Origin of the sequence: Pseudomonas putida (assembly GCF_028682175.1) — a bacterium.
Lineage (GTDB): Bacteria > Pseudomonadota > Gammaproteobacteria > Pseudomonadales > Pseudomonadaceae > Aquipseudomonas > Aquipseudomonas putida_AD.
Window position 1 is genome coordinate 1 of the sequence record NZ_JANHKS010000027.1, and the last position, 81,092, is coordinate 81,092.

The 81,092-nt window shown below is 60.9% G+C and carries 66 protein-coding genes, 1 tRNA gene, 1 rRNA gene and 1 pseudogene; 35 read left to right on the forward strand and 34 right to left on the reverse strand.

Features of this window, described 5'->3' with window-relative positions; genetic code table 11:
- Positions 1-64: 64 nt before the first annotated feature.
- Positions 65-180: ribosomal RNA gene (gene rrf, locus NPS29_RS18215) — 5S ribosomal RNA — on the forward strand.
- Positions 181-513: 333 nt separating this feature from the next.
- Here the strand turns inward: rrf and NPS29_RS18220 are convergent.
- The 6 genes from NPS29_RS18220 to NPS29_RS18245 form a co-directional block, all read right to left on the reverse strand.
- On the reverse strand, positions 514-1,002 hold the full coding sequence (locus tag NPS29_RS18220) for an SRPBCC family protein (protein ID WP_425312531.1): 489 nt from the start codon (positions 1,000-1,002) through the stop codon (positions 514-516).
- A 41-nt stretch (positions 1,003-1,043) separates the two neighbouring features.
- Positions 1,044-4,493: a non-ribosomal peptide synthetase gene (locus NPS29_RS18225; RefSeq protein ID WP_274134137.1), complete on the reverse strand. Its 3,450-nt coding sequence runs from the start codon at positions 4,491-4,493 to the stop codon at positions 1,044-1,046.
- Entirely contained in the window at positions 4,490-5,434 is a 945-nt protein-coding gene (locus tag NPS29_RS18230) for a diiron oxygenase (protein ID WP_274134138.1), read from the reverse strand. Before NPS29_RS18230 ends, NPS29_RS18225 begins: the two co-directional genes overlap by 4 nt.
- 49 nt (positions 5,435-5,483) lie before the next feature.
- Positions 5,484-6,260 carry a DUF3050 domain-containing protein gene (locus NPS29_RS18235; RefSeq protein ID WP_274134139.1) on the reverse strand — a complete coding sequence of 259 codons (777 nt, stop codon included), beginning with the start codon at positions 6,258-6,260 and terminating at the stop codon, positions 5,484-5,486.
- Positions 6,261-6,940: 680 nt separating this feature from the next.
- Positions 6,941-7,696, reverse strand: coding sequence for a thioesterase II family protein (locus NPS29_RS18240; RefSeq protein WP_274134140.1), 756 nt, complete (start codon positions 7,694-7,696; stop codon positions 6,941-6,943).
- A 175-nt stretch (positions 7,697-7,871) separates the two neighbouring features.
- Positions 7,872-8,615: a GntR family transcriptional regulator gene (locus NPS29_RS18245; RefSeq protein ID WP_274134141.1), complete on the reverse strand. Its 744-nt coding sequence runs from the start codon at positions 8,613-8,615 to the stop codon at positions 7,872-7,874.
- 328 nt (positions 8,616-8,943) lie between these two features.
- Here NPS29_RS18245 and lapG point away from each other — a divergent pair, with 328 nt between their 5' ends.
- Both lapG and lapD read left to right on the forward strand, forming a co-directional pair.
- Positions 8,944-9,654 carry a cysteine protease LapG gene (gene lapG / locus NPS29_RS18250; protein WP_337993899.1) on the forward strand — a complete coding sequence of 237 codons (711 nt, stop codon included), beginning with the start codon at positions 8,944-8,946 and terminating at the stop codon, positions 9,652-9,654.
- Between the two features lie 27 nt (positions 9,655-9,681).
- Entirely contained in the window at positions 9,682-11,625 is a 1,944-nt protein-coding gene (gene lapD, locus NPS29_RS18255; RefSeq protein ID WP_274134143.1) for a cyclic di-GMP receptor LapD, read from the forward strand.
- 103 nt (positions 11,626-11,728) lie between these two features.
- Here lapD and NPS29_RS18260 read toward each other — a convergent pair whose 3' ends face one another.
- From NPS29_RS18260 to NPS29_RS18280, 5 genes are all read right to left on the reverse strand, one after another.
- Positions 11,729-12,733: an aldo/keto reductase gene (locus NPS29_RS18260; protein ID WP_274134144.1), complete on the reverse strand. Its 1,005-nt coding sequence runs from the start codon at positions 12,731-12,733 to the stop codon at positions 11,729-11,731.
- Between the two features lie 219 nt (positions 12,734-12,952).
- The gene (locus tag NPS29_RS18265) at positions 12,953-14,137 is read right to left on the reverse strand and encodes an MFS transporter (protein WP_274134145.1); all 1,185 of its coding nucleotides are present in this window, start codon (positions 14,135-14,137) and stop codon (positions 12,953-12,955) included.
- Between the two features lie 160 nt (positions 14,138-14,297).
- Positions 14,298-15,119, reverse strand: a complete 822-nt coding sequence (locus NPS29_RS18270; RefSeq protein WP_274134146.1) for an ABC transporter substrate-binding protein — start codon at positions 15,117-15,119, stop codon at positions 14,298-14,300.
- A gap of 22 nt (positions 15,120-15,141) precedes the next feature.
- Positions 15,142-15,906, reverse strand: a complete 765-nt coding sequence (locus NPS29_RS18275; protein WP_274134147.1) for an amino acid ABC transporter ATP-binding protein — start codon at positions 15,904-15,906, stop codon at positions 15,142-15,144.
- Positions 15,907-15,927: 21 nt separating this feature from the next.
- Positions 15,928-16,806, reverse strand: a complete 879-nt coding sequence (locus NPS29_RS18280; protein ID WP_274134148.1) for an amino acid ABC transporter permease — start codon at positions 16,804-16,806, stop codon at positions 15,928-15,930.
- Between the two features lie 306 nt (positions 16,807-17,112).
- Between NPS29_RS18280 and NPS29_RS18285 the strand changes: the two genes are divergently transcribed.
- Positions 17,113-18,078, forward strand: coding sequence for a LysR family transcriptional regulator (locus NPS29_RS18285; protein WP_274134149.1), 966 nt, complete (start codon positions 17,113-17,115; stop codon positions 18,076-18,078).
- Between the two features lie 52 nt (positions 18,079-18,130).
- On the opposite strand, the gene NPS29_RS18290 is transcribed toward NPS29_RS18285, so the two are convergent.
- Positions 18,131-18,433, reverse strand: a complete 303-nt coding sequence (locus NPS29_RS18290; RefSeq protein WP_274134150.1) for an addiction module antidote protein — start codon at positions 18,431-18,433, stop codon at positions 18,131-18,133.
- Positions 18,434-18,627: 194 nt separating this feature from the next.
- A complete protein-coding gene (locus NPS29_RS18295; protein WP_274134151.1) occupies positions 18,628-19,320 on the reverse strand; it encodes an HAD-IA family hydrolase in 693 nt (230 codons plus the stop codon).
- Positions 19,321-19,498: 178 nt separating this feature from the next.
- Here NPS29_RS18295 and NPS29_RS18300 point away from each other — a divergent pair, with 178 nt between their 5' ends.
- On the forward strand, positions 19,499-20,986 hold the full coding sequence (locus tag NPS29_RS18300) for a YdgA family protein (RefSeq protein ID WP_274134152.1): 1,488 nt from the start codon (positions 19,499-19,501) through the stop codon (positions 20,984-20,986).
- 7 nt (positions 20,987-20,993) lie between these two features.
- Here the strand turns inward: NPS29_RS18300 and cysC are convergent, their stop codons facing one another.
- From cysC to NPS29_RS18320, 4 genes are all read right to left on the reverse strand, one after another.
- Positions 20,994-21,638: an adenylyl-sulfate kinase gene (gene cysC / locus NPS29_RS18305; protein WP_274134153.1), complete on the reverse strand. Its 645-nt coding sequence runs from the start codon at positions 21,636-21,638 to the stop codon at positions 20,994-20,996.
- Complete coding sequence (locus NPS29_RS18310) at positions 21,631-22,326, reverse strand: sulfotransferase family 2 domain-containing protein (RefSeq protein WP_274134154.1); 696 nt, start codon at positions 22,324-22,326, stop codon at positions 21,631-21,633. Before NPS29_RS18310 ends, cysC begins: the two co-directional genes overlap by 8 nt.
- Before the next feature lie 317 nt (positions 22,327-22,643).
- Positions 22,644-24,251 (reverse strand): J domain-containing protein, encoded by a 1,608-nt coding sequence (locus NPS29_RS18315; RefSeq protein ID WP_274134155.1) that lies wholly within the window; start codon positions 24,249-24,251, stop codon positions 22,644-22,646.
- A 5-nt stretch (positions 24,252-24,256) separates the two neighbouring features.
- A complete protein-coding gene (locus NPS29_RS18320) occupies positions 24,257-25,951 on the reverse strand; it encodes a molecular chaperone HscC (RefSeq protein WP_274134156.1) in 1,695 nt (564 codons plus the stop codon).
- A gap of 297 nt (positions 25,952-26,248) precedes the next feature.
- Here NPS29_RS18320 and NPS29_RS18325 point away from each other — a divergent pair, with 297 nt between their 5' ends.
- The 6 genes from NPS29_RS18325 (at position 26,249) to NPS29_RS18350 (ending at position 34,928) form a co-directional block, all read left to right on the forward strand.
- The gene (locus NPS29_RS18325) at positions 26,249-26,593 is read left to right on the forward strand and encodes a helix-turn-helix domain-containing protein (RefSeq protein ID WP_274134157.1); all 345 of its coding nucleotides are present in this window, start codon (positions 26,249-26,251) and stop codon (positions 26,591-26,593) included.
- A gap of 671 nt (positions 26,594-27,264) precedes the next feature.
- Complete coding sequence (locus NPS29_RS18330; protein WP_274134158.1) at positions 27,265-29,946, forward strand: type VI secretion system Vgr family protein; 2,682 nt, start codon at positions 27,265-27,267, stop codon at positions 29,944-29,946.
- On the forward strand, positions 29,943-31,967 hold the full coding sequence (locus NPS29_RS18335; protein ID WP_274134159.1) for a T6SS effector phospholipase Tle3 domain-containing protein: 2,025 nt from the start codon (positions 29,943-29,945) through the stop codon (positions 31,965-31,967). Before NPS29_RS18330 ends, NPS29_RS18335 begins: the two co-directional genes overlap by 4 nt.
- Positions 31,964-33,655, forward strand: coding sequence for a type VI lipase adapter Tla3 domain-containing protein (locus NPS29_RS18340; RefSeq protein WP_274134160.1), 1,692 nt, complete (start codon positions 31,964-31,966; stop codon positions 33,653-33,655). Before NPS29_RS18335 ends, NPS29_RS18340 begins: the two co-directional genes overlap by 4 nt.
- Entirely contained in the window at positions 33,652-33,921 is a 270-nt protein-coding gene (locus NPS29_RS18345) for a PAAR domain-containing protein (RefSeq protein WP_274134161.1), read from the forward strand. Before NPS29_RS18340 ends, NPS29_RS18345 begins: the two co-directional genes overlap by 4 nt.
- 284 nt (positions 33,922-34,205) lie before the next feature.
- The gene (locus NPS29_RS18350) at positions 34,206-34,928 is read left to right on the forward strand and encodes a DUF4431 domain-containing protein (protein WP_274134162.1); all 723 of its coding nucleotides are present in this window, start codon (positions 34,206-34,208) and stop codon (positions 34,926-34,928) included.
- 176 nt (positions 34,929-35,104) lie between these two features.
- Here the strand turns inward: NPS29_RS18350 and NPS29_RS18355 are convergent.
- Positions 35,105-35,181 (reverse strand) — tRNA-Arg (locus NPS29_RS18355).
- A gap of 337 nt (positions 35,182-35,518) precedes the next feature.
- Here NPS29_RS18355 and gabD point away from each other — a divergent pair.
- From gabD to NPS29_RS18370, 3 genes are all read left to right on the forward strand, one after another.
- A complete protein-coding gene (gene gabD / locus NPS29_RS18360) occupies positions 35,519-36,961 on the forward strand; it encodes an NADP-dependent succinate-semialdehyde dehydrogenase (protein WP_274134163.1) in 1,443 nt (480 codons plus the stop codon).
- Between the two features lie 289 nt (positions 36,962-37,250).
- A complete protein-coding gene (gene gabT / locus NPS29_RS18365) occupies positions 37,251-38,534 on the forward strand; it encodes a 4-aminobutyrate--2-oxoglutarate transaminase (RefSeq protein WP_274134164.1) in 1,284 nt (427 codons plus the stop codon).
- A 154-nt stretch (positions 38,535-38,688) separates the two neighbouring features.
- Positions 38,689-39,912 carry an HDOD domain-containing protein gene (locus tag NPS29_RS18370; protein WP_274134165.1) on the forward strand — a complete coding sequence of 408 codons (1,224 nt, stop codon included), beginning with the start codon at positions 38,689-38,691 and terminating at the stop codon, positions 39,910-39,912.
- A 119-nt stretch (positions 39,913-40,031) separates the two neighbouring features.
- Here the strand turns inward: NPS29_RS18370 and NPS29_RS18375 are convergent, their stop codons facing one another.
- Complete coding sequence (locus NPS29_RS18375; RefSeq protein ID WP_274134166.1) at positions 40,032-41,003, reverse strand: GGDEF domain-containing protein; 972 nt, start codon at positions 41,001-41,003, stop codon at positions 40,032-40,034.
- Between the two features lie 139 nt (positions 41,004-41,142).
- On the reverse strand, positions 41,143-42,327 hold the full coding sequence (gene desA, locus NPS29_RS18380) for a delta-9 fatty acid desaturase DesA (protein ID WP_274134167.1): 1,185 nt from the start codon (positions 42,325-42,327) through the stop codon (positions 41,143-41,145).
- Between the two features lie 177 nt (positions 42,328-42,504).
- Here desA and dibA point away from each other — a divergent pair, with 177 nt between their 5' ends.
- From dibA to NPS29_RS18410, 6 genes are all read left to right on the forward strand, one after another.
- Positions 42,505-44,427, forward strand: a complete 1,923-nt coding sequence (gene dibA, locus NPS29_RS18385) for a phosphodiesterase DibA (protein ID WP_274134168.1) — start codon at positions 42,505-42,507, stop codon at positions 44,425-44,427.
- A 268-nt stretch (positions 44,428-44,695) separates the two neighbouring features.
- Positions 44,696-44,878 (forward strand): sulfur starvation response protein OscA, encoded by a 183-nt coding sequence (gene oscA, locus NPS29_RS18390; RefSeq protein WP_274134169.1) that lies wholly within the window; start codon positions 44,696-44,698, stop codon positions 44,876-44,878.
- A gap of 68 nt (positions 44,879-44,946) precedes the next feature.
- Positions 44,947-45,957: a sulfate ABC transporter substrate-binding protein gene (locus NPS29_RS18395; RefSeq protein WP_274134170.1), complete on the forward strand. Its 1,011-nt coding sequence runs from the start codon at positions 44,947-44,949 to the stop codon at positions 45,955-45,957.
- Positions 45,958-46,120: 163 nt separating this feature from the next.
- The gene (gene cysT, locus NPS29_RS18400) at positions 46,121-46,942 is read left to right on the forward strand and encodes a sulfate ABC transporter permease subunit CysT (RefSeq protein WP_274134171.1); all 822 of its coding nucleotides are present in this window, start codon (positions 46,121-46,123) and stop codon (positions 46,940-46,942) included.
- A gap of 13 nt (positions 46,943-46,955) precedes the next feature.
- The gene (gene cysW / locus NPS29_RS18405) at positions 46,956-47,828 is read left to right on the forward strand and encodes a sulfate ABC transporter permease subunit CysW (RefSeq protein WP_274134172.1); all 873 of its coding nucleotides are present in this window, start codon (positions 46,956-46,958) and stop codon (positions 47,826-47,828) included.
- 3 nt (positions 47,829-47,831) lie between these two features.
- On the forward strand, positions 47,832-48,821 hold the full coding sequence (locus NPS29_RS18410) for a sulfate/molybdate ABC transporter ATP-binding protein (protein WP_274134173.1): 990 nt from the start codon (positions 47,832-47,834) through the stop codon (positions 48,819-48,821).
- A 120-nt stretch (positions 48,822-48,941) separates the two neighbouring features.
- Here NPS29_RS18410 and NPS29_RS18415 read toward each other — a convergent pair whose 3' ends face one another.
- Positions 48,942-49,478 carry a DUF962 domain-containing protein gene (locus NPS29_RS18415; protein ID WP_274134174.1) on the reverse strand — a complete coding sequence of 179 codons (537 nt, stop codon included), beginning with the start codon at positions 49,476-49,478 and terminating at the stop codon, positions 48,942-48,944.
- A gap of 107 nt (positions 49,479-49,585) precedes the next feature.
- Between NPS29_RS18415 and NPS29_RS18420 the strand changes: the two genes are divergently transcribed.
- Entirely contained in the window at positions 49,586-50,290 is a 705-nt protein-coding gene (locus NPS29_RS18420; RefSeq protein ID WP_274134175.1) for a Crp/Fnr family transcriptional regulator, read from the forward strand.
- 3 nt (positions 50,291-50,293) lie between these two features.
- Here the strand turns inward: NPS29_RS18420 and NPS29_RS18425 are convergent, their stop codons facing one another.
- A complete protein-coding gene (locus tag NPS29_RS18425) occupies positions 50,294-51,298 on the reverse strand; it encodes an AraC family transcriptional regulator (protein WP_274134176.1) in 1,005 nt (334 codons plus the stop codon).
- Positions 51,299-51,410: 112 nt separating this feature from the next.
- Between NPS29_RS18425 and NPS29_RS18430 the strand changes: the two genes are divergently transcribed.
- The 4 genes and pseudogenes from NPS29_RS18430 (at position 51,411) to NPS29_RS18445 (ending at position 55,308) form a co-directional block, all read left to right on the forward strand.
- Positions 51,411-52,454 (forward strand): fatty acid desaturase, encoded by a 1,044-nt coding sequence (locus NPS29_RS18430; protein WP_274134177.1) that lies wholly within the window; start codon positions 51,411-51,413, stop codon positions 52,452-52,454.
- A 243-nt stretch (positions 52,455-52,697) separates the two neighbouring features.
- Entirely contained in the window at positions 52,698-53,279 is a 582-nt protein-coding gene (locus tag NPS29_RS18435) for an alpha/beta hydrolase (protein WP_274134178.1), read from the forward strand.
- Between the two features lie 99 nt (positions 53,280-53,378).
- Positions 53,379-54,194: pseudogene (locus NPS29_RS18440) on the forward strand (sigma 54-interacting transcriptional regulator); the annotation flags it as partial.
- Between the two features lie 331 nt (positions 54,195-54,525).
- Entirely contained in the window at positions 54,526-55,308 is a 783-nt protein-coding gene (locus tag NPS29_RS18445) for a MetQ/NlpA family ABC transporter substrate-binding protein (RefSeq protein ID WP_274134179.1), read from the forward strand.
- A gap of 128 nt (positions 55,309-55,436) precedes the next feature.
- Here the strand turns inward: NPS29_RS18445 and NPS29_RS18450 are convergent, their stop codons facing one another.
- Positions 55,437-55,595, reverse strand: coding sequence for a hypothetical protein (locus NPS29_RS18450; RefSeq protein ID WP_274134180.1), 159 nt, complete (start codon positions 55,593-55,595; stop codon positions 55,437-55,439).
- A 261-nt stretch (positions 55,596-55,856) separates the two neighbouring features.
- Between NPS29_RS18450 and NPS29_RS18455 the strand changes: the two genes are divergently transcribed.
- From NPS29_RS18455 to NPS29_RS18485, 7 genes are all read left to right on the forward strand, one after another.
- Positions 55,857-56,753 carry a TauD/TfdA dioxygenase family protein gene (locus NPS29_RS18455; RefSeq protein WP_274134181.1) on the forward strand — a complete coding sequence of 299 codons (897 nt, stop codon included), beginning with the start codon at positions 55,857-55,859 and terminating at the stop codon, positions 56,751-56,753.
- A gap of 28 nt (positions 56,754-56,781) precedes the next feature.
- On the forward strand, positions 56,782-57,663 hold the full coding sequence (locus NPS29_RS18460; protein ID WP_400611066.1) for an ABC transporter ATP-binding protein: 882 nt from the start codon (positions 56,782-56,784) through the stop codon (positions 57,661-57,663).
- A 136-nt stretch (positions 57,664-57,799) separates the two neighbouring features.
- Positions 57,800-58,666, forward strand: a complete 867-nt coding sequence (locus NPS29_RS18465) for an ABC transporter permease (RefSeq protein ID WP_274134182.1) — start codon at positions 57,800-57,802, stop codon at positions 58,664-58,666.
- A gap of 118 nt (positions 58,667-58,784) precedes the next feature.
- Positions 58,785-59,804: an ABC transporter substrate-binding protein gene (locus NPS29_RS18470; protein ID WP_274134183.1), complete on the forward strand. Its 1,020-nt coding sequence runs from the start codon at positions 58,785-58,787 to the stop codon at positions 59,802-59,804.
- 264 nt (positions 59,805-60,068) lie between these two features.
- Positions 60,069-61,196, forward strand: a complete 1,128-nt coding sequence (locus NPS29_RS18475) for an efflux RND transporter periplasmic adaptor subunit (RefSeq protein WP_425312532.1) — start codon at positions 60,069-60,071, stop codon at positions 61,194-61,196.
- Positions 61,193-62,263, forward strand: coding sequence for an efflux RND transporter periplasmic adaptor subunit (locus NPS29_RS18480; RefSeq protein WP_274134184.1), 1,071 nt, complete (start codon positions 61,193-61,195; stop codon positions 62,261-62,263). Before NPS29_RS18475 ends, NPS29_RS18480 begins: the two co-directional genes overlap by 4 nt.
- Complete coding sequence (locus tag NPS29_RS18485) at positions 62,260-65,388, forward strand: efflux RND transporter permease subunit (protein ID WP_274134185.1); 3,129 nt, start codon at positions 62,260-62,262, stop codon at positions 65,386-65,388. The genes NPS29_RS18480 and NPS29_RS18485 overlap by 4 nt, the downstream gene beginning before the upstream one ends.
- Before the next feature lie 119 nt (positions 65,389-65,507).
- Here the strand turns inward: NPS29_RS18485 and NPS29_RS18490 are convergent, their stop codons facing one another.
- The 10 genes from NPS29_RS18490 to NPS29_RS18535 all read right to left on the reverse strand — a co-directional run bounded on the left by NPS29_RS18490 (position 65,508) and on the right by NPS29_RS18535 (position 75,399).
- Complete coding sequence (locus tag NPS29_RS18490) at positions 65,508-66,134, reverse strand: class I SAM-dependent methyltransferase (protein ID WP_274134186.1); 627 nt, start codon at positions 66,132-66,134, stop codon at positions 65,508-65,510.
- A 157-nt stretch (positions 66,135-66,291) separates the two neighbouring features.
- Complete coding sequence (locus NPS29_RS18495) at positions 66,292-66,936, reverse strand: methionine ABC transporter permease (RefSeq protein WP_274134187.1); 645 nt, start codon at positions 66,934-66,936, stop codon at positions 66,292-66,294.
- Positions 66,926-68,053: a methionine ABC transporter ATP-binding protein gene (locus NPS29_RS18500; RefSeq protein ID WP_274134188.1), complete on the reverse strand. Its 1,128-nt coding sequence runs from the start codon at positions 68,051-68,053 to the stop codon at positions 66,926-66,928. The genes NPS29_RS18495 and NPS29_RS18500 overlap by 11 nt, the downstream gene beginning before the upstream one ends.
- Positions 68,054-68,055: 2 nt before the next feature.
- Positions 68,056-68,850 carry a MetQ/NlpA family ABC transporter substrate-binding protein gene (locus tag NPS29_RS18505; protein WP_274134189.1) on the reverse strand — a complete coding sequence of 265 codons (795 nt, stop codon included), beginning with the start codon at positions 68,848-68,850 and terminating at the stop codon, positions 68,056-68,058.
- Positions 68,851-69,017: 167 nt separating this feature from the next.
- A complete protein-coding gene (locus NPS29_RS18510; RefSeq protein ID WP_274134190.1) occupies positions 69,018-70,382 on the reverse strand; it encodes an LLM class flavin-dependent oxidoreductase in 1,365 nt (454 codons plus the stop codon).
- 197 nt (positions 70,383-70,579) lie between these two features.
- On the reverse strand, positions 70,580-71,314 hold the full coding sequence (locus NPS29_RS18515) for a hypothetical protein (RefSeq protein ID WP_274134191.1): 735 nt from the start codon (positions 71,312-71,314) through the stop codon (positions 70,580-70,582).
- Positions 71,315-71,875: 561 nt separating this feature from the next.
- Positions 71,876-72,619 carry an L-cystine ABC transporter ATP-binding protein TcyN gene (gene tcyN, locus NPS29_RS18520; protein WP_274134192.1) on the reverse strand — a complete coding sequence of 248 codons (744 nt, stop codon included), beginning with the start codon at positions 72,617-72,619 and terminating at the stop codon, positions 71,876-71,878.
- A gap of 3 nt (positions 72,620-72,622) precedes the next feature.
- Positions 72,623-73,291 carry a cystine ABC transporter permease gene (gene tcyL, locus NPS29_RS18525; RefSeq protein WP_274134193.1) on the reverse strand — a complete coding sequence of 223 codons (669 nt, stop codon included), beginning with the start codon at positions 73,289-73,291 and terminating at the stop codon, positions 72,623-72,625.
- Positions 73,288-74,085, reverse strand: coding sequence for a cystine ABC transporter substrate-binding protein (gene tcyJ, locus NPS29_RS18530; protein ID WP_274134194.1), 798 nt, complete (start codon positions 74,083-74,085; stop codon positions 73,288-73,290). The genes tcyL and tcyJ overlap by 4 nt, the downstream gene beginning before the upstream one ends.
- Positions 74,086-74,400: 315 nt before the next feature.
- The gene (locus tag NPS29_RS18535) at positions 74,401-75,399 is read right to left on the reverse strand and encodes a D-cysteine desulfhydrase (RefSeq protein WP_274134195.1); all 999 of its coding nucleotides are present in this window, start codon (positions 75,397-75,399) and stop codon (positions 74,401-74,403) included.
- A gap of 200 nt (positions 75,400-75,599) precedes the next feature.
- On the opposite strand from NPS29_RS18535, the gene epsC reads away from it, so the two are divergent.
- Both epsC and betT read left to right on the forward strand, forming a co-directional pair.
- Positions 75,600-76,562, forward strand: coding sequence for a serine O-acetyltransferase EpsC (gene epsC / locus NPS29_RS18540; RefSeq protein ID WP_274134196.1), 963 nt, complete (start codon positions 75,600-75,602; stop codon positions 76,560-76,562).
- A gap of 291 nt (positions 76,563-76,853) precedes the next feature.
- Positions 76,854-78,848 (forward strand): choline transporter BetT, encoded by a 1,995-nt coding sequence (gene betT / locus NPS29_RS18545; RefSeq protein WP_274134197.1) that lies wholly within the window; start codon positions 76,854-76,856, stop codon positions 78,846-78,848.
- A gap of 130 nt (positions 78,849-78,978) precedes the next feature.
- Here the strand turns inward: betT and NPS29_RS18550 are convergent, their stop codons facing one another.
- Positions 78,979-79,824 (reverse strand): LysR family transcriptional regulator, encoded by an 846-nt coding sequence (locus NPS29_RS18550; protein WP_274134198.1) that lies wholly within the window; start codon positions 79,822-79,824, stop codon positions 78,979-78,981.
- Between the two features lie 131 nt (positions 79,825-79,955).
- On the opposite strand from NPS29_RS18550, the gene mgrA reads away from it, so the two are divergent.
- A complete protein-coding gene (gene mgrA, locus NPS29_RS18555) occupies positions 79,956-80,993 on the forward strand; it encodes an L-glyceraldehyde 3-phosphate reductase (protein WP_274134199.1) in 1,038 nt (345 codons plus the stop codon).
- Positions 80,994-81,092 lie beyond the last annotated feature (99 nt).

The window sequence follows — 81,092 nt, forward strand, 5'->3', positions numbered from 1 at the left end:
CTTTTAGTGAAGGTCACACAATTTTCGCTGAAGCGTTCACCTGAACGAGTCGGCCACAGAATTTCTTGACGACCATAGAACATTGGAACCACCTGATCCCATCCCGAACTCAGAAGTGAAACGATGTATCGCCGATGGTAGTGTGGGGTTTCCCCATGTGAGAGTAGGTCATCGTCAAGATTCAATCCCAAAACCCCTGTCTGCTGACGCAGACAGGGGTTTTGTTTTTGCGCCTGGAAAATGCTCAGATCCCCAACCGCCTTCGCGGGCGAGCCCGCTCCCACAAGGGTCGAGGCGCCGCCGATTTCTGTGGGAGCGGGCTCGCCCGCGAAGGCGTCATTACCGACACCACCGCAGCGCCTGACTCACCGCCATCGCGGGCAAGCGCGCTCCTACAGCGATCGTGCCGCCCACCCCGCCGGCAAGCCGTGCCGCTACGCAGGCAGTTATTATTCGCCCACAAAAAAGCCAGCCACCGTCTCCGATGGCTGGCTTGATCCAGGGCTACACCTCTCAGCCAAACAGCTTCTGCACGTTACTCATTGCGTCATCGGCAAACCCCTGCAGGAATGCCTCGAACTCGTCTGCGCTCATCGTATTGCCCACAGCAGGCTCAGCGATGATGGTCCAGGTGGCAATGCTGCCAGCATCCCCTGCAGGCACCACCGTCATCGAGGCCCAGAGGTTGCCGACGCCCAGGTTGTTGTGGATGGTGGTCCAGGTCATCGACAGGGCGCTGTCGTCACGCGAGTTCAATTGCTCGACCACCTCCAGCCCGCCTTCCTTGAATTTCTTGTGACGGACCGAGCCCACCCCATTGCCGATCACTTCAATGCTGGCCAGCGCCGGGATGAAACGGGTAAAGCCACCGAAATCGCCGACCACCTTCCACACGTCCTTGGCCGGCGCCGCGACCTTGACCGATGACACCACCGGCGTACCCGCAGGGTTGCTCACCAGGGTGTCGGGTTTGAGCGGCTGGATCTGGTTGATTGCGTTCATGTCGTTCTCCATTACGTAGTTGGGTATTGCGTTGGGTAAAGTCAGATGAAGTCGATTTCCCGGAGGTAGTCGCAGCCCTTGCGCAGCAACGCAGGGGTTTTCTGCGGGTAGCGCTCGCCCATGCGCTCAACGCCGGCCAGGGCGTTCTGGTAGGCGATCATCGAGATGTCGCCGATGTCTTCCTCGAAGCCGTCCAGGTAGAAGCCGAGCACGCCGAACAACGCGTTCTGGCTGTCGACCCGGTTGAGCTGGGTCTGCCAGTGCGCCACGCTGACCATCTCGAACTCGCGCCCCGCTTCACGGAACGCATCGACGTAACCGCTCCAGCTGAGAGGCTCTGGGTTATGCAGGTTGAAAACCGCGCGGGCAGGGTGATAGCGGCTGCTGTGAAAGCCGATGAAGCGCGCCAGGAAGTCCACCGGCATCAGGTCGAAGGTCATTGAGAAGTCCGGCACCTGGCCCAGCTGCATCGAGCCCTTGAGCATCAGCATCAGTCGGTTCTTGTGCGGCTGGCAGACGCCTGTGACGCTGTTGAACGCGATGTTGCCGGGCCGATAGATGTTCACCCACGCCCCAAGCTCCCGTGCCTGCTGCAGGATGCGCTCGGCGACCCACTTGGACAGGTTGTAGCCGTTCTTGATGTAGATCGGCGGCGTCTCGGCTGCAGGGGCTTCAAGCACGCTGCCATCGGCGGCCACCGCACTCGAGGCCGACAGCGTCGAGACAAAGTTGAAGACCTTCTTGCTGCGCCCCTCGCACAGGCGCAGGCATTCGAAGATCGGCGCCACGTTGTCCCTGGCGAGCGTCTCGTAGTCCTGCACGTGATTGACGTTGGCTGCGTTATGCACCAGCGCACCGAACTCGCGATCCAGGCGCTCGTACACCTCATCGGCAAGCCCCAGCTGAGGCCGTGTCACGTCAGCGGCGTACACGCGCACCCGGCTGAGGTCCAGGTGTTCCAGGCGGTTCTCGCGCAGCGCATCGATGAAGCGGTCGCGGGCCGTCATTCCGCCGCCTTCACGCACCAGACACGCCACTTCGGTTGCGCCCCACGCCAGCAACGCCTGGACGATATGCACGCCGAGAAATCCGTTGGCGCCGGTGACAATCACCTTGTGCACATCACCCAGCTTGCCCACTGGCAGGATCGGCAAATCGAGCGGCCTGGTGGCGTCCTTGATCGCCTGTGGGCTGACGGTCCAGCTGGATGCCCCGTCGCTTTCAATCAGCGACGCCAGGTTGATCAGCGTCGGCGCTTCGATGAAGCGGTTGATGGGAATGCTGCGTCCGAACTGCTCGCGAATCCCCAGCAGCATCTGCGACAGCAGGATCGAGTGGCCACCCAGATTGAAGAAGCTTTCGTCGGTGGAGATATCCCCCGGCGGCAGCTCCAACAGTTCGGCCCACAAGGCCAGCAGCTGCCGCTCGTTGTCGGTGGCGGGTTCACGACGCGGTGCCTGCTCGATCATGTTCACTGGCAATTGCAGCAGTGCCTTGCGATCGATCTTGCCGTTCTGGGCGAAGGGCATCTTCGCCAGTTCCGTATAGGCGGCAGGGCGCATGTAGTCCGGCAGTAGCCGTTCGACGTGGGCCTTGAGCAGATGCCGCGCCGCATCCGGCTCGACCCCGCGAGGTTGTGCCAGAAACGCCAGGATGCGCCGATGCTCGTCGACCACCACCGCCACCTGCCGGTACAACTGGCTGTCGCGCAGGCAGTGTTCGATCTCTTCGGGTTCAACGCGAAAGCCGCGGATCTTCACCTGATTGTCTCGCCGTCCCGACAGCTCGACACCCTCGTCGGTCCACTTGCCGATATCACCGGTGCGGTAGGCACGCAGGGTTTCGCCGTCACCCAGGGCAATGTGCACATAGCGCTCATCGGTCAATGTCGGGTTATGGATATACCCCAGGCACACCCCAGGCCCTGCGATGTACAGCTCGCCCGGTGTCTGTTCGGCTACCGGCTGCATCTGCTCGTCGAGAATCAACAGCTGGCTGTTGGCAATCGGACGGCCCAGGTTGCGATTGCTACTGCCGGGCTTGAATTGCCCGGCGGTGATCAGCACCGTGGCCTCGGTCGGGCCGTACAGGTTGTGGAACCGGCATTGCGCGGCCAGGCGCTCGATGACGTAGGGCTCGCAGACGTCGCCACCGGTCATCAAATGCCCGAGACGCAGCGGCTGCTCCATCGGCAGAATGCTGAGCAAGGCGGGCGGCAGGAAGGCGTGAGTCAGGTTGTCGTCGAGCAGATCGCGCAGCTGTAACGGGTCACGACGCTGATCTTCGCTGGCGACCACCAGCTCGGCACCGCTGAGCAGGGTCGGGAAGATGTCGATCACCGAAGAGTCGAAACTCAGGGTCGAGAACTGCAACACCCGGCTGTGCTCCGACAGCCCCACATATTCGGCGTACCAGGCCGTGAAGTGGCTCAGGTTGCGCTGGCTGAGCATCACGCCCTTGGGATGCCCGGTGGTGCCTGAGGTGTACAGCGCCATGCACGGCGCGAGGCTGTCGGGGCGCTGAGTCATCAGCGGTTCAGGGCCGGGCGTGGCCTTGATGGCGCTGATGTCCAGCCCCGGCACACAGCCCCCCGCCAGTGGATGCTGACCGTCGTGCAGCAACAACACCGCTGCACTGTTTTCCAGGATGTACTGCTGACGTGGCAGTGGCTGGCTGGGGTCAAGAGGCAGGTACACCGCTCCCAGACCCAGGATGGCGAGAATCCCTGCGAACAAAGCCGTCGATTTGGGCAGGCAAATGCCGATCACGACCGGTTCATTTGACGCCCCCAGCAGCGGCCTGATCTGCGCCTTAATCGCCACGCTGTGCGCGCGCAATGCGTCGTAGCTGATGCGCTGCCCGTCGATGTTCAGCGCACACCGTTCGCCGAAGGCGCTGAAGCTGGCGTCGAGTCGGGCCGTCAGCGGCACCTGGGCGATGCTCAGCAGATGGGGCTGCGCGGTATGATTGAAGCGGTGTTCGAAGGCCAGGCGGTCCAGTTGCTGCAACCCTTCCTGCCATTCGCTCTGCGGCGGCAGAGCCGATTCGGCCCGGGTGAAATGCTCGCCGTCACGAGAGAACCGGCTGACCATCAGCGCGACGCTGTCGATCAGCGCGGCCACCGCAGCGTCACGCAGCATGCGCCCATTGCCCGAAGGCTGGGCCGGCATCGTTTCGCGCAGTATCAACCGCTGCGCCGTCGCGCTGCCATACCAGCACAGCAATTCCAGCCGTGGCAGGCCCTGCGCCAGATCGGGCGTCAGGCCGACCCGCAAACCCAGATGCACGCGGCTGCTGAAGGCCTGCAGGCGGGTGCTGTTGAGGTCCAGCGTGCCGTCTTCGATCAGCATCGAAGGGCTTTGCAACGCGCTGTCATCAAGTGCCTGCGCGTCGGCAAGGTGGTGTATCAAATGGCCGTGGCTGTCGAGCTCGGCGCTGAGTTCGCTCAAGGCCCTGCTATGGCCGATGAGCACGATCTCCAGGCGTTTCATAGCGCGCCTCCTGCTGGCAGATAGTCAGCCAGCGCCTGTTGCACACAGGAGGACTCGAGCATCGAGCTGGTCTTGAAAAAGCGCACGATGTTGCCCACCAGCGGGTGATGGCGGTTGATCGGGAAGCACATCGCCTGGGTTTCATCACGAAGCGCCTGCCTGACGGGCTCGGAGACCGCGAGATGATCGATCAGCACGAAGTCGAAGGACTTCTGAATGTCATTGGTCAAATATTGAGCAATGAACACCGGCATGATCTGCGCTATGGTGGCGCGGTCTGCTTCAGGCGCGGCGTGCCAGTAGATGCGCACCAGCCGCGCCCAGAAGCCCGAGTGCCGGCCTTCGTCGAGCAAATGGTCGGCCATCAGCCCCTTGATCGATTGCTTGACCGTGTCGTCCTTGGCAAACGCCGCCACATCGTTGGTAACAGTGTTCTCGGCAATGGCCACGCAGATCAGCTCGACGGCGCTGCGCAGGTGCTCGGGCGCCAGGGCCAGTGCGGCAGGGATGGCGCGGCTGAGTTCGATCTCGAGGGGCAGGTGGATGGGCTCGATGCCTGTCAGGGCAATGGTCTGCTGCATGAAGTCCATGGCCACCAGCGCGTGGTAATCCTCGTCCACCACCACCGTCATGGCGTCGTAGCGGCAAGCGAAGGGGAAGCGGATCGCGAAGTTATCCTTGGCGATGCTGCGGGCGGTCTTGTCGACGATCTCGGTCTCGAAAATCACCACATCGTTGATGAACTTGTACAGGCTCTGGATCAGCGCGAAATCACGCAGGTGCGGGCATTCGCGGGTGAAGGTTTCGCTGAGCACCAGCGGTTGGCGACTCAAGGGGTAGATGAGTTTTTCGTCGTTCTCGACGATGCGGCGCGGGCGAGTGCGGATCGTGGCACGGCCTTCCCAGGCGTCGACGAAAGACAGATAGTCTTCGGCTTTCATGGTCTTGTCCCTGTGCGGTGAGCGGAAGAGGGGGCCGCCGGTGGGCGGCTCATGCGCTGACTTGCAGTGCGGGGTTGCGCATGCTTACGCGCAGGGCATCCCACAACGCGATGCGGCTCTCCACGGCGGCGATGGCGGCGGCGTAGACCTCGTGCTCGCGCTGCGCATCGCCGTCGACCAGGCGCGCCAGCAGCGACTCGGCGGCCGGCCCGTGATCCTCGGAATCGACTTCGATGTGGCGTTGCAGGTAGTAGCGAAAGGTCGGTGCCTGGTGGGCGGTGATGCCCCAGTCGTCGAGAATGCTCTGGAACATCAGCGGGATGACGCTCTCGCGGCCATGCAGGAACGCGGCCGCCACGCTGTGGGCCGGGGCCTCCAGCGCTGTCGCGAGGGTGTCGCGAACGAAGCGGATGGCCGCCCGGTCGGCGTCGACGCTGTCCAGCGCGGTGTCGACATGCACACCCTCCTGCTGCAGCGCGATGAAGCGTTCGATATTGGCGGTGCTCGCGCCGACTTCACGCATGGCGTCCAGGTACAACTCGAAATGGCTGTAGTGGCCGTGATCGACGCGGTCGTCTGACTCCTCCCCCAACACGATTTCATTGATCAGGCGCGCAGCCTTGGGGTCCTTGGGCGGCAGCCAGGGCAAGCGGGTGCAGGTCAGCTCCTGTTGCAGGCGCTTGGTCAGTGACATGAAGTCCCAGACGGCAAACACATGGGCCTCCATGAAGCGCCGCAATACCGCCAGAGAGTCGATTTCGGAAAAGATCGGATGAGCGCTTAGTTCAGACTTCTTACGGTTCAATAGTTGTTGTTGGGTCTGCATGTTATGGCGTCCTTGATGTGGGAAAGTTCTGTGCGGTCCAGACGTCGGTGTGGCCTGCTTCATAGAGTGCTTGCGCAAGTTTCATTAAAGACAGGCGAGCGCAGGCCGCGAACAGATACTTCGTCAAATGGTCAGTTGGATGATCAGCCAAATGCCCGTGGCATAGGCTTCGCGTGGCTACAAGGCTCTGGGTGCCGTTGAAATTCCGGCGCCTGGCAGTTGGCGACGAGAAAACGTTAAATCACTTTTTAATAACTTATCAAATAGTTTTTTACTTATTTTAAAGTGTATGAAAACACGGCGCGAAGTGGGCTGATAAAACTATTGAAATAAGTTTTATTGAGATGAGCGCAACCCTTCCAACTCACTGGAGTCAGAATTGATAGCAATGAACGAATGCCTCGTTCAGCATTGCGCGTTAACTGAATAATCGAATAAGAAGGAATTTTGTGTGGGCGGCGTTGTTAGGCATCCCGATACGACCGCACCCGTTGTACTGCTCCTTTTATTGCTCCATGAAAGTGACCTGTTGCGCGCCTGACTGCAGGCGGGTCCGTTTGGCGAGTGTGCCTGAAACACAGGAATGCGCAGGCTTAACGCTGGCAGAAATCACAGGGGGTGCAATGGGCGGGATGGTCGCAGGAGGGGGTGAATCGGCAGAGGGCGCTCACCGCCGGGGCTCAGACGTCGAGCAGCCCCAGGTGAGTGTTGATGATGTGCAGCAGGCGAGTGCGCTGCGAGGTGAGGAAGTCATGGTTGCCGAGCACTTCGATCAGCTCGAATTCGCGGCGGGTGAACTCGCGCCAATTCATCATGCTGGCGGCGGTGTCGCGTGCGTCGTCGCTGCCGTAGAGCGCGGTCAACGGAATGTTCAGCCCTTCGTCCGGGCGATGGGACCACAGCTCGGAGAGTTTCAGGTCGCTGCGCATGACCGGTTCGAACAGGCGCATGAGCTTGCTGTCATGCAGCACCGACTCGGGAACGATGCCGAGCCTGGTCAGCGCCTGGATGAAGTCGTCCTTGGGCAGCGTGTGCAGGTAAGGCCGGGCTTGCTGGCTGTCGGGGCTGCGGCAGCCGGAGATGAACAGATGGCGGGTCAGGCCCGGGGAGTGGGCTTGCGCCAGGCGCGCCATCTCGTAGGCGATCCGGCCGCCGAAACTGTGGCCGTAAAAGGCGTGGGGTTCGTTCAGGTAGGGTTCGAGGGCCGGAAAGGCGTCCTCGAGCAGCGGCGCCCACTGATCGTAAGGCGTTTCCTTGAGGCGGCTGCCATGCCCGGGCAGGCGCAGTGTCACAAGCTCGATGTGATCGGCCAGGCCACGTGACCAGTCACGAAACAGCTCGGGATCGGCCCCGGCATCCGGAAAACAGATCAGGCGCGTGCGGATAGGCTGTCCGGAACTGACCACCATCAGCCATTTGCTTTTCGCGGCGTACACTCGCAATCCCCGGGCCTGCGACGGCAAGCCAGCTACTACCGTGGGGCCGGGTCCTTCGGCGCTGGCACCGCAACAGGCGATGCCGTATCAGCCCCATGCCCAATCCGGTCGATGACCGCGAGCAGAGGCGCGAATGCTGGACCGTGAACAGTCGCCGTTCACGGTCGTTGAACCCTCACTGAGCGAGGGCGCGCTTCCTTGACGCCGAGGCGGGTCTGGCGACTTCCGCTGGACGGCTTTTCAGATAGTTGTTGATGGCTTCCACACCGCGGTTCAAGTGGTGGGTGAGGGCGCTGACCGTTGATTCGGCGGCGCCGGCCTCGGCCATCTGCAGCAGTTCGTAGTGGTCGTGCTGGGAGAGCTTGCCCAGGCCCATGTGCTTGAGATTGAAGCGCAGGAAGCGCTCTTCTTCGTTCAGACCGTCTTCGACCAGCTTGAGCAGGCGCTTGTTTGGCGCACGGCTGTAGAGCGCCATGTGAAACAGGCGGTTGAGCGTGCCCATCTTGGCGTAGTCGGTTTCGATCTCCAGTTGCTCGATGTAGCCGCGGGCACGGGCGATGTCTTCGGCGGTCAGCAGCGGGATCGACTGACGCAGGGCTTCGGATTCCAGCAGGATGCGCAGGGCATAGGCGTCGGTGGCGTCTTCATTGATCAGGGGAGCGACGACCGCGCCCTTGTGGGTTTCGACCCGCAACAGCGACTGGGCTTCGAGCTGGCGCAGGGCCTCGCGCACGGGCATGCGGCTGACGCCAAACAGCGTGGCCAGCTCCTGCTGACGCAATGCCATGCCCGCCGACAGTCGGCCGTCGAGGATTGCGCTGCGCAGTTTTTCCTCGATCACGGCGCGTGCCAGATGTGCAGGAGGCTGTTCGTCCCCCAGGATTTCCCGCAGAAATTGCTCTCTCTCAGTCCTGCGCATCGATTACTTCTTCTTCATTGTTCAAATATTGGATCCAATGGAACACTAGAAGCCCCGGCTTACCTTGTCAAACTTTGTAACATCCTCGGTTCTGTCGCGGCAGACCGCATTCTACAAGGCTTTGTGGCGAGAATGTGCGCACCGTGTTCTATCCTTTGAACGATACAAGGCGTCGGAAAACGGTCGCCTGGACGTGGCATTTTTACGTTCACTCCGGCAGACATTCGAAGTCATTGAATTGCAAGCCAATGATCGCCAGATGCCATTATTGTCCTCGGTTGGAGGCTCGCTATCGAGTACCTCCGGTCGATCCCATGGATAGAGAACTTTGGCGACCCGCTGCGCTTTCGACCGGCTTGCACGCAGGTGCTGTCAGTTATTGCTGACGGGCATCGTGCTGGCTGGTTTTGCCTACGCCGATTGGGACTTTTCCCTGATTGTGCGGCGGGCCAGCGCACTGTACGGGCCATCGGTGGAGGGGCGGCACCGTGTCGATGAATGGAAAGCGATGCTGGGCGGGCACAAACCGGCCGGTGATCTGGAAATGCTGGAGCGCGTGAACCGGTTCTTCAATGGCGAACTGCGGTATGTGGAGGATATCGATCTGTGGCACATGGACGATTACTGGACCACGCCCGTCCAGGCGCTGTGGAAGGGCGCAGGCGACTGTGAAGATTTCGCCATCGCCAAGTATTTCAGCCTGCGGCAATGGGGAATGCCCGCAGACAAGCTGCTGATTACCTACGTCAAGGTGCTCAATCCGGAGCGGGCACACATGGTCCTGACGTACTACCCCGACGCAGACGGCGAGCCGCTGGTGCTCGACAGTCTGGTCGACACCATTGAACCTGCCGATGCGCGCAAGGACCTGTTGCCGGTGTACGCCTTCAACGGGGAGGGCGTGTGGTTGCCGGATGCGACGGACAGCACCATTGGCAGTAACAGCATTGCGGGGGATATCAAACAGCTGTCCCGCTGGCAGGACGTGTTGAACAAGATGAAAGCCGAAGGTTTTCCGGTCGAGGGCAATACGCCCTGACCCATCCGACAGAACAAGGATTGACCCATGACCCTGTTCAAACAGCTGTTGATCGCCATTTGCCTGTTCATGCTGGTCGCCTTCAGCGGCGGCTTCATGGTCAGCCTGGAGAGCTCGCGTAACCAGTACGTTAATCAGCTGCGCTCCCACGCCCAAGATGCGGCCACCGCGCTAGCCCTGTCGCTGACGCCTTCGGTGGACGACCCGACCATGATGGAACTGATGGTCAGTTCGATCTTCGACAGTGGCTACTACGCGCGCATTCGCGTGGTGAACCCTGCAACGGGCAAGGTCCTGGTCGAGCGCAGCGCCATGCCTGCCGCCACGGCACCGGACTGGTTCATCAAGCTGATCGCGCTGGAGCCGGCCGGGGCCAGTGCGATCATCAGCCGCGGCTGGCGCCCGGCAGCGCGGGTCGAAGTCGTCAGCCACCCGATGTTCGCCATCGGCAAGCTGTGGCAAGGCGCGCTGGGCAATCTGGGCTGGCTGGTGCTGTGCGGGGCGATCAGTTTCCTGTTGGGCGCCTGGCTGTTGCGGCGCCAGCTCAGGCCGCTGGACTACATGGTCGAGCAGTCCCAGGCGATTGGCCGACGGGAATTTCTCAGCTTGCAGGAGCTTCCCGCCACCCCCGAGCTGAGGCGGGTGGTACAGGCCATGAACCAGATGGTCGACAAGCTCAAGGCGCTGTTTCATGAGCATGCCGAGCGCACCGAAAAACTGCGGATCGAATCCTACGAAGACAGCCTGACCGGCCTTGCCAACCGGCGTTACTTCGACATGCGCCTGGATCAGCACGTCAGCCAGGTCGAGGACGCCCGCTCGGGGTATCTGCTGTTGATGAGGGTCAACGACCTGACCGGCCTGAACGAGCGGCTGGGGGGAAAGAAAGCCGACGCATTGCTGGTGGCCGTCAGCGATGTGCTGGTGCGCCAGTGCTTCAACCATGCCGAGGCGCGGCACCTGATCAGCCGGATTCGCGGCGGCGAGTTCGCGGTGCTGGCGCCGGGGCTGGTCAAGGAAGAAGCGCTGCAACTGGCCCGCGAGCTGGAAACAGCGCTGAAAAGCCTGCGCGGCACCGGCGCTTCGGACGTCAGCCCGGCGGCCTATATCGGCCTTGCGCCCTACACCCCCGGTGATTCGGCGCAAACCCTCATGGGCCTGGCCGACCAGGCGATTTCCCAGGCCGAAACCCAGACCGGGCAGATCTGGCACTGCATCGAGCATGGCGCGGTGAACAGCCTTGAGGACGATCATCACGCCTGGTACGAATTGCTCGACCAGGCCCTGACCGAGCGCCGCTTTCAGTTGTTTTTCCAGCCGGTCATGGATGCCCGTGATGAAAGCCGGGTGCTGCATTTCAAGGTGCTGTCACGGGTGATCGATGAGGAATCACAAACCCTGCCCGCTGGCCGTTTCCTGCCCTGGATCGAGCGCTTCGGCTGGTCGGCGCGGCATGATTTGCTGATGCTGGAAACCGTCTTCGAGCAACTGCCCCGGCACGACCAGATGCTGGCGCTGAACCTGTCGGCGGCGACCCTCTCCGATCCCGGTGCGCTGAACGAGGTGATGGAGGTGTTGAAGCGCAACGGACATCTGGCCCACCGGCTGATTCTGGAAATCGGCGAAGAGCAGGTGCCGGATCAACAGGAGCTCGAAGACCTGACCCGACGCCTCAAGGACCTGGGTTACTCACTGGCCCTGCAGCATTTTGGCGGGCGCTTCAGCATGATCGGCAACCTGTCGAGCCTGGGCCTGGCGTACCTGAAGATCGAAGGCAGCTACATCCGCGCCATCGACCAGCAGCGGCACAAGCGGCTGTTCATCGAAGCCATCCAGCGCGCGGCGCACAGCATTGATTTGCCGCTTATTGCCGAGCGGGTGGAGACGCAAGGGGAGTTTGTGGTGTTGCGGGAGATGGGGATTGCGGGGGTTCAAGGGCAACTCTTCGGCGACCCCGCGCCGTGGGAGTAAACCTTGTAGGAGCGCGCTTGCCCGCGATGGCGGTGTGTCAGCCAAATGAAATGGCACAGACAGATAGCAATCGCGGGCAAGCGCGCTCCTACAGCGCGTTTATTTAGAGATAGCGCCCTGTCACAAAATGCTGCACATCATTGAAACCCGGCGTCGAGGCGTGGCCCGGGGTCACCAGGGAATCGATGAACGCCTCGTCTTCGGCGGTGATCTTCACGCTCAGCGCCTTGGTGTAGCTGTCCCACTGCTCTTCGGTGCGCGGGCCGACGATGGCCGAGGTCACGGCCTGGTTGTTGAGCACCCAGGCGATGGCGAATTCCACCAGGCCGACGCCCTTGTCCTTGGTGTACTGCTGCAGTTTCTGCGCAATGTGCAGCGACTCGGTTCGCCATTCGGTTTCCAGAATCCGCTTGTCCTGCCGCCCTGCGCGGGTGCTGCTGTCGGGGGTGACATCGGGTGCGTACTTGCCGCTGAGCACGCCCCGGGCCAGCGGGCTGTAGGGCACCACACCCAGCCCGTAGAACTTCGCCGCAGTGATCTGCTCAAGCTCCGCCTGGCGGTTGACGATGTTGTACAGCGGCTGGCTGATGACCGGCTTGTCCACACCTAGGCGCTGGGCGACGTTGACCACTTCAGCGATGCGCCAGCCACGGAAGTTCGACACGCCCCAGTAGCGGATCTTGCCTTCGCGAATCAGATCGCCAATGGCCGAAACCGTCACCTCCAGCGGCGTGCTGTGGTCTTCCTTGTGCAGGTAATGGATGTCGATGTAATCGGTGTCCAGACGACGCAGGCTGGACTCGATCTCGTTGAAGATGTGCTTGCGGTTCAGGCCGCTGGTATTGGGCGCGGTGTTGCCCGAGCTGCTGCCGACCTTGGTGGCCAGCACCCACTCGCTGCGGCGCGAGGCGATGGCTTCGCCGACGATTTCTTCCGAACGGCCGGCGTTGTAGACGTTGGCGGTGTCGATGAAATTCACACCTTCATCCCAGGCCTTGTCGATGATGCGCAGGGATTCTTCGGTGCTGGTCTGCACCCCGAACATCATGGAGCCCAGGGTCAGCGTGGAAACCTTCAGGCCGGACTGGCCCAGCGTACGGTAGATCATTGCTCGATATCCTTTTCGTCAGGGAAGTGGAAATCAGGACAGCTCTAGACCGGACATACTCGCCTGTTCGAGACGGATTTGAAAAGTGACAAATTCAAACAGGTTTCACCGGACCTGTAGGAGTGAGCTTGCTCGCGATTGCGGTGTGTCAGGCAAATGAAATGGCACAGACAGACTGCTATCGCGAGCAAGCTCACTCCTACAAGGTTTCGGCGGGGATCAGATGGGGAGGTCAGGATGCGTGAGCTTTGCACGCCGCCCCGCGAGAAAGCACAGCGTCCCTCCCACCGCCGTGAGCCCCGCCAACACATAAAACATCGTTGGTGCTGGCGAATTGATCAATAAATAACCGCAGATCACCGGGCTCATGGCGCCGCCGAATGCCGCGAGGTTCTGCGCGCCCAGGTAGCTGCCGCGCAGATGCTCGGGGGCGATGGTGTCGACGAACAGGTACTCGGCCGGATAGATGATCATCTCGCCCAGGGTGAACACGAACATCGCCGCGCACCAGGCCAGGGTGGTCTGGGCGAAACTGAAGCCGAACAGGCCGAGGGCGAACAGCGCAGTGCCCAGGCAGATCCAGTACGGCAACTGCTCGCGCTTGAGAAAACGGCCGATCTGGTACTGCATCAGAATCACCGTGATCGCGTTGCACGCCAGCACGGCGGAGAGGATTTTCAGTGCCTGTTCCGAGGTGTGGGTGACCAACAGGAACTGCGAGAGGTACAGCGTGTAACGCCCATGCACGATGGTGCTGAGCAGGCTGCCGCCGGTGAATAGAATCAGCGTGCGGTCGTTCTTCAACGTGGCGAGGGTGTCGAGAAAGCTGCGCGGCTGGTTCTCGTTGTCCGCCACGGTCGGCGGAATGCCGATCATCAGGAACACGCTGCCGAAAGCGATGGCCGCAGCGATGAAAAAGGGCGCCAAGGGCAGTTGTCCGGCAATCAGTACGCCGAGCATGGGACCAGTGGCGTAGCCGATGTTGGTCAGGGTGTAGCGCAGGGAAAACACCTTGGCGCGCTGGCCGATGGGCAGGTTCTCACTGATGATGGCTTTGGAGCCGATGAGAAAGAGTGCCGACGCGGTTTCGGTGATGACCAGGGTCAGGGTGGTCAGGTAGACGTTGCTGGCAAAGGTCAGCAGGGTGAAGCCGATGGAGCTGGAGAGCATCGCCAGAATCAGCAGCTTGCGCTTCTCCAGGCGGTCGATGATGTAGCCGCCGTACAGCCCCAGCAGCGTCGCGAGAAACACCGCGATGCCCATCAACAGCCCGACGTCCTGCTGGTTCAGGCCCAGCTTTGTGCTCAGGAACAGCGTGAGCAAGGGACTGGTCATCGCCCGGCTCATGACGATGGTCAGCGAACAGACCATCAGGCGACGGATGACGAGGGAGTAGGTGGCCACTGTTGTTCTTATGTCCTTGTTTGAACATGACGCCGATCCTGTAGGAGTGAGCTTGCTCGCGATTGCGATCTATCTGTGCAATGTTTGGCGCCTGATCCACCGCCATCGCGAGCAAGCTCACTCCTACAGTTGTCCGCGTACCACTGTAGGAACCGGGGAGTTACTGCCCCTGATTCATCCCCACCTTGCTCACCGCACCCTGCTCAAGCTCCCACTTCTTGAGGATCTTGCCGTAGGTGCCGTCGTCGACCATCGCCTGCATCGCTTCGGCTATAGCCTGGGCCAGCTCAGGGTTGGACTTGTTCACGCCAAGCCCGGTGAACTGCTTGGAAATCGCCAGGCCGATCGGCTTGTAGGTGTCCTTTTCCTGGGACATCAGGTACGGAATGGTTTCGCTGCCTTGCATGGCGGCGTCCAGACGGCCCTGGCGCAATTGAGCGCGAGCGTCGGCCGAACCTTCGGAGCCGCTGACGACGATGGCCGGTTTGCCTTTGGCCTCGCAGTTTTCCTTGCTCCACGCAGCGATTTCAGCCGGCCAGGTGGTGCGCCGGCTGGTGCCGACTTTCTTGCCGCACAGGTCTTCAGGATGATTGAGTTCGGTATTCTTGGTCAGCGTGTACAGCTGCGGGCCGCTGGTGAAGTAATCGATGAAGGTCACCGACTTCTGGCGCTCGGCGGTGTCGGTCATGCCCGACAGGATGATGTCGAAGCGCTTGGTCACCAGGCCGCTGACCATCTGCTCGAACGCGGTTTCCTGCCAGTTGATCTTCACGCCCAGACGCTCGGACAGCGCGTTGCCCAGGTCCACATCGAGGCCCGTCAGGGTGTTGGTGGTGGTGTCCTTGAAGTCCATCGGCGGGTAATTCGGCACGATGGCCGCCGTGATGACGCCAGGTTCCTTGAGGCCAGTGGGCGCAGCGGCGAAGACCGACGCAGAAGCCATCAGGCCCGCGAGCAAAGTAGGGAGGATCAGTTTTTTCATGGTCGTTCTCGTTTGTTCTGGTTTAGGTGCGAACGGCAGAAATGAAGCTTTGGGTTCGTGGGTTTTGTGGGCTTATTAGAATGTCTTCGGGGCTACCGGCCTCCACAATCTGGCCGCCGTCCATGAACACCATGCGGTTGGACACTTCGCGAGCGAAGCCCAGCTCATGGGTCACGACGATCATGGTCATGCCGCTGTGCGCCAGATCGCGCATCACCGACAACACTTCGCCAACCAGCTCCGGGTCGAGGGCGGAAGTGGGCTCGTCGAACAGCATCAGCTTGGGCCGCATGGCCAGCGCGCGGGCAATCGCCACGCGCTGTTGCTGCCCGCCCGACAGTTCGACGGGATAGGAATGGCGCTTGTCCGCAAGCCCGACGCGAGCGAGCAATTCGATTGCTTCCTCGTTGGCTTCCTTGGGCGAGCGCTTGAGCACCTGGATCGGGCCTTCGATGACGTTCTGCAGCGCCGTCATGTGCGGAAACAGGTTGAAACGCTGGAACACCATGCCGGTGCTCAGCCGCTGGCGGGCGACTTGCGCGTCAGTCAGTTCATGCAGCTTGTTGCCGACCACGCGATAACCCACCAGCTCGCCATCGACCCACAGGCCGCCCTTGTCAATCTTTTCCAACTGGTTCACGCAGCGCAGCAGGGTGCTCTTACCCGAGCCCGAAGGCCCGATGATGCACAGCACTTCGCCCTGTTCGACCTCGATGCTGACGTCCTTGAGGGCGTGGAACTGGTCGTAGTATTTGTTCAGGCCGACGGCTTTGACGATGCTTCTCATGCTTGTTCTCCAGGGCCTGACTTACGAACGCTTGCCGGCGCCGCGAGCGAAACGCAGCTCCAGGCGGCTTTGACCGAACGACAACACCGTGACCACGGCCAGGTACCAGATGCCGGCGACGATCAGCAGCTCCATCACGCGGGCGTTGGCGTAGTAGATGTTCTGCGCGTTGTGCAGCAGTTCGGAGTACTGGATGACGCTGGCCAGGCTGGTCATCTTCACCATGCTGATGAATTCGTTGCCCACCGGCGGAATGATCACGCGCATGGCCTGGGGCAGGATCACCCGGCGCAGCGCTTGCAGGCGCGGCATGCCGATGGATTTGGCCGCTTCATACTGGCCGGTGTCCACCGACAGCAGCCCGGCTCGCACCACTTCGGCGGTGTACGCGCCCTGGTTGATCGACAGGCCGAGCAGCGCGGCCACGAACGGCGTCATCAGGCTCACTGTATCGAGCTGGAACACGCCGGGGATGCCGATCACCGGGAAAATCAGCGCCAGGTTGAACCACAGCAGCAGTTGCAGGATCAGCGGCGTGCCGCGAAACAGCCAGGTGTAGGTGATGGCCACATAGCGCAGGATCGGGTTGGCCGACATGCGCATGATCGCGGTGATCACGCCGATCACCACGCCCAGGATCATCGCCAGAATCGACATGACGATGGTGTTCACCAGGCCCCACAGAATGGCTTCGGAAGTCAGGAACTGGCCGATGTAGCCCCACTCGATCTGCCCGTTGGCAAATGCCCGGGCCAGGCCCGCCAGGGCGATGACGATCAGTGTGGCGAAGAAGATCCGGCCGTAGTAGCGACGCGGCACGTGTTCGTACTGGGTGATGTCGAACTCGTTCTCGGTCTTCTTGCGTTCGGCTTGCAGACGCTCTGCCTGGTTCTGGTTCATGGTGTGTCTCCGAAGCGTGTGCTGGCCGTGCGTATTCGATTTCAGCGAGTCATCGTCGGGCCGGTCAGTGTGTTCGGGCACGCTTTCGGGGCTGGGTGTTCGCTGAGAGTGAGGGGCAGTCTTGCGTCAAAAGTCCTGATCGAAGTGTCAGGTTTCATGGGGCTTAGATCAGCGGCCGGGTCAGTGATCCGGGCGTCGAGTCGATGGTTGCCAATCGCCATTTTCTGTGGTCATTATTGTCATTCGGGCATGTTTTTGTTGTGGGTCAAAGCCTGTTGAATATGACGGGCGAGGTAAATCAGCATTATGGAAACTCCACTTTCCACTTCTGGAAACGTGCCACCCCAACCGGGCTATCGCCCACCCATTTCCTTAAGCGGGATGGACTTCAAACTGCTGCGAGTGTTTCAGGCGGTGGTCGAGGCCGGCGGCTTCAGCGCCGCGCAGAACGAGCTGAACGTGGGGCTCGCCGCGATCAGCAAACAGATTTCGGACCTTGAAATCCGCATCGGCATGCGGCTGTGTACCCGGGGCCGGGAAGGGTTTCATCTGACCGAAGAAGGCAAGCTGGTCTATCAGGCCGCCATCGAACTATTTGCCTCGGTGGACACTTTCCGCGACCGCATAAGTTCGGCGCAGAACGAACTGATCGGAGACTTGAGTATCGGCGTTATCGACAACACGATGTCCGATAAAAGTTCGCCCTTAATAACATCGCTTCGAACAATGCACGATGAAGCGCCCAAAGTAAGACTGCGCCTGCATGCTTCGCAACTTGATGAAATCGAACGCGGGGTGGTCGAAGGTCGGCTGACCGTCGGGATCGTGCCGGTCTACCAGCGCCGCGAAGAGTTCGACTATTTCGAGTTGTACGAAGAACATGCCCACGCCTACTGCGCCGAGGGGCATCCGCTGTTCGACGCCGACGACCAGGCGCTAGACGTCGACAGCCTGCGCCACCATCAGGTCATCAACCACCGTTACGCAATCCACCGGGACAAGGCCAGTTTCGTCAACTACGACAGCCAGTCAGCGTCCGCTTCACAGGTCGAAGCCGTGGCGATCCTGATCCTGACAGGACGCTTCATCGGCTTCCTCCCGGAGCACTACGCCCGAAACCTGGTTCGCGACGGCCAACTACGCGCCCTGCGCCCGGACCTCATCCACCTGCGCACCCCCTTCAACCTCATCCTGCGCCACAACGCCCCACGCAGCCCGCTGGTCAAAGCGTTCGCACAGGCGTTGGGGGTGGATTTGAAGCGGGAGGTGTAGGCGCGGTCGAGTTCGCTCGCTGTGCGGGAGCTTGCCTGCAAAGCGTCGGCAATCAGGCGATAGCTGCAAATGTCAGCCCGGTTGCGTGGACAACCCGGCGCATTGTTTTCAAGGTTGGATTGCCGCTTGGGGCGAGTGCCCGACGCAGGCTTTCACGGGAGAGCCCGGTTTTCTCTGCTATCACGGCCAGGCCGCCGCGTGCTTCAACCACATGCCTCAAGGCTGACAGAAAGGCAGACTCACCGCCTTCCTGGTCCAACTCCTCGAACGCGATCCGGAGATATTCCGCCGCGAATTGTGGATCATCCCGAATCATCGCAATGACTGTATCGTCGTGATCACGTGATCTGGTCATGGCTTTCTCCGTTGGGTGAGGTGGTTGGTACATCCCATGTTTACCCGCTAGATGTGAATTGATCGGACGCTATGACCGAGAGCCTAGTGGTGGCAATTTGGTTGCCTATGCCCGTAGCAGCATGGCTTGCCAGCGGGAGCGATCTTGAAAACGCCCCGCTGGCAAGCCGTGCTGCTACAGGAATGTGGGCGCCCTCAGCGGCCATACCCCGGCAAGCCCCAGTCTTCCAGCGGAAACTCAGCCAGCGACCCCAGCATCAGGTCGGCGTGGGCGTACTGCTCGGCGGGCATGTTCGAGCCCGGCACGGCTACGGCGTACATTCCGGCTGTCTTGGCGGCTGTCACGCCAAAGGGCGAGTCCTCGAACACCAGGCAATCGGCAGGATCTACGCCCAGATTGCGCGCGGCGACCAGGAAGATGTCCGGCGCAGGCTTGGCGGCGGTCACGTCCTGGTGGTCAGCCGTCACCACGTGCCTGAACAGCTCGAACCAGGAACGGTGGTTGCTCGTCTTCACGTGGAAGTAGTGCAGCGAGGAACTGGTGCCCACGGCAATCGGAATGTTGTGCTCGGCCAGATGACGCACCAGCGCTTCGGCGCCGTGCATCGGCTGGGCGTGAGGGAAGCGCTCGTCGAGCATGGGCTGGCGCACGGTGAGAAATTCGTCTGCAGACATCGGCAATTCAAGCGCGCCGATCACGTATTCGGCGAAGTCCTGCGAGCCGCGGCCGATGGAGTGCTGTTTGACGGACCAGTCGAAGGTCTTGCCGTGCCAGTTGGCGATGGTGTTGGTCACTTCGGTGTAGATGCCCTCGGTGTCCAGCAGCAGGCCGTCCATGTCGAAGATCACCGCCTTGATCGGTCCCTTGGGCTTGCGCGTGTCGCTCATCTCATCGATCCCTTATCGCAGATTGAAACCCAGCCTAACGCTGGTGCAAGGGCCATGGCTAGGCGCAACGACTGCAAAATACCCTCGGCAGGTGCTAACCTCGGCGCAGGTCTCGCCGCCCTTCGGGGTCAGGGAAGACACGATTTCTTTTCAAGAACGGACATCTTCGAGCCAATACATGAATAAATCAGCCAAATTTGCCGTAGGCATCGTCGTGGTTGCAGGCGCTGTCATCACCGCAGGCGCCTGGTACACAGGGACGCGTCTTGAGGGCGTGCTCGGTGATGCGGTTGCCCAGGCCAATCAGCAGATGCAGGCTGCGCTTGTCGGCCACCAGGGCAGCGGGAGCGTGCAACTGGTTTCCCTGGAACGCCACTTCTTCACCAGCACCGCGCATTACAAGCTTACTTTCCAGACGCCAAAACTCAACGACGGCCAGCCGGTCGTGTTGCTGTTCGTGGATAACATCGAGCACGGCCCGTTTCCATGGAGCCGCGTGAAATCCCTGCAACTGGTGCCGGCAATGGCCGCCAGCAACACGCAGTTGGAGAAGAACCTCTACGCCGAAAAATGGTTCGCCATGACGGGCGACCAGCCGCCGCTGACCGGGCATTTCAGCATGGGCTACGACCGCGCCACCAAAGGGCGCGTCGAGGTGCGACCGTTCCAGTTCAGCAACCAGCAAGGCTCGTTCAGCTTCTCTGGCTTTACCCTCAATGCCACTGGCAGCGCCGATGGCGAGAAGCTTGAAGCCAACGGCCTGTTGGGTAGCCTGGACGTGACCGCCACCTCCGAAGAGGGCCCGGTCAAACTGAGCCTGCGCGATCTGACGTTCAACACCGGTGGCACCAAAGGCAAGTCCGGCTTCTATCTGGGCCACAGCGATGCGAAGGCAAGCTCGGCGATGTTCGAAGCTGCCGGTCGCCCGCCGATCGAGTTCAAGAACTTCGTCAACACCAGCCTCTTGCAGGAAGTCGAAGGCAACCTGAACGCCCAGGTGAGCTACGACATCGGCACGATCAACGTCGATGGCAAGGAGATCGGCTCTGCGCGGATGCTCTGGAAATTCGCCAACTTCGACATCGACTCAACCAAGGCCCTGCTGAAGATCTACCAGGAAAAAGTCCAGCCGCAGGCCCAGGCCGCAGCGGCGATGGGCGAATCCTATACGCCACATTTGAGCGCAGCGGACCAGGCGCTGGTGCAGGCTGAAGTCGGCAAGCTGCTGGCCGCCAAACCCCATATCGAGCTGGAAAAGCTGTCCCTCAAGACCGCAAGCGGCGAAAGCCATTTCAGCCTGGCGATGGACCTGGCCAACCCGACTTCCCTCGACCAGCCTGGCGCGCAACTGCTCAAGCAACTGCTGACCCAACTGGACGCCAGGCTGGTGCTGTCCAAGCCGATGATTCAGGACCTGGCCGCGCTGCAGGCCAAATCTGCCGGCCAGACCGACCCCGCCGCCATCGCGCAGCACGCCCAAGGCACGGCCGAATCGGTCGGTGGCATGGCGGTGATGCTGCAAGTGGGCAAGGTCGAAGGCGACAACATCGTCTCCAATCTGCATTACGCCGATGATGTGGTGGATTTCAACGGCGTGAAGATGAGCGCCCAGCAATTTGCCGCCGCGATGATGGGTAAAGTGGTCATGCTCAACGGCGGGCAATGAACCACCGTTATCTTGCCAGCGCGTGTGAGCCGGTGAACGCGCGGTAAGCACTTGGCGGCCGGGTTTCGAGCAGTTGCGCAAGCAGTTGGTCGATGAACTGGTCGCCGTTTTCCACGCTGGTATCGACTACGTACTCCGGCTCGATCGGCGGCTCGTAAGGGCTGTCGATGCCGGTGAAGTTGCGGATCCGTCCTTCGCGCACAGCCTTGTACAGCCCCTTCGCATCGCGGCGCATGCATTCGCTCAGCGGCGTGTTGACGTGCACCTCGATGAACTGCCCCTCGGCGAAATGCTGGCGACAGGCATCGCGGTCTTCGCGATACGGCGAAATCGCCGAAACGATCACGATCAGCCCCGCGTCCACCATGAGCTTCGCGACCTCGCCGATGCGCCGGACATTTTCCCGACGGCTCTGCTCGCACATGCCCAGATCCTGGCACAGGCCCCGACGCAGGCGATCTCCGTCAAGCAGGTAACTGTGCAGGCCGTGGGCGACGAGTGTCTGGTCCAGCCGGTTTCCCAGGGTGGTCTTGCCGGCCCCGGACAGCCCCGTGAACCAGATGCAGCAGGCGCGCTGGCGCTTGAGCGATTCACGCTCGTCCTGGCCCACGGACAGGGGCGAGGCGATGATGGTCGGACGTGGCTCAATCATAGGAAAACAACTCGTAGTCTCGGGCGTAGACCTCGCGGATTCGCTTGCGCGAGGCGTCGGAACACAGGCCGGCGGTCTGATAGCGCGGGCCGGGCGAGCGGTTGAGGTGGCGCAGTTGAGCGCTGATATCCAAGTGCTCGCAGAGGGCGGCGAAATCCGACTCCAGGTGTTCCTGGCGGCCAATGAAATCGACGGCGATCTGGCCCATGCTGTTTTGCAGAAAATGATATTGCGGCGCGAAATGTATTTGTTTCGATACGTTTTCCGGATGCAGCCAGCCATCCACGAATGCGTCGAAGCGCGAATAACGGCTGACCAACTCGTAAGCCGCTCTATCCCGGGGCTGCGGATTTTGCAGTAAGTAACGATAAGCCGACAGTGCTCGATGTAATGGATCGCGTACAAAGCCAAACTTGAAGTATTGCTCATAGCGGTCTTTGAACTGCTTCTCATACCAGTACAACGGCAGATGACCGGTGGGCGTGTCGCCAAATATCGACATCGCCACGCTGCTGCCAGCGCACTTGGGGACGTGGATGAAAATGCATTCGAAATGGTCGAAAGCCTCGGGAAACCGGGCCTTGCGCGACAGCGTCTTGTTGACCACCTGGCGGTCGACGACAGAAAGCCGCTCCAGCAGAAACTCGCGGTGGCTCTTTGGAAACAACTTCCAGAGTAGGTGATTCATGAGAGGTGACCTGTAACGAGGTATGTAGCGAATTTCAGGTTACAGGCAGTTATAACGGGCGGGGCGAACTTTGCAAATACTTTACGTAAGTGGGAAGTTCAACTGATGAATGTATAGCTTGTATGGTTGTTGTTACATGTTCCTGTTTTGGGTTTTGTAACATGCACTAACTGGCTGTTTTCCTTACTGTTAAAAAGTATCTGTTTTGTGAATCACCGCTCACCTTGTAGGAGCGCGCTTGCCCGCGACCGCGATCTGCCTGTGCCAAATGTGTTGAATGACACGACGCAATCGCGGGCAAGCGCGCTCCTACAGGCTTACCGAGTGAACCAGACCTGAAATTCCGGATAGGTCAGCGCCTTGTACGCCGTAAACACCAGCACCACCGCGGCAAATATCAGCGGCCCGCGTTTCACCCTGGCAAACCGCTCACCGATCTTCTCGCGCAGCGCCGCATATGCCTTCGGATAGCGTCCGGGCGAGGCAAATATCCACAGCAGCATAAGCACTGCAAAGCACCCCGATGCCCACGCCCCCACTTGCGAACCGATGTAGCTCGCAAGCGCCAGCGGCACGCCGTGACGAATCACCAGCGCCTGGCACCCAGGCCAGCTCAGCCAATCCGGCAGCAACCGGCTGCTCAGCCACTCGTCCTGAGGTTGCAGGGCGGTCGCGACCGGCCCCCAGATGCGCATGACGAACATGCACACCGCAGTCATCAGCACCGGGTACACACCCAAGAGTGCCGCGACATCCGCAAACGAGGTCGGCCGCGACAGCATGTGCTGCGGCAGGGTGCAGGTCAGCGCCATGAGTATCCAGCCAATCCACAGCCAGCGGCGCACGTGAACCGGGCGCGTGTGCAATTCACGCCAGCCTTGCAGGTCGGCATTGGGGAAATGCTCCAGCAGGTCCGGGAAGCGATGGCTCAACTTGCTGCACAACAGCTCGCAGGCTTCCCACAGATCGGCATTGCCGTTGCGCACCAGGTGCACACGCTCGGCATTGCTGGCGGGTGGGTCGAGCACCAGTACGGCGGCCTGCTCATCGGTGCGGGTCGAGCCACGGATCAGGCTGCGCTGAAGCTGCTTGAGGTACTCCTGTTTCTCGCAACGCTCGATCAGGCCGTGCCAGATGAAATCGGGCTGCGGTGTCGTGCGGCTGTTGATGTCCCAGCCAAACAAGGTGCAGATCCGGTCGAACAGCGATGGCGACCAGCCCTGGGTGTTGTGCAGAAACACCAGCATCCAGCGATACAACTGCTGGCGGCGCTCCAGGGCATTGAGCCACGGCTGGCGGCTCAAGGTTTCGATGGCACCGAACAGACCACGCTCGTCGCCCTTGGCCAGCGACGCCTCGAAGCCCTCGCGCTGGTCGTCCAGCAAGGCTTCGGTCAGCCAGCCTTCCTGATCGGGGTTGATGGGCGTGGTTTGCCAGGGCGTCAGCCAGTGCAGGTGCGCAATACCCGCCTGCAGCAGGGGAATATTGGCCTTGGGGTCCTGCAGGCAACGGTTGAGCAACGCCTGCTGGAACGGTGCCGCGCAGCCTTGCTCCTGGGCTTGCAGATACTGTTGCTGCAGGTTGCTGTCGGTCGTGTGGCTGGCCAGCTCCAGTGCCAGCTTGGCGGCGAGCTCCGAAGACGTCGGGCCCCAATCGGTCAGCGCGGGCTGCTCGGCACTCATCTGCTGCGGCGCGATTTCAGGCTCGTCGCTGATCGAGGAAGTCTCGACCTCAACGTACTCTTCCTCGTCTTCGTACTCGCGCATCCGCGCCCAGTTCAGCGCATGTTCATAGGCTTCGCGCAGGCGCTGAAACGCCTGCGGATCGTCGTCCGGACGATTGACCTTCAACAGCCTGGCGTACTGACGCTTGATGCTGCGCTCGTCAGCATCGCGGTCCAGTTCAAGAACGCTCCAATGATCCATCTGGCTTACCACTCCCCGCGTTCGAACCGGTCCACCTGCTCGACCAGACGCTTGCGCACCTCGCCGATCTGGCGTTCATCCTGAGTTTCCAGCACCTGCTGGAACTGGCTGGCCCACATGCCGATCAACTCGCGGGCATCACCCAGGTATTCCTGATACAGCCGCTCCAGACGCGCCACCATGTGGGTGTTCACCTGCTGCTCGCGTGGATGGATCTTCAAGGACTCCAGCACCTTGAGCCGCTCCTGTATCTCGGCGGCAGACAGCACGCCGGGGTTGTTCTCGATGACCAGCGTGTGCGCCTCGCCGGTCATGGGGATGCGCACGTCGGCTTCCAGGATGCCGTTGCTGTCGTAGGTGAAACGCACGTCGATCTCGACCTCGCCCGCTTTGTGCGGCGGCACCTGGATTTCCAGTTCGCCCAGCGCGATGTTGTCCTTCACCAGCCGGCTTTCACCCTGGAAAATATTCACGATCACGTGGCGCTGGTTGTCCTGCAGGGTGTTCACCGTTTTCACCCGGCTCACCGGCACCACGCTGTTGCGCTCGATGATCGGCAGGTAATGGCCTGCCTCCTGAACCTTGCCCATGGTGCGCGACACTTCGATGCCCAGCGTGTAAGGGCAGACATCCGTCAGCACCACTTCTTCCAGCGCCGAGTCCCGAGCCTTGAGCGCCGCTTGAATCGCCGCGCCCTGGGCCACCACCTCGTCGGGGTTGAGGGTGATGGACGGGAAGCGGCCAAACAGACTGGCCGTCAGCTTACGAATCAGCGGCATGCGCGTGGTGCCGCCCACCAGCAGGATTTCGTCCAGATCCGCGACGCGAATACGCGCGTCCCGCAGCGCACGCTCGATGGGCGCGCGCAGGCGGTCCAGCAGCGGCGTGTAGAGCTTGATCAACTGATCCTGAGTGATGCTCTGGCGCCATTCGCAGTCAGCGTGACGCAGCACGAAATCGACGCTCGCCTCCTGGCCCAGCGCCTTGCGCACCCGCTCCGCCTCGCGGCGCAGCGCCTGCTTGACCGAGTGAATGGTCGGGAACGCCGTCTCGCCCTTGTGCAGCGAAACGAAATGCTCCATCAGCAACTGATCGAAATCCTCGCCGCCCAGGAAGTTATCCCCCGCGCTGGCGCGCACCTCCATCACACCCTCGAACAACTCCAGAATCGACACGTCGAAGGTGCCGCCGCCCAGGTCGAACACCAGAAAGGACGTCTCGCCTTCCTTCTGATGCAGCCCGTAGGCCAGGGCCGCCGCCGTGGGTTCGTTGATCAGCTTGTCGACCTTCAGCCCCGCCAGCTCACCGGCTACCCGCGTCGCCTTGCGCTGCGCATCGCTGAAATACGCCGGCACACTGATGACCGCCTCCGTCACCGGTTCGCCAAAGGCGCGCTCCACGTCTGCCTTCAGACTCTTGAGCACCAGCGCCGACAACTCCTCCGGCCGATAACTGCGCGCACCCAGCTTCACCTCATGAGCACTGCCCATGTGCCGCTTGAACAGCGCCGTAGTCGTATCCGGATGCGTCTGCAAACGCTCGCGAGCGGCTTTGCCCACCAGCACATGCCCCTCGTCATCCAGCCCGACGACACTAGGCGTCAACAACTCCCCCAGCGCATTGCTGACCAGTTGCGTGGCGCCATCGCGCCAGACGGCGACCAGGCTGTTGGTGGTACCAAGATCTATACCGACGATCATGCCGAACGTGCTCCTTGCGGGACTGCTGTGTCTGTATCAGGTAGACGAAAAAGACAGGGTGGTGATTAGAGGTTATCGGCGGGGAGGGGGTGGGCTTGAGATTGGGGTGCGTTCTGAGCCCTGTCCACGTAGCCGTGCTGCACAAACTCCCTCAATGTCGGCCAAACTTAATATCTACTTTAGTGAGTGTTAAGTCAGATAATGTCTATTCTGGCAAACATTAAATAGCCATAGTCCATCGTTTAAAGCGTGCTAAAGTCGATATTATCTAACCTAACGCTCAATTCAGTGAACATTATGGAAGCCTTCTTCCCCGTCGCCTGCGCCGATAGCCTCAGCAAAATCGGACTTCTCGTCAAGGCCAGGCGCCTGGCCCTGGGCTTGCGTCAGTCCGACATCACCCAAGCCATCGGCGTCTCCGCCCATACCCTTCGCAAGATCGAAGGCGGCTCCGAACGCATAGACCTACGGTCTTTCATGCTCGTTCTCTGGCGCCTGGGCCTCAATGAACAGGTCTTCGCCTCGCTGGACGGGATCGAGCAGTCGTCGCAGATCAGCCGATATGTCCAGGACGACGACACCTACCAAAGCCTCGCGTCCCGGCGGGTAAGACTGGTCAAACCCAAGCCGGAGGACTTCTGATGTCTCGTGCCTATATCTACATGGAGCATCCGCAGACTGAAGAGTTGCTGACGCTGGGGAGGCTGACGCTGAAGGGGGCGGCCATGCAATCATATCGCTGGAGGGCCAATGGCGTCTTTCACCCCTATACGAGGTGCGGCCGACCCTCGGCGAGGGCCCCGCGCAAACGCTGGCCATGGCGGTTGGAAAAGAAGGCCGGAAAGTCAGCCGTGCAAACCTGCTCAGCCATCACGCGCACTTCGCGCTGTCCCTCGACGAGGCCCGGAATGTGCAGGCGGTGAGTTCGTTGCATATGCGGGGGTAGATACGTGATGGGCGACGTTACGCAAAACCGATGGACTGCAAACTCTTCGTTCATTTGCCCGACATCCAGGTCGTAGAACCTGATTATCCAGTCAGGCCCGCTCTCATGAGTGCCCTGCCAAAAACCCGCAACAAGGCGTCATATCTGCATGCGCGGTATGCAGACCCTACTCCCGCCCCCTTTCTTCAAAAAAGGATTCTGTCGGCCGCGCCTTTTCAATACAAAAATTAATCTTCGGATTCGTCCTACTTGAGTACAGGCGCTTTCCGATATCACCCCTCTCTCCCTGATGCTCCAATCGGCGCCCATAGGCGACCCAGACATCGAGTAGATAAATGGCCGCCGTCCTCAGGATCCGGAGGCCAGCATGAACATCAATCCAGCAGCACTTCTCTCGTCTCAAAAGCGTCGCCTGATCAAGCTCACCGTCCAAACCGAATCGGATTACGAGCTGGTGCTGGACAGTTTCACCGGCAGCGAATCGACCTCCGAACCGTTCAGCTTCGAACTGGCTTTGCTCAGTCGCGATCCGTTTCTTGAGCTCAAAACCCTGATTGACCAGCCCACATTGCTTGAGATCGAACTGGCCGATGGCGCGCGCCGCAACCTGCATGGTCATATCACCGCTTTCAACCACCTGAAAAGTGACGGCGGCTTGAGTTATTACTCGGCCACGTTAAGCCCGTGGCTCTGGTATTTGAGCCAGCGAACCGACTCACGGATCTTTCAGGACCGCACCGTGCGCGATGTCCTGTACGCGGTTTTTGCTCATTACGGCGCACTGGCTGATTACAGGTTCGACATTTTGCAACCTTCGGCGCTGCGGGCGCACAGCTGCATCACGCAGTTCAACGAAACCGACCAACAGTTTGTGCGGCGACTGCTGGAAGAAGAAGGTCTGCTGTTCTATTTCGAGCATTCGCCGCAGGGTCATACGCTGGTCGTGACGGATTATTCCAGTTCGCTCAAACCGCTTGCACAACAACCCGTTATCCGTTTTCACCAGGAGGCATTGCCCGCCAGCGTCGACGCCATCAGTGAATGGACGGCCCATCGCCAACGGCAGTCCGATGTCATCTGCATCCCGACCTTCGACTATAAGCAAGCGGTGACATGGGAGCGCAGCGATACGCGTTCGCTGAGCCCTGCGAACGAACGCCTACCTCTTGAGCGCTACGTGTTTGCCGATCAATACAGCGCGGGCGGTTGGGAGGACACCGGGCGCCGTGCCGGCTGGCGCGCCCAGGCCCTGCATGCGCTCGGCAAAACCTTTCGCGGCGCAAGCAATTGTCGGGCGATGGTCCCCGGTTACACCTTTGAGCTGACCCAGCATCCCCGACATGACGGCCAACCATGGACGGCCCATCGCCAACACCGTGCACCACGCAACAGCCTCAAGGAGTTCCTACTGCTGAGCGTGCAGCACAGCGGCCGCAACAATTACCTCAACGATGATGACGAAGCGGTCTACCGCAACACTTTCAGTTGCATTCGTCGAGACGTTCCATATCGCCCTGTTTGCAAGACGCCTCGGCCGGTAGTGGCCGGGCCGTTGACCGCCATCGTGGTCGGTCGACAAGCCCTGGGCGAGGTGCAGACCGATGAGTGGGCGCGGGTGAAGGTGCGCTTTCACTGGCAGCGCGAACAACCCGATGAACCGAACATCGACAAGCGCCACGCGCAGGACACGGCGTGGCTGCGGGTGGCGCAACCTAGCGCCGGGGAAGGTTTTGGTCATCAGTTCACGCCGCGCATCGGTCAGGAAGTGGTGGTGAGTTTCGTGGCCGGGGACATCAACCGGCCACTGATCACCGGTGCCGTTTACAACAGCGGCCATCGCTCGCCACGCTTCAGCAACACAGGCGACTACAAACCGCTGCCCGGCAATAACGCCTTGTCCGGCATCAAGACCAAAGAGCATAGAGGCGCGGGCTACAACGAACTGATGTTCGATGACACTCCCGGCGAACTGCGCACCCGGCTTGCCACTGCCCATCAGGACAGCGCCCTGAATCTGGGCAAACTCACCACCCCTCGCGATCAGGGCAAAGCCCGCCCCCTGGGCAACGGCGCAGAGCTGCGCACCAATGCCGCCATTGCCTTGCGCGCCGCCCAGGGTCTGCTGCTGAGCACCTACGCCAAGCATCAGGCCCAGGACAACCAACTGGGCCGCGAAGCCCTGCTTGATTTGCTCGGGCAATGCGCCGACCTGTTCAAGTCGCTGGGGGAAACGGCCACCGCGCAGGGCGCGCAAGTGCTAGATCACGCCGGGATCGACAGGCTGCAACACAGCTTGAAGCAATGGCCTGCCCCGGACAGTTCAGCCAGAGGCGAGCCGCTGATCGCACTGACTGCCGAGGCCGGGATTGTCAGCGCCACGCCCGCTTCCCAAGCGCATTACGCCGGGGAAAACTTCGACACCACTGCGCAAGACCACCTGCAAATGACCAGCGGCGCGGCCCTGCGTCTGCACGCAGGCAAAGGCATTTCCGCCTTCGCCCAGGACGAAGGCATCAGTGCCATCGCCAATCGCGGCAAGGTGCTGGTTCAGGCGCAGGACAATGACATCGCCCTCAACGCCCAAAAGAACCTTCACGCCTCGGCCGCCGAAGGCGAAATCGTCATGACCGCGCCCACTATCCGGCTCGTCGCCGACGACGGCAGCTACATCAAGATTGGTAGCGGGATCGAGATCGGGACGTCGGGCAAGGCCACAATATTTGCCAGTGAGCATGACTGCGTAGGGCCCAAGACTGACAGCGTGGCGATGCCGGGGTTTGGGCGCGATGCGGCCAGTCAGTGCGTGCTGTTTCATTACGCAGGCCTCAACGATGACCTCCCCGATGTGGCGACCGGACGCTCTTATCAGATGAAGCTGGAGGACGGAACGCTGCTTAAAGGCGTGACCGACATCGCTGGGGTGACACAGCTCGTAGAAAAGGAATGGATGCAGAAGGCTCAGGTTTCAGCGCTACACGCCGGTGCTGACGCTTCAACTGCGCCGGACAGCGATGAGCAAGCCGATGCTGAACAGGGAGAGGAAAAATGAGCGACACAGAACCAAGCGTCATCGCCCAGAAAAACACGCGATTGATCCCCAATCGCCCCGGCAATGTCCGGGTCGAAATTCCGCGCGACCTTCCCGGCGTAGTGATTTTCCTGCACGGCGTCAACGACCCCGGCGCCTCTTATGAGACTGTGGAAACCGGCTTGTGCCAAGGGGTTAATGAGCGGCTGGATCGGCCGGATTTGAAAGCGGGGCGGTATGGGGCAGCATACCGAAAGGCTAAAGAAATGCCTCGCGAAACATGGACGGACAAAGAAGAGAAGCTACTTGATGATCCAGACAATCATCTTTATCGGCGCGATTCAGACGATCCAAAAACCCGCAGCCTAATGATTCCGTTCTATTGGGGCTACCGAGCCGCACCCGAACACATCAAACGCGATGACGCCGGTGATCCCTTCAAGATGCGCAACCAGTATCAGGATGTTCATGGCAATCGCCTCGACCGGCACTTTGCCAAGGGTGGCGGTTTTTTTGCCAATGCCACCAACAACTTGCATGAAATGTATGGCGAGGGCTTCAAAGGCACTTTCAAAACCAAGGCGCTGGAAATTGCCCATCCCAATAATTACCTGCTCTTTGCCGTTGCGCCGTTGCGGCATTATTTTGTCCTGGCCGCTCACCGCTTGGCGATGCTGGTCAGTGAAATCCGGCGCGTCTCGCCTAACGAGACCATCACCATCAAGGGCCATAGCCAAGGCACGCTGATCTCGTTACTGGCGCAGGCCTTGTTAGTGGAGAAGGGCGAGCGATGTGCCGATACCGTCATCATGGTGGACTCGCCCTACAGCGTGTTGCCCAACGTCACGCCCAGTGACCACGACACGTTGTCCACGCTGATTCGTATCGTCACGCAAGTGACGCAATTGCCCCACGCTCACCCGCCGTTATCGGACCTTCGCAACCTTACGACGTACGGTGGCCGAAGCGGGCCGCGATGGTCCTCAGTGCAAGGCACACGCACGGACAAAGTCGGCAACCTGACCGTGTTCCCCGAGCGCGATAATCGCGGCAAGGTCTATTTGTATTTTTGCCCGGACGACACCACCGTTGCGCTTTCCGAGGTGCAAGGCATTGGTACTTACGGCATGCCGGATGTGTTGTCGGATGGCCGCCCGGCGATGATGTATTTGCAGAACCTTGGGTTTTATCAGCGCATGTGGACCAAGCGCTATCGGGACGGCGAGCCAGTTTGCGTGGGCATGACGCCTCAGCCTCAATTTCTTCGTGCCGGTGGCGAACATCGGTATCCCGGTGGGGATCCTGTTGTAGGAGCGATAGCCAGAACGGGCATACCCGAAGGTCAGCAGCGCCTGATTAATGGTGAGGCTTTGAACCCGCAGCACGCGCCGGACATGTTCGGAGGAGAAGCCATTCCCGGCAGTCATGCCGCTGCCGGTAAAGACAAACCCGACGATGTGGGCAAGAGCATCGCGCTCGGCAAAGACGCGGCCAAATTCTTGTGGATCAGAATGCCTTCTGAATACGACGCCCCAAACACGACCCAGCAGGAGGCGTTGGCGCGCTTCAATGGACTCTCCGAAAACCTTGAAGACCATACCCGAGAAGTTAGAAAAGCGAGTTCTGCAACGGGCACTCACTCTCACCATGAGCGAGAAGAAACCCCTCGGGAAGCGCGGGCGCGCATGGAGCAAGACCAAAGCACCTGGGACGAAAATTCGTACCACTCGGCGATCCTGCGCAGCGCGGAAAACCATCGCTGGGTCACGGCGATGGACATTGCCATCGGGCAGGCGCACTGCCTGGACGACCCGGTCATGCGTGAGGTGCTGGTGGCGATTGCGGATTGGAAGATAGATGAAAAGCAACTTTTAACCCTTACCGAATCAACAGGGTGGTCACGGCTGAGTGCTGAAGCGCAGGCGTTAGTGAGAGCAAGTTATCTGTATTACAAAAAGGGCAAGTTTCCACCTTCTGATCTTGTATCGCTCACGCCACCGTCCCTCGTTACAAGCCATGTGAAAAAAGGAGCTGCACGATGAGCGATCACCCACCTAAAAAATCACTTCGACCGAAGTTAAAGGCTTATATCTGGAGCGCTGTCGCTTTGCTCGCGCTCTGGCTCGGCTTCGTTCTGTTTAGCTATCTGCGGGCATTGGAAAAAAATTTTCAAATTGTTGATCTGCACCAAGGCATGCGCTGCGGTATCGCCGCGATCCTTGGCGCCGTGCTGCTGGTGTTTAGCACTCACTGGATAAGCAAGGCCGTCGCCCATGAACTAACGGGAGCTGGAAGTCATAAAGCCAAAGTAGAAGCTCAACAAGCTGAAAAACAGGAGGTCCAGCAACGGACGTTTTCGTTGGAAATACGCGGTGTGGGACTGGCGGTAAACGATTGGCACCAGTCGTCTGTGTGGCGAGAAATCGTCAAAACCAACAACAACTTCACGTCCATCTATCCATCGGATGCCAAAGCTTATGGTCCTTACTTAAGTGATCGTGAAATCACCAGAGAAATCAATGTCAGCGTGGCATTCCAACACTCCGCTGGCGAAGCAGTGGCGTACTGGCCCATTCCTGTATTTGCACTTGGCCCGCCAAACCCCTATGAAAAGCCCTATCGAGCCGCAGGCCTGATTAACACCGGTCGTAACGAGGCGACCTTGGGCGTTACCCAGTTCCTTTGGCAAGACGATGAAAGCACTAGCCACGCCCAAGGCATGATCGAGCGACTCTTTCAGTTCTTCGACGATAACCCCGACGTCCCGCAAGCACTCATTGCAAGTCGGGACGGCGATCTGACGCGAGATGTTTATCGCAAACCTGGTACCCCCAGCCTGCCAAAACAGCAGCAAGTTGTGCCGACTATCTACGAAAGCATGACTGGTCTGCTGGTCAGCCGTTCGGATCGTGTCGACGGATATCTCCGTCAATACGCGACCTATGATCCGGAGGATAACCAGAACAAAAACACTGATCTGGGCAAGTTATGGTTCTTCTATTGGGATCGTGATTCGAAATTCGATTCGGTGTACGAGGAAGCAGAGCGGGCCAATGGGGTTGAGGCCCCCCTATCCCCCGGCACCATGTCTACTGCCTACTGGCAGTCTCAACTCCCCGAGCTTTGGAAAACCATCAGCAACCGTGGCGCTAGTCATTTTGAGCCGACGCCGTGGCTGCCCATTCGCTGGGCGAGTCATCAGATCAAGGAATTCGACGCCGCGCCGGTCCTGGGTTATCTGCATCGGCCCATCAAGGCCACGATGCAGGACGAAAATGGCAATCGCCTCAAACTCACCCTGCAAACCAAAGCCTTGCAAGCCGCTTGGTTGCAGGCCCTGGATACGTTGCCTGATGGAGAAAAACCTGTGCGCGTTTTCTACGACAGCACCGGCAATATTGACGTCGTCATCGCCCTGACCAATGCACTCCACGATTTCAACAAGGACGGGCACGGCATCGAACTGGGCAATGTGAACGAGGGTTATGACATCGGCCGTCGCCTGGGCAATACCGGGGTCAGCGGCGCGCTGGTGGAAATCAACTTGGCGACCATCGCCAGCTACAAGGAAGGCGGCACCAGCGCGGTGGTTTATGCCGGGACCGATGGCAGCCTGACCGTGCAAATGGTTCGCCCACCGAACGAAGCCCGCAAAGAGAAAAACTGTGAGAACCGTGGCGCCGACCCTTTCAAATACGGCTCCCCTGGCTCAGGAGCGCCTAAACCGTGAGCCATCCCGTGTGTTTCGGCGACCCTACCAGCAGCGGTGGAACGGTCGTCGAGTGCCAACTGGACGGCATCCATTTCATCAACGGTAAGACGCCTGCGGTACTTGGGGATAAGGCCAGCTGCCCGCTGCATTTAGGTATCTACGCGTTCGTCGAAGGTCACCCGAAGCGGCGAAGGAACGGCATTCCGGTGGTACTGGATGGGCATCGGCTGGAATGTGGTTGCCATGGGCTCGCGAGTTTTGCTGCGAGTGTGGATGTTCGGTGATGGTGCAGGTGGTCAATGCGGCTTTGGCTTCAGGTTGGTCGGCGATGGTGCCATATGCGTTTTTTGACCTCCCCCATTCACACTCACCAAAACGCTGTGCATCCAGAAGGCTGGAGGGCGCGTCACATAAGGGATGCGAAGCAAATTGTGAGTGCATTGTCGGGGTTTGTATTAGCCAGCCGATCAGTCTCAGCGTGACAACCTTCATCATGAAAACTGGCAGCCATCGAAGAGTTCTCTAACCTACCAGCATGAATACTCGCTTATTGCCGGACACCACCCTCATGACTGTCATCTCCCGCCTTTATTACCTGCTGATGCTCGCCCTTTGCTTCTGGCCTTTTGCCCTCGCGCATGCAAGCGAATGCAATCAATACGAGCCCGCAGATGCAACCTTGAGCGGCACCCTGACGCGCCAGGTCTTCCCCGGCCCGCCAGGTTTCGAAGACGTGGTCACTGGTGACGAACCGCAAGTTGGTTTCTACCTGTCGCTCTCCGAGCCCCTGTGCATGACCGGCAACCAGAACGAGGCCGACATCAGCGTCGAAGACAACGAAACACTGGTGCAACTGGTACTCCAGGCCACCGACTACGACAACCTGCGCCCCTATCTGGACCAGCCGGTGGTGCTCAACGGCACGCTATTCGGTGCCGTGACGGGCTTCCACCACACCCAGGTGTTGATGCAGCAGGTGCAACTGGTCAGCGGCATGAAGGCTGCGCCTGTGGACTGCGAACTGCTGAACCAGAAAGTCGGCATGCACGAAGAAACCTACACGCCGTCGTTGCAGGGCAAAGTCATTGGGGGCAGGGCGTGGATCTATCAGGCGCCCAACCCGACGTGCAGCGACAAACGCCAGTTCATCGCCCAAGGCACCCCGGTCAGCGTGACGTCTATAGCGAATGGCGGGTGGGTGCGTGCGGAGGTTGCGGGCAATGGCGGCAAGCCGCTGGTGGTGTGGCTGGATCAGGCGCAGGTTTTGTTGGGGTTGGGGGATGCGGAGTAGGAGACGCTGCGTGGCGAATCACCGGGAGGGATGAAAACCGTAATTTGCCTCTACGGATAGACTCAGTATGTAACCGCGTACACACCAAACCCCCACCCACAAAAAAGCCCGCACATCGGCGGGCTTTTTATACACAGCGGATTCACAGAACATCTCGCACGCACTGGAATCAAAAATGGCGCACCTGGCGGGATTCGAACCCACGACCCCTGCCTTCGGAGGGCAGTACTCTATCCAGCTGAGCTACAGGTGCAATGCGGGCGCCATGATACTCATCTGGCCTGCGTGCGTCCATGCTGGCGAGTGACTGTTGTCGATTTCGTACGTTTCCGGATGTTGTAAGCAGCGTCGACCAGAGTTTTTTGCCAATGCGACGGCGTGCGTTCTTTTTTTCGAACACCCTATTGTCCTTTGCTGCTGTTGAACCTAGGATTCGTTTGAGATTTCAAACGCTCCCATTCGCTCGCCCTGCTGTCCGCGAGATGCGCAGGGGCCAGCGGCAGTTTTCCTGACGGCAGCCTCTTGATAGAGGCGCCTTTGAACAATCAATAATTCGCCCCGCCCTGCGCGGTGCTGTTTAGGAGGCCGACATGCAGCTCAAAGATTCGAAGTTGTTCCGCCAGCAGGCGTACATCAATGGCGCCTGGGCCGATGCCGACAGTGGCCAGACCATCAAGGTCAACAACCCGTCGAACAACGAGATTCTGGGTACTGTGCCGAAGATGGGCGCGGCCGAAACCCGCCGTGCGATCGAAGCTGCCGACAAGGCGCTGCCGGCCTGGCGTGCGCTGACTGCCAAAGAACGTGGCGCCAAGCTGCGTCGCTGGTTCGAGCTGATGCTGGAAAACCAGGATGACCTGGGCCGTCTGATGACGCTGGAGCAGGGCAAGCCGCTGGCCGAAGCCAAGGGCGAGATTGCTTACGCTGCGTCGTTCATCGAGTGGTTCTCCGAAGAAGCCAAGCGCGTGTATGGCGACGTGATTCCTGGCCACCAGCCGGACAAGCGTCTGATCGTGCTGAAGCAGCCAATCGGCGTGACCGCTGCGATCACCCCGTGGAACTTCCCGGCTGCGATGATCACCCGTAAAGCCGGCCCTGCGCTGGCTGCCGGTTGCACCATGGTTCTGAAACCTGCTTCGCAAACCCCTTACTCCGCGCTGGCGCTGGCTGAACTGGCCGAGCGCGCTGGCATCCCTGCTGGCGTGTTCAGTGTCGTGACCGGCAGCGCTGGCGACATCGGCACCGAGCTGACCAGCAACCCGATCGTGCGCAAGCTGTCGTTCACTGGTTCGACCGAGATTGGTCGTCAGCTGATGGCCGAATGTGCCCACGACATCAAGAAGGTCTCGCTGGAGTTGGGCGGCAACGCGCCGTTCATCGTGTTCGACGACGCGGACCTGGATAAGGCCGTCGAAGGCGCGATCATCTCCAAGTACCGCAACAACGGCCAGACGTGCGTCTGCGCCAACCGCATCTATGTTCAGGATTCGGTCTACGACGCGTTCGCCGAGAAACTGCAGGCGGCGGTCGCCAAGCTGAAGGTCGGCGACGGCCTGGCCGATGGCACCACTACTGGCCCGCTGATCGACGAAAAAGCGGTCGCCAAGGTCAAGGAACACATCGCTGATGCGCTGGGCAAAGGCGCGAAAGTGCTGAGCGGCGGCAACAGCCTGGAAGGCAACTTCTTCGAACCGACTATTCTGGTGAACGTGTCCAAGGATGCGGCCGTGGCCAAGGAAGAAACCTTCGGCCCGCTGGCGCCGCTGTTCCGCTTCAAAGACGAAGCTGAAGTGATCGCGATGGCCAACGACACCGAGTTCGGTCTGGCGTCGTACTTCTACGCGCAGAACATGAGCCGCGTGTTCCGCGTGGCCGAGGCGCTGGAGTACGGCATGGTGGGTATCAACACCGGCCTGATCTCCAACGAAGTCGCGCCGTTCGGTGGCGTGAAGGCTTCGGGCCTGGGCCGTGAAGGTTCCAAGTACGGCATTGAGGACTATCTGGAAATCAAATACCTCTGCCTTAGCGTTTGAAGCTGCTGCGCTCGGTGAGGCTGCGTTGGCAAGGTTCGAAAAAATACTCATTGGCTACAGCCAACTCCGTTTTTTTCGAACCTTGCCGCCTTGCCTGACCGTCGCTCGCGACGCTTCAATGAGAAGTTCTAACCCGCGCAGCGCGAGAGCGACGTTGCGCGGGTATTTGTAGCACCCACCCATTTGGTGGCCGGGAGGCTGCGGCAGTCGATCATCGTATGCTGCCGCTGTTGACCCCGCCGCTTGATCCTTGAACCACGCCGCCCGATGAGCGGTGAATGAGGAAATCATGAGCAAAACCAACGCATCCCTGATGAAACGCCGCGAAGCCGCTGTACCACGTGGCGTTGGTCAAATTCACCCGATCTTCGCCGAGTCCGCGAAGAACGCTACCGTTACCGACGTTGAAGGTCGTGAGTTCATCGACTTCGCAGGCGGTATCGCGGTACTGAACACCGGTCACCTGCACCCGAAAATCGTTGCGGCCGTTCAAGAGCAACTGACCAAGCTGACCCACACCTGCTTCCAGGTGCTGGCGTACGAGCCGTATGTCGAGCTGTGCGAAAAAGTGAACGCCAAGGTTCCAGGCAACTTCGACAAGAAAACCCTGCTGGTCACCACCGGTTCCGAAGCGGTTGAAAACGCCGTCAAGATCGCTCGCGCTGCCACTGGCCGTGCTGGCGTTATCGCGTTCACCGGCGCTTACCACGGCCGCACCATGATGACCCTGGGTCTGACCGGTAAAGTCGTGCCTTACTCGGCCGGCATGGGCCTGATGCCAGGCGGCATCTTCCGCGCCTTGTACCCGAACGAGCTGCACGGTGTAAGCGTTGATGACTCCATCGCCAGTATCGAGCGCATCTTCAAGAACGACGCCGAGCCTAAAGACATCGCTGCGATCATCATCGAGCCTGTGCAGGGCGAAGGTGGTTTCTACGTCGCGCCGAAAGCCTTCATGGCTCGCCTGCGCGAACTGTGCGACAAGCACGGCATCCTGCTGATCGCTGACGAAGTGCAGACTGGCGCTGGCCGTACCGGCACGTTCTTCGCCATGGAACAGATGGGCGTTGCCGCCGACCTGACCACTTTCGCCAAGTCCATCGCTGGCGGCTTCCCGCTGGCCGGTGTCTGCGGCAAGGCCGAATACATGGACGCCATCGCTCCAGGCGGCCTGGGCGGCACCTACGCCGGTAGCCCGATCGCGTGCGCGGCGGCCCTGGCGGTGATGGAAGTGTTCGAAGAAGAACACCTGCTGGACCGCTGCAAGGCTGTCGGCGAGCACCTGGTGACCGGTCTGAAGGCCATTCAGGCCAAGCACCCGGGCGTGATCGGTGAAGTGCGTGCCCTGGGCGCGATGATCGCCGTCGAGTGCTTCGAGAACGGTGACACCCACAAGCCAAACGCCGCTGCCGTGGCTTCCGTGGTCGCCAAGGCGCGCGAGAAGGGTCTGATCCTGCTGTCGTGCGGCACCTACGGTAACGTGCTGCGCGTGCTGGTTCCGCTGACCTCGCCAGACGAGCAACTGGATAAGGGCCTGAAAATCATCGAAGAGTGCTTCGCTGAAATCGGCTGATGCCAGAAGGGCGCATTGTTGAAAATGTGACCTGTTCGTCAGAAAAAACCTGCTTCGGCAGGTTTTTTCGTTTATTGACGTCAGAAATTTTGCTTTCGGCCTGTCTCCCACGCCAGTCTTTGACTAATGTACGAAGACTGGATGCCGGAGAGTCATGATGACCGTTGTAGAGGCGCCTTCCGTTCCCCGTGTGTTGATCGCCGAAGCCGATCCCTGGGCCCGTGAGATGCTCAGTGAGTTGGTGCTGAATGTGCGTTGCGATGCACAACTGGATGTGTGCCCGGATGGAAAGCAGGCTGTGGACCTCATGCGCGGGTTCATTCCTGACCTGGTGATCGCCTCCCGCGAGCTGCCCGGCGTGGATGGCCTGAGCCTGCTGCGTGGCGTGCGGATGCTCAAACGCCAGACGCCCGTACGCTTCATTCTGCTCAGCAGCCGCAATGACAGCGCCAGTGTGCGCGAGGCCGTGCAACTGGCGCCCACGGCGTACCTGACCAAACCCCTGAATATCGACAACCTGCGTCAGCGGCTGGAAAACCTGTTGCTGCGCGATGGCGCCCACGTGGCCTGCGAAGTGCCGGCACTGGCACCGGGCGTGGGGCTGGATGCATTTCTGGAAAAGCGTCGCGAGTTGGCCGATGGCGGGCCGTTGTACGTCGATGTGCGAGAAGTGCTGACGCGCAGCCGTAATGCCGCCGGCGTCGATCTCAAGCTGCTGGAACACGAGCTGATCGAGGACCCGCATGTCACGGCTGTGCTGATTGCTGCATCCAACAGCGCTTCGCAGCACCAGGGCAAACCGCAGCAGACCCTCGGCCAGGCGCTGACCACGTTGGGCGCCACCCAAAGCGCGAATCTGGTTCAGGGGCTGGCACTCAAGCGCGGCGCGATCCTCACGGACGCCAATCTCATCCTGCAGGCCAGCCAGATCTGGGATGTCTCGCGGCGCACCGCAGGTTATGCGCGCATCCTGGCGCGCACGCTGGATTTGAACCACGAGCGTTGTTATTGCGCCGGATTGCTCAGAAGCCTGGGGGACTTGTCCGTGGTGCGTTGTCTGCAGGAGTGGTTGCAGGCCGGCGGCACGCTGGACGAAACCACCATCGCCCGTGCCCTTGAGCAGTATTCCGCCGCGTTCGGCTCGGCCTTGCGCACCCGCTGGCGCTTGCCGCTGGAGCTGCGTGAGTTGATTGCGGCGGTTTATCAGTACAACACCGGGGTCTATACCCGGGAGGTGTTGGCGATGAACCTGGCTGGGCAAATGGGGCGGCTGGGGCTGGAAGATCCGCTGGAGGCGCTGGCCAAGAGCAAATCGGCGCGGCTGCTGAAGGTCAATGCGACGGATCTTGAGCGGGTGCGGAACAAGCTGGTGGCGTGAAATCCGATCCGTAGCAGCACGGCTTGCCGGCGGGGGCGGAGTGTCAGTGATCGATGTAGTGACTGACACGCCGCTCCCGCCGGCAAGCCGTGCTGCTACGGGCAGGTGTGCGCCGGGAATTACACCAACACAATCTGATTCTTGCCCTGACGCTTGGCCTGGTACATCGCCGCATCGGAGCGGGCGAACAGGGCTTCCAGGCTCTGGTCCTGTTTGCCGAGATTGGTCAGGCCCTGGCTTGCCGTGATGCCGAAGCTCTTGTCGTCACGGGTGAACACCAGGCGCTGGATTTCCCGTTGCAGACGCTCGGCGATCTGCTTGGCCATGTCCGGTGCGCAGCCAGGGAACACCGCCGCGAACTCCTCGCCGCCAATCCGCCCGAACAGGTCGCCGCGTCGTAACGTCTTGCGACCGCATTCGGCAATGCGTTGCAGCACCACGTCGCCTTCCTGATGCCCGTAGGTGTCATTGACCAGCTTGAAGTCATCCACGTCCAGCAGCAGAAACGCCATCGGCGTGCCCTGCAGGCGGGCCTGTTCGAACTCGCGTTGCGCGCACTCGAAGAAGTGACGACGGTTGCTGCTCTGGGTGAGGACGTCGGTGGTGGCCAGGCGTTGAAGCTCGTCTTCGAGCTGTTTCTTCTCGGTGATGTCTTCGGCGATGCCGACCACGGTCAGGCGCTGGCCGGCCTGATGGCTGACGAAGCATTTGTCACTGAGCCAGCGCACCTGGCCGTCGGCGCGGATGATGCGGTACTCGCGATCTTCGATGGAGCCCTTTTCCAGCACTTCACTCAAGCTGCGCTCGGCGTAGTCCAGGTCGTCGGGGTAGATACTGTCGCGCCACTCGCCGAAGTCGGCCAGCAGCAGCCCTGCGGAGCGACCGAAAATACGCTCGTACGCGGGGCTTACGTAGATCATGCGCTGAGTTTGCCAGTCGAACGCCCAGAGTACGGCGTTGACGCTGACCAGAAGAGAGCTGAAAAGCTGTTCCCGCTCGCTCAGGCGTGCCACTTCGGCCTGGGCGTGCATCAATGCCAGCAGGGTTTCTGCTGTTGCGGGTGTTTCGATCGAGGATGTCGAGTTGTCCATGAGCACTGCATCTCAGAATAAGGTGCGGCGCACAGCCACAACATGTCACACAGCATAGTGCGAAGGTGCTAATGAGATGGGCATAGTGGCACTAAGTTCCGACGAGCGCGTGCTCATGGAGCACGCGCTGATTAACGGCCTAGGCGTGAGAAGGGCGTAGCGAGTAGGTCTTGAGCTGATCGGCGAAGTCGCGCAGGGACTGGATGCCGCTGGCTTCGGCTTCGTGTACCCAGTCCTTGATGGCGGCCAGCATGTCGTGGCCGTTGCTGCTGGTGCGGGCCCAGATCTGTTGCAGCGCCAGGCGTTTTTCGTAGATCACCTTCAACGCCTGGCTGTGCTCGAGCATGGTCTGGATGTGCAACTGATGCTTGTCATCCAGCAGGCTGGTTTCCCGGGACAGCAGGCGTTTGGCGCGGCGGAACTGGTGGCGAACCGAGGCGTCGGCCTTGGCCAGTTCCTGTTTGACCAGCGGCGCGATCACCAGCTTGCGGTACTGGGCCATGATCTGGAACCGGTTGTTGAGGATCGCCATGGCGGTGTCCATGTCCACATGGCCCTTGCCCTCGACGCGGTGCGCGATTGGGGCGACCCGCTGCACCTTGGCCAGGCGCAGCCAGCAGAACAGCTTGATCCACGCCCAGCCCATGTCGAACTCCCAGCGCTTGACCGAAAGCTTGGCGGAGTTGGGGTAGGTGTGGTGGTTGTTGTGCAGTTCTTCACCGCCGATCAGGATGCCCCACGGCAGCAGGTTGGTCGCTGCGTCACGGCATTCGAAGTTGCGATACCCCACGGCATGGCCCAGGCCGTTGACCACGCCGGCGGCCCACAGCGGGATCCAGATCATCTGGATCGCCCAGACCGTGATGCCGATGACGCCGAACAGCGCCAGGTCCAGGACCGCCATGATCGCGATGCCCAGTTTCGGGTAGCGCGAATACAGGTTGCGTTCGATCCAGTCTTCGGGGCAGTTCTTGCCGTAGATGCGCAGCGTTTCAGGGTTCTCGGCTTCGCTGCGATACAGCTCCGCGCCCTTGCGCAGAACGGTCGACAGGCCCTTGACCACCGGGCTGTGGGGGTCGTCTGCGGTTTCGCATTTGGCGTGGTGCTTGCGGTGGACGGCCGTCCACTCGCGGGTATTCTGCGCCGTGGTCAGCCACAGCCAGAAACGGAAAAAGTGCTTGAGGCCGGCGTTGAGTTCCAGCGAGCGGTGAGCTGAATAGCGATGAAGATAGACCGTGACGCCGACGATGGTGACGTGGGTCATTGCCAGAATGACTGCGACCAATTGCCAGACGGAAAGGTCGAGCAGACCGTTGTTCCACATAGGCTGAAATGCCCTCGGTTGTAACGCGAACAGATGGCGGGCGGCGATGGACCGACCCGATGCGGCAGCGCGCATTATCACTTAGCCAGCAGAGAAAACCAGTCGGCGATTTCGTAAAGCGTCGCAGGATGTTTCTTCCTCTATAATCCGTTTATTTCGTATGGCTTTGGCTTTTCCATGTCGACTATTACCCGTGATGCGCTCAAAACCGCACTGTTGTATGGGCTGCTGTCGATTTTCTGGCTAGCGTTCAGCGACTACCTGCTCCCCCTTCTGATCGATGATTCGATTCAGCTCGCCCGTGCCCAACTGATGAGCGGTTATGGCTGGCTGGCGCTCAGTGCGCTGTGCATTTTCCTCGCCCGCGCGCGGTTGTCGGGGCTGATGAGCGCAAGAAGCCGCGCCCGCCAGGACAAGGACATGCAAAGCCTGCGGCTGGCCGCGGCGGTGTTCGACTGCACGCTGGAAGGGGTGCTGGTCACCGACGCCGACGGGGTGATTGTCCACGTCAACCGGGCGTTCATGGAAATCACCGGCTACCAGCAGGACGAAGTGCTCGGCCAGCGGCCCAGCAAGTTCAAGTCCGGGCGCCACGGCCCCGATTTCTACGAGCGCATGTACAAGACTGTGCTGAGTGCAGGGCAATGGAGCGGCGAAATCTGGAACCGGCGCAAGAGCGGTGAAATCTACCCGCAGTGGCAGAGCATTCGCACCGTCAAGAACGATCAGGGCGCGATCACACATTTCGTTGCAGTCTTTTCCGATATTTCCTCGATCAAGCATTCCCAGCAGGAACTGGCCCATGCGGCGCATTACGACGCACTGACCGGCCTGCCCAACCGTCTGCTGTTCTCGGACCGTGCCGAGCAGGCGCACACCCATGCCCGGCGCAGCAAGCAGTCGTTGGGGCTGCTGCTGATCGATCTGGACCACTTCAAACACATCAACGACAGCCTGGGCCACAACACCGGCGACGAGGTGCTCAAGGCGGTCAGCGAACGGCTGGTCCGGCTGGTGGACAAGGGCGCGACGCTGGCCAGGCTTGGCGGCGATGAGTTTGCAGTGCTGGTGGAGGGGCCGAGGCAGTCCGTGCATGTGGTGGAGCTGGCGCAGGCGCTGCTGGACGGGCTGCGTGAGCCGTTTGTCATCGCTGAACAGACGCTGTTTCTGACGGCCAGCATCGGCATCAGCCTGTTTCCAAACGATGCGATGAACGCCGCGCAACTGCTGCGCAATGCCGACACGGCGCTGTTCCAGGCCAAGAGTCAGGGCCGCGAAGGCTACGCGCTGTACGCCGAAGAACTCACCGCGCACGCCCAGCGCCGGCTGGAGCTGACGGCTGAATTGCGGCGGGCCATCGAGCTGGACGAGTTGCGGGTGTTCTACCAGCCGATCCATAACCTCAAGACCCGCCGTATCGAAGGCGTCGAGGCGCTTGTGCGCTGGTGCCATCCGCAGCGCGGGATGGTATCGCCGGGGGAGTTCATTCCGGTGGCCGAGCAGAGCGGCCTGATCGCCGACATCGACAACTGGGTGCTGACCCAGGCGTGTCGGCAGATGTGCCTGTGGCATGAGGCGGGAGTCGGGCTGTCGTTCGTGGCGGTCAACGTGTCGAGCCGGCTGTTCGGGCGCGGTGACCTGGACACTCGCGTTGCCCAGGTGCTGGCCGAAACGGGGCTGGCGCCTGAGTTCCTGGAGCTTGAAGTGACCGAGAGCGCGGTCATGGACGACCCCGAGCAGGCCATTGAGCAGATGCACCGGTTGCGTGAGCTGGGGCTGAAGCTGTCCATCGATGATTTCGGCACCGGGTATTCGTCGATGCTGCGCCTCAAGCGCATGCCGGTGCAGAAGCTCAAGATCGACCAGGGGTTCGTGGCGGGCCTGCCGGGGGACGATGACGACATCGCCATCGTTCGCGCGATCATCGCGCTGGCCAAAGCCATGGGCATGCGGGTGCTGGCCGAAGGCATCGAGCAGGCCGATCAGGCGGCGTTCCTGTTGCATAACCAGTGCGAGTTGGGCCAGGGGTACTGGTTCGCCCGCCCGGTGCCAGCCGAGCAGATCGACTGGGAGCATGCACCGGTATTCGCCACCGCCTGACCGGCGATGGTCAACCTGTGGGAGCGAGCTTGCTCGCGAAGACGATATTTCGGTCGTCACAGTTGCAATGTCTGTACCGGCCCCTTCGCGAGCAAGCTCGCTCCCACAGGGGGTGAGTGCATTGAATATTGCGTAAATTCATTTTGGTTATATCTGCATTCTTAAATAGTATTTTTAAGAATAACCGCTCCTCTCTAATATCGCTCCTACGCCACAAGCAGCTGCCTTCCCACGACGCTGCGGGCACTTCATTTTCAGGAGCACGACAATGAGCGCATCTCTTCGCAGCGTCGACGGTCAGGACGAACAAAGCATTCTGCGTGAAATTCAAAGCGCGCTGCGCGATCTGCGCTTCGGCGCGGTGGAAATCACCGTGCACAACGCACAGGTGGTGCAGATCGAGCGCAAGGAAAAATTCCGTTTGCAGAACCCGGGCAAACAGCAGGGCTGATTAACGGAAAAAAGCTTCACCAAAAACTAGAAAAACGCCAACAACACCGATTTCCAGGAGCTTGATTCATGTCCATTCGCCGTTACGCGCTGGCTGCTCTGGCCAGTGCCGTGTTTGCCGGATCCGCCGTTGCCAAGGATTACCAGCTGTTGAACGTGTCCTACGACCCGACGCGTGAGCTGTACCAGGACTACAACGCCGAATTCATCAACTACTGGACCAAGGCCCACCCAGGCGACACGGTCAAGATCAACCAGTCCCACGGCGGTTCGGGCAAACAGGGCCGTTCGGTGATCGACGGCTCGCCTGCCGACGTGGTGACCCTGGCGCTGGCCGGCGACATCGACGAAATCTCCAAACTGGGCAAATCGCTGCCCGCCGACTGGCAAAAACGCCTGCCGGACGCCAGCACCCCGTACACCTCGACCATCGTGTTCCTGGTGCGCAAGGGCAACCCGAAAGGCATCAAGGACTGGGGTGACCTGGTCAAGAAAGACGTTTCGGTCATCACGCCAAACCCGAAAACCTCGGGTGGCGCCCGCTGGAACTTCCTGGCCGCCTACGCCTACGGCCTGAAGGCCAACAACGGTGACGAAGCCAAGGCCAAGGCCTATATCACCGAGCTGTTCAAGCACGTTCCAGTGCTGGACACCGGTGCTCGCGGCGCTACCATCAGCTTCGTGCAGAACAACCTGGGCGACGTGCTGCTGGCCTGGGAAAACGAAGCATTCCTGTCGCTGAAAGAAGACGGCGGCGCCGACAAGTTCGATATCGTCGTGCCTTCGCTGTCTATCCTGGCCGAGCCACCTGTGGCGGTCGTCGACAAGAACGCCGAGAAGAAAGGCAACACCGAAATCGCCACCGAATACCTCAAGCACCTGTACAGCAAGGAGGGCCAGGAGATCGCGGCGAAGAACTTCTACCGTCCGCGTGACAAGGAAGTGGCGGCCAAGTACGAGAAGCAGTTCCCGAAACTGGACCTGGTGACCATCGACAAGGATTTCGGCGGCTGGAAGTCGGCGCAGCCTAAATTCTTCGACGACGGCGGCGTGTTCGATCAGATCTACGTACCGCAGTAATACGCTGCGGCCCCTGTAGGAGTGAGCTTGCTCGCGATTGTGATTTGTCTGTATCCAATGTTTTGACTGACACGACGCCATCGCGAGCAAGCTCACTCCTACAGGAACTTGAAAAAACCTACCCGGACTCGCTCCGGGTAACCTGTATCAACCAAGGACACTTATGTCTCGACGCATATCCCCCGTCATACCCGGCTTCGGGCTGACGCTGGGTTACACCTTGGTGTACCTCAGCCTGATTGTGCTGATACCGCTTGCGGTCATGTTCATCCACGCCTCCCAGCTGAGCGCTGCCCAGTTCTGGAACATCGTCACCGCGCCACGGGTGCTGGCCGCGCTCAAGCTGAGCTTCGGCACGGCGTTCTTCGCGGCGATCATCAACGGCATCATCGGTACGCTGCTGGCTTGGGTGCTGGTGCGCTACACCTTCCCGGGACGCAAGATCATCGACGCGATGATCGACCTGCCGTTCGCATTGCCCACCGCCGTTGCCGGTATCGCGCTGACCGCGCTGTACACGCCGACGGGCCTTGTGGGGCAATTCGCGACTGACCTGGGTATCAAGATCGCCTACACCCCCCTGGGCATCACCCTGGCGCTGACTTTTGTCACCATGCCGTTCGTGGTGCGTACCGTGCAGCCGGTATTGGCGGACATTCCCCGTGAAGTCGAAGAGGCTGCCGCCTGCCTGGGCGCCCGGCCGCTGCAGGTGTTCCGCTACATCCTGGTTCCGGCCCTGCTGCCCGCCTGGCTGACCGGCTTTGCGCTGGCCTTCGCCCGGGGCGTGGGTGAGTACGGCTCGGTGATTTTCATTGCCGGCAACATGCCGATGAAAACCGAGATCCTGCCGCTGCTGATCATGGTCAAGCTCGATCAGTACGACTACGCCGGCGCAACAGCCATCGGTGTGATGATGCTGGTGGTGTCGTTTATCCTGCTGCTGCTGATCAACCTGTTGCAGCGACGCATCGAAACCCCTAACTGAGGAGGCGCACGTTATGTCTGGTCCATCGCTTATCGCCGCTTCCTCCGCCAACGCTGCCCGTCGTGGCAGTGCGGTGTCGCGGCGCATCCTGATCGGCCTTGGCTGGCTGGTCTTTGCATTGTTTCTGTTGTTGCCATTGGTGGTGGTGGTCAGCCAGGGCCTGAAGAACGGCCTGGGCGGATTCTTCACCGCGATCCTTGAGCCGGACGCACTGTCGGCCCTGAAGCTGACGATCTACGCGGTGCTGATTTCCGTGCCCTTGAACGTGGTGTTCGGCGTGGCGGCGGCCTGGTGCGTGAGCAAGTACTCGTTCCGTGGCAAGGCCCTCCTGGTGACGCTGATCGACCTGCCGTTTTCGGTGTCGCCGGTGATCGCCGGTCTGGTCTACATCCTGATGTTCGGCGCCCGTGGCGTGTTCGGCCCCTGGCTGCAGGATCACGACATCCAGATCGTCTTCGCGCTGCCGGGCATCGTGCTGGCGACCATCTTCGTCACCGTGCCGTTCGTGGCCCGTGAGCTGATCCCGCTGATGCAGGAGCAGGGCACGCAGGAAGAAGAGGCAGCGCGACTGCTGGGCGCCAATGGCTGGCAGATGTTCTGGCACGTCACCGTGCCGAACATCAAATGGGGCCTGATCTACGGCGTGGTGCTCTGTACCGCGCGGGCCATGGGTGAGTTCGGCGCGGTGTCGGTGGTTTCCGGCCACATTCGCGGCGTGACCAACACCCTGCCGCTGCATGTCGAGATTCTCTACAACGAGTACAACCACGTGGCTGCATTTGCCGTGGCGAGCCTGTTATTGATCCTTGCGCTGTTCATCCTGCTGCTCAAGCAGTGGAGCGAAGCGCGCATTAGCCGTCTGCGCCAAAGCGCGGCGGAGGAATAATTCATGTCGATCGAAGTCCGTAACGTCAGCAAGAATTTCAACGCCTTCAAGGCCCTCAACAGCATCGATCTGGATATCCAGAGCGGCGAGCTGGTGGCGTTGCTGGGTCCGTCCGGGTGTGGCAAGACCACGCTACTGCGCATCATTGCCGGGCTTGAAACCCCGGACCAGGGCAACATCGTGTTCCATGGCGAGGACGTGTCCGGTCACGATGTGCGTGATCGCAACGTCGGGTTCGTGTTCCAGCACTACGCGCTGTTCCGCCACATGACGGTGTTCGACAACGTCGCCTTTGGCCTGCGCATGAAGCCGAAGAACCAGCGCCCGAACGAATCCCAGATCGCCGCCAAGGTTCACGAACTGCTGAACATGGTGCAACTGGACTGGCTGGCCGATCGCTACCCGGAGCAGTTGTCCGGTGGCCAGCGCCAGCGTATCGCCCTGGCTCGCGCCCTCGCGGTGGAGCCGAAAGTGCTGCTGCTCGACGAGCCGTTCGGTGCCCTGGATGCCAAGGTGCGCAAGGAGCTGCGCCGCTGGCTGGCGCGCCTGCATGAAGACATCAACCTGACGTCGGTATTCGTGACCCACGACCAGGAAGAGGCCATGGAAGTCGCCGACCGCATCGTGGTGATGAACAAGGGTGTGATCGAGCAGATCGGCTCACCGGGCGAGGTGTACGAAAATCCGGCCAGCGATTTCGTCTACCACTTCCTCGGCGACTCCAACCGCCTGCACCTGGGCGAAGACAACCATGTGTTGTTCCGCCCCCATGAAGTGTCGTTGTCGCGGCATGAAGTGGAAGGACACCACGTCGCCGAAGTGCGCGACATTCGCCCGCTGGGTGCGACCACCCGTGTGACCTTGAAGGTTGAAGGCCAGCCGGACCTGATCGAAGCCGAAGTGGTGAAGGACCACGACAGCCTGATCGGCCTGGCGCGCGGGGAGACGCTGTTCTTCAAGCCGAAGGTTTGGCAGAAGATCGCAAACCTGTAGCCCGTACACGATCCGTAGCAGCACGGCTTGCCGGCGGGGGCGGTGTGTCAATTGACAAATGTCTGGCTGACACACCGCTCCCGCCGGCAAGCCGTGCTGCTACGGGATCGAGTTGAATCTTTATACCGCGGCTTTCTTCAGGTTTCGCTTGTGGGTACGGCCCACTTTCCCCTCGATGTTGCCCTGCAACTTCTTCCTCATTCCCATCAGAAACGCCGCTTCGGCCGTGACGAACAGCGGGCCGATGATCAGGCCTGAGAGGTCGTCGACAAACGCCGGTTTGCGACCTTCGTAATAATGCCCCACGAACTGGATGATCCAGCCCACCACGAACAGGCCCACGCCCGAGGCGAGCCAGACCATGGTGCTCTGCTGCGCCAGATGTGCGCCGATCCACAGGAACAGCGCCAGCACGATGCCCAGCGCTATGCCCAGCGGCCTGTCCAGACGCAGGTAGAACAAGGTGGCCGCCACGGTCGCCAACAGGGCCGGGGAAAGCCACAGTTCGCCCAGTGCCCAACTGCTCCAGCCGGGGCGTGACAGCAGCACGGAAACTGCCAGCACGATCAGCGGCACGCCGACGAAATGCGTGGCGATGTTGCGGGTGTCACGGTGGTAGGACGCGTACTGACTGAGATGATCGACGAGGTTTTTCATTGTTATTCCTCTATGGATACGTGGATCATGCCCGCTCATTTCTATCTGGCGGATCCATCGGAGGAACCAGCCTGCAATAAAACGCCATCAAGAAAAAGGAGATTCACGTGACGAATGGAACCCAATGGCGCTCATGGTTGGATAACGACAACTGGTTCAACGATCTGCCCACTTCCTTGCAGGATAGCCTGCTGGTGGGGATGCGGCAGCGGCGGTTCACGCCCGGCAAACTGGTCTTCGAGCATGGCGAGCCATCCTGCGGCCTGTACGCCCTGCTGGCCGGGTCGATCCGCTTTAACGGTATCAAGCAGCAACGCCTGGACCTGCCACCTGCCAAAACCCGCATGCCGTACTGGTTCGGCGAGGTTTCGCTGTTCGACGCGTTGCCCCGACTGCACGATGTCTTCGCCGAAGACCAGATCATCGTGCTGCATCTGCCCCAGGCCATCCTGACCAGAATCCTCGAAGACAATCCGCACCACTGGCGCTACTTCGCACGACTTCTGGGGCGCAAGCTCGGCCTTGAGGTGCCGCCGAACGATCAGGTGACCTTGTTACCCACCGATGAGCGTGTCGCCTATCGCCTGCTGCTGCTCACCGAAGGCTACGGTGAAATCGACCGCTCGACCCGCAGCGTTTCCATCAACGACGTGCTGAGCGAGCGGGGGCTGGGGCTGACGCCGGAAGTCGTCGACCGGGTGGTTGGGTACTTCGCAGAGCGCGGCATCGTGCACCGCGACGGCGATTTCATCAGCGTGCTGGACGTCGAGCGCTTGCGCAAGGCTGCGCGTCACCGCCTGACCGGGGGCTAGGGATCAGCGCATCCCGTCGCGGTACTGGCTGGGCGTCATGCCGGTCCAGCGCTTGAACGCCCGGCTGAAGCTGCTGGTGTCGGCAAAGCCCAGGAGAAAGGCGATTTCACTGAGCGAACTGCCTGGGTCGCGCATGTGCAGCAATGCCAGGTTCTGCCGGCACTGGTTCAGCAGCAGGTCGTAGCTGCAGCCTTCATCGGCCAGGTGCCGTTGCAGGCTGCGCAGGCTCAGGTGCAGGTGCTGGGCGATGCGCTCCGCCGAGGGTTCGCCTTCGGGCAGTTGCGCTTCGATGGCAGCACGCACTTTGCGCTCCCAGGTCAGGGGGCTGAGTTTTTCCAGCGTGCGATTGAGCACGGCCTCGTTGTGCTCGGCCAGTTCCGGGTTGGCATCGTCCAGATGGCTGTCGAAATCGGCGCAGGCGAACTCCAGCAGGTTTTCCGTGGCGCCGAAGTGCAGCGGCGCACGGAACACGTCATGCCAGGGCTTGGCGTCGGCAGGTTCGGGCCTGACCAGGTGCACCGCCAGCGGCGCGTAATGCCGGCCCAGACGGTTGCGGCACGTCCTCACGTAAATCGCCGCGAAGGCATCCATGGCCTCATTGGCCGGCATCGGCCCGCCCTCGGGCACGCGAAAGCGAAACTCGTAACGCTCGCCCACGCGGATGAAGCTCAGGTCCAGCGCGTCGCTGACCACCGGGTGGTAGCGCACGATCCGCTCGAACACTTCACGCAACGAACCGCTGGCCACCAGCGCGTAGCCCAGGGCGTGGAAGGTGGTGGGGCTGACGAACCGCGACACCCGCAAACCCAGCGCCGGATCGCCGCTGGCCTGCACCGACAACTCCCAGAAACGCGTGGTCACGGTCACCGGATAGCGCGCGTTGGGGTCGTCCATCAAGTGCGGGTCCAGCCCCGCCGCCTGGCTCAGCGCGAGACTGTCCAGGCCCAGCGCGTCGAGTTGCTTGCGCAGGGCACGGGTCCAGCTGGCGAGAACACTTGGGTCAGACATAAAGATTGGCGCCTGCGGTCAACAGCTTGGCGTCCACGGCCGGGCAGTCTTGGGCCCTGCACGGCACAGTGGAGCCTCGTTTTTCTTCATCATAAAACCGGAGAATGGAAGCATGCACGAGACTTCTGCAAGTGCGGCCGGACTGAATGCACAACAGCGATCAGCCCATATTCGCGCGGTGGTTACGGCCCGCGGTGTCGAGTTGCGCCAGCGCTACCCGATCCTTGCGCATCAGGATGCAATCGGCGCCGGCATTCTGCTGTTCGCGCTGGCGGGCATGACTGGCTGCGCAGCGCTCTACCTTGGGGGCTACATGGCCTGGTGGGTGTGCCTGTTGCTCAATGCCTTCTTCGCCTCGCTGACCCACGAACTGGAGCATGACCTGATCCACAGCATGTACTTTCGCAAGCAGCGCGTGCCCCACAACCTGATGATGGCGCTGGTGTGGATGGCGCGCCCGAGCACCATCAACCCATGGATTCGCAGGCACCTGCACCTCAATCACCACAAGGTGTCCGGCACCGAGGCGGACATGGAAGAGCGGGCCATCACCAACGGCGAACCCTGGGGCATCGCGCGGCTGCTGATGGTGGGCGACAACGTCATGTCGTCGCTGATCCGCATGCTGCGGGCCAGAACCTGGACGCACAAGTTGAGCATCCTCAAGCGCACCTTGCGGGTGTATGCGCCGCTGGCCTTGCTCAACTGGGGCGCCTGGTATGTGTTCCTCGGCTTTCATGCGGCCAACGGCGTTGCGAGCCTGATGGGCACTTCGCTGGCCTGGTCCAGCGACACCCTGGCCGTGATGCAGGTGATCGACATCGCCGTGGTAGTGCTGGTGGGCCCCAATGTATTGCGCACGTTCTGCCTGCATTTCGTCAGTTCCAACATGCATTACTACGGCGATATCGAGAGTGGCAACGTCATGCAGCAGACCCAGGTGCTCAACCCGTGGTGGCTGTGGCCGATGCAGGCGTTCTGTTTCAATTTCGGCAGCACCCATGGCATCCATCACTTTGTGGTGAAGGAGCCGTTCTACATCCGCCAGTTGACCGCGCCGGTCGCGCACCGGGTCATGGCCGAGATGGGTGTGAGGTTCAACGACTTCGGCACCTTCGCCCGGGCGAACAGATTTGCGAAAAGTCTGGCGGGATAAAAATTTCTGTAACAACCCCACCGTATTCTCTGCTCATCCCCGGCGAGCTGGGGGCAGACAGCGTGATTTATCAGGGCCGCTCCTTAAGGCAGGGGGTGGCCCTCTTTTTTTTCCGGCGGCAATCACCTGTTTTTGCGATATATGAATTCGAGTTATTAATAAATATCTTCTTATTCTTTTTCGAATATATATCCCGTCCCTATACTCGCCGCCATGAACGCAAAAATGCAGGAGGCGAAGGCCATGCATAACGAATCGATCCGTTACCTGATCGTGCCAGGCTGGCAAGGATCCGCCGAAGACCATTGGCAGACCCATTGGCAAAACAGCTTGCCCAACAGTGTGCGCGTGGAGCAGGCCAACTGGCTGACGCCGCGGCGCGAAGACTGGGTCGGTGAGTTGCAACGGGCCATCGCTGCCGACAGCTCGCCGGTGATCCTGATCGCCCACAGCCTGGGCTGCGTGACCGTGGCTCACTGGGCGCAACTGGCGCCGCTGGAAACCTTGCGTCAGGTGCGCGGTGCGTTGCTGGTCGCCCCGGCTGACGTCGAGCGGCCCAACTGCCCGCCTGCCATCCGCAATTTTGCGCCTGTTCCCGAACACCTGCTGCCCTTCCCGGCGCAAGTGGTCAGCTCCGACAACGACTCTGCCGTCAGCGCCTTGCGGGCGATGGAAATGGCCCGCAACTGGGGCGCCGAGATCGGCATCCTGAGCGGCGCCGGGCACATCAACGTGAAGTCCGGTCATCAGCGCTGGGAGCAGGGTTTCGCCTACCTCTACCGCCTGCAGAGCCGCATCGAACAACAGGCTCGCCGCCGAGCATGAGTGCGCATAACACGATCTTTTTCGCCGCAGTGATTCGACAGGCGCTGCGGCCTTTTTTTTAACGCTCAAGTCCACGGAAGGCTTGGGCGGGAGACTGCCATGAGCCAGACCGACGTACCCACCCAGCCCCTCCTCACATTCCCCGAAGCTGAAAAAAGCCCCCTGAGCATACGCGCCAAGGCGCTGGTGTTTTTCGACCCGCGCTCACGCCGCCTGCGCGAAGAAATGGAGCAACTGGCGCCGCTGGACCTGCCGGTGCTGATTCGTGGCGAACCGGGCACGGGCAAGGAACTGCTGGCGCGGCACATTCATCGCGGCAGTGACCGTTCTGGGCTTTTTGTATCGGTCAACTGCGGCTCGATCAGCCCGACTTACGCCGATGCCGAGTTGTTCGGCTACGCCGCAGGCGCCCACAGCGGCTCGGCCAGCAGCCGGGCGGGCTGGTTTGGTTCGGCCACGGGCGGCACGCTGTACCTGGATGAAATCGCCGATCTGCCGCTGACGATTCAGATCAAGCTGCTGGCGGCGCTGGAAAATCACGAAGTGACCCGCGTGGGCGCGTCCCAGCCGAGCCCGGTGGACGTACGCCTTGTTGCGGCCACCAGCATCGACCTGAGCCTGGCCGTGGCCGCCGGGAAGTTTCACGAAAGGTTGTATCGTTACCTGAGCGAGGGGCGGCTGGATCTGCCGGCGCTGCGCGAACAGCCGGGCAACATCCTGCCGCTGGCCGAGTATTTCCTGGGGATCTACAGCCAGCGCCTGGATTTCGCGATGCCGTTGATCAGTGAAGCCGCCCAGAGTGTGCTCGAAGCGCACTACTGGCCGGGTAATACCCGGGAGCTTGAGAATGTCATTCACTTTGCGCTGCTGGTCAGCAGCGGGGCGGAGATTCTGCCGGAGCATTTGAATCTTCCGCAGTTCGGCGGCTTGCACCGTCCGTAGCAGCACGGCTTGCCGGCGGGAGCGGTGTGTCAGCCACACATTTTTCGACTGACACACCGCTCCCGCCGGCAAGCCGTGCTGCTACGGGGGGTAGTGGTGTGATCAAAAGTGCGGTTTAGACACATCCCTACTGGCCAAAAGCCTTCTGAGAACTAAAAAGCATATATCCGAGATGAAAAAGTATTGTCTCGGAATAAAAAATCTCGGTAATGTCCGCCTCAGCCGCCAACCCGACCGGTTCGACTCCGCGGCACTCTCAATAAGGGTTGCCCACAAGGTGACCGGTTCATCCTAAGGAATTCGCATGAAAAAGACCTTGTTGTTCACCGCACTCGCGGCTGCCCTTTCCATCGGCGCGGCTCAAGCCGGCGAGAAACTGGTTGTCGGCGCGACGCCGGTTCCCCACGCCGAGATCCTGGAGCTGATCAAGCCTGAGCTGGCCAAGGAAGGCGTGGATCTGGAAATCAAGGTCTTCACCGACTACGTACAGCCAAACGTTCAACTGAACGAGAAACGCCTGGACGCCAACTACTTCCAGACCAAGCCTTACCTGGACGGCTTCAACAAGGGCAAGGGTGCGACCCTGGTCACCGGCGTTGGCGTACACGTTGAACCGTTCGGCGGCTACTCGAAGAAGTACAAGTCCCTGGCTGACCTGCCAGTGGGCGCGACCATCGCCATTCCAAACGAAGGCAGCAACGCCGGCCGTGCACTTCTGCTGCTGCAGAAGGCTGACCTGATCAAGCTGAAAAACCCGACCGACGCCCTGGCAACGCCGAAAGACATCGCCGAGAACCCGAAGAAATTCAAGTTCCGCGAGCTGGAATCGGCTGTACTGCCACGTGTTCTGGATCAGGTCGATCTGGACATGATCAACACCAACTACGCGCTGGAAGCCAAGCTGAGCCCGAAAAAAGACGCGCTGATCCTGGAAGGTGCCGACTCGCCATACGTGAACTACCTGGTGACCCGCACCGACAACGCCCATGCTGACGCTATCGAGAAGCTGTCCAAGGCGCTGACCAGCCAGCAGGTCAAGGACTTCATCAACAAGAAGTACGACGGCGCGGTATTGCCGGCGTTCTGATGATGTAACGTTCGCAGACTAATCCCGTAGCAGCACGGCTTGCCGGCGGGGGCGGTGTATCAGTCGAATAATGTTTGTCTGACACACCGCTCCCGCCGGCGAGCCGTGCTGCTACGGACCGGTGGCGATCAGTTCGTAAGATTTCCAACGCCGACGGCCTGTACCCGCGTCGGCGTTTTTGCGTGCGTGCCCAGGGCACGGCCCAACGCACGCTCAAGGGCAATGAGCAGCTTGACGTTGTCTTCCTGAGCCTTGTCGAGCGCGTTGTCGTTTCCACGTACCGGCATGATCGGTCCTCTTTGTGTTATCCCTGACATCGGTGGATCGCAGCTGCTTCGCTGCGAGACCGGGGATAGACACTCATCTTGCTCCCTGGGTTCGCACCCGAAGATAAGAATTTGGTAACGCCGTGGTTACCAGGAGATGGCATATCAATAGCGCTAGCACGTTCAGCGCTAACCATATTCCCCAACGGTATTTAAATATCGTTTCTTATATCTATAAAGTCTCTACTTCAAAGCCAATGCCTTTTTGGAGTCGGAGTACTCATGCCAGCAGCCTCCCAAGCTTCTACGTCCGCACAAGCGCCGGATCAGCAGTTCGATGTACGTCCATTCGCCGAGAAGGTGGGTGCCGAGATCGTCGGTCTGGACCTGTCCCGCCCGCTCAATGACGCAGATTTCGCCCGTGTGCATCGCGCGCACCTGGATCACCACGTCGTGGTCTTCCGCGACCAGCAGATCACCCCGCAACAGCAGATCGATTTCAGCCGCCGCTTTGGCGTGCTGCAGATTCACGTGCTCAAGCAGTTTTTGCTCGCCAACCATCCGGAAATCCTGATCGTCTCCAACATCGTCGAGAACGGTCAGCCGGTGGGCCTGGGTGACGCCGGCAAATACTGGCACTCGGACCTGTCCTACAAGGAACTGCCGAGCCTGGGCTCGATGCTTTACGCCCAGGAGCTGCCAAGCGAAGGGGGCGACACCCTGTTCGCCGACATGCACCAGGCCTGGGAAACCCTGCCTGAGCACCTGCGCAAAGCCGTCGAAGGCCGCAGTGCCGTGCACAGCTACACCTCGCGCTACCGCGATGGCCGCAACGCCGAAAACTGGCGCCCGACCCTGAGCGCCGAGCAACTGGCCCAGGTCGCCGTGGTCAGCCACCCGATCGTGCGCACGCACCCTGAGAACGGCCGCAAGGCGCTGTTCGTCAGCGAAGGCTTCACCACTCATATCGTCGGTATTCCTGAAGACGAAAGCCGCGCAATCCTCGAAGAGATCTACGCCCACAGCGTGCGTCCGGAAAACGTGCTGCGTCACAAGTGGCAGGAAAACGACATGGTCTTCTGGGACAACCGTTCGCTTATCCACCTGGCGGGCGGCACGCCGGATCACCTGCGCCGTCGTCTGCACCGCACCACCATCCAGGGCGATGCTCCGTTCTGATTCATGCACCAATCCGGGAGCCCGCTCCATGAATGCTGTTCTGCAAAGCCACACGGCTAGCGATCGCTTGAACGCGCAACAGGCCAACCAGCCTACCGCTGAAGCGCTGTTGCAAGTCCAGGGCGTAAGCCTTGAATACCGCACGCCGGAACGCGTGGTGCGGGCCACTCACCAGGTGAGTTTTGAAATCGACCCCGCCGACCGCTTCGTGCTGCTCGGCCCCTCGGGCTGCGGCAAGTCGACGCTGCTCAAGGCCGTGGCGGGGTTCATCGCCCCGGTTGAAGGACAGATTCGTCTCGCTGGCCAGCAGGTCAGGGAACCGGGCCCGGATCGCATCGTGGTGTTCCAGGAGTTCGACCAGTTGCCGCCGTGGAAAACGGTGATCGAGAACGTCATGTTCCCGTTGCTGGCGTCGCGCACTCTCAAGCGCCGCGAGGCCGAAGAGCGGGCGCGGCATTATCTGGAGAAGGTCGGGCTTAGCGCGTTTGCCAATGCGTATCCGCACACCTTGTCCGGCGGCATGAAGGCCCGCGTGGCGATTGCCCGTGCGCTGGCGATGCAGCCGAAGATCCTGCTGATGGACGAGCCGTTCGCGGCGCTCGATGCCCTGACCCGTCGCAAGATGCAGGAAGAGTTGCTGGAGCTGTGGGAAGAGGTGCGCTTTACCTTGCTGTTCGTCACGCACTCCATCGAGGAAGCGCTGGTGGTGGGCAACCGCATCCTGCTGCTGTCGCCCCATCCGGGGCGTGTACGGGCGGAGATCAACAGCCACCAGTACGACCTGAAAAGCCTGGGCGGCGTGGATTTCCAGCGCTCGGCCCAACGCATCCACAACCTGTTGTTCGACGAGGGCGATGCGCCGGTGGTCGAGCAGGATCTGCGGTTTCAGGATATCCGGATTGCCTACTAACACCGCCTCCCCCCTGTAGGAGTGAGCTTGCTCGCGATAGCGCTGTGTCATTCGACGAATGTGTCACTGACCAACTGCCATCGCGAGCAAGCTCACTCCTACAGGGGATAGGGCTGACTTCAATAGAGATTTCACCATGAGCCTTTCCCCTCCGATCCGCGAGGAATACGAAATCGCGCTGGAGCCTTTCACCCAGGCTGACCTTGCGCGTGAGATTCCTCTGGCCCAACGCATCTGGCAACAGGGCTGGGTGCGCAAGACCGTGATCCTGATTGCCCTGGCGGTGATCTGGGAGATCGCGGCGCGCATCCAGGGTAACGACCTGCTGCTGCCCAGCTTCCTGCAAACCGCCAAGGCCTTTGTCGATGGCGTCGTCACTGGCGAGTTGCTGGCCAAGGTGTGGATTTCCCTGACCGTACTGGTCAAGGGTTACCTGATCGGCATCGTGCTGGCGTTCGGCATGACCACCCTAGCCGTCTCGACCCAACTGGGCCGCGACCTGCTGGGCACGCTGACTTCGATGCTCAACCCGCTGCCGGCCATCGCGCTGTTGCCGCTGTCGCTGTTGTGGTTCGGCCTGGGCGAGAACAGCCTGATTTTCGTACTGGTGCATTCGGTGCTGTGGGCGCTGGCGCTGAACACCTACGCAGGGTTTCTCGGCGTTTCGGAAACCCAGCGCATGGCCGGTCGCAACTATGGCCTGAAGGGCATTCGCTTCGTCTGGCACATCCTGATTCCCGCCGCGCTGCCGTCGATCCTGGCCGGCTTGAAGATCGGCTGGGCCTTCGCCTGGCGCACGCTGATCGCCGCCGAGCTGGTGTTTGGCGCCTCTTCGGGCAAGGGCGGCCTTGGCTGGTACATCTTCCAGAACCGCAACGAGCTGTACACCGACAAGGTATTCGCGGGGCTGGCGGCGGTCATCATCATCGGCCTGCTGGTGGAAAACCTGTTGTTCAGCAATGTAGAGCGCCTGACCGTGAAGCGTTGGGGCATGCAGCGCTAACTGTTCCCGTAGCAGCACGGCTTGCCGGCGGGGACGTACTCAAGATCGCTCCCGCCGGCAAGCCGTGCTGCTACGAAATCTTCATCCACTTCAATGGTTTTTTATTTGTGAGGGCTTCATGGGGAATTCAATCAAACGCCCGCTGCTGACTGCGCTGGCGGCAACTCTGGGTCTGGTGGGCGTGCTGTCGAGCAGCGGTGCCCAGGCCGAAGGCAAGATCAGCATCGCCCAGCAATTCGGTATCGGTTACCTGATTCTCGACGTGGTGCAGCAACAGAAGCTGATCGAGAAGCACGGCAAGGAGCAGGGCATCGACATCAAGGTCGACTGGAATAGCATCTCCGGCGCTACCGCGATGAACGAAGCGCTGCTGGCGGGCGCGCTGGATGTGGTATCGGCTGGCGTGCCGCCGATGCTGACCATCTGGGACCGCACCAAGGGCAAGCAGAACGTGAAAGCCATCGCCTCGCTGGGCTCGATGCCCAACTACCTGCTCAGCAACAACCCGAACGTAAAGACCCTTAACGACTTCACCGACAAGGACCGCATTGCCGTGCCGGCGGCCGGTGTGGGCTTCCAGTCGCGGACCTTGCAGATCGAAACCGCCAAGCTATTCGGTAACGACAACTTCAAGAAATTCGACAACATTTCCGTCAGCCTGCCGCACCCGGACGCCACTTCGGCGCTGATCGCAGGCGGCTCGGAAATCAGCGCGCACTTCTCAAGCCCGCCGTTCCAGTACCAGGAACTGGAAAACGACAAGGTGCACAAGGTGCTGAGCTCCTACGACGTGCTGGGCGGCCAGGCGACGTTCAACGTGCTCTACACCACCCAGAAATTCCACGACGAAAACCCCAAGACCTACAAAGCGTTCTACGACGCGCTGGCTGAGGCCGAGAAGATCATCAAGGCCGACAAGAACGCAGCGGCCAAGACCTACATCGAGGTCGAGAAGTCCAAGCTGCCGTTGCCGCTGGTGGAGAAGATCGTCTCCGATCCGGAAATCGACTTCACCGTCGTGCCGCAACGTACCTTCATCTACGCCGAGAAGCTGCATGAGCTGGGCGTGCTGAAGAACAAGGCCGACAGCTGGAAGGATTTCTTCTTCGAAGAAGCCCACGGCGGCGCGGGTAGCTGATCCCCCGTCCCCTGTAGGAGTGAGCTTGCTCGCGATTGCGGTATGCCTGACGCTTGAATTCCGTCTGACATAACGCCATCGCGAGCAAGCTCACTCCTACAGGTTTTGTGGTGGGCAGTCGTTTCGAGAGCACCTCGCCCTGCGGTTTGGGCAATGCCATGAGCGTTGAAAGGAACCCTGATCTACGCTCAGAGTCGCATGGTCACGTCGCGCCAGTCTTTCTGGCCACGTTGTGGACAACGGACTCGCCGCAAAGGAGCTTGCATGCCCGCCCAACCTTCGACGCGTGGATTCAGACTGCCCATCCTTGGGCTGTGCCTTTGCCTGGCGCTGATGGCCGGGTGTGGCGACAAGAAACCCAGCGAACCGGTGCGCCCGCGCGTTCAGATTCAGGAAGTCAAAACCGCTGAATTCGCCGCCGCCGTCACCCTGACGGGCGATATCCAGGCCCGGGTGCAGACCCAGCTCTCGTTCCGCGTGGGCGGCAAGATCATTCAGCGTTCGGTGGATGTCGGCGATCGCATCACCGCCAAGCAAGTGCTGGCCAGGCTCGACCCCAAGGATTTGCAAACCAGCGTCGATTCGGCCGTGGCTGCCGAAGCCGCCGAGCAGGCGCGGGTCAAACAGACCGCTGCGGCGTTCGTGCGCCAGCAGAAACTCCTGCCCAAGGGTTACACCAGCAAGAGCGAATATGACTCCGCCCAGGCGCAACTGCGCAGCAGCCAGAGCGCGCTCAAGGCCGCCCAGGCGCAACTGGCCAACGCCCGCGAGCAACTGGGTTACACCGCGCTGATCGCCGATGCGCCGGGGATCATCACTGCTCGTCAGGCGGAAGTCGGCCAGGTGGTGCAGGCGACGATGCCGATTTTCAGCCAGGCCCGCGATGGCGAACGTGACGCGGTGTTCAACGTCTACGAATCACTGTTCGTTCAGCCGCCCACCGATCAGCCGGTGGAAGTCACGCTGCTCGATAACCCGAAAATCAAGGCCAGCGGCAAGGTGCGCGAAGTCACCCCGGCGGTGTCCGCGCAGACCGGAACTTTGCAGGTAAAAATCGCCCTCAGTTCGTTGCCCGAAGGCATGGACCTGGGTTCGGTGGTCAGCGCCGCGCTCACGGTGCCCGCCAGGCAAAGTGTCGAGCTGCCGTGGTCGGCGCTGACCAAGGGCCTGGGCGATCAGCTCGGCCAGCCTGCGGTGTGGGTGGTCGATGACCAGAACAAGGCCAGCTTGCGTGGCGTCAAGGTGGGGCGTTATCTGACCGGCAAAGTCATCATCGTCGATGGCCTGAAAAACGGCGAAAAGGTGGTGATCGCGGGTAATCAGCTGCTGCACCCGGACATGCAGGTCGAACTGGCCCAGGTCTACAAACAACCGGTGGGAGCAACGCAATGAAGCGTCTGCCGCTGGTGGTGATGGGTGCGCTTTTGTTGGCGGCCTGTAGCAAGGAAGAGCCTGCGCCGGAGCCGGTTCGCCCGGTGCTGTTCATGGAGGTCAAGCCTCAGGCCGAAGAGAGCCTGGGTCGCTTCGCCGGCAACATCGCGGCGCGCTATGAAAGCACCCTGGGTTTTCGTGTCTCGGGACGCATCGCGTCGCGCAGCGTCGATGTGGGCAGCGAGGTGGAAAAAGGCCAGCTGCTGGCCACTCTCGACCCCACGGACTTGCAAAACCAGGTACGCGCCAGCCAGGGCGACCTGGCCAGGGTGCAGGCGCAGTACATCAATGCCCAGGCCAATGCCCGGCGCCAGCAGGAGCTGTTCGACCGTGGCGTGGGCGCCCAGGCGGCGCTGGACGTCGCGGTGACCGACCTGAAAACCACCCAGTCGTCCTTCGATCAGGCCAAGGCCTCGGTGCAGCAGGCGCAGGATCAATTGAGCTACAGCGAATTGCGAACCGACCACGCCGCCGTCGTGACTCAATGGAAAGCCGAGGCCGGGCAAGTGGTCAGCGCCGGTGAACAGGTGGTGACCCTGGCCCGCCCCGACATCAAGGAAGCGGTGATCGACCTGCCCGCGCCGCTGGCCGAACAGTTGCCGCAGGATGTGGTGTTCAAGGTCGCCAGTCAGCTTGAGCCGGATATCAACACCACCGCGACCCTTCGCGAACTGGAACCCCAGGCCGAAAGCTCGACCCGCACCCGTCGTGCACGCCTGACGCTGGCTGACACGCCAACGGCATTCCGGCTGGGCACGGCGATCAGCGTCACCCTGAGTTCGGCCATCGAGCCGCGCATCGAGTTGCCCGCCAACGTGCTGCAGGAAGCCGACGGCCAGACCCGGATCTGGATCGTCGACATGCAGAGCCAGACCGTTTCCCCGCACCCGGTAAAAGTCGTCAGCCGTGACGGCAACACCGTGGTGCTGGCCGGTGGAGTCAAGGGCGGCGAGCGCGTGGTCACGGCCGGGGTGAACAGCCTCAAGCCCGGTCAGAAAGTCAAAGTCGATAAGGACAGCCCACGATGAAAGGGAACTTCAACCTCTCCGAATGGGCGATCAAGCATCAGTCCTTCGTCTGGTACCTGATGTTCGTCGGCCTGCTGATGGGCGTGTTCTCCTACATGAACCTGGGTCGCGAGGAAGACCCGTCGTTCACCATCAAGACCATGGTCATCCAGACCCGCTGGCCCGGCGCGACGGTGGACGAAACCCTCGAACAGGTCACCGACCGCATCGAGAAGAAGCTCGAAGAGCTGGACTCCCTCGACTACGTGAAAAGCTACACCCGGCCAGGGGAATCGACGGTCTACGTCTACCTGCGCGACACCACCAGCGCCGCTGCGATTCCTGAAATCTGGTACCAGGTGCGCAAGAAGATCGACGACATTCGCGGCACCTTTCCCCAGGGCATTCAGGGGCCTGCGTTCAACGACGAATTCGGTGACGTGTTCGGCTCCATCTACGCTTTCACTTCCGACGGCCTGACCCTGCGCCAGTTGCGCGATTACGTGGAGCAGGTGCGGGTGCAAATTCGCGATGTGCCGGGGCTGGGCAAGATCCAGATGATCGGCCAGCAGGACGAAGTGATTTACCTGAATTTCTCCACCCGCAAACTGGCAGCCCTGGGCCTCGATCAGCGGCAGGTCGTGCAGAGCCTGCAAGCGCAGAACGCCGTGACGCCTGCGGGGGTGATCGAAGCCGGGCCCGAGCGGATTTCCGTGCGCACCTCCGGGCAGTTCGAGTCGGAGAAGGACCTCGAGAACGTGAACCTGCGGCTCAATGACCGTTTCTATCGGTTGAGCGACGTCGCTGAAATCAGCCGCGGCTATGTCGATCCAGCCAAGCCGCTGTTCCGCTTCGACGGCAAGCCTGCCATCGGCCTGGCCATCGCGATGAAGAAGGGCGGCAACGTCCAGGAGTTCGGCAAGGACCTGCACGCGCGCATGGACCAGGCCACCGCCGACCTGCCCATCGGCGTGGGTGTGCACGTCGTGTCCGATCAGGCGCAGGTGGTCGAGAAGGCCGTGGGCGGCTTTACCAGCGCGCTGTTCGAGGCGGTCATCATCGTGTTGGTGGTCAGCTTCATCAGCCTTGGCGTACGTGCAGGGTTGGTGGTCGCGTGCTCGATCCCGCTGGTGCTGGCGATGGTCTTCGTGTTCATGGAATACAGCGGCATCACCATGCAGCGTATTTCCCTCGGCGCGCTGATCATCGCGCTGGGCCTGTTGGTGGACGACGCGATGATTACCGTGGAGATGATGGTCACCCGCCTGGAGCTTGGGGATTCCAAGGAACAGGCCGCGACCTTCGCCTACACCTCCACGGCATTCCCGATGCTGACCGGCACCCTGGTGACCGTGGCCGGGTTCGTGCCCATCGGCCTGAACGCCAGTTCGGCGGGCGAGTACACCTTCACCCTGTTCGCGGTGATTGCCGTGGCGATGCTGGTGTCGTGGGTGGTTGCGGTGCTGTTCGCGCCGGTGATCGGGGTTCACATCCTCAGCGACAAGATCAAGAAGCATGACGAGAAACCACCGGGACGCATCGCCCGGGGCTTCAACGCTTCGATGTTCTGGGCCATGCGCAATCGCTGGCTGGCGATCATCATCACCATCGCGCTGTTCGCCACCGCACTGTTTTGCATGCGCTTCGTGCAGAACCAGTTTTTCCCGTCATCGGACCGTCCGGAGATCCTGCTGGACCTCAACCTGCCGCAGAACGTTTCAATCAACGAGACGCGCAAGGCGGTCGACAGGCTCGAAGCGATCATCAAGGACGACCCGGACATCGTGCGCTGGAGCACCTACATCGGCCAGGGCGCGGTGCGGTTCTACCTGCCGCTGGACCAGCAGTTGGAGAACCCGTACTACGCGCAACTGGTGATCGTCAGCAAGGGCCTGGAAGAGCGGGGCGCGCTGATGGAGCGGCTGAAAAAGCGCCTGCGCGAGGACTTCGTCGGCATCGGCACCTACGTGCAGCCGCTGGAGATGGGCCCGCCGGTGGGGCGGCCGATTCAGTACCGGGTCAGTGGCGACAACATCGATCAGGTGCGTCAGCACGCCATCGACCTGGCCACCCTGCTGGACAAGAACCAGCACATCGGCGAGATGATCTACGACTGGAACGAGCCGGGCAAAGTGCTGCGCATCGACATCAACCAGGACAAGGCGCGCCAGTTGGGGCTGTCGTCCGAGGACGTGGCGCAACTGATGAACACCATCGTGGTGGGCGCCAACGTGACCCAGGTGCGTGACGACATCTACCTCATCAACGTGGTCGGGCGTGCGGTGGATTCGGAGCGCGGCTCGCCGGAAACCCTGCAGAACCTGCAGATCGTCACCCAGGGCGGCACCTCGATTCCGTTGCTGGCGTTCGCCAATGTGCGGTATGAGCTGGAGCAGCCGCTGGTCTGGCGCCGCGACCGCAAACCGACCATTACCCTCAAGGCGGCGGTGCGCGACGAGATCCAGCCTACCGATCTGGTCAAGCAGCTCAAGCCCGATATCGACAAGTTCGCGGCCGACCTGCCGGTGGGTTACAAGATCGCCACGGGCGGTACGGTAGAGGAGAGTGGCAAGGCCCAGGGGCCGATTGCCAAAGTGGTGCCGTTGATGATCTTTTTGATGGCGACCTTCCTGATGATCCAGCTGCACAGCGTGCAGAAGATGTTTCTGGTGGCCAGCGTCGCGCCGCTGGGCCTGATCGGCGTGGTGCTGGCGCTGGTGCCGACGGGCACGCCGATGGGCTTCGTGGCGATCCTGGGGATTCTCGCGCTGATCGGCATCATCATCCGCAACTCGGTGATTCTGGTGACGCAGATTCACGAGTACGAGGTGGCCGGCTACCTGCCGTGGGACGCCGTGGCCGAAGCCACCGAGCACCGCCGCAGGCCGATCCTGCTGACCGCCGCCGCCGCGAGCCTGGGCATGATCCCCATCGCCCGCGAAGTGTTCTGGGGGCCGATGGCCTACGCGATGATCGGCGGGATCATCATCGCCACGCTGCTGACTCTGCTGTTTTTGCCGGCGCTGTATGTGGCCTGGTACAAGATCAAGGAGCCAACCAAAGAGCAGCGCGAGAAGGCCGAAGCCGAGAAGCAGCGGCGCAAGGAGGAACAGAGCGACGAAGGGGCACATCCAGCAGTGGAATGATCCTCAGTTTACTCCGTAGCAGCACGGCTTGCCGGCGGGAGCGGTGTGTCAGCCAATCATTATTCGACTGATACACCGCCCCCGCCGGCAAGCCGTGCTGCTACGGGGATGCGGATGCGTCAAACCCTGCGCCAGACACTCGCCAGCCACGGCTGCTGCTCTCGCGGCAATCCCGCCGGACGGTAATAATGCTCGACCTCGACAAACCCCGCCTCGGTCAGCAACCCACTCCAGGATGCCAGATCATGGAACGAGCCATAGCGCTCGCCCTTCCAGCCTTCCTGGTTGCTCCCCCTCGGGTTTGAACTGAACAGCACACCACCGGGCTTCAACGCCGCCCGCAACTCCTTCAGTACACGCGGCAACTCCTGCCGGGGAACGTGAAACAGCGAGGCATTGGCAAAAATCCCGTCGAAACGCTGGTCAGGCAGGTCCAGCTCCAGAAAGTTCTGATGAAAAACCTCGCAACCACTGTCGGCCCGGGCCATCTCGGCGAAGCGCTCAGAGCCATCCAGACCGACAGCGACATGCCCCATGGCGGTAAAAGTGCGCAGATCCCGCCCCGGTCCGCAGCCGAAATCCAGAATCTGAAACGGTGCCTGGCCCTGAATATTGCGCAACAAGGCGTCGATGTTCTGGCTGACATCGTGATCGCGCGTACCCTCACGAAAATCCTCTGCAACATCGTTGTAGTTGCCAAGGGTGACGGCGGTGATCTGGGCGAGGTCCTGCGGATCGAGTTTCATCGGTACACATTCTGAGCGGGGAAGCGGCCAATATACCCCGCCCCTCGCTTCCCGCAACCTGCCCCGTAGCAGCACGGCTTGCCGGCGGGAGCGGTGTGTCAGATAAAGAATTTCCGACCGACACACCGCCCCGCCGGCAAGCCGTGCTGCTACGAGGTCAGCGCTTGTTCAACCGCAACGCCAGTCGGTCACCGCCCAGTTGAATCACGGCGACCAGAATCACCAGCAACACGATTACGGTAAGCATCACCTGCGTGTCGAAACGCTGGTAACCGTAGCGGTAGGCGATGTCGCCCAGGCCGCCTGCTCCGATGGCGCCGGCCATGGCCGATGAGTTGATCATGGTGACCAGGGTGATGGTGAAGCCTCCGACGATGCCGGGCAGGGCTTCGGGCAGCAGGACGTGCCAGACGATGTGCCAGCGGCGGCAGCCCATGGCCTGGGCGGCTTCGATCAGGCCATGGTCGACTTCGCGCAGGCTGACTTCGGCGATGCGGGCGAAGAACGGTGTGGCGGCGATGGTCAGTGGCACTACGGCGGCCCACACGCCATAGGTGGTGCCGACGATCAGCCGGGTGAAGGGGATCAATGCGACCATCAGGATCAGGAAGGGCACCGAGCGAAAGACGTTCACGAAGGCGCCGAGCACGCGGTTGACGTTCGGCGCTTCGAAGATACCGCCCTTGCCGCTGGTGACCAGAACCACCGCCAGCGGAATCCCCAGAATCAGCGCGATCAGCGATGACACGCCCACCATCAGAAAGGTGTCGATGACGCCTTGCCACAAACGATCAAGCCACATAACCCAGTACCTTCGCGTGTTGCGCCTGTTTGCGGGCGCGGATGAGCAGTTCGTCCACCGACAGTGGCGAGTGAGCGACGGCGAGCAACAGGTGACCCAAAGCCCGCCCCTGAATCCGTTCGACGCCGCCATGCAACAGGCTGACCCGCCCGCCGAAGGCATTGAACAGCGCGGACAGGTCCGGCTCGCTGCCATTGCCGCCGGTGAATTGCAGGTCCAGTACCACGCTGGCATGGCTGGCCGACGGCTGGGGTTGCAGTCGTGCCTGCAGGTCATCCGGGAGCGCGTGTTGCAGCGGCGCGAGCAGGGTCTTGCTGACCTCGTGGCGAGGGTCGCCGAACACCTGCCACACCGGGCCTTGCTCGACGATCCGGCCTTGTTCGAGCACCACCACGCGGTCGCAGATTTCCCGGATCACGGCCATCTCGTGGGTAATCAGAATGATCGTCAGGCCCAGGCGCTGATTGATCTGGCGCAGCAGGCCCAGGATCGACTGCGTGGTTTCCGGGTCCAGTGCCGAAGTCGCTTCGTCGCACAGCAGGATGGCCGGGTCATGCACCAGGGCGCGGGCGATCCCGACGCGCTGTTTCTGGCCGCCCGACAGTTGCGCCGGGTAGGCGTGGTGCTTGTCCTGCAGGCCCACCAGCTCCAGCAACTCGGCGACTTTGCGCTGGCGCTGCGCCTTGGGCACCTTCGCCACTTTCAATGGCAACTCGACGTTCTGCCACACGGTCTTGGCCGACATCAGGTTGAAGTGCTGGAAGATCATGCCGATGCGTCGACGCAGTTCCACCAGTTTGTCTTCGTTGAAGGCGGCGATGTCGATCTGATCGATCAGCACCCGGCCGCTGCTGGGTTGTTCAAGGCGGTTGATGGTGCGGATCAGCGACGATTTGCCTGCGCCACTGCGGCCAATGATGCCGAACACCTCGCCGCGCTGGATATCCAGGTCGATGCCTTGCAGGGCCGCAACCGGTCCCTGCTGGCCCTCGTACATCTTGCCCAACTGGCTGAAACGCACGTGGGCACTGGCTTTTTCCGGGTGCAGTTCGGTCTGGACGGCGCTATGGCTATCGGGCGTTTGCAGCGAGTGTGAGCGTTGCGCGGTGGCGGTCATGGTCAGTTCTTCCAGCCGACCTGGTACAGCGAGCCATTCACTTTATCCAGCGAGGCGCGTACCACAGGGGAGTGTTGGTAGATGTCGATGAACTTCGCCAGGCGCGGGTCGTTCTTGTGGTCCGGCTTGATGACGAACTGGATCACGTACTCGGGGTGATCGAGGCCGTCGAAGAGAATCGCCGAGCCTGCGTCGAAAGTCTTCGCCAGGCGAATGTAGGCCGGGTAGCCCTGCACCAGGTCGGCGTCGTCATAGGCGCGCACCAGTTGCACCGCCTCCACCTGAATGATCTTGAGCTTCTTGGGGTTGGCCGTGATGTCATCTTCGGTGGCCTTGTAGCCTACGCCCGGCTTGAGGGTGATCAGCCCGGCCTTGGCCAGCAGTTGCAAGCCGCGCCCGCTGTTGATCGGATCGTTGGCGATGGCCACGCTGGCGCCGGTGGGCAGCTCGTCGAAGCTTTTGTACTTCTTCGAATACAGGCCCACGTTGTTGATGATTCCGGGGGCGAAAGGGACCAGGTCGAAACCGGAGGCAGCCTTGGCGTTCTCGAGGAAAGGTATGTGCTGGAAGTAGTTCACGTCGATGTCGCCGGCGTTGAGGCTGACGTTGGGCGCGATCCAGTCGGTGTATTCCACCAGCTCGACTTTCAGGCCCTGCTTGTCGGCCTCGGCCACCGCGGCTTCCAGCGGGATGGCGAACGCGGCGGTGGTGCCGACCTTCAAGGGTTGTTCGGCGGCGTGGGTGATGCCGGTGAACAGGCCAAGGGAGAGGGCGAGGGTGAGGAGGGTTTTTGTCATTGTCGGTATTCCGATTCAATTGTCTGATGAGATCTGTTGAATTTTCTGGCCGCCGATCGCGAGCAAGCTCACTCCTACAGGAGCTGCGTCGTTCACGAATCCTCCGATCAACCCCGTACCTGTAGGAGTGAGCTTGCTCGCGATGACGTCAGGCCAGTCGATAAGGATCATTGGTTAGAAACGCGATACCCGGCACCCGCATGGCGCTGCGGCAAACGCCCGTCACCCTCGGCAAACAGCTTCTGGCGCAAAGTGCCGGGTTCGTAGGCGGTCTTGTACGAGCCGCGCCTTTGCAGCTCAGGGATCACCAGGTCGATGAAATCCTCATAGCTCTCCGGGGTGACGATGCGGGTCAGGTTGAAGCCGTCCAGGCCTGTCTCGGCGATCCAGGATTCCAGTTCGTCGGCTACCTGCTGCGGCGAGCCGATCACCGTGATGTAGCGCCCGCCCAGCGCGTGCTGGTCCAGCAGCTTGCGGCGGGTCCAGTCGTTGTTCTTGAGGATCTTCGTCGCCGATTGAATGGCGTTGCTCTTGACGTGCTGGATCGGCTCGTCGAGTTCGTATTCAGAGAAATCGATGGCAGTGGACGCCGAAAAATGCGCCAGCCCTGCCTCGGCGCTGGCGTATCCCAGGTATTCGGCGTGCTTGGCCCGAGCCGCCTCCTCGGTGGCGCCGACGATCACGTTCAGCCCCATGAACACCTTGATGTCGTCCGGGTTGCGGCCGGCTGCCACGGCGCTGGCGCGTACCTTGTCGACCTGCTCGCGGGTCGCGGCCTTGTTCTGCCCACTGATGAACACGCACTCGGCATTGCTGCCGGCGAACGCCAGGCCCCGCTCCGAGCTGCCAGCCTGAAACAGCACCGGCGTGCGTTGTGGCGAGGGCTCGCACAGGTGGTAGCCCTCGACCTGGTAGAACTCGCCGCTGTGGCGCACGTAGTGCACTTTTTCCGGCTGCGCATACACGCGCCTGGCACGGTCCTCGATCACTGCATCGTCTTCCCAGCTGCCTTCCCAGAGCTTGTAGAGCACCTCAAGGTACTCGTCGGCCTGATCGTAGCGGCGGTCGTGCTCGATTTGCTCCGTCAGGCCCATGGCCTTGGCGGCGCTGTCCAGGTAGCCGGTGACGATGTTCCAGCCCACCCGGCCGCGCGTCAGGTGATCGAGCGTCGACATGCGCCGGGCGAACAGATAGGGCGCCTCGTAGGTGAGGTTGGCGGTCAGGCCGAACCCCAGGTGCCTGGTGACCGCTGCCATGGCCGAGACCAGCAGCAGCGGATCGTTGACGGGTAGCTGGATCGACTCCTTCAACGGCACGTCGATGGATTTCTGGTAGACGTCGTAGACGCCGACGATATCCGCGATGAATAGGCCGTCGAAGAGTCCGCGCTCAAGCAGTTGTGCAAGATTCGTCCAGTAGTCGAGCGTCTTGTACTGGGTCGAGGTGTCCCGTGGATGGGTCCAGAACCCGTGGTTGATATGGCCGATGCAGTTCATGTTGAACGCATTGAGCAGGATTTTTTTCTTGCTCATGGGCGGGTAGCCCCCTGAGCGCGGGCACTTTGGTGGTTGTACGTGACCATTGGAACCTCAATTCGATACCGCTTGAGCGGCAGGAAAACTGAATGGGGTCCGGTGGTCCGGTGCATATACCCTAATCGCTTATAAAAAATTACAGAACTAACATTTCGGAATAACCATAGAAGGGAGCATCGACGCTTTCCGCCCTGTCATGCATCGTCATTCCGGATGCCATCGACGCCCACCCGGATCGACCTGGCCGGCGCCCAGCGCGAGTTGTTGCCGACCCGGTCGATGACGCAGTAGGTCACTTCCTGATGCAGGTCTTCCCCGGCTTCCCGTATCAGTTCAGCCGGGACGTGGACGTCGATAGCCTTGCCGACCTGATGCTCGGTGAGTACCGGCAGGTCCATCCGGATATCCCCCCAGCGCAATGTGATTTCGTCGTAAGCCTGCATGTTGGGATAACCGGCGATGGTGATGTCGACGCCGCGTTCGAGTTGCTGTGTACTCAGGCCATCACGCATCACCGCGCTTGCAAAGGTCACGGGTGCCAATCCCTGGTTTTCCTCTCCGTCGGCACTCACCAAATGACCGCCAGGCATCTCCAGTTTGACCCAAAGTTTGCATGCCGGTGATTGCACGGGTTCGCTGCCGATCTTGGTTACTTTGTAGTAAGTCTTCACCTTTCCACTTTGTAGAAAACTTTCCGGAACATGTAGGACGCATGCATTCCCTATGTCGGACTCGGATAACAGTTTTGATGCGACGTAACAGTCTCCCCAGAACAGTTCGATGAGGTCTGCGCATTCCATTTCGCTGTAGGCAGGGATGTGAACCACCAGGTTCGCGGCCGCCAGGGCACCAATACCGTGCTTGTTCGACTGCGGCAGACAAGGCGCCAGGAGCTGGAGGGGCGTGTGGCTGACAGGGGTCTTGATCATGTTCGAATACTCATTGGAATTAAACGACAGAAAAGGCGTTTGCCGATGTTGTTCAACGCAAGTGCAAGTTCACAGCGGCGCCGCTAGTACATGCCTGATGTCTAGCGAAGGCAAACATTACAAACGGTGCAATATTCAGGATTGCTATTTTTCCGAGATTATTTTCGAGGCCGTCACTGAGCTAATTGTGTTGCAGCATTTAAGTCAACAATCAAAAAGATATGAGGCTTTATTAGTGAGTGAAACAGAATGTTCCTACAGAGTTTTCTCTATCAGGGGTGCGGGCGACTGCCCTTGTGTCCTACTCACGGCTGCCATTTATCTGATGCCTACCGAGTAGGGGGGGGCGCTGTGAACCGGTTATTTGTCCGCGCGTAGAGACTCAATTGTCGGGGGGAAGGGAAAAGGCAGATGCAGGCAGGTTTGATAGAAAAACCTGATAGGAGACGCAAGCACCAACGCTTGAGGCCCCAAAAAAACTGACCTGTTCGGTGTTTGCCAAATGTTAGAAAAAAGAAAACGGCGCTCGATGGCGCCGTTTCAAGTAGCAGAGGTGTAGGACTAGTTTCTGCTGCGTTCCAGAAACTGCCGGGTACGTTCCTCTTTGGGATTGGCGAACAACTCCTTCGCGTCGCCCTGTTCGACGATCACGCCCTTGTCGATGAACACCACGCGGTTGGCCACGTCGCGAGCGAACTTCATCTCGTGGGTGACGATGACCATCGTGCGGTTTTCCTCGGCCAGGGCGCGAATGGCGCTGAGCACCTCGCCCACCAGTTCCGGGTCGAGGGCCGAGGTGGGTTCGTCGAACAGAATCACCTCGGGTTCCATCGCCAGCGCACGGGCAATCGCCACGCGCTGTTGCTGCCCGCCGGACAGGCGCCGTGGGTAGGCGTCTTCCTTGCCTGCCAGGCCGACCTTGGCCAGCAGCTTGCGGCCCAGTTCGATGGCCTGTTCACGCGGCACCTTCTTGACCACGGTCGGGCCTTCGATGACGTTTTCCAGCGCGGTGCGATGGGGGAACAGGTTGAAGTTCTGGAACACGAAGCCCACGTGCTGGCGCAACTGGCGGATCAGTGCGGTTTGCTGGCTCAGCGGCTTGCTGCCGTCGATCCTGATGTCACCCACAGTGATGGTGCCGCTGCTCGGTTCCTCAAGCAGGTTCAGGCAGCGCAGCAGGGTGGTCTTGCCCGAGCCGCTGGGGCCGATGATCGCCACCACCTCGCCCGGCTGTACCTTGAGATCGATGCCCTTGAGCACCTGGTTGCCCTTGAATTCCTTGGTCAGTTTCTCAACCGTGATCATGCCTCAGGACTCCTGATCATGGCGGTTGACCCGCGATTCAAGACGGTTCTGGAAGTGCGCGAGCACACTGCACAGTACCCAGTAGATCAACGCAACGGTGATGTACATGGTGAAGACTTCCAGGGTTCTGGAAGAGATCAACTGCGCCTGGCGGAACACTTCCGGCACCTGGATGGTGGCGGCCATGGCCGTGTCCTTGACCAGCGAAATGAAGCTATTGCCCAACGGCGGCAACGCCGTGCGTGCGGCTTGCGGCAGGATCGCCCGGCGCATGGTCTGGGCACGGGTCATGCCGATACTGGCGGCCGCTTCCCATTGGCCCTTGTCCACGGCGCCGATGGCCGAACGCAGGATTTCGCAGGCGTAGGCGGCCATGTTCAACGACAGACCGATCAGGGCTGCGCTGATGGCATCCAGTTCGATGCCCAGGTCAGGCAGGCCGTAATAGATCACGAATAGCTGCACCAGCAGGGGCGTGCCGCGAAAGAACGACACGTAGACCCGCGCGATGGCGCTGATGATCCAGACCTTGGACAGACGCATCAGTGCCAGGCCGAAGCCCAGCACCAATCCGAAAAACATTCCGCCCAGGCTCAAGCCAACGGTGTAGTACGCGCCCTTGAGTAGAAAGGGCGCGGAGTCCAGCGCGAGCTGAATGCTCTCTGAAATCATTTGGTCACGTCAGCCTTGAAGTACTTCTCGGACAGCTTGGCCAGGGTGCCGTCGGCGCGCAGTTTGTCGATGGCCTTGTTCAGGGCTTCCAGCAGCTCAGGCTCGCCCTTGCGCAGTGCGATACCGGCTTCCTGACGGGAGAACGCGGGGCCGGAGATGGCCAGGTTGTCCTTGGTCTTGGTGATCAGGTCCAGTGCGGCCAGGCGGTCAACCAGAATGGCGTCGATACGGCCGACTTTCAGGTCCTGGTACTTGGTCGGATCATCGTCGTAGGTCTTGACGATGGCGCCCGGCACGTTTTCCTTGAGCCACTGTTCATAGTTGGTGCCCAGGCCCACGCCGACCTTCTTGTTGTCCAGGTCCTTTGGCGTCGGGAACTTGTTTTCGTCCTTCTTCTGCACCAGCGCCTGGATACCCGAGACGGTGTAGGGTTCGGAGAAGTCGTATTTCTTCTTGCGCTCGTCGGAGATGGTCACCTGGTTGACCACCACGTCCAGACGCTTGGATTCCAGCGCTGCCAGGATGCCGGCCCACGGGGTAGCGCTCAGCTTGACCTTGACGCCCAGCTCCTTGGCCAGCGCTTCAGAGAACTCGACCTCGAAACCGGTCAGCTTGCCGTCTTCACCCACGAAGCTGAAAGGCGGGTAGGTGCCTTCCAGGCCGACGTTGAGGGTGCCGTTCTTTTTGATGGTCGCCAGTTGCTCGCCAGCGACGGCCTGAGTCACCAGGCCGGTGCCCAGCACCAGACCCAGAGCCGATAGCAGGAAGGTACGACGGATAGCAGACATGTTCATGTGAGTCCCCTGTTTTTAATTGGTATGTCAGGTTAGCGTCAGACCTGACGAAACTACTGTGGCACCGCGTGTTTATCCAGCTTTTTTAGCGCGCTTGGCGGGTGCTGGCGTGAATCATATGAGGCGTTGGTTAGGATTAAAAATAATTAAAAATGAATCGCTTATCTTTTTTTTGAATATAGAACTTTGCGCAACCAGGTGACACGACACCTTCCCGTAGCAGCACGGCTTGCCGGCGGGGGCGTCGTGTCAGGCAATGCAGTATCGATTGACCCACCGCGCCCGCCGGCAAGCCGTGCTGCTACGGGGTGCTGATCAGCCTGAAAACACATCCGGGTACGCAAACAGAGCAGGCGCGCCGCCGGTGTGCAGGAAGATCACCGGGCCGTCGTCCAGGCGATGGCGACCGATGCCATCCAGCAGCCCGGCCATGGCCTTGCCGGTGTATACCGGGTCCAGCAACAGGCCTTCCTGGCTGGCCAGCAGCTTGACCGCCGCCAGCGTGCCGGCGTTGGGCTCGCCATAACGCGGGCCGTAATACTCGTCCCATAGCTGCACCTTGAACGCCTGCGGCAACGATGTGCCCAGCAGTTCGACGGTGCGCTCGGCCAGGCCCTGAACCTTGGGTGCCTGGGTTTCTTCCGGGCGCGAGACTGTCACGCCAATCACTGGCAACTGCGGCAAGGCTTCGGCCAGCGCCAGCGCCAGACCGCTGTGGGTGCCTGCGCTGCCGGAGGCGAGCACCACGGCAGCGAAATCAACGCCTGTGGCCTTGATCTGCTCGGCCAGCTCAAAGCCTGCCCGCACATAACCCAAGGCCCCTAGCGCATTGGAGCCACCGATGGGCACCAGGTAGGGTTTCTTGCCGCTGGCCTGCAAGCGCGCGGCCAGGGCCTGGAGCAGCTCGTCGGCGTTGTCCAGGTTTTCCACCAGCTCGACCTTGGCGTCGAACAGATCCAGCAGCAGGCGGTTGCCGTTGCCCAGGTAGTTGCTGTCTTCAGTGGCGATCGGATTTTCCAGCAGCGCAACGCAACCCAGACCCAGTTTGGCGGCCAACGCGGCGGTCTGGCGAACGTGGTTGGACTGGATCGCGCCTGCGGTAATCAGTGTGTCGGCGCCTAACGCCTGCGCATCGGCAGCCAGGTATTCGAGCTTGCGCAGCTTGTTGCCGCCCATCGCCAGCGGCGTGATGTCGTCGCGCTTCACATAGATGTCGCGGCCGGCCCAGGCCGACAGGCGCTCGAGCTTTTCAAGTGGCGTTGGCGCGCCCAGCAGTTCCAGGCGATTGAAGCGGTCGAGCTGTTGTTTGATCATGATGATGTCGGTACGTCTTGCGAGTGAGTCGCTGGACTATAGGCAGACCCTTCCTGCAGGGCAACCTGACCGATCGCTGATGACTGCGGGTTATGACCTCACGAAAATTGTTATTTTTTTGCCCTGAATGATTGCCGTAGAGTGATCCAACCTTCGGCCATGTCCAGCCTGACGAGCCGTCGAACTGAGGAGAAATCTGCGTGAGCACTATTCCTGAACTGTCCCCGCAAGACTGTGCCCAGGGCGTGACCGGCCATTGGCAATTGCAGCGGATCGTTGGTGAGTTGCGCGCCGCACGTGATGACTGGCGCACCAGCAACGGCCGCATCAGTGGCGAGAAGGGCGGCCGCGAGCTGCCTTCGCGCGAAGCCCTGCGCGACATCCTGGAAGCCTTGTGTGGTGCGTTGTTCCCGATGCGTCTGGGGCCGGTTGATCTGCGCGAGGAAAGCGAAGACTTCTACGTGGGCCACACCCTGGACGTGGCGCTCAATTCCCTGCTGGCCCAGGCGCGCCTTGAGCTGCGTTATGTCGCTCGCCAGCGTGGCGAAGACGCCAGTTGCGCCGACGTGCACGCCGAGCGGCTGATTCAGGATTTCGCCAGTGCGCTGCCGGGCATCCGCCGGATTCTCGATACCGACGTGCTGGCCGCCTATCACGGTGACCCGGCGGCGCGCAGTGTCGATGAGGTGTTGCTGTGCTACCCGGGCATTCTGGCGATCATTCATCACCGCCTGGCCCACCACCTGTACCTCAACGGCCTGCCGCTGCTGGCGCGGATCAGCTCGGAGCTGGCGCACTCGGCCACCGGTATCGACATCCACCCTGGGGCCAGGATCGGCCCGAGCTTCTTCATCGATCACGGCACCGGTGTGGTGATCGGCGAGACGGCGATCATCGGCGAGCGCGTGCGGATTTATCAGGCCGTGACCCTGGGCGCCAAACGGTTCCCGGCCGATGAAGACGGCCAGTTGCAGAAAGGCCATGCGCGCCATCCGATCGTTGAGGATGACGTGGTGATCTATGCCGGGGCGACCATTCTGGGACGCATCACCATCGGCCAGGGCTCGACCATTGGTGGTAACGTCTGGCTGACCCGCGGCGTGCCGTCGGGCAGCAACGTCAACCAGGCGAACCTGCAGCATGATGACGGGACGCAGAAGTAACGACTCCCGTTTCCTGTAGGAGTGAGCTTGCTCGCGATTGCGTCAGAACGGTCACATTGATGGTGCCTGACACACCGCCATCGCGAGCAAGCTCACTCCTACAGGTCCATGGTTCGACGCCTTTGTTGTGTACCCGTCAGTCCCCGCGATTGGTCCTCCACCCCCTATCCGTGCTTTAATTGAACGTTCAATCAAGTTAAACCGGTGGTTCGCTGCCCTCACAACAGGAGGCCTACCCTTGCCGCATCAGCCTTGCATGAACGTTTCTTCCACCTTCGCAACGGTGGCCGCATGAGCGTTCCGAACGCGCAGAACAGCGCGCCGGTCCGCATGAATGCCCCCGTTTTCTACTTCGCTGCGTCCTTCATCCTGATCTTCGGGTTGGTGGTCATCAGCTTCCCCGAGGCCTCAGGCCAGTGGCTGCTCGCTGCGCAGAACTGGGCGGCCAATACCGTCGGCTGGTACTACATGCTAGCCATGACCCTGTACCTGCTGTTCGTGATCGTCACGGCGTTTTCCGGTTACGGGAAGATCAAGCTCGGGGCCGATCATGACGAACCGGAGTTCAGCTACTTGTCATGGGCAGGCATGCTGTTCGCCGCCGGGATCAGCATCACGCTGTTTTTCTTCTGTGTGTCAGAGCCGCTGACTCATTTGCAGCAACCGCCACAAGGCGCTGGCGGCACCACCGAGGCCGCACGTCAGGCCATGCAGTTGCTGTTTCTGCACTGGGGCCTGCACGGCTGGGGTGTGTTTGCATTCGTCGGCATGGCGCTGGCGTACTTCGCCTATCGCCACAACCTACCGCTGGCGCTGCGTTCGGCGCTGTACCCGCTGATCGGCAAGCGCATCAACGGGCCAATCGGCTACGCGGTGGACGGCTTCGGCATCATCGCCACCATCTTCGGCCTGGGCGCCGACATGGGTTTTGGCGTGCTGCACCTGAATTCGGGGCTGGATTACCTGTTCGGCGTGCCCCATACCCAGTGGATACAAGTTGGCCTCATTACCCTGATGATGGGCGCGGCGATCCTGGTGGCGGTGGCCGGTGTCGACAAGGGCGTGCGCGTCATGTCCGACATCAACATGCTGCTGGCCTGCGCGCTGCTGCTGTTCGTATTGTTCGCCGGTCCCACCCAGCACCTGCTCAACACCCTTGTGCAGAACATCGGTGATTACCTCGGAGCGTTGCCGGTCAAGAGTTTCGATGTGTACGCCTATGACGGTCCCAGCGCCTGGCTGGGTGACTGGACGGTGTTCTATTGGGCCTGGTGGATTGCCTGGTCGCCGTTCGTGGGTTTGTTCATCGCTCGTATTTCCCGGGGGCGGACGATTCGCGAATTCGTCTTCGGCGTGCTGCTGATCCCGCTCGGTTTCACCCTGGCGTGGATGTCGATCTTCGGCAACAGCGCCATTGATCAGTTTCTCAATCACGGCATGACAGCGCTGGGGCAGGCGGCCATCGACGACCCGTCCATGGCCTTGTACCTGATGCTGCAAAACTACCCGTGGAGCAAGACCGTTATCGCGGTCACGGTGTTCATCAGCTTCGTGTTCTTCGTCACCTCGGCAGACTCCGGCACGGTGGTGCTGTCCACGTTGTCGGCCAAAGGCGGCAGCCCGGACGAAGACGGGCCGAAATGGCTGCGGGTGTTCTGGGGCGTGATGACGGCGCTGATTACCAGTGGCTTGTTGTTCTCCGGCAGCATCGATGCGTTGAAGTCGGCGGTGGTGCTGACCTCGCTGCCGTTCTCGCTGATTCTGCTGACGATGATGTGGGGGCTGCACAAGGCGTTTTACATGGAGTCCCAACGGCAGATCGCGCAGTTGTACTCGCTGGCGCCGGTGTCCGGATCACGTCGTGGCGGCTGGCGTCAGCGGTTGAGCCAGGCGGTGCATTTCCCTTCCCGGGACGAGGTCTATCGCTTCCTCGACCAGACGGTGCGCCCGGCCATCGAAGAGGTGACGGCAGTGTTCGTCGAGAAAGGCCTGAGCGTCATCGCCCAGCCCGACCCGGTCACCCACACCGTCAGCCTGGAAATCGGCCACGGCGAAGAGCGGCCATTCATCTACCAGGTGGCGATGCGCGGGTATTTCACGCCGTCGTTCGCCCGCGCTGGGATGGGCTCGAAACAACTGAACAACCGCCGCTACTACCGCGCCGAGGTGCACCTGAGCGAGGGCAGTCAGGATTACGACTTGGTGGGTTACACCAGAGAGCAGGTCATCAACGACATCCTCGATCAGTACGAACGGCATATGCAGTTTTTGCATTTGGTGCGATAGGCGTGGGCCCTGGCTGGAATGACATCCGGCCAACACCCACGATCCGTAGCAGCACGGCTTGCCGGCGGGAGCGGTGGGTCAGTGAATGCTGTATCGCCTGACACGACGCTCCCGCCGGCAAGCCGTGCTGCTACGGGGCAAGGTGTTGCTGAGATGTAATGCCCTGCAAATGCCCATGCAGCAACGTCAACGCCGGGGTGTCGAGGGCTTGTGCCGCGTAGCACAGCCCGACCCGGCGAATGAGGTTGGGGATCGGCGCGGGGAGGGTGACGACCCCCTGATGCAGGCCGAGCATGGACGCCGGCAGCATCGCCAGGCCCGCACCCGCTGCGACCAGCCGCAACGCCAGAGTCAACGAACCTGCCACCGCAGCCACCGGTATGGCGCTGCGGGTGTAGAACTCCATCAAGCGCTGATGAGACGGATGCGAGGGGCAGGTAATCCACTGCACATCCAGCAGATCGGCCTCGCTCAATTCGGCGCGTCCAGCAAGGGCATGGTCGGCGGGCAGCGCCAGCACGAAAGTCTCTTCCCAGAGCGGCAGGAACAGCTCGTCTTCGCAGCAATCTTCTTCCACTGACAGCCGCGCATCGCCGCCGCAACCGTCCTGCAGGGTCAGTTGCAGATTGGGCACCACCCGGTAGGCCATCTCCAGAAACGCTTCCAGATGACTGGCGGCGATATCGCCCTCGACCCCGATCCCTAGCAGCAACCGGTCATTGCGCTGACGAAATTGATTGCTCAGCGCCTGGGCTTCAGCCAGCAATCGACGGGCCTGCGGGTACAGCGTGCGCGCGTCGTCGGTGACTTCCACACCCCGAGGCATGCGCTCGAACAGCGTCGTGCCCAGTGCCTCTTCCAGCTGGCGAATGGTGACCGACAGCGTGGGCTGGCTGGTGAACAGGCGTTGGGCGGCCGAAGTGATGTTGCGTTCTTCGAACACCGCAATGAACGCGTTGAGTTGGCGAATATCCATATCAAGAACCGATGTCAGCCAGAGGAATAAAGCATTTTTCAGCGTAAGCGAGGGCTGAATATACTCGCTTCACTGCTTATCCATTGGCGTTTCTTATCGCTGATCCGTTCAGATACAGAAGAGAGGACCGTATGACCTATATCGCTGCCGAAAACCGCTATGAGCGCGTGCCCTATCGCCGCGTAGGCCGCAGCGGCCTGGTACTGCCGGCGCTGTCCATGGGCCTGTGGCACAACTTCGGCGACAGCACGCCGCTGGACACCCAGCGCGCCATGCTGCGTACGGCGTTCGATCTGGGCATCAACCACTTCGACCTCGCCAACAACTACGGCCCGCCCTATGGCAGCGCCGAAATCAACTTCGGGCGTCTGCTCAAGGAAGACTTCAAGCAGTACCGCGACGAGCTGATTATCTCCACCAAGGCCGGCTGGGACATGTGGCCTGGCCCGTACGGCCAGGGCGGCGGCTCGCGCAAATACGTGCTGGCAAGCCTGGATCAGAGCCTTGCGCGCATGGGCCTGGACTATGTGGATATCTTCTATTCGCATCGCTTCGACCCGGACACCCCGCTGGAAGAAACCGCAGGCGCGCTGGCCACCGCCGTGCAGCAGGGCAAGGCGCTGTACATCGGTATCTCTTCCTACTCGGGCGCCAAGACGCGGGAAATCGCAGGGCTTCTGAAAGAGTGGAAAGTGCCGCTGCTGATTCACCAACCGGCGTACAACATGCTCAACCGCTGGGTGGAGAAGGACTTGCTGGACACCACCGAAGAGCTGGGCTCGGGGGTGATTGCGTTCACGGCGCTGGCGCAGGGGCTGCTGTCGGACAAGTACCTGAACGGCATTCCGAAGGATGCGCGGGTCAATCGTCCGGGCGGAGGTTCGCTGCAGGCTTCGCACTTGTCGGAGCAGAACATCGAACATGTGCGTGCGCTGAACGAGATTGCCAAGCGTCGCGGCCAGAGCCTGGCGCAGATGGCCCTGGCCTGGACCCTGCGCGACCCTCGCGTCACCTCGGCGCTGATCGGCGCGAGCCGTCCGGAGCAGATCATCGAGAACGTGGGCGCGCTGGATAACCTGGTGTTTAGCCAGGAAGAACTGGCCGAGATCGACCGGTTCGCGCAGGAAGGCGGGATCAACCTGTGGGCCAGGCCGTCGTTGGCGGAGTGATCCACCTACGGTAACGTGATTTGAAACTCCGACCGTAGCAGCACGGCTTGCCGGCGGGGGCGATCTCAAGGACGCCCCCGCCGGCAGATCGGAAGAGCA

Excerpts from the sequence above, each read along its gene's own strand:
- NPS29_RS18220 (WP_425312531.1), bottom strand. The coding sequence starts at position 1,002 with ATGAACGCAATCAACCAGATCCAGCCGCTCAAACCCGACACCCTGGTG.
- NPS29_RS18225 (WP_274134137.1), bottom strand. The coding sequence starts at position 4,493 with ATGAAACGCCTGGAGATCGTGCTCATCGGCCATAGCAGGGCCTTGAGC.
- NPS29_RS18230 (WP_274134138.1), bottom strand. The coding sequence starts at position 5,434 with ATGAAAGCCGAAGACTATCTGTCTTTCGTCGACGCCTGGGAAGGCCGT.
- NPS29_RS18235 (WP_274134139.1), bottom strand. The coding sequence starts at position 6,260 with ATGCAGACCCAACAACAACTATTGAACCGTAAGAAGTCTGAACTAAGC.
- NPS29_RS18245 (WP_274134141.1), bottom strand. The coding sequence starts at position 8,615 with ATGCGCAGGACTGAGAGAGAGCAATTTCTGCGGGAAATCCTGGGGGAC.
- lapD (WP_274134143.1), top strand. The coding sequence starts at position 9,682 with ATGACCCTGTTCAAACAGCTGTTGATCGCCATTTGCCTGTTCATGCTG.
- NPS29_RS18260 (WP_274134144.1), bottom strand. The coding sequence starts at position 12,733 with ATGATCTACCGTACGCTGGGCCAGTCCGGCCTGAAGGTTTCCACGCTG.
- NPS29_RS18270 (WP_274134146.1), bottom strand. The coding sequence starts at position 15,119 with ATGAAAAAACTGATCCTCCCTACTTTGCTCGCGGGCCTGATGGCTTCT.
- NPS29_RS18275 (WP_274134147.1), bottom strand. The coding sequence starts at position 15,906 with ATGAGAAGCATCGTCAAAGCCGTCGGCCTGAACAAATACTACGACCAG.
- NPS29_RS18280 (WP_274134148.1), bottom strand. The coding sequence starts at position 16,806 with ATGAACCAGAACCAGGCAGAGCGTCTGCAAGCCGAACGCAAGAAGACC.
- NPS29_RS18285 (WP_274134149.1), top strand. The coding sequence starts at position 17,113 with ATGGAAACTCCACTTTCCACTTCTGGAAACGTGCCACCCCAACCGGGC.
- NPS29_RS18290 (WP_274134150.1), bottom strand. The coding sequence starts at position 18,433 with ATGACCAGATCACGTGATCACGACGATACAGTCATTGCGATGATTCGG.
- NPS29_RS18295 (WP_274134151.1), bottom strand. The coding sequence starts at position 19,320 with ATGAGCGACACGCGCAAGCCCAAGGGACCGATCAAGGCGGTGATCTTC.
- NPS29_RS18300 (WP_274134152.1), top strand. The coding sequence starts at position 19,499 with ATGAATAAATCAGCCAAATTTGCCGTAGGCATCGTCGTGGTTGCAGGC.
- cysC (WP_274134153.1), bottom strand. The coding sequence starts at position 21,638 with ATGATTGAGCCACGTCCGACCATCATCGCCTCGCCCCTGTCCGTGGGC.
- NPS29_RS18310 (WP_274134154.1), bottom strand. The coding sequence starts at position 22,326 with ATGAATCACCTACTCTGGAAGTTGTTTCCAAAGAGCCACCGCGAGTTT.
- NPS29_RS18315 (WP_274134155.1), bottom strand. The coding sequence starts at position 24,251 with ATGGATCATTGGAGCGTTCTTGAACTGGACCGCGATGCTGACGAGCGC.
- NPS29_RS18320 (WP_274134156.1), bottom strand. The coding sequence starts at position 25,951 with ATGATCGTCGGTATAGATCTTGGTACCACCAACAGCCTGGTCGCCGTC.
- NPS29_RS18325 (WP_274134157.1), top strand. The coding sequence starts at position 26,249 with ATGGAAGCCTTCTTCCCCGTCGCCTGCGCCGATAGCCTCAGCAAAATC.
- NPS29_RS18330 (WP_274134158.1), top strand. The coding sequence starts at position 27,265 with ATGAACATCAATCCAGCAGCACTTCTCTCGTCTCAAAAGCGTCGCCTG.
- NPS29_RS18335 (WP_274134159.1), top strand. The coding sequence starts at position 29,943 with ATGAGCGACACAGAACCAAGCGTCATCGCCCAGAAAAACACGCGATTG.
- NPS29_RS18340 (WP_274134160.1), top strand. The coding sequence starts at position 31,964 with ATGAGCGATCACCCACCTAAAAAATCACTTCGACCGAAGTTAAAGGCT.
- NPS29_RS18350 (WP_274134162.1), top strand. The coding sequence starts at position 34,206 with ATGACTGTCATCTCCCGCCTTTATTACCTGCTGATGCTCGCCCTTTGC.
- gabD (WP_274134163.1), top strand. The coding sequence starts at position 35,519 with ATGCAGCTCAAAGATTCGAAGTTGTTCCGCCAGCAGGCGTACATCAAT.
- gabT (WP_274134164.1), top strand. The coding sequence starts at position 37,251 with ATGAGCAAAACCAACGCATCCCTGATGAAACGCCGCGAAGCCGCTGTA.
- NPS29_RS18370 (WP_274134165.1), top strand. The coding sequence starts at position 38,689 with ATGATGACCGTTGTAGAGGCGCCTTCCGTTCCCCGTGTGTTGATCGCC.
- NPS29_RS18375 (WP_274134166.1), bottom strand. The coding sequence starts at position 41,003 with ATGGACAACTCGACATCCTCGATCGAAACACCCGCAACAGCAGAAACC.
- desA (WP_274134167.1), bottom strand. The coding sequence starts at position 42,327 with ATGTGGAACAACGGTCTGCTCGACCTTTCCGTCTGGCAATTGGTCGCA.
- dibA (WP_274134168.1), top strand. The coding sequence starts at position 42,505 with ATGTCGACTATTACCCGTGATGCGCTCAAAACCGCACTGTTGTATGGG.
- oscA (WP_274134169.1), top strand. The coding sequence starts at position 44,696 with ATGAGCGCATCTCTTCGCAGCGTCGACGGTCAGGACGAACAAAGCATT.
- NPS29_RS18395 (WP_274134170.1), top strand. The coding sequence starts at position 44,947 with ATGTCCATTCGCCGTTACGCGCTGGCTGCTCTGGCCAGTGCCGTGTTT.
- cysT (WP_274134171.1), top strand. The coding sequence starts at position 46,121 with ATGTCTCGACGCATATCCCCCGTCATACCCGGCTTCGGGCTGACGCTG.
- cysW (WP_274134172.1), top strand. The coding sequence starts at position 46,956 with ATGTCTGGTCCATCGCTTATCGCCGCTTCCTCCGCCAACGCTGCCCGT.
- NPS29_RS18410 (WP_274134173.1), top strand. The coding sequence starts at position 47,832 with ATGTCGATCGAAGTCCGTAACGTCAGCAAGAATTTCAACGCCTTCAAG.
- NPS29_RS18415 (WP_274134174.1), bottom strand. The coding sequence starts at position 49,478 with ATGAAAAACCTCGTCGATCATCTCAGTCAGTACGCGTCCTACCACCGT.
- NPS29_RS18425 (WP_274134176.1), bottom strand. The coding sequence starts at position 51,298 with ATGTCTGACCCAAGTGTTCTCGCCAGCTGGACCCGTGCCCTGCGCAAG.
- NPS29_RS18430 (WP_274134177.1), top strand. The coding sequence starts at position 51,411 with ATGCACGAGACTTCTGCAAGTGCGGCCGGACTGAATGCACAACAGCGA.
- NPS29_RS18435 (WP_274134178.1), top strand. The coding sequence starts at position 52,698 with ATGCATAACGAATCGATCCGTTACCTGATCGTGCCAGGCTGGCAAGGA.
- NPS29_RS18445 (WP_274134179.1), top strand. The coding sequence starts at position 54,526 with ATGAAAAAGACCTTGTTGTTCACCGCACTCGCGGCTGCCCTTTCCATC.
- NPS29_RS18450 (WP_274134180.1), bottom strand. The coding sequence starts at position 55,595 with ATGCCGGTACGTGGAAACGACAACGCGCTCGACAAGGCTCAGGAAGAC.
- NPS29_RS18455 (WP_274134181.1), top strand. The coding sequence starts at position 55,857 with ATGCCAGCAGCCTCCCAAGCTTCTACGTCCGCACAAGCGCCGGATCAG.
- NPS29_RS18460 (WP_400611066.1), top strand. The coding sequence starts at position 56,782 with ATGAATGCTGTTCTGCAAAGCCACACGGCTAGCGATCGCTTGAACGCG.
- NPS29_RS18465 (WP_274134182.1), top strand. The coding sequence starts at position 57,800 with ATGAGCCTTTCCCCTCCGATCCGCGAGGAATACGAAATCGCGCTGGAG.
- NPS29_RS18470 (WP_274134183.1), top strand. The coding sequence starts at position 58,785 with ATGGGGAATTCAATCAAACGCCCGCTGCTGACTGCGCTGGCGGCAACT.
- NPS29_RS18475 (WP_425312532.1), top strand. The coding sequence starts at position 60,069 with ATGCCCGCCCAACCTTCGACGCGTGGATTCAGACTGCCCATCCTTGGG.
- NPS29_RS18480 (WP_274134184.1), top strand. The coding sequence starts at position 61,193 with ATGAAGCGTCTGCCGCTGGTGGTGATGGGTGCGCTTTTGTTGGCGGCC.
- NPS29_RS18485 (WP_274134185.1), top strand. The coding sequence starts at position 62,260 with ATGAAAGGGAACTTCAACCTCTCCGAATGGGCGATCAAGCATCAGTCC.
- NPS29_RS18490 (WP_274134186.1), bottom strand. The coding sequence starts at position 66,134 with ATGAAACTCGATCCGCAGGACCTCGCCCAGATCACCGCCGTCACCCTT.
- NPS29_RS18495 (WP_274134187.1), bottom strand. The coding sequence starts at position 66,936 with ATGTGGCTTGATCGTTTGTGGCAAGGCGTCATCGACACCTTTCTGATG.
- NPS29_RS18500 (WP_274134188.1), bottom strand. The coding sequence starts at position 68,053 with ATGACCGCCACCGCGCAACGCTCACACTCGCTGCAAACGCCCGATAGC.
- NPS29_RS18505 (WP_274134189.1), bottom strand. The coding sequence starts at position 68,850 with ATGACAAAAACCCTCCTCACCCTCGCCCTCTCCCTTGGCCTGTTCACC.
- NPS29_RS18510 (WP_274134190.1), bottom strand. The coding sequence starts at position 70,382 with ATGAGCAAGAAAAAAATCCTGCTCAATGCGTTCAACATGAACTGCATC.
- NPS29_RS18515 (WP_274134191.1), bottom strand. The coding sequence starts at position 71,314 with ATGATCAAGACCCCTGTCAGCCACACGCCCCTCCAGCTCCTGGCGCCT.
- tcyN (WP_274134192.1), bottom strand. The coding sequence starts at position 72,619 with ATGATCACGGTTGAGAAACTGACCAAGGAATTCAAGGGCAACCAGGTG.
- tcyL (WP_274134193.1), bottom strand. The coding sequence starts at position 73,291 with ATGATTTCAGAGAGCATTCAGCTCGCGCTGGACTCCGCGCCCTTTCTA.
- tcyJ (WP_274134194.1), bottom strand. The coding sequence starts at position 74,085 with ATGAACATGTCTGCTATCCGTCGTACCTTCCTGCTATCGGCTCTGGGT.
- NPS29_RS18535 (WP_274134195.1), bottom strand. The coding sequence starts at position 75,399 with ATGATCAAACAACAGCTCGACCGCTTCAATCGCCTGGAACTGCTGGGC.
- betT (WP_274134197.1), top strand. The coding sequence starts at position 76,854 with ATGAGCGTTCCGAACGCGCAGAACAGCGCGCCGGTCCGCATGAATGCC.
- NPS29_RS18550 (WP_274134198.1), bottom strand. The coding sequence starts at position 79,824 with ATGGATATTCGCCAACTCAACGCGTTCATTGCGGTGTTCGAAGAACGC.
- mgrA (WP_274134199.1), top strand. The coding sequence starts at position 79,956 with ATGACCTATATCGCTGCCGAAAACCGCTATGAGCGCGTGCCCTATCGC.